Origin of the sequence: Lacrimispora amygdalina, from assembly GCF_900205965.1 — a bacterium.
Lineage (GTDB): Bacteria > Bacillota > Clostridia > Lachnospirales > Lachnospiraceae > Lacrimispora > Lacrimispora amygdalina_A.
On sequence record NZ_OAOF01000009.1, the window covers coordinates 57672 to 173014 of the forward strand.

96 protein-coding genes, 1 pseudogene, 1 riboswitch and 1 other annotated feature are annotated in these 115343 nt (G+C 42.1%); of the genes and pseudogenes, 34 read left to right on the top strand and 63 right to left on the bottom strand.

The features are described from left to right. Positions 1–57 precede the first annotated feature (57 nt). The 13 genes from CRO04_RS13485 to wecB all read right to left on the bottom strand — a co-directional run bounded on the left by CRO04_RS13485 (position 58) and on the right by wecB (position 16901). Positions 58–1596 carry a sensor histidine kinase gene (locus CRO04_RS13485; protein WP_097004779.1) on the bottom strand — a complete coding sequence of 513 codons (1539 nt, stop codon included), beginning with the start codon at positions 1594–1596 and terminating at the stop codon, positions 58–60. A 17-nt stretch (positions 1597–1613) separates the two neighbouring features. Then, complete coding sequence (locus CRO04_RS13490; protein ID WP_097004780.1) at positions 1614–2288, bottom strand: response regulator transcription factor; 675 nt, start codon at positions 2286–2288, stop codon at positions 1614–1616. Between the two features lie 190 nt (positions 2289–2478). After that, on the bottom strand, positions 2479–3321 hold the full coding sequence (gene kduI / locus CRO04_RS13495) for a 5-dehydro-4-deoxy-D-glucuronate isomerase (RefSeq protein WP_097004781.1): 843 nt from the start codon (positions 3319–3321) through the stop codon (positions 2479–2481). A 79-nt stretch (positions 3322–3400) separates the two neighbouring features. Then, a complete protein-coding gene (locus CRO04_RS13500; protein ID WP_097004897.1) occupies positions 3401–5143 on the bottom strand; it encodes a methyl-accepting chemotaxis protein in 1743 nt (580 codons plus the stop codon). Positions 5144–5342: 199 nt separating this feature from the next. Next, positions 5343–6455 (bottom strand): tetratricopeptide repeat-containing glycosyltransferase, encoded by a 1113-nt coding sequence (locus CRO04_RS13505; RefSeq protein WP_097004782.1) that lies wholly within the window; start codon positions 6453–6455, stop codon positions 5343–5345. Then, positions 6452–7564: a tetratricopeptide repeat-containing glycosyltransferase gene (locus CRO04_RS13510; protein ID WP_097004783.1), complete on the bottom strand. Its 1113-nt coding sequence runs from the start codon at positions 7562–7564 to the stop codon at positions 6452–6454. The genes CRO04_RS13505 and CRO04_RS13510 overlap by 4 nt, the downstream gene beginning before the upstream one ends. A gap of 92 nt (positions 7565–7656) precedes the next feature. Then, positions 7657–8184, bottom strand: a complete 528-nt coding sequence (locus CRO04_RS13515) for a GNAT family N-acetyltransferase (RefSeq protein WP_097004784.1) — start codon at positions 8182–8184, stop codon at positions 7657–7659. Positions 8185–8305: 121 nt separating this feature from the next. Next, the gene (locus CRO04_RS13520; protein WP_097004785.1) at positions 8306–10135 is read right to left on the bottom strand and encodes a bifunctional metallophosphatase/5'-nucleotidase; all 1830 of its coding nucleotides are present in this window, start codon (positions 10133–10135) and stop codon (positions 8306–8308) included. A 163-nt stretch (positions 10136–10298) separates the two neighbouring features. Continuing rightward, positions 10299–12089 (bottom strand): aspartate--tRNA ligase, encoded by a 1791-nt coding sequence (aspS, locus tag CRO04_RS13525; RefSeq protein ID WP_097004786.1) that lies wholly within the window; start codon positions 12087–12089, stop codon positions 10299–10301. Between the two features lie 9 nt (positions 12090–12098). Beyond that, the gene (gene hisS, locus CRO04_RS13530) at positions 12099–13367 is read right to left on the bottom strand and encodes a histidine--tRNA ligase (protein ID WP_097004787.1); all 1269 of its coding nucleotides are present in this window, start codon (positions 13365–13367) and stop codon (positions 12099–12101) included. 67 nt (positions 13368–13434) lie between these two features. Then, complete coding sequence (gene hemZ, locus CRO04_RS13535; protein WP_097004788.1) at positions 13435–14889, bottom strand: coproporphyrinogen dehydrogenase HemZ; 1455 nt, start codon at positions 14887–14889, stop codon at positions 13435–13437. Positions 14890–14898: 9 nt separating this feature from the next. Further along, positions 14899–15543 (bottom strand): MBL fold metallo-hydrolase, encoded by a 645-nt coding sequence (locus CRO04_RS13540; RefSeq protein WP_097004789.1) that lies wholly within the window; start codon positions 15541–15543, stop codon positions 14899–14901. A 257-nt stretch (positions 15544–15800) separates the two neighbouring features. Then, on the bottom strand, positions 15801–16901 hold the full coding sequence (gene wecB, locus CRO04_RS13545) for a non-hydrolyzing UDP-N-acetylglucosamine 2-epimerase (RefSeq protein ID WP_097004790.1): 1101 nt from the start codon (positions 16899–16901) through the stop codon (positions 15801–15803). An 82-nt stretch (positions 16902–16983) separates the two neighbouring features. Here wecB and CRO04_RS13550 point away from each other — a divergent pair, with 82 nt between their 5' ends. Continuing rightward, entirely contained in the window at positions 16984–17847 is an 864-nt protein-coding gene (locus tag CRO04_RS13550; protein ID WP_141400983.1) for a hypothetical protein, read from the top strand. A gap of 93 nt (positions 17848–17940) precedes the next feature. On the opposite strand, the gene CRO04_RS13555 is transcribed toward CRO04_RS13550, so the two are convergent. The 9 genes from CRO04_RS13555 to CRO04_RS13595 all read right to left on the bottom strand — a co-directional run bounded on the left by CRO04_RS13555 (position 17941) and on the right by CRO04_RS13595 (position 29973). Continuing rightward, complete coding sequence (locus CRO04_RS13555) at positions 17941–18669, bottom strand: class I SAM-dependent methyltransferase (RefSeq protein WP_166432559.1); 729 nt, start codon at positions 18667–18669, stop codon at positions 17941–17943. A gap of 17 nt (positions 18670–18686) precedes the next feature. Continuing rightward, positions 18687–20567 (bottom strand): glycosyltransferase family protein, encoded by a 1881-nt coding sequence (locus tag CRO04_RS13560; protein ID WP_097004793.1) that lies wholly within the window; start codon positions 20565–20567, stop codon positions 18687–18689. A 224-nt stretch (positions 20568–20791) separates the two neighbouring features. After that, complete coding sequence (locus CRO04_RS13565; RefSeq protein ID WP_097004898.1) at positions 20792–23098, bottom strand: RelA/SpoT family protein; 2307 nt, start codon at positions 23096–23098, stop codon at positions 20792–20794. A 74-nt stretch (positions 23099–23172) separates the two neighbouring features. Beyond that, positions 23173–24165 carry an adenosine deaminase gene (add, locus tag CRO04_RS13570; protein WP_097004794.1) on the bottom strand — a complete coding sequence of 331 codons (993 nt, stop codon included), beginning with the start codon at positions 24163–24165 and terminating at the stop codon, positions 23173–23175. A gap of 139 nt (positions 24166–24304) precedes the next feature. Further along, positions 24305–25186, bottom strand: a complete 882-nt coding sequence (lsrF, locus tag CRO04_RS13575) for a 3-hydroxy-5-phosphonooxypentane-2,4-dione thiolase (protein ID WP_097004795.1) — start codon at positions 25184–25186, stop codon at positions 24305–24307. Between the two features lie 52 nt (positions 25187–25238). After that, positions 25239–26378, bottom strand: a complete 1140-nt coding sequence (locus CRO04_RS13580) for a substrate-binding domain-containing protein (protein ID WP_097004796.1) — start codon at positions 26376–26378, stop codon at positions 25239–25241. A gap of 51 nt (positions 26379–26429) precedes the next feature. Then, a complete protein-coding gene (locus tag CRO04_RS13585) occupies positions 26430–27458 on the bottom strand; it encodes an ABC transporter permease (RefSeq protein ID WP_097004797.1) in 1029 nt (342 codons plus the stop codon). After that, positions 27455–28453 carry an ABC transporter permease gene (locus tag CRO04_RS13590; protein ID WP_097004798.1) on the bottom strand — a complete coding sequence of 333 codons (999 nt, stop codon included), beginning with the start codon at positions 28451–28453 and terminating at the stop codon, positions 27455–27457. The genes CRO04_RS13585 and CRO04_RS13590 overlap by 4 nt, the downstream gene beginning before the upstream one ends. Then, positions 28450–29973: a sugar ABC transporter ATP-binding protein gene (locus tag CRO04_RS13595; protein ID WP_097004799.1), complete on the bottom strand. Its 1524-nt coding sequence runs from the start codon at positions 29971–29973 to the stop codon at positions 28450–28452. The genes CRO04_RS13590 and CRO04_RS13595 overlap by 4 nt, the downstream gene beginning before the upstream one ends. Before the next feature lie 308 nt (positions 29974–30281). Here CRO04_RS13595 and CRO04_RS13600 point away from each other — a divergent pair, with 308 nt between their 5' ends. The 3 genes from CRO04_RS13600 to CRO04_RS13610 are packed head-to-tail and all read left to right on the top strand — an operon-like array spanning position 30282 to position 33174. Then, entirely contained in the window at positions 30282–31202 is a 921-nt protein-coding gene (locus tag CRO04_RS13600; protein ID WP_097004800.1) for a sugar-binding transcriptional regulator, read from the top strand. A 26-nt stretch (positions 31203–31228) separates the two neighbouring features. Beyond that, entirely contained in the window at positions 31229–32794 is a 1566-nt protein-coding gene (gene lsrK, locus CRO04_RS13605; RefSeq protein WP_097004801.1) for an autoinducer-2 kinase, read from the top strand. Positions 32795–32823: 29 nt separating this feature from the next. Then, on the top strand, positions 32824–33174 hold the full coding sequence (locus CRO04_RS13610) for a cupin domain-containing protein (RefSeq protein ID WP_097004802.1): 351 nt from the start codon (positions 32824–32826) through the stop codon (positions 33172–33174). Positions 33175–33252: 78 nt separating this feature from the next. Here CRO04_RS13610 and CRO04_RS13615 read toward each other — a convergent pair whose 3' ends face one another. The 7 genes from CRO04_RS13615 to proC all read right to left on the bottom strand — a co-directional run bounded on the left by CRO04_RS13615 (position 33253) and on the right by proC (position 39433). Next, the gene (locus CRO04_RS13615) at positions 33253–34161 is read right to left on the bottom strand and encodes an AEC family transporter (RefSeq protein ID WP_242974488.1); all 909 of its coding nucleotides are present in this window, start codon (positions 34159–34161) and stop codon (positions 33253–33255) included. 5 nt (positions 34162–34166) lie between these two features. Next, positions 34167–35390: an NAD(P)-dependent oxidoreductase gene (locus tag CRO04_RS13620; protein ID WP_097004803.1), complete on the bottom strand. Its 1224-nt coding sequence runs from the start codon at positions 35388–35390 to the stop codon at positions 34167–34169. A 269-nt stretch (positions 35391–35659) separates the two neighbouring features. Further along, positions 35660–36184, bottom strand: a complete 525-nt coding sequence (locus CRO04_RS13625) for an adenine phosphoribosyltransferase (protein ID WP_097004804.1) — start codon at positions 36182–36184, stop codon at positions 35660–35662. A 114-nt stretch (positions 36185–36298) separates the two neighbouring features. Then, a complete protein-coding gene (locus CRO04_RS13630) occupies positions 36299–37186 on the bottom strand; it encodes a site-specific tyrosine recombinase (protein ID WP_097004805.1) in 888 nt (295 codons plus the stop codon). Between the two features lie 219 nt (positions 37187–37405). Beyond that, positions 37406–38008, bottom strand: a complete 603-nt coding sequence (locus CRO04_RS13635) for a stage II sporulation protein M (RefSeq protein ID WP_097004806.1) — start codon at positions 38006–38008, stop codon at positions 37406–37408. Between the two features lie 59 nt (positions 38009–38067). Beyond that, positions 38068–38616 carry an NUDIX hydrolase gene (locus tag CRO04_RS13640; protein ID WP_097004807.1) on the bottom strand — a complete coding sequence of 183 codons (549 nt, stop codon included), beginning with the start codon at positions 38614–38616 and terminating at the stop codon, positions 38068–38070. 22 nt (positions 38617–38638) lie between these two features. Then, positions 38639–39433, bottom strand: a complete 795-nt coding sequence (gene proC / locus CRO04_RS13645; protein WP_097004808.1) for a pyrroline-5-carboxylate reductase — start codon at positions 39431–39433, stop codon at positions 38639–38641. A gap of 320 nt (positions 39434–39753) precedes the next feature. Here proC and CRO04_RS13650 point away from each other — a divergent pair, with 320 nt between their 5' ends. From CRO04_RS13650 to CRO04_RS13705, 12 genes are all read left to right on the top strand, one after another. Continuing rightward, positions 39754–41880 (top strand): PTS transporter subunit IIABC, encoded by a 2127-nt coding sequence (locus CRO04_RS13650; protein WP_097004809.1) that lies wholly within the window; start codon positions 39754–39756, stop codon positions 41878–41880. A 96-nt stretch (positions 41881–41976) separates the two neighbouring features. Further along, entirely contained in the window at positions 41977–42807 is an 831-nt protein-coding gene (locus tag CRO04_RS13655) for a PRD domain-containing protein (protein WP_097004810.1), read from the top strand. Between the two features lie 110 nt (positions 42808–42917). Beyond that, positions 42918–43182, top strand: a binding site (T-box leader). Positions 43183–43255: 73 nt separating this feature from the next. Next, positions 43256–44737 (top strand): anthranilate synthase component I family protein, encoded by a 1482-nt coding sequence (locus CRO04_RS13660; protein WP_097004811.1) that lies wholly within the window; start codon positions 43256–43258, stop codon positions 44735–44737. Continuing rightward, positions 44737–45306: an anthranilate synthase component II gene (locus CRO04_RS13665; protein ID WP_097004812.1), complete on the top strand. Its 570-nt coding sequence runs from the start codon at positions 44737–44739 to the stop codon at positions 45304–45306. The genes CRO04_RS13660 and CRO04_RS13665 overlap by 1 nt, the downstream gene beginning before the upstream one ends. A 14-nt stretch (positions 45307–45320) precedes the next feature. After that, positions 45321–46340 (top strand): anthranilate phosphoribosyltransferase, encoded by a 1020-nt coding sequence (trpD, locus tag CRO04_RS13670; protein WP_097004813.1) that lies wholly within the window; start codon positions 45321–45323, stop codon positions 46338–46340. Further along, positions 46337–47137, top strand: a complete 801-nt coding sequence (trpC, locus tag CRO04_RS13675) for an indole-3-glycerol phosphate synthase TrpC (protein WP_097004814.1) — start codon at positions 46337–46339, stop codon at positions 47135–47137. The genes trpD and trpC overlap by 4 nt, the downstream gene beginning before the upstream one ends. Beyond that, positions 47130–47813 carry a phosphoribosylanthranilate isomerase gene (locus CRO04_RS13680; RefSeq protein WP_097004815.1) on the top strand — a complete coding sequence of 228 codons (684 nt, stop codon included), beginning with the start codon at positions 47130–47132 and terminating at the stop codon, positions 47811–47813. The genes trpC and CRO04_RS13680 overlap by 8 nt, the downstream gene beginning before the upstream one ends. Beyond that, positions 47759–48943, top strand: a complete 1185-nt coding sequence (gene trpB, locus CRO04_RS13685; RefSeq protein WP_097004816.1) for a tryptophan synthase subunit beta — start codon at positions 47759–47761, stop codon at positions 48941–48943. Before CRO04_RS13680 ends, trpB begins: the two co-directional genes overlap by 55 nt. Beyond that, complete coding sequence (trpA, locus tag CRO04_RS13690; protein WP_097004817.1) at positions 48936–49709, top strand: tryptophan synthase subunit alpha; 774 nt, start codon at positions 48936–48938, stop codon at positions 49707–49709. Before trpB ends, trpA begins: the two co-directional genes overlap by 8 nt. A 37-nt stretch (positions 49710–49746) precedes the next feature. Then, positions 49747–49854, top strand: a riboswitch (TPP riboswitch). Positions 49855–49940: 86 nt separating this feature from the next. Beyond that, positions 49941–51248, top strand: a complete 1308-nt coding sequence (thiC, locus tag CRO04_RS13695; RefSeq protein ID WP_097004818.1) for a phosphomethylpyrimidine synthase ThiC — start codon at positions 49941–49943, stop codon at positions 51246–51248. Positions 51249–51273: 25 nt separating this feature from the next. Next, positions 51274–51825 carry an energy coupling factor transporter S component ThiW gene (gene thiW / locus CRO04_RS13700; RefSeq protein WP_097004819.1) on the top strand — a complete coding sequence of 184 codons (552 nt, stop codon included), beginning with the start codon at positions 51274–51276 and terminating at the stop codon, positions 51823–51825. Positions 51826–52116: 291 nt separating this feature from the next. Next, the gene (locus CRO04_RS13705; RefSeq protein ID WP_097004820.1) at positions 52117–52947 is read left to right on the top strand and encodes a class I SAM-dependent methyltransferase; all 831 of its coding nucleotides are present in this window, start codon (positions 52117–52119) and stop codon (positions 52945–52947) included. 56 nt (positions 52948–53003) lie between these two features. Here CRO04_RS13705 and CRO04_RS13710 read toward each other — a convergent pair whose 3' ends face one another. After that, positions 53004–56072 carry a glycoside hydrolase family 2 TIM barrel-domain containing protein gene (locus CRO04_RS13710; RefSeq protein ID WP_097004821.1) on the bottom strand — a complete coding sequence of 1023 codons (3069 nt, stop codon included), beginning with the start codon at positions 56070–56072 and terminating at the stop codon, positions 53004–53006. Positions 56073–56425: 353 nt separating this feature from the next. Then, entirely contained in the window at positions 56426–57076 is a 651-nt protein-coding gene (locus CRO04_RS13720; RefSeq protein WP_097004823.1) for a class I SAM-dependent methyltransferase, read from the bottom strand. A gap of 456 nt (positions 57077–57532) precedes the next feature. Here CRO04_RS13720 and CRO04_RS13725 point away from each other — a divergent pair, with 456 nt between their 5' ends. Beyond that, positions 57533–58225 carry a hypothetical protein gene (locus tag CRO04_RS13725; protein WP_097004824.1) on the top strand — a complete coding sequence of 231 codons (693 nt, stop codon included), beginning with the start codon at positions 57533–57535 and terminating at the stop codon, positions 58223–58225. 48 nt (positions 58226–58273) lie between these two features. Here the strand turns inward: CRO04_RS13725 and CRO04_RS13730 are convergent, their stop codons facing one another. Further along, positions 58274–58759 (bottom strand): hypothetical protein, encoded by a 486-nt coding sequence (locus CRO04_RS13730; RefSeq protein ID WP_097004825.1) that lies wholly within the window; start codon positions 58757–58759, stop codon positions 58274–58276. A 212-nt stretch (positions 58760–58971) separates the two neighbouring features. Between CRO04_RS13730 and CRO04_RS13735 the strand changes: the two genes are divergently transcribed. Further along, a complete protein-coding gene (locus CRO04_RS13735; RefSeq protein ID WP_097004826.1) occupies positions 58972–59616 on the top strand; it encodes a hypothetical protein in 645 nt (214 codons plus the stop codon). Between the two features lie 52 nt (positions 59617–59668). Next, positions 59669–60514 (top strand): AraC family transcriptional regulator, encoded by an 846-nt coding sequence (locus CRO04_RS13740; RefSeq protein ID WP_097004827.1) that lies wholly within the window; start codon positions 59669–59671, stop codon positions 60512–60514. Positions 60515–60537: 23 nt separating this feature from the next. On the opposite strand, the gene CRO04_RS13745 is transcribed toward CRO04_RS13740, so the two are convergent. After that, the gene (locus tag CRO04_RS13745; RefSeq protein ID WP_097004828.1) at positions 60538–61353 is read right to left on the bottom strand and encodes a helix-turn-helix transcriptional regulator; all 816 of its coding nucleotides are present in this window, start codon (positions 61351–61353) and stop codon (positions 60538–60540) included. Positions 61354–61489: 136 nt separating this feature from the next. Between CRO04_RS13745 and CRO04_RS13750 the strand changes: the two genes are divergently transcribed. Next, positions 61490–62830, top strand: a complete 1341-nt coding sequence (locus tag CRO04_RS13750) for an MFS transporter (protein ID WP_097004829.1) — start codon at positions 61490–61492, stop codon at positions 62828–62830. Positions 62831–62834: 4 nt separating this feature from the next. On the opposite strand, the gene CRO04_RS13755 is transcribed toward CRO04_RS13750, so the two are convergent. From CRO04_RS13755 to CRO04_RS13805, 11 genes are all read right to left on the bottom strand, one after another. Continuing rightward, positions 62835–63902 (bottom strand): substrate-binding domain-containing protein, encoded by a 1068-nt coding sequence (locus CRO04_RS13755; protein ID WP_097004900.1) that lies wholly within the window; start codon positions 63900–63902, stop codon positions 62835–62837. Between the two features lie 51 nt (positions 63903–63953). Next, positions 63954–64646 (bottom strand): L-ribulose-5-phosphate 4-epimerase, encoded by a 693-nt coding sequence (locus CRO04_RS13760; RefSeq protein ID WP_097004901.1) that lies wholly within the window; start codon positions 64644–64646, stop codon positions 63954–63956. 21 nt (positions 64647–64667) lie between these two features. Further along, a complete protein-coding gene (locus CRO04_RS13765; protein WP_097004830.1) occupies positions 64668–66269 on the bottom strand; it encodes a xylulokinase in 1602 nt (533 codons plus the stop codon). Positions 66270–66297: 28 nt separating this feature from the next. Continuing rightward, a complete protein-coding gene (araA, locus tag CRO04_RS13770) occupies positions 66298–67791 on the bottom strand; it encodes an L-arabinose isomerase (protein WP_330400852.1) in 1494 nt (497 codons plus the stop codon). 23 nt (positions 67792–67814) lie between these two features. After that, positions 67815–69332, bottom strand: coding sequence for an alpha-N-arabinofuranosidase (locus CRO04_RS13775; protein ID WP_242974490.1), 1518 nt, complete (start codon positions 69330–69332; stop codon positions 67815–67817). A 35-nt stretch (positions 69333–69367) separates the two neighbouring features. After that, a complete protein-coding gene (gene fsa, locus CRO04_RS13780; RefSeq protein WP_097004832.1) occupies positions 69368–70021 on the bottom strand; it encodes a fructose-6-phosphate aldolase in 654 nt (217 codons plus the stop codon). Between the two features lie 405 nt (positions 70022–70426). Continuing rightward, positions 70427–71857 carry a D-alanyl-D-alanine carboxypeptidase family protein gene (locus CRO04_RS13785; RefSeq protein ID WP_097004833.1) on the bottom strand — a complete coding sequence of 477 codons (1431 nt, stop codon included), beginning with the start codon at positions 71855–71857 and terminating at the stop codon, positions 70427–70429. 71 nt (positions 71858–71928) lie between these two features. Beyond that, positions 71929–73488: a ribonuclease Y gene (gene rny / locus CRO04_RS13790; RefSeq protein WP_097004834.1), complete on the bottom strand. Its 1560-nt coding sequence runs from the start codon at positions 73486–73488 to the stop codon at positions 71929–71931. Between the two features lie 125 nt (positions 73489–73613). Then, the gene (locus tag CRO04_RS13795; RefSeq protein WP_097004835.1) at positions 73614–74222 is read right to left on the bottom strand and encodes a regulatory protein RecX; all 609 of its coding nucleotides are present in this window, start codon (positions 74220–74222) and stop codon (positions 73614–73616) included. Between the two features lie 82 nt (positions 74223–74304). Beyond that, entirely contained in the window at positions 74305–75381 is a 1077-nt protein-coding gene (gene recA / locus CRO04_RS13800; RefSeq protein ID WP_097004836.1) for a recombinase RecA, read from the bottom strand. Positions 75382–75678: 297 nt separating this feature from the next. After that, positions 75679–76569, bottom strand: a complete 891-nt coding sequence (locus CRO04_RS13805; RefSeq protein WP_097004837.1) for a S8 family peptidase — start codon at positions 76567–76569, stop codon at positions 75679–75681. Between the two features lie 586 nt (positions 76570–77155). Between CRO04_RS13805 and CRO04_RS13810 the strand changes: the two genes are divergently transcribed. After that, entirely contained in the window at positions 77156–78352 is a 1197-nt protein-coding gene (locus tag CRO04_RS13810; protein WP_097004838.1) for an IS256 family transposase, read from the top strand. 250 nt (positions 78353–78602) lie between these two features. Here CRO04_RS13810 and darG read toward each other — a convergent pair whose 3' ends face one another. After that, entirely contained in the window at positions 78603–79622 is a 1020-nt protein-coding gene (darG, locus tag CRO04_RS13815) for a macro domain-containing protein (protein WP_097004839.1), read from the bottom strand. A gap of 14 nt (positions 79623–79636) precedes the next feature. Beyond that, on the bottom strand, positions 79637–80230 hold the full coding sequence (locus CRO04_RS13820) for a DarT ssDNA thymidine ADP-ribosyltransferase family protein (RefSeq protein ID WP_097004840.1): 594 nt from the start codon (positions 80228–80230) through the stop codon (positions 79637–79639). Positions 80231–80724: 494 nt separating this feature from the next. On the opposite strand from CRO04_RS13820, the gene CRO04_RS13825 reads away from it, so the two are divergent. Then, positions 80725–81021, top strand: a complete 297-nt coding sequence (locus tag CRO04_RS13825) for a tyrosine-type recombinase/integrase (protein ID WP_097004841.1) — start codon at positions 80725–80727, stop codon at positions 81019–81021. A 359-nt stretch (positions 81022–81380) separates the two neighbouring features. Here CRO04_RS13825 and CRO04_RS13830 read toward each other — a convergent pair whose 3' ends face one another. From CRO04_RS13830 to CRO04_RS13845, 4 genes are all read right to left on the bottom strand, one after another. After that, positions 81381–82661, bottom strand: coding sequence for a diaminopimelate decarboxylase (locus CRO04_RS13830; protein ID WP_097004842.1), 1281 nt, complete (start codon positions 82659–82661; stop codon positions 81381–81383). A 143-nt stretch (positions 82662–82804) separates the two neighbouring features. After that, complete coding sequence (gene pyk / locus CRO04_RS13835) at positions 82805–84241, bottom strand: pyruvate kinase (protein ID WP_097004843.1); 1437 nt, start codon at positions 84239–84241, stop codon at positions 82805–82807. A gap of 15 nt (positions 84242–84256) precedes the next feature. Then, positions 84257–85105 carry a rhomboid family intramembrane serine protease gene (locus CRO04_RS13840; protein ID WP_097004844.1) on the bottom strand — a complete coding sequence of 283 codons (849 nt, stop codon included), beginning with the start codon at positions 85103–85105 and terminating at the stop codon, positions 84257–84259. 18 nt (positions 85106–85123) lie between these two features. After that, a complete protein-coding gene (locus tag CRO04_RS13845; RefSeq protein WP_097004845.1) occupies positions 85124–86065 on the bottom strand; it encodes a magnesium transporter CorA family protein in 942 nt (313 codons plus the stop codon). 251 nt (positions 86066–86316) lie between these two features. Between CRO04_RS13845 and CRO04_RS13850 the strand changes: the two genes are divergently transcribed. Next, positions 86317–90576 carry a 2-hydroxyacyl-CoA dehydratase gene (locus CRO04_RS13850; RefSeq protein ID WP_097004846.1) on the top strand — a complete coding sequence of 1420 codons (4260 nt, stop codon included), beginning with the start codon at positions 86317–86319 and terminating at the stop codon, positions 90574–90576. 61 nt (positions 90577–90637) lie between these two features. Here the strand turns inward: CRO04_RS13850 and CRO04_RS13855 are convergent, their stop codons facing one another. From CRO04_RS13855 to CRO04_RS13885, 8 genes and pseudogenes are all read right to left on the bottom strand, one after another. Continuing rightward, entirely contained in the window at positions 90638–91501 is an 864-nt protein-coding gene (locus tag CRO04_RS13855) for a DUF6179 domain-containing protein (RefSeq protein WP_097004847.1), read from the bottom strand. Next, on the bottom strand, positions 91485–91946 hold the full coding sequence (locus CRO04_RS13860) for a DUF6323 family protein (protein WP_097004848.1): 462 nt from the start codon (positions 91944–91946) through the stop codon (positions 91485–91487). Before CRO04_RS13860 ends, CRO04_RS13855 begins: the two co-directional genes overlap by 17 nt. A gap of 114 nt (positions 91947–92060) precedes the next feature. Beyond that, entirely contained in the window at positions 92061–92699 is a 639-nt protein-coding gene (locus CRO04_RS13865) for a sensor histidine kinase (RefSeq protein ID WP_166432560.1), read from the bottom strand. A gap of 24 nt (positions 92700–92723) precedes the next feature. Then, a pseudogene (locus CRO04_RS27475) lies at positions 92724–92840 on the bottom strand (HAMP domain-containing protein); the annotation flags it as partial. A 13-nt stretch (positions 92841–92853) separates the two neighbouring features. Next, positions 92854–93501: an ABC transporter permease gene (locus tag CRO04_RS13870; RefSeq protein WP_097004850.1), complete on the bottom strand. Its 648-nt coding sequence runs from the start codon at positions 93499–93501 to the stop codon at positions 92854–92856. Next, positions 93485–94246: an ABC transporter ATP-binding protein gene (locus CRO04_RS13875; RefSeq protein ID WP_097004851.1), complete on the bottom strand. Its 762-nt coding sequence runs from the start codon at positions 94244–94246 to the stop codon at positions 93485–93487. The genes CRO04_RS13870 and CRO04_RS13875 overlap by 17 nt, the downstream gene beginning before the upstream one ends. After that, positions 94227–95861 (bottom strand): efflux RND transporter periplasmic adaptor subunit, encoded by a 1635-nt coding sequence (locus CRO04_RS13880; protein WP_242974492.1) that lies wholly within the window; start codon positions 95859–95861, stop codon positions 94227–94229. Before CRO04_RS13880 ends, CRO04_RS13875 begins: the two co-directional genes overlap by 20 nt. Before the next feature lie 17 nt (positions 95862–95878). Continuing rightward, positions 95879–97048 carry an S-layer homology domain-containing protein gene (locus CRO04_RS13885; protein ID WP_097004853.1) on the bottom strand — a complete coding sequence of 390 codons (1170 nt, stop codon included), beginning with the start codon at positions 97046–97048 and terminating at the stop codon, positions 95879–95881. Positions 97049–97241: 193 nt separating this feature from the next. On the opposite strand from CRO04_RS13885, the gene CRO04_RS13890 reads away from it, so the two are divergent. The 11 genes from CRO04_RS13890 (at position 97242) to CRO04_RS13940 (ending at position 108445) form a co-directional block, all read left to right on the top strand. Beyond that, positions 97242–98405 (top strand): glycosyltransferase, encoded by a 1164-nt coding sequence (locus tag CRO04_RS13890; protein WP_097004854.1) that lies wholly within the window; start codon positions 97242–97244, stop codon positions 98403–98405. Continuing rightward, positions 98402–99397: an NAD-dependent epimerase/dehydratase family protein gene (locus tag CRO04_RS13895; RefSeq protein ID WP_097004855.1), complete on the top strand. Its 996-nt coding sequence runs from the start codon at positions 98402–98404 to the stop codon at positions 99395–99397. Before CRO04_RS13890 ends, CRO04_RS13895 begins: the two co-directional genes overlap by 4 nt. Before the next feature lie 22 nt (positions 99398–99419). Then, positions 99420–100160 (top strand): MBL fold metallo-hydrolase, encoded by a 741-nt coding sequence (locus CRO04_RS13900; RefSeq protein WP_166432561.1) that lies wholly within the window; start codon positions 99420–99422, stop codon positions 100158–100160. Further along, on the top strand, positions 100144–101433 hold the full coding sequence (locus tag CRO04_RS13905; protein ID WP_166432562.1) for a F390 synthetase-related protein: 1290 nt from the start codon (positions 100144–100146) through the stop codon (positions 101431–101433). Before CRO04_RS13900 ends, CRO04_RS13905 begins: the two co-directional genes overlap by 17 nt. Then, on the top strand, positions 101430–102362 hold the full coding sequence (locus tag CRO04_RS13910) for a 3-oxoacyl-[acyl-carrier-protein] synthase III C-terminal domain-containing protein (RefSeq protein ID WP_097004858.1): 933 nt from the start codon (positions 101430–101432) through the stop codon (positions 102360–102362). Before CRO04_RS13905 ends, CRO04_RS13910 begins: the two co-directional genes overlap by 4 nt. Before the next feature lie 149 nt (positions 102363–102511). Continuing rightward, positions 102512–103321 (top strand): transporter substrate-binding domain-containing protein, encoded by an 810-nt coding sequence (locus tag CRO04_RS13915; RefSeq protein WP_097004859.1) that lies wholly within the window; start codon positions 102512–102514, stop codon positions 103319–103321. A 98-nt stretch (positions 103322–103419) separates the two neighbouring features. Continuing rightward, a complete protein-coding gene (locus CRO04_RS13920; protein ID WP_097004860.1) occupies positions 103420–104088 on the top strand; it encodes an amino acid ABC transporter permease in 669 nt (222 codons plus the stop codon). 64 nt (positions 104089–104152) lie between these two features. Then, positions 104153–104818, top strand: a complete 666-nt coding sequence (locus CRO04_RS13925; protein WP_097004903.1) for an amino acid ABC transporter ATP-binding protein — start codon at positions 104153–104155, stop codon at positions 104816–104818. 21 nt (positions 104819–104839) lie between these two features. Continuing rightward, positions 104840–105424: an AAA family ATPase gene (locus CRO04_RS13930; RefSeq protein WP_097004861.1), complete on the top strand. Its 585-nt coding sequence runs from the start codon at positions 104840–104842 to the stop codon at positions 105422–105424. 37 nt (positions 105425–105461) lie between these two features. Continuing rightward, on the top strand, positions 105462–106820 hold the full coding sequence (locus CRO04_RS13935; RefSeq protein WP_097004862.1) for a CapA family protein: 1359 nt from the start codon (positions 105462–105464) through the stop codon (positions 106818–106820). Between the two features lie 194 nt (positions 106821–107014). Continuing rightward, the gene (locus CRO04_RS13940; protein WP_097004863.1) at positions 107015–108445 is read left to right on the top strand and encodes a cell wall-binding protein; all 1431 of its coding nucleotides are present in this window, start codon (positions 107015–107017) and stop codon (positions 108443–108445) included. 124 nt (positions 108446–108569) lie between these two features. On the opposite strand, the gene CRO04_RS13945 is transcribed toward CRO04_RS13940, so the two are convergent. Genes CRO04_RS13945 through CRO04_RS13965 form a run of 5 tightly spaced genes read right to left on the bottom strand, consistent with a single transcriptional unit; the run spans position 108570 to position 115317 of the window. After that, on the bottom strand, positions 108570–110333 hold the full coding sequence (locus CRO04_RS13945) for a glycoside hydrolase family 13 protein (RefSeq protein ID WP_097004864.1): 1764 nt from the start codon (positions 110331–110333) through the stop codon (positions 108570–108572). Continuing rightward, a complete protein-coding gene (locus CRO04_RS13950; protein WP_097004865.1) occupies positions 110333–111175 on the bottom strand; it encodes a sugar ABC transporter permease in 843 nt (280 codons plus the stop codon). The genes CRO04_RS13945 and CRO04_RS13950 overlap by 1 nt, the downstream gene beginning before the upstream one ends. Beyond that, positions 111172–112062, bottom strand: a complete 891-nt coding sequence (locus tag CRO04_RS13955; protein WP_097004866.1) for a carbohydrate ABC transporter permease — start codon at positions 112060–112062, stop codon at positions 111172–111174. Before CRO04_RS13955 ends, CRO04_RS13950 begins: the two co-directional genes overlap by 4 nt. Positions 112063–112082: 20 nt before the next feature. After that, entirely contained in the window at positions 112083–113312 is a 1230-nt protein-coding gene (locus tag CRO04_RS13960; RefSeq protein WP_097004904.1) for an extracellular solute-binding protein, read from the bottom strand. 25 nt (positions 113313–113337) lie between these two features. Further along, positions 113338–115317 (bottom strand): alpha-amylase family glycosyl hydrolase, encoded by a 1980-nt coding sequence (locus CRO04_RS13965; protein WP_097004867.1) that lies wholly within the window; start codon positions 115315–115317, stop codon positions 113338–113340. Positions 115318–115343: the final 26 nt, after the last annotated feature.

Sequence of the window (115343 nt, forward strand, 5' to 3'; positions counted from 1 at the left end):
AAGAAATCATGGTTCAACACTATTTATATCGGCATTTTTCACCCAGCACATAAGTCATTATCCCTGTTCCTGATAACAGTCGAGGGTAAACCAGAATTCTACCCCTCCTTTTACATTTCTAACACCACAGGTTTTATTATGGGAATCAATAATGGCTTTTACAATGGAAAGCCCGATACCGCTGCCACCATATTCCCGGGTATGAGCCTTATCCACTTTGAAAAATTTCGTCCAGAGTTTCGAGATATCTTCTTCCGGAATGTTCTGTCCTGTGTTAAATACAGTTACCAGAGCCTCTTTTCCGTTCTCTTCTGCAGTAATAATAATCTCCCGCTCTCCGTCCAGATGATTAAGCGCATTATTTAAATAATTGGTGATCACTTCTTCTATTTTAAATTCATCAGCGTAAACACGGATCTTATCAAAGGTCTCCAGCTTCACCTTTGCCTCTTTCTGCTGAATCAATATTCCGGCAGAGCCAATGACTCCACGAATCAGTTCCGTTAAATCAAAGCATTCCAGCTGCAGATCATCATTACCGAATTCGAGAGCTGTGAGATTTAACAGCTGACGGACCATTTTATTCATCTTATTGGCCTCATCCATGATTACCTCACAGTAATAATCCCTGCTCTCCGGATCTTCTGCCATTCCCTCTGTTAAACCTTCCGCATATCCCTGAATAAGGGCAATTGGGGTTTTAAGCTCATGGGAGACATTGGCAATGAAATCCTTTCGCATCTCATCGATCTTTACCTTCTCTTCAATATCCTTCTGCAATTCCTCATTGGCGCTGCGAAGCTGTCCGATGGTATCTTTAAGCCGGTCGGACAACTGGTTCATACTGTTGCCCAGAATACCGATCTCATCTTTTTCATCACCGGTATATTTTGCCTCAAAGTCCAGACCAGACATCTTCTCGGATAAATTTGCCAGCTGCAGTATGGGGGTTGTGATACGCTTGGTCGTAAAATAGATAAACAAACTGCCTATAATCAAAGCCATAGAACCCACATATGCCAGGAACTGGTTTGACAAAGCCACACTGTCCCGGATGCTGGACAACGGTATGGAGATCAAAAAAATAGTTTTATTATCTGAAAAATACCCCCAGCTTTCCAGGTAATAGGAATCCGAACGTTTGTCGTAGGTTTTCTGAATAATATAATTTTCGTATTTTTTTAACACGCTGGCCTGGGGCATATCTTTGCCGAAAATGTAATCCTCTACCCTGTTCTTTAAGAACTGGGGGTCACCGCTTGTGAACATCAGATAGTCATCGGTGGTGCTGTCAATTAAGACCATCATTAAATTATATTTTTCACCCATTGTCCGGAACATCTTCTGGACGGGACCCTCATTTTTGTAATCAGGATTATAGGTATCATGGTAGTACCGGATAATCCCCTTCCCGCTTTCATTGGCCTGGGCGACCACCTGATCGATCTCTGTGTAGGCCATCTCCAGTATGCGGACCTTGGCTCTGGTATAAAAGCTCTCCAAAAACAGGTTATTCACGCACCAGGTGCACAGAAGGACAAACGCCATAAGACAGACAAACACGATGGCGAAACGCGCTTTTATGGAATGCTTCATTCACTCACCTCTACTGATTATGTTACCTCAAATTTATAGCCCATTCCCCAGATCGTCCTGATGTAATCTCCTTTATCTCCCATTTTACTTCTTAATTTCTTTACATGGGTATCAATGGTTCTTGCATCGCCAAAATAATCATAGTTCCATACATTATTTAAGATTTTCTCTCTGGATAGAGCAATTCCCTGATTTTCCAGGAAATATGCCAGAAGCTCAAATTCTTTATAGCTTAATTCAATGTCCTTTCCCTCGATTGTAACCTGATGTGCCACCTTATCAATGCAGATGCCGCCTATTTCCACAGAATCTGTATTAACGGCATTGCTGCGCCTTAATATGGCCTCTACACGGGCAACCAGGATCTTGGGGCTGAATGGCTTTGCAATGTATTCATCAACGCCTAATTCAAAGCCCTGAAGCTCATCCCGCTCCTCTGTTCTGGCTGTCAGCATGATGATCGGAACCTGGGAATATTTGCGGATGGTCTTGCAGGTCTCCCACCCATCCATTTTGGGCATCATCACATCCAGGATAATCAGCACAATATCCTTCTGTTCAAAAAATATGTCAACTGCTTCTTCTCCATTGGATGCTTCCACAACGGTAAATCCTTTTACACTGAGAAAATCCTTAACCAGTTTCCGCATTCTGGCTTCATCATCTACCACTAATATTTTTAACTGTTCCATAAAAAACCTCCCGAAATCAGATCTCAACTGTTTTCCAGTATTACTGAAACATATTGTACCAAATTGATAGCAGAATATCTACATTTTCACAGAGATTTCACACCATTTGCCAATTTACCTCCTGAAATGCAAAAAACAGGCAGATGCCCATATAAAAGCATCTGCCTGTCCAATCTTATCTTATCCTATCTTATCTTAATTCAGTTGTAGGAATGGTGTCCATATCATCAAATGCCTGGTTCTCACCGCCCATTGCCCATACGAAGGTATAATTGCTTGTACCTGCTCCGGAATGGATGCTCCAGGATGGGCTGATTACTGCCTGCTCATTCTGCATAACGATGTGTCTTGTCTCATTGCCTTCGCCCATCATGTGGAATACCACATTGTTCTCCGGAATCTCGAAGTACATATAAACTTCCATACGTCTTTCATGAGTATGAGACGGCATGGTGTTCCATACACTGCCCGGATCTAAAACGGTCATTCCCATGGATAACTGGCAGGTCTCAAGTACATCCGGATGGATGAACTGGTTGATCACACGCTTATTGGAAGTTTCCATTGCGCCCAGCGGCTTCTTGGCAGCCTTCTCAATCGGAATAAAGGTAGTCTTGCAGGACTTGTGGGCCGGAGCACTTACCATATAGAATTTAGCTGGGTTTGATGCGTCATCACTGGAGAATAATACTTCTTTGGTTCCCTTTGTGATGTATAAGCAGTCTTTATATCCCATGCTGAATTCTTCTCCATCTGCCTTGATCTTTCCGGATCCGCCGATGTTGAAGATACCGATCTCTCGTCTTTCAAGGAAAAAGCTTGTACCAAAGTTTTTCCAGATATCAATTCCCTTGTCAATGGAAACAGTTTCTGTTGTTGGCATACAGCCCAGTGTTACCATACGGTCCACATGGGAGTAAACAGCTACCACTTCATTGGCAACATATAAGTTCTCAATTAAAAATTCGTTTCTGGTTTCTTCTGTTGTATAACGTTTGAAATCTTTCTGATTTGCAGAGTAACGAATATCCATTTATTAAAAGCCTCCTTATTTGTATTTGAAATAACTGACCATCTCCATGGTATCATAAGGCAGTTTTTAATTCAACATCTTATTGGATTATTTTAAATTTATCCACTTCTTTCTGCAGCAGGCTGGCCTGAGCGGATAATTCCTCGCTGGAAGCGGAGCTTTCCTGGGCGGTTGCTGCATTGCTCTGGACGACTGCGGAGATTTCGTTGATTCCATCACTGACATTTACCATCGCAATAGCCTGTTCCCTGGAGGCCTGCTCTACAGATTCCATCAGTCCGCGGGCACGGTTTGCCTGTTCCATTACTTCTGCAAGAATTTTAGCATTTTCCTGGGCAGTTCCCATTCCTCCAGTCACTGCACGGGCTGCATTTTCAACCAGCGCAGCAGTCCGTTTTGCCGCTTCTGCAGATTTGGCTGCCAGACTTCGGACTTCGTCTGCTACCACTGCAAACCCCTGGCCTGCCTCTCCTGCACGGGCGGCTTCCACTGCTGCATTGAGAGCCAGAAGGTTTGTCTGGGCAGCAATTGCATCCACAGCTTTTGTGATTTTTCCAATTTCATCGGAAGCATTCTTAATCTCATCCATTGCCAGAAGCATCTGTTGCATCTTTTTGTTGCTGTCTTCCACCCGGGCTAATGTCTGTTCTGCATATCCAGCCGCCTCTCCGATATGGGCAGAGCTTTGTTCCGCCTTCTGTGTAATCTCATTTATGGCGAAAGAAAGCTGGTCAATGGTACCTGCCTGTTCGGTGGCTCCTGCTGCCAGCGCAGATGCCGCATCTGCTACCTGGGTTGAGCCTGCATTCACCTGCTGGGCCGACTCCCTGATGGCGCTTATGGTATGGTTTAACTGGCTGTAGATTAAAATGAGGGAATCGTGTATGGCAGCAAAGTCACCGGCATAGTCCCTGGTGACAGGAAGTGTCATATCACCCTCTGCCATATTCTTTAAGTGGACTGAAATATCCCCAACCACCTCTTTCATCTGACCGATCAGCTCATCTGTCGCCTGGGAGAGCACTTCCATCTCGTCGCCGGTTTTAACAACTTCAACAGGTGGGGTATGAACATCTCCCCGTGAGAGAAGTTTCAGCCTGTCGGCTATTGGGCTTAATGGCGCCGTAATCCGGTGTAAAAACCTGCCGAGGATCAATACCCCTGTTACACAGATAAATAAAGATACCACCGCCAGCAGTACAATATTCAGTATTTTTTCCCTTTGATAACCGGAAACTGCCTGGTCTATGTCGTCTATGTAATTTCCTGTACTGATATACCAGTCGTAAGGCTCAAACTTTATGGTGTAAGCACGTTTCGCATACGTTCCATCCTGACCTGGTTTTGTAAAGTAGAAATTAGTAAACCCGCCGCCTGGCTGGGATCCGTTCTTAATGAAACTGCGGATATAATAATCCCCTTTCAGATCCTGATCGTCATAACGCATTTTCCCTTCATATTCCGGATTCATATGAACGGCGCAGAGACCAGCAGAGGTATCTGCCCAGAAATATCCGCTGCCATCGTTATACCTCGTATTGCGGACAATCGCCTTAGCATTTTCAAGAGCCTCTTTCTCCGTAATCTCTCCGGACTGATAGCGCTCATAATTAACATTTAATACACTTACCAGACTTTCGGCCGCTGTCCTGATATTTGAATCATAGCTCTGATAGCTGGAATCAATCCAGTTTTGATAAGCCCGGTCCAGACTTGTATAAAAAATAGCTGTAAGAGTGAATATAATCAACATGACCAGAACACTCACAAACAGAATCAGCTTTCCTGTAACCTGCAATCTCTTACTCTTTTGTCTCTTCATGTAAATCCCCTTTCTGATTGCAAAATCATGCACTACGGATAGCATACATGGTATTCTTCCATCCTGCAACTAATGTTTACAGAAAGTTTATTAATTTTTTGTAAAGTATTTGTCAAAATTTAAACAATTAAAAAAATTCCAGAAAAAAGGCACAAATTCCTTGTTTTGAAACCTGTGTCTTCCTTCCGGAATGCTGTCTCTATTTCGTTTGTGCTGCCTGAATCAGTTTTAAATTGCTTTTCAGCCGTTCATTATCAGGGGCAGACAAAAGCGCTGCTTTTGCATGTTCCAGAGACTCAGCAAACAATCCCAGACGATAGGAAGCAATAGCGCAAAGATCTTCTGGAGTATAGTCCCAGGAATACCCCATATTTACAAAGGTTCTTGACTTTTCTTTTATTTTCAGAGCTTCCAGTGTCAAGAAGTACGCCATCGGCCAGTCTTTTAACTCATAGCATATCTTGGCAAATTCCACATAAGAATCCCGCATCTCCGGGACCTCTGCAATTGCTTTGAAATACCACCGGTATGCTTCCTTACTGCTTCCCAGTCTGTAATAGGATTTGGCAATCCATCGCATGGCTGCACACCGCTCATCACACCATCTGGCGGTTGGAAGCTGTAAATACTCCATCAGTGTTTTGATGCTTTCCTGCCATTTACTCTTATACATATATTCTCTGCCCAGATAGTACCGCATCCGCTCATCGTCCGGTGCCTCCTGTACTGCCAGTTCCAGAAGAGGCAGATAGGAACCTCTGGATTTGGTGGGATCCGGATGATGGTTTAATACCATTCCTTCGATATATACCGTTTCCAGGGGCTTTTTCCCGCAGTACTGGACAAACTCATGAACAGGACATTTCCAACGGAAATCCTTGCGCTCATGCACTTTAAAATAATAAAACTGTATGTCCGGTGTTCCGTCTTCCTTTAAGCTCCAGTTGTAAAGGTAACGGCCGGTTTTTGCCACTGCTCCTTTACTGCGCGGCTTATAATTCAGCCATGCTTCCTCCAGGCGTTTTCTCCAGCCTGGCTCAAACCTCTCATCAAGGTCTGTACAGACGCAGATATCTACATCCTCCGGCACATGATCCAGGGAAATGTTTCTTGCCACATCAAACCGCCACGGCTTCACCACATCGATATAAACCACAGCGCCCCGTTTTTTCAGCTTCTCTACCGTATCATCCTCTGAACCGGTATCAGTCACAACAATGAGATCAGCCTCGCTCATAGAGTCTATCCATTGGTCCACAAATGAGGCCTCATTTTTACAGATTGCATAAACACAGATTTTCAGTTTTTTCATGAGGTCTCCTCCTGAGCTTTCTGCTTTCTGCTTTTTTGCTGAATCAGCAAAAGATTGCTCTGAAGCCGTTTATTTTCCGGAGCAGTCTTTATTGCCCAGGCTGCATATTCCTCGGCTGTTTCATACATTCCCAGACGGTAAGCGCTGATTGCGGCATAATCATACAATGCATATCCCCAGCTTGCCGGATCCACCAGATAACTTCCCGTGCTTTCCTTAATGGTCAGACCCTTTGAAGCCATAGCAAAGCATAACGCCCAGTTGGATTCCAGATAACCGAATTTCGCCAGGGCCAGATAAGGCTCTCTCACCTCCGGGCATTCGGCAAGAGCCCGGTAAAGCCAGACGAGTTCTTCTCTTTTATTCCCTTTTTCACTGTAAGCATGAGCGATAAACCGCATGGAGGCACTTCGTTCCTCTGCCCATCTGGCTGTTGGAAGTGAAAGGTGTTTATTTAAGGTCTGTATGGCCTGATCTAATTTACCATGGAACACATACTCTCTTCCAAGCCAGAACATGGCTCTGTCATCTAAGGGGTTTTCCTGCACGGACAGCTCCAGAAGGGGCAGATACTGGCTTCTGGGCTTAGACTCATCCGGATAGTGATTTAACACAATTCCGTTCACCCATGCTATTTTTTCCGGCTCTGGTCCACTGTATTCCAATATTTCATGCACCGGATGGATCCAGCGGAAGCCATGGCGTTTGTGAATCTTCTCCATTGGATACTGCTTCTTTGGTGTACCGTCAGGATTAAATGAAAATGTGAAAAGATATCTGGCACGGGTCTGGTCCGGTTTCCAGGCAGACTCGAGTATATTTCTCCAACCCGGTACGAATACTTCATCTAAATCATTGGATACACAGATGTCCGCATCCTCCGGCACATGACTGAGAGCTACATTACGTGCAGTGTCAAATCTCCACGGGGAAATGGTCTCTTCATATACAATTGCTCCCCTGGCCCTGAGCTTTTCAACAGTACCGTCTGTAGAACCTGTGTCTGCTACAATTACTTCATCTGCCTCAGATACCGCATCCATCCACCGGTCCACAAACTGCTCTTCATTTTTGCTGATCGCATAAACGCATATCTTATATCGGTTCAATCAAACCAACTCCTTTAGAATATTCTGATTGCTAGATACAATATATGCAAAAAAAGCCTGTCCCGTGATAAAAATAAGACAAACCAGTGTGATTACGAAAGTTTCACTCCATATACCATTTGGTAAATCTCTTTTTTATAGGGGTAAAATTCCTCCTCAGAAACTGGTTTCCCATAGCTGGTAACCCACAGCTGCATTGGATTGTCTCCGGGCTTTAATGGCATCTGCTGGTAGAAAAAACGATTGATATAAAATCCCAGCCGCTCATAAAATACAGCACGCCTGCCTGTTATGGGATTGTCTTTTGTTACCGGTTCAATTTCCAGAAATATTGGTTTCTTTGTCTCCCTCACCGTTTCTTCCACCAGAAGTTTCCCATAGCCATTTCCCCTGGAGATCTCAGCCGTAGCCAGATGCTCAAAAAAGACGCAGCCAGGCAGATCCCAGTATCCAAGAAACGCCCTGATCTTACCGCATTCCTTTACAGCTCTGATATGATAGCGCGGATTGAAAAAGGTATCCCGCTGTCCTTCCTTCGTGCGCCGTTCCTGATCCGGGAATGATGCCTGGTAGATTGCATATATTTCTTCAAAATGGTTCTCTTGTTTCTCAATCAGCATTTCTTATCTCCTGTATTTTTTCTTTCTTAACCATTGTACCACGGTTTTATTTGTTTTGCAGACAAGAAAAAAGCCGCTGCTTCATAAGCGGTAGTTCACTTATAAAGCAGCGGCTCCTGTATTACTGAATGGTGATTCTTCCCTGTCCTGCTGGGTTTGCATAATCTGCGCCTACATTGCCGCCTAAGTTACTGCGGATAAAGGCAGACAGAATATCCACATCGGTCATAACATCATCACGGATCACCTTGCTGTTTTTAAACATTGTCATACCGTCACCAGCCATCTTTAACATGTAGTTGTGGGACGCTACGGTATATACTTTGGCAGGATCGAGAGGAGAATCTCCCACTATGATATCTGCTACCCGGTATGCACCGGCTACTTTTACAAAGTTACCTTTTTCATCTAACTGGACACTGGATGGAACTGAGGTTTTTATGGTGTATTTTAAACCGGAAACCTGTAAAAATCCGCCGTTTTCCTTCGGATAATTACGGGAAGCCATCTCCAATGCGTCCTTAATCTGCTGCCCGGTAGCTTCTACCACGCATCCCATGTTTCCAAATGGATGTACGGTAAGGGTATCGTTATATGTAATATTTCCAGGCTTGATCCCTGCGCGGACACCGCCTCCGTTTACAATACCGATATCTGCTCCAAGTACCTGACGATAAGCATCCGCACAAAGATCACCTAAATTGGTTTCACCGTTTCTGACAGCCCTCTCTCCGGTGGCAGGATTTATGATGGTCAGCTCCACATCCGTATGACCCAGCACTGCCTTTAAGGATTCCTGATACTGGGCCTTGATATTCTTAATAAACTGGTCTGTATCATAATCCAGGGCTTTTCCATCCTCTGATACTGCCGTTTTTCCAGGTATAATAAGCTGGCTTCCCAAATTAAGAACGTCCGGATCTTTCACCTTGTCCCGGTTTGCGTTGTAGATCTCTCTCCAGCGGTTATAGGAACCTAATTCTCTCTTTGCAATACGGCTGAGAGAATCGCCTTTTTTTACTGTGTAGGTGCTGGACACCGCAGTTACAGGAACCTGGGCAACCAGTTCATTGGCAAGAGAGCCATCTGTGTGTATGGTCAGTTTTCCGATTTTGTTTAATTTGGTTCCTGCCTGGGTAAGGAGTACATTCTTTCCGTCCTTATTCTTTAAGTCCTTCGTATATTCTTCATGTGAATGGCCGTCTATTACCACATCAATTCCATTTGTATTCTTAATCACGTTATCAGAGGTCCACCGGTCTGTTGTACCGTTTTCTCCTAAATGCCCAACTAAAATCACGAACTGGGCACCCTCTGCTCTTGCACTGTTAACAGACTGCTGAATCTGATCGTAAAGCTTTTTGCCGGTTTCATCTTCACAGAATCCGTAAATGTAATTGCCGCTTCCATCCTGGAAATAGGCAGGTGTTGATTTGGTGAAGCTTTCCGGTGTGGTGGCTCCTACCAGAGCGACCTTTGTGCTGCCGTATGTAAACATTTTGTAAGGAGCAAATACCGGGGTGTTGGTTTTTAAATCCATAAAGTTGCTGGAGTAGTAGCCACAGTTTAATTTGCCTGCCAGTTCTAAGAAACGGGGCATACCGTAATCATATTCATGATTCCCAGGCACAGCAAAGTCATAACCCACCTGATTCATGATGTCAATGATATACCCGCCGTCTGAAAGAGTTCCGATGGGGGCTCCCTGAATAGCATCTCCTGCATCAACAAGCGTCACGTAGGGTGTCTGCGCCTGCATCTCTTTTTTGTAAAGAGACAGACCTGCATACCCGATCTTGTCATCAATGCCGCAGTGAACGTCGTTGGTATAGAGAATCACGATGTCCTGATCTGCCGCACTGACCGGAAATGAGAAGCCGGTGACAAGGGATAAAACCATGAGCAAGGACAGAAAAAGAGACAGATACTTTCTTTTTGTACTTCCTTTCATTGCTTGAATCCTCCTTTAACATATGCTTTTTTCTATATTATAGCAGACCAATGTAAAATTTCCATATTATAATGTTAATATTTTCCTTTTATCTGAAACTTTTTCCCACAAAAAAACCTCTCTGCAGTCAATATTTCACTTTGCAGAGAGGTCTGTAAATTTATTATGATTCTTCTTCGCTTACCTGAATTCCCAGATCATCAAGCTGTTTGGGATCTACCGGAGCCGGTGCCTCAGACATTAAGCAGGAGGCATCCTTTACCTTAGGGAATGCGATAACGTCGCGGATGCTGTCAGCACCAACCATCAGCATAACCACACGGTCAAGACCATAAGCCAGTCCTGCGTGAGGAGGTACGCCATAACGGAATGCATCTAAAAGGAAGCCGAACTGTTCGCTTGCCTGCTCTTTGGTAAAGCCCAGAACCTCAAACATCTTGGACTGAATATCACCCTGGTGGATACGAACAGATCCGCCGCCCAGCTCCGTACCGTTTAACACGATATCATACGCTTTGGCACGTACTGCTCCCGGATCGGTATCGATCATAGCCCAGTCCTCTTCCATCGGCATGGTGAAGGGGTGATGCATGGCTGTAAAACGTCCCTGTTCCTCGTTATACTCAAGTAACGGGAATTCTGTTACCCATAAGAATTTAAATTCATCCTTTTTCAGAAGATCCAGCTGTCTTGCCAGCTCCAGACGAAGGTTTCCAAGTACATCGAAAACAACCGTATCCTTGTCTGCAGCAAATAAAAGAAGGTCTCCCGGCTGACCATCCATGGCTTTTGCCAGTGTTCCAAGCTCTTCTTCTGTCATGAATTTGGAGAAGGAACATTTGTAGCTTCCATCTTCATTCACTGCCAGATAAGCAAGTCCCTTTGCACCAAAGCCCTTTGCATATTCCACAAGTGCATCGATCTTTTTCCTCGGCATGGCAGCCTGTCCTTTTGCATTAATGCCTCGGACCGAACCGCCGTTTTCCAAAGCTCCCTTAAATACAACAAATTCTGTATCCTTTACTACGTCTGAAACATTCTTAAGCTCCATTCCAAAACGCATATCAGGTTTATCAGAGCCGAAGCGGTCCATAGCCTCTCTCCAGGTCATGCGTGTAATCGGAAGCTCCAGATCATAATTGCAGATTTCCTTAAACAGTTTCTTTAACAGCCTTTCATTGACTTCCAGTACATCTTCCACATCTACAAAGGACAGCTCCATATCGATCTGTGTAAATTCCGGCTGTCTGTCCGCACGTAAATCTTCGTCACGGTAGCATCTTGCCAGCTGGAAATAACGGTCATAACCGGAGCACATGAGAAGCTGCTTAAAAAGCTGGGGAGACTGGGGAAGCGCATAAAAGGATCCCGGATGAACCCGGCTTGGCACCAGATAATCCCTTGCGCCTTCCGGCGTGCTCTTAATGAGAGTCGGGGTTTCGATCTCCAAAAATCCCTCTTCAGCCAGAAATGCTCTTGTTAATGTGGCAACCTGGCTTCTGATCATGATATTCTTCTGAATGTCCGGTCTTCTTAAATCCAGATAACGGTATTTTAATCTCAGTTCTTCTTTTGTCTTGCTGTTTTCTTCAACAGGAAAAGGAGGTGTTTCAGATTCAGAAAGAATCCGCAGGCTCTTAGCCCGCACTTCAATAGCGCCGGTGGCCAGATTCTCATTCACACCGCCTGCTCTGTTCTCCACCACTCCGGTAACAGCGATAACAAACTCACTTCTCAGCTTCTCTGCTTTCGCAAAATTCTCTGATCCGCAGTCGCTTTCTTCAAAAATGATCTGTAAAATACCGGAACGGTCTCTTAAATCAACGAAAATAATTCCGCCCTTGTTTCTGCTTTTCTGAACCCAGCCCATAACTGTAACTTCTTTTCCTGCACAGGCTGCTGTAACTTCCGTACATCTATGGGATCTTTTTAAACCCAACATTGACTCTGACATAACTTCCTCCTAATTTGTTTCCTTCAGTGCTTCTTTATAAAATTCCTTAAACTGGGTATACCCTTCTTTTTGAAGGCTTTCCTTCTGGAACTTTTTATTTTTATTCATCTGGGATACTAAAACAGTCTTCCCTTTGGCGCGTTCACTCATGGCCTCTTTCACAGCCTCATTCATGACCGAATCGCTCACTCCCTTTTCAATCAGGAATGCAAGCTTTTCTTCACTTCCCGGTACGGTAAAGCCCTCTTCCATAAGGATCGTGATGATTCTCTCAAAACCAATGGAAAAACCACATGCGGGTGTATCCAGACCTGTGAATTTACCAATCATCTTATCGTAACGGCCGCCGCCGCCTACGGATCCCGGGAATCCGTCCACTAAAATCTCGAAGATGGTTCCTGTGTAATAAGACATTCCACGAACCAGAGTAGGATCGAATTCAATCTTAAACTGGCTGGTTGTAATCTGGCTTACACTGTCAATGATAGCTGCCAGATTCTCTGCCTTTTCCGGATCCATGGCATCTTCTAACGCTTCCTTTAAGCTTCTTACACCGGCTGCATCCCTTGTCACAGTTTCAAACAGGGACAGATATTTACTCACATTCTCCTCCGGATAACCTGCTTCCTTTAACTCCCGTGCCACGCCATCCATGCCGATCTTGTCCATCTTATCCAGAATAATAAATACCTGATCATAAGAATCTTCCGAAAAACCGCAATGGGCTGCCATTCCTTTTAAGATATTCCGGTCATTAACTCTTACGGTATACCCCTTAAATCCGATCTTGCCAAGGAGTGTGGTGGTCGCAAGGATCAGCTCGATCTCCGCCAGTCTGGTGGGATCTCCCAGAATGTCGATATCACACTGGACAAACTGTCTGAACCTTCCTCTCTGCGGGCGGTCAGCTCTCCAGACACTTCCCATCTGAAGGGACTTAAAGGGGGACGGTAAAACCGCCGCATTATTGGAATAATATCTGGATAAGGGAACTGTGAGATCATAGCGCAGTCCGCTGTCAACCAGATCATTCTCCGTCTGAGCCGTATCCAGATTCAGCTTCTCTCCCCGCTTCATAATCTTAAATATCAGCTTCTCATTGTCTCCGCCCTGCTTACTGGTCAGGTTCTCAATGTGTTCTACGCAGGGAGTCTCAATGGAATTAAATCCAAATCCGCCGTACGTCTCCCGAATCTGGTTCATCACATATTCCCGTACCTGCATCTCTGCGGGAAGTATGTCCTTCATTCCGGTAACCGGTTTCTTTTTTAATGACATTTTTTTCACTCCGTTTTTTTATTTTCTATCTATTATGGATATCGCAAATCATGCTTTCTATTTTAAATTACATTTCTGATTTTGCAAGCATTTTTTCTTTTCTTTCGATCATTTCATCGATTCTGGCGATGTACTGCTCCACATCCTTGACATTTTCCACCCGCTCCAGCCGGTTCTCAGCAGGAAATACCACCTTGGTGGAGGTTCCTGCCCCGCAGGCCGCTATGGTCTGTTTTTCCTCCATGATCAGGATGTTATAGATACAGGCTTTCCCAGGAGCCGAGTAACCAACATTTTCAAAGTTTCCAGCCATATTCTTCTGTCGGTAGAGATAATAAGGCTCCTGTCCCATGCTGCGGGCACAGGATGCTGTTAAATCAACCATCTCCTGGGTTCCTGTGATTTTTAAATCCCCGTATTGTTCCTTAAACATATTCAGACGGGCCGCACGTTTAATTGCCAGAGTGTGAACAGTAATTCCGTCAGGTCCCAGAGATTTGATTTCCTCCATGGTCCGTCTCACATCCTCTAAGTCCTCTCCGGGCAGTCCGATGATTAAATCCATGTTGATATTATCAAATCCCAAAGACCTGGCAAGGTGGAACCGGTCTTTTACCATCTCCACGGTATGGCGGCGTCCGATCACTTTAAGCGTCTCTTCCTTCATTGTCTGCGGATTAATGGAAATGCGGGTCACCCCGTATTTCTTTAATACCTGAAGCTTCTCTTCCGTAATACTGTCCGGTCTTCCGGCTTCTACAGTAAACTCCTTTACATTCGTAAAATCAAAGGTTTCCTTCAGCCTGCTCATCAGTATCTCCAGATGCCCGGCACTGAGTGAGGTTGGTGTTCCTCCGCCTACATAGACGGTATCCAGAATTCTCCCGGCCATTCGTCCGGCAGTAAATTTCATCTCTTTCCACAAGGCTTCCAGATAGTCATCCATACGTTTTTCCCACTGGCTGATGGAAAAGGAGGTAAAGGAGCAGTACAGACAGGTTGTGGGGCAGAATGGAATTCCGATATAAAGGCTGTAGCCCTTTTCATAATCAATGGAAGATAAAAGCTCCAACTCCCGTTTCGCAATTTCCAGACTTAGCTCCACCTTCTGATCACTGGTGAAATACGTATCCTTCATATAATCTGATACTTCCGCTTCTCCGCTTCCGGACAGCAGCTTTGTCATGGCAATTTTAACCGGGCGGATCCCCGTCAGTGTTCCCCATGGAAGCACTTTACCCGTAAGCTCTCCCGCCATGCCATAAAGCATCCGCTTGATCCGGTTTTTCGTTTCAAAGCGGTCGGAAAAGTCCACCTCTGTACTGGACGTTTTCGTAATTTTATGTTCCCTGTCTTCCAGACTCAGCTGGAAGAAGTCCTCTCCCGTCACGCTGCGTACCAGAAGGCGGAACTCTTCATCCGGATTCTCTTCATGGAGAAACCGTTCACCGGGATAGAATGCCATAAGCAGCTCCCTGATGTCCTGTTCAAAGGATTGATTATCCAATATTAAACCTATCATTTTTATTCCCTATCCTCTGTATGATGCCACCGGATTATACGATTTTTCATGACCGATGGTAGTTACGTCCCCGTGTCCCGGATAAACCATGGTATCACCAGGAAGGGGAAACAGCTTTTCTTTGATGGAACGGATGATCGTAAACTGGTCTCCTGTAGGCAGATCTGTCCGCCCAAGCGATTCCAAAAAGAGGGTATCTCCGCTGATTAAAACATCTTCTTTTTTAATATAATAACAGACACACCCCTGTGTATGACCCGGAGTGGCAATCACTTCGGCTTTAATACCTGCCGCTTCAACCGTCTCTTTGTCAGTCACGTACCGGTCTGCAGCTAATGAACAGAGTCTTCCCATATTGTCGGAAAGGTTCACAGACGGATCTGCAAGCAGCATTTTTTCCTCTTCTCCGGCATAGACAACCACTTCCGGAAACGCCTGCTTAATCTCCTTAACAGCCATAATATGGTCAAAATGACCGTGGGTTAAAAAAATAGCTTCCGGTGTGACAGACAGTTTCCTGCACTGTTCCAAAATATATGCACCCTCATCTCCGGGATCCACAATGACCGCTCTTTTTAACTGCTCCCGGAAAATGATATAACAATTAGTTCCGATCTGCCCTACCTGGTATGTTTTAATTCTGAAATCGCTCATATTAATTATCTCCTGTTTCTATCATTCATTCGTTTTAACTTGCTTAAATGGTGAATACCGGTATATCAGTCCCATACAAAAGCTTTGCCTGATAATAATCTGCATATTTAAATTATACCATAAAGATTTATTTACGCTACATTTTTTCCAATGGCAATTAACATAATTATAATATCATTACATTTTTAACATCTCTAATATCTATTCGCCAGGAGTCCGTTATACCCTGTTGAATAAATGAAATATAATTTAATTTATCATAAAAATAATTCCTCCAGAATATCTGCAATTCTCTTACAAGCAAATCCGTCCCCATAAGGATTGCTCGCATGGCTCATTTTATCATAAACTTCTTTGTTTTCCAAAAGCAGCTTGAAATTACTGTATATATTTTCTTCATTGGTTCCAACCAGTTTAAGTGTACCCGCAGCAATGCCTTCAGGCCTTTCCGTCGTATCACGCATCACTAATACCGGTTTTCCCAGTGAAGGTGCCTCTTCCTGAATTCCACCTGAATCCGTCAGGACTAAATAACTGCGATTAAGAAAATTGTGAAAATCCAGTACATCTAATGGCTCAATAATGTGAATTCTATCAGAATCACCCAGAATGCCTCTTGCAGTTTCTCTGACTATCGGGTTCATATGAATAGGGTATATTGCCTTCACATCCGGTCGCTCATCCAACACCCGGCGAATAGCCCGAAACATATGTTTCATCGTTTCTCCAAGATTTTCTCTCCGATGTGCGGTAATTAAGATTAATTTACTTCCTGCAGACCAGGTTAATTCGTTATGATTATAATCCTTCCTTACTGTGGTTTTAAGGGCATCAATCGCAGTATTACCCGTTACATAGACTGTGTCCGGATTTTTACCTTCTTTAATAAGATTATTTTTTGATAATATAGTGGGTGCAAAATTGTATTTACTTATAATCGAAACAGCCTGGCGATTAAATTCTTCAGGATATGGAGAGTATATATTATAAGTACGGAGTCCCGCTTCCACATGGCCTATCGGAATCTGCAGATAAAAACAAGCAAGTGCAGCAGCAAAGGTTGTCGAAGTATCTCCATGAACTAAAACAATTTCCGGCTTTACAGCCTCTAAAATATCTTTCATGCGATTGAGCACAATGGTAGTTATATCAAATAAGGTCTGTCTGTCTTTCATAACAGACAAATCATAATCGGGAACAACATTAAATGCTTCCAGCACTTGATCCAACATTTGCCTATGCTGGCCGGTAATACACACAATTGTATTACTGCCGATTCTGTTTTTAATTTCATTTACAAGGGGACACATTTTAATAGCTTCTGGTCTTGTGCCAAAGACCAACATAATCTTTTTCATCTTCCATCGACCTCACTAACTATTTGGAATAGATTAATAAACAATTCAATATAATGTGTTAAAAAGGAAATTAAAAGGAATTGTGAAATTGAAACTAATTCATACACTTTTATTTTTACTAAGACCAGAAAAAAAATCGGAAGATATTAAACTGGCGGAGAAAAATCTTAAATCACTGGAAAAAAGCAGTTTTAGGACATTGGTGGTGTATAATCAGGGGTCACTATCAAATGTGGAGCTTGAAGATTTCCTGCGACAGTTCGATTTAGAATGCATTGTTATTGGTAGTGCAGTCAATGTAGGAATAAATGTCAGCAGGCAGCAGTGTTTTCAATATATATGGGACAATTATCCGGATACTGAATTTATAAGTGAACTACACATGGATATGATATTTACTCATCACTGGGAAGATGCTATATTAGATTTTCTTAGCAATAATGATGAACCTATGATGAGCGTGGGTATAGTTAATAAAAGGGGGGAATTGCCTTATTTAGAAGATACAAAGTACGTAATCCCCAGTAGTTTGGAGGAATATGACAGCTTTTTATCAGGGCTGTGCTGCGATAAGATTGTCCACGGATTTACCCACCCCTGCATACATAAGGCTAAAATATTGAAAGAAATAGGTGGCTACGATGCCCGATTCCTTAATGGTAAACAATCCTTTGAAGATGACAGTCTGTTACTCGGGTATTTTTATTACTATGGAACAAAAAAGAATTGGTATCCTAAGATAAATTATAATTCGGTTGTCTATCATGCTATTGCATTGCAGCGACTTGATTTGCAGCGATACGATTTGCATGACAACTTCTCCATCAATCTTAACGGATTAATTAAACAATATGGGGCAATGGGGTTAAAAAATTTGATTCATCTGCGCAATAGCGCCTGGCATAAGGATTTTTTCCAAAGCAAAATTAATGAGATGCTAAAATAAAAGTTAATTATCAGAAAGCTGAAGAAAGGAGACTGTCGTAATATCTTTCATATTATGGCAGCACCTCTTTTCTAATTATTGTTATTTCTTATATCAAGAACAATTTTCGCCTATTGTTACCAACAAATATCCCTGACCGCAATTATCTCCGCAGATTTCCATTTCTGTAAACCACTTTTCTAATGCTAATCGCAGATAATGCGTCTTTGGCAAAAAGTTTACCGACTGCTTTTCACCAACCGTATATTCATCAATCACCTTATAACCTGCTTCTTCAAAATCCCTGACAAGCGAGTACTGCGGCAGTTCCTTTCCGTATCTCCATGTGCCATTCTTCTCCATAAGGCCTTTTCCCATACGATATCCCAGAGATGCCGCATTCGGTATTAAAGAAACCATTTTTTTACAGCATGGCTTCCATAATCTGAGCATTTCTATGCGTTCCATTCTTTCAAAATGCTCAAGCAACCCCGCCTGGAATGCTATATCGAATTCCCGTGCTTCAAACGGTAGTACAGTTCTTGCATCAGCTTTTGCCGTTCTTACGATACAGCCAAACCTTTCGCATAAAGTTCTGACCAGAATAAGGCTCTCTTCCTGAAAATCAAGCGCGGTACATATTCTTCCATTTTTAGAAAGATATGCCATCGTTTCTCCGCTTCCGCAGCCAATTTCCAGTATCTTATCGCCTGATTGACTGAGCTTAAGCATTTCCACACTCTGTGCGCTTAAGTTTCCGTTCATTATTTTTTTATAAATGTTATCAGCGTATGAATGATCATAAAGCCTGCTCCACTCAATATCGGAAAGTTTAGTATTCATTTTTTTCTCTTCCATTTTCAAAACTTCACTTTCTTTATGCATTTAATATCATCTTTTACTTTCTTCCATCTGCTTAGATAGGTATGCTCCATAAGGAACCTTTCATATGCCTTTTTTCGAATTGCTTCCCGTTCTTCTTCATGCTCAAGATAGTATTCTATTATACCGGGGAGCTCACTGTCATCCTTGTAACAGATTATTTCTTTGCCAATATCGAAATAATCGTTTAGTTCTTCTATATAACTGGTTATAACGACCTGATTACATGCTATCGCCTCAAAAAGTCCTACTTTGACGTTCATATAGCCTGCAATTGTTTTTGCAAATGACAGGTACATAAGCCCCCCATTTATTGCCTTTGTATGCTGGACGCCATGCACTTCTCCATGCACTTCCCCAAGTCCTGATTCCCATCCACAGCCATAGATTCCGACCTTAAATCTTTTGCTCAGCTCCCGCATTACGCCAAGTCTGTCTTCACGGGCATGACCAACTACTACCAGATCAAACTTTCTTTCGATTTCCGGCATATAGAAATGATGGTCTGTCGATGCCGCAAACGGTAATAGGTGTATATTCACCTTTTCTCTGTCATACTGATTTACCAATGAATACTTTGAGTTGGTATAGAACAGATCGAATTTATTCGCATAAAAAGCTCCGTTATATGGATACACATCCGGATCTGACAGTTCTATGCCAACACTGATGATTCCCATTTCCGAGAGCATTTTAAAGCCGCTGTCCTCCAGCACAAGTCCTCCTGAATTTAAAACAACAGCATCCGGCTTAAAATTTAAAACATCATTTCTGACTTTTTCGGTGTTAAGGATGCATATATGACCATTTGGCGTTGAAATCTTAGCTTTAACCCTGCTATCAGGCGTTCTTGTGTAAACCTTTAAATCTATCTCACGGGAATCGCATATCTTTGCCAGATCATCCGCCATTACCTTGACCACATCATTATCTTGCATCCAGTATGATCCGTACTGCAGAACCCGGACAGAGTTAAGCGCCTCGTCAACTGCGGCTTTTACATTGGTAAGATGCTTCTTAATTACAACAATCGCTTTATCCCTGTATAGGAACTGTTTCCTTCTGATTATCTCGCTTTCACTTTTTGCCTTGCAGATGAGTTCCTTCAATTTTTCTGTTTCATTGATCTTTATGCAGTATTCTTCAAGATCACATTCTTTCATAAGCGCGCGTATCTTCGGACAGATATCTATGGCAATGCACGGCAGTCCCTTCTGTATCGCCGCAACGATACCGTGATATCTTCCCGAGATCACAAATCCGCAGTTACCGATTCGCTTTTCAATATCGTCACAGGATGTTTGAAAATCATCGGCTGTTATTTCATCAAACTCCCCGGCTATGATCCGGTTATATTCATCTTTTTTATTTTCATAGCAGATATACTTACGAAATGATTCGTTCCATAAAAGCTCCAGACCTTCGCGCCATACAAAAAACAATTTATTCATATCAAAGTTTCCGCTGTCTGAAAAATTTAATGGTGATGCAAAAGTAATATCATATGATCTTTCAATATCACCTATTTTCATACAGTCTAGTGAATACTGATCACGAACATAAAAGAATTTCGCATTTCTGCTGAGTTTATATGCCTGATCTGTTATATGTGGAAATTCTGCTCCAAGACCAAGCATTCCATAAGGTGTTTTCTGCGAATAATTAAACCATGGCCTTATTGTATCATATATGAACAGTCCGCCTCCGCCACATATAACAAAATCATAAGCTGAAAAGTCTACGACCCTTGTATCAATAAATTCAGCTTCCGGAAATAAGCCTGCAACAGTACGTTTTATCCAATTATCTCCCAGGTTCCGCCCCTGCCACCAGCCCCATACTGCCAAACGTTTTTCCATATAATTATTACCCCTTAATATTATATGTAATTATAATATGAGGTTTAACCATTTGTGTGTCCGCCAACCTTTTTTGGAGTTCTTGCACCTGCGGCCCGAAGGAATATTTGTATTTCCCGGACAATAAAAACACCTCCAAAGTAGACTTGGCTATTTACCTTATCTACTTTGGAGGTATCATATCAGAATACCACCCCAACTATTGACAAAGAGCCAAAACTGCGTTATCCCGCAGTCCTCTCAATGTCAATTACACCTTCGATTTGTCTCAATTTATCAACCAGTTTTCCTAGCTCTTCCACTCCATGTGTCTCAAAAGTCATGGTAATGGTGGCTTTTCCCTGTTTGTTGGTTCTGGAATTCATGGAAGTGATATCAATCTGCCTCTCAGTAAACACCTTGGAAATGTCAACAAACATACCGATCCTGTTATTGGCAAAAATTTTGATTTCCGTAGAATAACGTTCTTTTGTGCTCTCTCCCTCCGGCTCCTGCCACTCTGCATCGATCAGCCGGTTTCTCTCATCTTCCGGAAGATTTAAAACATTGACACAGTCTGTTCTGTGTATGGAAATACCTCTTCCTCTGGTAACAAAGCCAACAATCTCATCACCAGGCACAGGAGAGCAGCATTTGGAGAAACGGACTGCAAGGTCGTGGATACCCTTTACGACGATTCCGCTGCCGGTACGTCTTTTAAGGGGAAGTCTGCTGCCAATATCCTCAATGTCATTCAATATGGTATTATCCGTTACATCCTTCTTTAACTTCTTATCCCTCTCATCCACCATCTTATTGATGACCTGGCCCTCTTTTAACCCGCCGTGCCCGATGGAGGCAAGCACAGAATCCCAGTCCCGGAAGGCGTAACGTTTCATAACCTTTCCCTGGTACTCCGGCTTGTTGATCTCAGAATAATTAATACCTTTGGTTTTACAGTAGCGGTCCACCATCTCCTTGCCCCGGAGAATATTGTCTTCCTTCAGCTCTGTCTTAAACCACTGGTTTATTTTATTCTTAGCCTGGGTGCTTTTGACCACATTCAGCCAGTCACGGCTGGGTCCTTTGCTGTTCTGGGAGGTGATAATCTCTACCTGGTCCCCATTCTCAATCACATACTCGATGTTTACCAGCTTCCCGTTGACTCTGGCACCCACCATTTTGTTGCCGACTGCACTGTGTATGGAGTATGCAAAGTCAATGGGAGTGGAACCGCTGGGAAGGTTCTTCACATCCCCTGACGGAGTAAAGCAGTAAACGCTGTCGGAAAACAGGTCTAAATCACCCTTGACCATATTTAAAAATTCCTTGTTATCGGACATGTCCTTCTGCCATTCCAGTATCTGGCGCAGCCAGCTTAACTTCTCCTGTTCCTTGCCTGCTGCAACCTGGCCGCTTCCGCTCTCCTTATACTTCCAGTGGGCTGCAATTCCGTATTCTGCAGTCCGGTGCATCTCATACGTACGGATCTGGATCTCAAAGGGCTGACCGTTGTTACCGATCAAAGTGGTATGAAGAGACTGGTACATGTTGGGTTTTGGCATGGCGATATAATCCTTAAAGCGGCCCGGGATTGGCTTATACATCTCATGAATTACGCCCAGGGCAGCGTAACAGTCCTTTACATTGTCAACGATAATGCGGACTGCAAACAAGTCATAAATCTGATCCAGTGTCTTATTCTGGTTAACCATTTTTTTATAAATACTGAAAAAATGTTTAACGCGGCCATCGATTCTGGCTTCGATCCCGGCTTCCTTCAAGTGTTCATCCACTTCATCTACAATGCTTTTTACAAAATATTCCCTGGCATCTTTTTTCAGTGATATTTTTTCAGCCAGCTCATAGTAGGTGTCCGGTTCTAAATATTTTAAAGACAGATCGTCAAGCTCAATCTTAATTTTGGAAATACCAAGACGATGGGCAATGGGAGCATAGATCTCCATGGTCTCCTTCGCCTTTTCCTTCTGTTTCTCAGGCTTCATATACTGAAGTGTCCGCATATTGTGAAGCCGGTCTGAAAGCTTGATGATAATGACACGGATGTCCTTAGCCATAGCCAGAAACATCTTTCTTAAATTTTCCGCCTGGATCTCCATCTTATCCATAGACCAGGAAATCTGGGTCAGCTTGGTAACCCCATCCACCAAAAGGGCTACCTCTTCCCCGAATTCTGCTTTCAGTTCATCTAAGGACATAATGGTATCTTCTACCACATCATGGAGAATTCCTGCAGCTATGGTTTCTTTGTCCATCTCTAAATCAGCCAGAATGATGGCAACACAAAGAGGATGAATGATATAGGGTTCTCCGGATTTGCGCACCTGGTCCTGATGCGCTTCTGCTGCAATATGATAGGCCTTCTCTATCATGGAGATATCATCGGATGGGTGATACCTCTTTATGCTTGCCACCAGCTCTTCATAAAGCGCCTGCGGGCTTGTAAAATCAGCGGGTGCCTCCAGATCAACATCTACTTTCTTCATCACTTTATGCTCTTTTTCTATTTCAGTCACCTTATTATTTTCCATCATTGGATTATCTGCCATATACCGTCACCTTTTTTTGTAACATTCCTGTTTTCACCGATTTTTAAACGTAGTTATCATACATTATACGTATGATTGTCGAAAAAAGCAATTATTTTTTCTTTCTCTTTAGCTCCGATAAAGGCAGCTTCCAGCGCATAACGGTTCATCTGCCTTAAGTCCGCTTCTGTAAATCCCATATGCTTCTTGATCAGTTCTGCCTCTTTTTCCAGAGTTGTATCTGATACAGTCATGTTATCCGTATTATAGGTGACCGGGATTCCCCAGTCATAAAAAGCTTTTAACGGGTGGGTCTCAATGGATGAAACCGCCTTCGTCTGAAGATTGCTGATTACGCACATCTCTAAGGTAATTTTTTCCTTTTTTAAGAGGTCCATACAGGATTTGGACTGAATTGCCGCACAGCCATGTCCGATTCTTTTTGCTCCATAGGAAACTGCTTTTATAATGTTTTCACAGTCTCCGCATTCTCCTGCATGTATGGTAAATGGGATATTCTTCTGTCCGGCTCTTTGAAAGAGAGGTTCAAAATGAGCCATGGGAACAAGACCTTCCGGTCCCGCAATATCTACACCAACCACACCTTTGCCAAGATAGGAAGAAGCCAGTTCAAAGGTCTCTTCATTCTCCTTATCCGATCCGTTCACCATGGAGCAGAGCAAAAGTCCTGCTTTTAGTGAGGTGCCTTCCATTCCCTTATTCATCCCTTTTATAACCGCTTCCAGAACCCGTTCCTTTGAAAGTCCTTTTCTCATATGAAGCTGAGGTGCAAAACGGATTTCACTGTAAATCAGTCCCTGGTCAGCCAGTCTTTTAACCAGGTCCTCACAGGCCAGTGTCAAAGCTTCTTCTGTCTGCAGAAGCTGCCCTGGTAAATCAAAACAATGAAGATAATCCACAAGGCTTTCACAATTTTCCCCCACTGATACACATTCCTTTATATCCTGTCCTTCAAAATCATATCCAATCTGCGCCGCTAAAAGCCTTACCACATCAATTGATAAGGACCCGTCAAGGTGCAGATGGAGGTCAGTTTCCAGTCGCTTCATAATTGATTCCTCCTTCATTCAATGGAAATATTTTAACATATAATAAGGAAAGCAACAATTATTTATTTTGGCGCTTATCTTCTTTTCTGATGCAGAAAAAAGAAGAACTGCCCCAAATACCGGACCAGTTCTTCTTTTATTAACGGTGCACCATCTCCTGATAAAATTCAAAGGCTTCTTTATCAGTAAAGCCTTCATGCACAATTTTTCTGACTGCCGCGCACATTTCAACGGGGTTTTGACTCTGGAATATATTTCTTCCCATGTCTACCCCCTTTGCACCGTGGCTGATAGACTGATAGGCAAGCAAAAGCGCCTCTTTCTCAGGAAGCTTCTTTCCTCCTGCTACTACAATGGGGACCGGACAGGCAGCAACCACCTCTTCAAAATTCTCACAGTAATAAGTTTTAATGATATTTGCTCCCAGCTCCGCAACAATTCGTGTCGCCAGTTTAAAGAACCGGTCTGTGCGTTCCATCTGTTTACCCACTGCCACAACTCCCATAACAGGAATGCTGTAGCGTAGGCCTGAATTAACTGCCTTTGAAAGGTTGTCAAGGCTGGACAGCTGCCCATCTGCTCCGATAAAAGTCTGGACCGCCAGACAGTCCGCATTCAGACGGACTGCATCTTCAATATCCACCGCCAGTATTTCGTGGGAAAGATCTTCATCAAGCATAGAGGAGCCTGAGGTTGTACGAAGAGCAATTCCTTTCTTTCCTGCAGCAGGTACACAGCTTCTTATCGCCCCTCTGGTTCCCATTAAAACGTCCACATATGGAAGAATCTTAGGAATAACCAGGTCAAGACGTTCCAGTCCTGCAGCAGCTCCCATAAAATATCCATGGTCAAATGCAAACATAACCGTATTATGGCTGGTTTCATCAAAGATATTAGACAGATGCTTTTTCATACCCCAGTCTAAATTATTGGCTCCTTTTACGTAAAACGGCTTATTATTTTCAAATGGAACTTCCGTATAATAATTGTGTGCAACTTTCACGCTATCAAGATCTGCCATTTTTATTTTCTCCTATTCATTTTATTTATTTCACCTCATACAGGGCAGGTAATTAAAAATCAAAATTGTTCATATTATCTTTGTTAAATATGGTCCGTTCCGGAAGAAGTACAACTCCGTTATTTACCTCACCGGTGGATGCTCCTTCTACCAGACAGTCATTGGGCAGTACTTCCACGGTACCTATTTTCGGAATATCTACTTTATCCCCTATCTTTAACTGATTTCCTGCAGATATGTATGCTGCCAGGTAGCAGCCGATCGCTCCCTGAACCTGGCAGTCCCAAAGTCCCCACTGCTCGATAATTCCTGCATTGCAGTAATCTTTAATGGACATGGGAGAAGCGAATCCTGTGATTGTAACGTCCTCTTTTGTAAGTCCTTTGTTCTGGGCTGCCTTGCACTGACCCGGCAGTGCTGTTGAATCATTGCAGATAATCAGATCAATGTCCGGATTGGCCTCCAGAATCGATGCGCCGATGGAAACAGCTTTTTCTGCATCCTGCTCCGAGTAATAATTATCAGGTGCTACATTCTCCCAGTTTGGATAATTTTCTTTAATGTACGCCTCTCCTGCTGCCTGCCAGGAATTCTGATCTGCAACGGTTGCCTGGGAATAATGCCAGCAATATTTAATCTTATCCGTTTTAATATCCTTTCCCCTCTTCGTCAGGGAATCCGCCCCCATATCAACCAGCATTTTTCCAAGTATATCCGGAGTGCCCTGGGAAACCATCAGGGTACGGGCTGTGCTTGATACGTCAGAATCCCAGGTAACTACAGTCACTCCTGCTGCTGACGCTTCTTTCAGTGCAGAATCAAGTCCGGTTGCATCTACAGAGGAAACACAGATCGCATCTACCCCGCTTGCAACTGCGTTATTAATTACCGAAACCTGATCTGCCACAGCTGCATTGGGACTCCCCTGGTAATCTACGTTTATTCCCCACTCTTTTCCGTATTTCAAAGCCCCTTTTCCTGCTGATTCAAAAAATGCATTACCTGTCAGTTTTGGTATGAATACCACCGTCTTTCCGGTGATATCAGATGCCTTACCATCGTCTTTGACTGCCTCTGCTTTGGGATCAGCAGCCTTTGCTGCTGCCTCAGTTGCCCCTCCGGATTTGCTGCACCCTGTCATTACAGTTACCGTCAGCATTCCTGCCATTACAAATGCGATTGCCTTTCTCATAAGAAAACCCTCCTTCTTTTATATAGCTCTTTATAAATGAGGCGTAACCCTCTAATTACCCCTTCCAATCCTTTTCATTTTCATAAGATACGTTTTAAATTGAGGACGGCCAAACAACGCCCGCCCAATTATAATAACCAGAAGTAAAATTCCAACCGGTATATCAAGATACTGCTGGCTCACCTTAAAGCAAAGAGGCAGACCAAATCTCAATGTCCCAATTGCAATTGCAGCCAGTGCTGTACCAAGGACGCTGCCTTTCCCGCCTGTACTTAATGTTCCCCCAAGAACTACTGCAGTAATAATTGGTAAAGTCAGTGTTGCCCCGATATCACTTTTGGCTGTTCCCAGATAAGAAGTCAGAATAATTCCTGCCACAGACGCACTGACTGCAGAAAGTACATAGGTACTCATAATAATCAATTTTGTGTGGATTCCCGAATATTCTGCTGCATTTTGATTGACACCAACTAAAAATACCTGTCTGCCATAGCGGGTTTTATGTAAAATGAAATATGCCAGAACCGCAAGAAACAAAAAAATAATGACCTGACTGGGTATAACCCCAAAGAGCCTGAATTTGGACAGCTTAAGAAAGCTTTCCGGAAATCCATTAATTCCTTTATAGCTTTCTGTTGCAGAAAGCTTTGAAACCAGAAGTGCGATTCCTGTATAAAGAAAGCTTCCGCCCAAAGTAACTACCATAGGCTGAACGTTGCAGTACGCTATAAAAAAGCCTGAAACTCCACCACATACTCCTGCTGCTGCCATTGCAAGTAATGAAGCTGCCCAGATATTAACTCCCCCATCCTGCCAGGCAACACCAAGGATAATGGAGGACAACCCGACAATGGAGCCCGCCTGAATATCAATTCCGCCCGTAATCATCACAAAGGTTACAAACAGAGAAATGATGCAAATGGAAATAATATCATTCATGCTGCCAAACAGGACTCTGGGCATTAAAAATTTGCTGTTTTTACCTGCAAAAATTACAATTTCAAGTACAATCACCAGAAACAGAACAAATTCCCACTTTTTTAAAATCTGTTTCATTTTCAGAAAAAAGGAAGTTTTCATGCTTTCTGCCCTCCTTTTCCGGCAGTTTTGGCAGCCAGTATTTCATGTCGGTTTTTTAGTGCCCCACGGTTTTGTACAGTCGTATTAATTACTACAATCGTTAACAGCAAAAAGCCTGTAATGGTATTGTCATAATCCGAAGAAAATCCCAAAAATACAAGAATTCTGCTAATGGATGACATGATAACAGCTCCAATGGCCGCCCCAGCCAGGCTTCCAATCCCACCAGTCAGGCTTAAGCCGCCTAATACACATGCTGCGATTGCCTTCATCTCATATCCACTCCCTGCGGTGGGCGTGATAAATCCAATTCTGGAGGCATAAATGATTCCTGCCATTGATGCAAACACTCCGCACAGCACATATGCCATAATCCTGGTTTTATCTGCCGGTATTCCTACCAGTGTGGCTCCTGCAGCATTATCTCCCACTGCCACAAAATATTTCCCTTTCCTGGTTTTCGTAAGAATTAAATGCCCAATTACTATAATTACAAGTGCTGCTCCATAAAAATATGTAACATTGCCTGCTAAAAAACGATTGGAGAATATGGTAAAATCAGCCGGCAGATTTTCTACCCAGGCACCTTTTGTGTATACATAAATAATGCCCCTCACAACTCCATTTACACCCAGTGTAAAGATCAGAGAAGGTATATTTAATACAGCAACTCCTATCCCATTCACCAGTCCCACAAGCGCTCCCACTAAAATCGCTGCAGACACTGCTGCTCCAATCCCATAACCATCTCGCAGCAGCGTGGCGCCCACAGCAGATGACAGCCCCAGCACTGCACCAATCGATACATCAATTTCACCGGTCAGAATAACAAATGCAATTCCTGCTGAAAGAAACGTGAATACTACACTGTCATTAAAACAATTGATGATCGTCTCTGGTTTCCAAAAGCTTTGATTGATCAGACCTACCAGGAAAATCAGCACTGTCAGGAACAGAAAGCTGTTAATTTCCCTGTTTTTTAAAAATTTTTTCATCCCTCCACCTGCTTTCCTTCCCCTACGCCAAAGGATGCTGCCATCAGTCCGGACTGGGTAATTTCCTGCTTTTTCAGTTCCCCTCTGATCCGCCCCTGGTAAACTACCACTGCCCGGTCTGACAACTCTACAATTTCTTCCATATCAGAAGAAATCAGCATAACAGCTACCCCCAGTTTTTTAAGTTTATGAATAATCCCGTATACATCCTTTCGGGCCGCTGCATCAATTCCTCTTGTAGGTTCATCCAAAATCACAAGTCTGGGACCAGTCGCCAGGGACCTTCCAATGACTATTTTCTGCTGGTTTCCGCCAGATAAGCTGCCTGCTGACTGATCCAGTCCTGTTATTTTAATTCTGAAATCGTTAACATATCTGCTGGTTATTTCATATTCCGCTTTTCTGTTAACAAATAGTTTCCCCATTGATTTTCCTGTAATAAGCGCGGATGTCATATTAGCAGCCACATCACTGATTGCAAACAATCCGTTCAGACGGCGGTCCTCCGGAACATAGTTAATACCCACTTTTAATATCTCCCTGGTTGAAAGACCTGTCACATCCTTTCCATCTAAAACTGCGGTTCCGGAAAGTACCTTGTCCTTGCCAAAAACAGTTACAGCCAGTTCTGTCCGGCCAGCACCAACCACTCCTGCCACTCCTAAAACTTCTCCAGGATAGATTTTTAAACTGATATCCCAAAATCCGTAACCTGAAAAATTTTTCAGTTCAAATACAGGCATCAGCCCGGTATAATCAAGTTCCTCTGCCTCCTGTCTTTCTGCTTCCTTGCAGTCATCAGGAAGCAGCCCCTTAACTAACATCTCCCTGGTGAATTCAGAAATCTTTCCATTCAGCGTAATCACACCGTCTCTCATGATTGCCACATGGGTTGCAATCTGAAATACCTCAGTCAGACGGTGGGTGATATAGATTATGCCAATTCCTTTTTTCTTTAAGTCTTCCACAATCTTAAAAAGGCTCTCTACCTCATCAAATGTGAGGGCACTTGTGGGTTCATCCAGGATCAGAACCCTTGCCTGTCTCATCAATCCTCTTAAAAGCTCTACCAGCTGCTGCTCTGCTATGGACAGGCTCATGGCTTTTCTTCCCAGATCCAGTTTCCAATTTATTTCAGCCATGGTCTCTTTCAGTCTCTTTTTTAAAATTCCCGGCTTTTCGCCTAAACCAATCAGGACATTTTCCTCCACTGTCATATTGGGAAACAGCAGAGGTTCCTGAGGCACCATATAGATTCCCCTGGCCAGAGATGAACTTGGCTTGAAAACAGTCATCTTCTCTCCAGCAATGGAAACACTCCCTTGATCCGGCTGATAGATACCCATGATTATTTTCATCAATGTACTCTTTCCAGCACCGTTTCCCCCGATCAGCGCCAGAACTTCCCCTTCCCCTAGGCTTAGATCAATTCCTTTTAAAACAGAATTGATACCAAACGTTTTTATAATTCCGCTTGCAGTAAACAGTTTTTGATCCACTGCTTCTGAATGTTTTATCATTATATCCACCCACTATCTTGATATATTTGTTCGCTCTCCAAACTTTTGTTACAGTCATCATCATACATGATAACATACAGCTTGTCAATAGGCTCCGAAGAAATCTATAGTGTATATTCACTAATATTTTAATTTTTATCTTCATTTTTTATGCATTTATTTTTATTTTCTCCATTTGTTTCGTTTTTTTTATTTTTAATTCAGCACTATTGACAGATGATATGCAAATTGTTATACTACATTTAGTTGCAAACATTTTATTGATATAACAACTTTTGTAACAATCTAAGAAACCGGAGAAGAACAGAATGAATTACGAAGAATCCCTTATTGTCAAGACCGCATGGTACTATTACATTGAGAATATGACACAGCAAAAGATTTCGGAACGGCTTGGTATCTCCCGTATGAAGGTAATAAAACTGCTGGACAAAGCACGGCAGAACGGAGTAATACAGTTTAAAATTTCACAGGAGCGCAGCCATCACCTGCAGGCCGAACAGGATCTGATTAAGAGATGGAATCTAAAAGATGCATTTGTAGTACCGGCTTCACCCGATGATTCCTGTGCAAATGATACAGTTGCCAAAGCTGCAGCCATGTACATCAATGATCGGATCACGGATAATACTTATATCAACATCGGTTATGGAGACACGTTAAGCCGGGTTTTAAACCATTTGGCTACAGTGACGGAAGCACCAGTTTCTGCCGTATCTCTGACCGGCGGAGTCAGCTATTATCTTCCTAATACATTCTCAAGTGTTTTTAATGCAAAGCTTTATTTGTATCCTGCGCCATTAATTGTATCAACGAAGGAACTTCGTGATGCGATGCAAAGCGAGCCCTCTATTCAGGAAATCTCCCGAATGGTAAATCTGGCTTCGATGACAGTAATCAGCATCGGAGGACTGAAAGAAGATGCAACAATTATAAAAAATGGAATTTTCACCAAAAATGATTTTCTTTATCTTTCCATGCAGGGAGCTGTGGGGGACCTCTTAAGTCATTTTATTGACAAAGATGGGAATCCAGTTGAGACAGATATTGAAGAACGGCTTTTAAGCACCCCTTTAACCACACTCCGCGCTCTTCCTAATGTAATTGGAGTAGCAGCAGGAAGCAGTAAGGTAAATGCAATCCGGGCTTCTTTAAATGGAGGATATTTAAATACGCTGATTACAGATGAAGCCACCGCTTTAAGCCTGCTGGCAAAAGATCCCGGCTGATAACAAATCAAAATGGAGGTATCTGCATGTCATCAAATTATCTTTTAGCTATTGACGCTGGAACCGGAAGTGTACGTGCCGTACTGTTTGACCAAAAAGGAAACCAGATTGCCTGTGTTCAGAAAGAATGGGAGCACAGAGTGAACCCTCTCTATCCTGGAAGCATGGATTTTGACTGGATACATAACTGGGAGCTTGCCTGTGGCTGTATTTCACAGGTCATAGCAGGCAGCGCTGCAAATCCCCGGGACATTGCCGCAATATCCACAACCTGCATGAGAGAAGGCATCGTCCTCTATGATAAAGAGGGCAGCGAACTCTGGGCCTGTGCCAACGTCGACGCAAGAAGCAATGATGAAGTAGAACAGCTGATCCTCCATGATCCGGAACTGGAACGTATCTTGTACCGGGAATCCGGGCAGTCCTTCGCTTTAGATGCCATTCCACGACTACTCTGGGTAAAGAATAAACTGCCTGAAGTCTACGAAAAAACCGCTTACATAGGGATGTTTAATGACTGGCTTATCTATAAATTAACTGGAATTCTTGCTGTTGAGCCAAGTAATGGTTCCACCTCAGGACTATTTCACTTAAAATCCCGGACATGGAATCCCGAAATTAACCAAAGATGCGGCCTGCGGACCGATTTGTTTCCTCCTGTAAAAGAATGCGGTACTGTAATTGGAAAAACCATTTCCGGACTGGAACAGTCTGCGGGACTTTCAGAGGGAATTCCCGTCGTTGCAGGAGGCGGAGATGCCCAGTTAGGCTGCATCGGGGTAGGGGTTGTTAATTCAGGAGATGCAGCAGTATTTGGCGGAAGCTTCTGGCAATATGAATATAATACGGACACTCCTGTTATGGACCCTGACTGCAGGGTGCGGGTCAACTGTCATGCAATTCCATCTCTCTGGCAGTACGAAGCTCTGGCATTTAAGCCAGGATTGGTATTGCGCTGGTTCAGGGACAGCTTCTGCCTTGCAGAAAAAGAGACCGCACTGAGATCCGGAAGATCTGTTTATGATCTGATGAATGAAGAAGCCGAAAAGATACCTCCAGGCTGTTACGGCATGATGTGTGCATTTTCAGATATCATGAATTTTATTAACTGGAAGCATGCAGCCCCTACCTTTTCTAATTTCCAACTTGATTCTGATAAATTTAATCATTATACCTTTTACCGGGCAATCCTGGAAAACACAGCCTTTATTACAAAAGGACATTTAGATCTTGTAAAAAACACCACCGGACATTTTCCCGAAGAGATTACCTTTGCAGGAGGTGCTGCAAACAGCCGTCTCTGGGCACAGATTTTATCCGATGTTCTGGGGATTCCGGTTAACATTCCAAAAGTCAGGGAAGCCACCGCCTTAGGTGCCGCAATTCTTGCAGGCTACGGGATTGGTTTGTATGAGGACATATCACAAACAGCAAAAGAGCTTGTTATTATAGAACAGCGCCTGACACCGGATATGAATAACAATAGAATCTACGAAAAAATGTTCAGAACATGGAAAGATTTTTACCATACACAGCTGACACTTTGTGACCGGAAGATTACCAAAAATATGTGGATTGCACCAGGCTTATAAAGAGAAGTGAATAAAAGGAGAAATCAAATATGTATATAATAAATGAATCAGAAAAAGAATACCGCTTTGGAGACAGCGGACCCAAATATCTGATGAAAGGTCCACGAATGAATTTTGCAGTGGTACAGTTTCAGCCCGGTGAGGATTTCATCGCACATTACCACAATGTAATGGAAGAGAATTTTTTCATCCTGGAAGGAGAAATAAAGATTGTTGTAGACGGAGTAACTTATCACTTAAAACAAGGAGATTTCATACATATTGAACCAACAGAGACCCATTACTGCTTTAATCCGTTTCAGACCAGTGTGAAAATGATCTCCACTCTGGCACCCTATCAGGAGTCTGATAAAGTGGAGCTGAAAGATGATACGTTTTAATTAAAATAAGCTAACATAACGGCATCTTCTCTCAATATGGGAAGGTGCCGTTTTTTCATTCTTATTATATTTATTAAATCACAGTACCAGGCACCACAACGGAATGGTCACAAGGGACAAGAGGGTTGTCACAACCACGCATTTGGTAGCAAAAATGTAGTCTCCGTCGTATTTTGCTGCCAGTATGGCTGTGGTGCTTCCTGCCGGCATTCCAGTCAGCAATACCGATACCCCTGATATCAGCTGGGTTACAGGAAACAGGCGGCAGAAGATAAAAACAAGAAAGGGGATAAAAAACAGACGGATCAACGTATATTTCATAATCCCTTTATCAAAGATACTTCCTGCTTTCACCTCTGCAAGAATGGTTCCGATCAGCACCATGGAAACAGTTGTGGTACAGCTGCCCACATTTCGAATGGTATTTTCTATAAATTCCGGCATTGACAGCTGGGTAATCATAAAAAACAAACCGATATATACCGCAACGATACAAGGGTGGGTAAGAACCTTTTTCACCACCGTCTTCCGGTCCGGACTTTCTGTAAAATAAGAGACACCTGCAGACCACATGACAATTCTCTGTGGAACGAGAAAAATGGAGGCATACATCAGACCTTCTGCTCCGTAGATCCCTTCTGCAATCGGATTTCCCATAAACCCGGCATTGGAGCAGACGGTTCCGTACTGCAACACCTTCTTTCGCCGTTCCGGTTCTTTTTTATAAAAGGTATTCGCGATAATCAGACAGCCAAACTGAATCAGCGTGGCAATGAACAGTATGACTGCAAACCCCTTTAAAATATCCAGATTAAATTCAATGAGAAAGGAACTGATTATGTTACATGGCAGGATCAGATCAATAACCAGATCTGTCAGCACCTGTTTTGCACTGTCCGGAAGAATTCCCAGTTTCCGTAAAACCACTCCGCACGCAACCAGTAAAAACAGCATACCCTGCAGGTTTAATAAACTGCTATTTATCATATTTATCACTCTTCTTTAGATTTCATATATTCATCCATGGCTTCTGCCACTGTCTTTGAGTAAGCCACAGCCTCCACAACCGTTCTGGCACCTAGTACCACATCTCCAGATGCGAAGATACCGGGAATGGTTGTCTGCCCCTTGTCATCCGTCATAAGAAGACCGTTCTGACTGGCTTTTAAGCCCTCGGTTGTATTAACCAGCTTGCTCTTTGGCCCCTGGCTGACTGAAATGATGGTGGAATCTGCAAAAATCTGCACCCGATCCTCCCCCAGTCCTGCCGGTTTCCCTTCTTCATCATGGAGAACCTTCCCAAAGACAGGGCCATCATCTGTAATTTCCATGATCTGCATACCAAACTGAAAGTCCGCACCATCCAGTCTGGCATAGGCCATTTCATGCTCACTGGCAGTGCCTGACGTTCCTCTTGCATAAAGAGTCACCTTTCTGGCACCATGGCGGATTGCTGTTCTGGCTACATCCATGGCTGAATTGCCCATTCCGATGATAGCTATTGTTTCTCCCAGATGATAGGCGTCGGGATTTGCCAGATAATCGATGGCATAATGGACATTGCCCAGGGATTCCCCTTTGACTCCCAGGGTTTTAGGTCTCCACACACCGGTTCCGATGAAGATGCTCTGATATCCATCACGGATTAAATCCTTAATTTCCAGTGCCGTTCCGATAGCTGTATTGGGACGTATCTTCACTCCGATCTCCAGAAGCTTTTTCTTATATCGTTCCAATATGGACTTTGGAAGACGGAATTCAGGAATTCCATACTGCAAAACGCCGCCCACCTTATCTCTGGCATCAAAAATCGTTACGCTGTATCCCTTCTTTGTCAGCAGGATTGCTATGGTGATCCCCGCCGGTCCTGCACCAATTACTGCTACCTTCTTTCCATTTTTCGGCATACAATCAATTTTTAACTGGTCGAAAACGGTATCGGAAATATAGTTCTCAATGCTGCTGATATGAACCGGCTGTCCTTTCTTTCCCAATATACAGTGGCCTTCACACTGCTTTTCGTGATTGCATACCAGGGAGCAGACTAAAGACAAGGGATTATTTTCAAAAACCATCTCCCCTGCTTTGTTTAAATCTCCCTCTTTGAACGCCTGAATCATCTGGGGAATTGCTGTTTGTATGGGACAGCCTTGCCTGCATAAAGGTTTTTTGCAGTTTAGACATCTGTTTGCTTCATCAATAACATGTACAGCCATAATTTATTTTCCTTTCTTTCGTGGTCTCTATCATTCGTTTCAGTATCCATTGTTTTTACATTGCACATTGTATACAATTCAATATGCTGAACTCATTCTATCACACTCAAAATCAGAAAAGCAATAGTCCGTGAACATGTATAAAAAAAATAAATTATGTCAAAAAAATATCGATTTTTATGGGCTTTCTATTGAAAAAAAGAGAATTCAAAGCCTTTGTTCACCCAGAAAACAGGCAGCAAAAAACCTTAAATTCTCTTATAAAGTGATTATTTACCCTCGTAGGTAATCATCGCTTCCACATCATAACCGGTCAGTCTGTCTCTGCCATTTAATCCCGCAAGTTCCATGATAAAACAGATTTTAACCACTTCACCGCCAAGCTCTTCCACCAGCTTAATGATGGCTTCAATGGTTCCTCCGGTAGCAATCAGGTCGTCAATGATAACCACCTTCTGTCCCGGTTTAATGGAGTCTTTATGGATCTCCACAGTTGCTTTGCCGTATTCCAGTTCATAATCAGCAGAAAGAACTTCTCTGGGAAGCTTTCCCTTCTTACGGACAGGTATAAAGCCCTTGTGTTCTGCATAGGCAACCGGAACTCCAAAAATAAAGCCTCTGGACTCAGGCCCTATTACAGAATCATATTCCACTCCTTTTAACATCTGACGAATACCGTCCACAGCCATAGTCAGTCCGTCCGGGTCTTCCAGAATGGTAGTCACATCACGGAATACAATTCCTGCCTCCGGAAAATCCGGAATGCTTGTGACATAATCTTCTAATTTCTTCATCTTCTATCCCTCATAATCATAAAATTTTCCCGCAGCTTATCACGCCGACCCACCTATTATAGCGCAAAGAGACTTCACAGGCAAATATTGTTTTATATTCTTATTATATTCCGTCTAGCTTCTTGGGTGCGCCCCGGCATAGGTACGGTGCACCGTATCCTTCTGGGCATAATTCATATACATCTGTGTGGTAGCCATATCAGAATGTCCAAGCATGGCCTGTACTGCGTGAATATCTGCGCCGTTGCGCAGCAGATGGGCAGCAAATGAATGTCTCAGTGTATGAGGAGTAATATCCGACTGAATACCTGCCTTATCTCCATAAAACTTAATGATCTTCCAAAAACCCTGACGGCTCATGGGTTTCCCGCTGCAATTGGTAAACAGCCAGTCCGATTCCTGTCCTTTTAAAAGAGCATGTCTGCCCCGTTCCATGTATGCAGACAGAGCCAGCTTTGCCACCTTTCCAAAAGGTATCATCCGTTCCTTATGCTCGTCCCTGCATGTGATATAGCCCACGGTCAGATTCACGTCTTTGCTGGTCAGATGAATCAGTTCTGACACCCGGATTCCCGTAGCATACAAAAGCTCCAGCATGGCGCGGTCTCTCAGCTCTTTGGGGGAATCCCCGCTTGGCTGGCTTAAGAGGCAGTTCACCTCATCTACGGTCAATATGGTAGGCGCTTTCTTTTCAACCTTAGGTGCCTTTAAAAGCTCAGCCGGATCTTTCGAAATCAGTCCTTCCCTGCATTCATAATGGAAAAATGCTTTCATGGAAGCCAGACAGCGTGAAATGGTAGTGGTAGCCCTGCCCTCTTTTTCCAGAAACAGGATATAGGAATTCAGACTGGTCTTCGTCACCTTATCCACTTCCTTAATTCCCTGCTCCCCCAAAAAAGAAGCCATCTGAATTAAATCTCTCTGGTATGACACCTCAGTGTTTTTTGATGTTTTTTTGATCTCTCTCAAATAAATTATAAAATGATTAATTTCGGCTACCATTTCAATATCCCCTGACCTTCCGGTTTCAAAAAATGCCCTAAAATGCGGCTTCTTCCTAACATTATATAGACTATTTTCGATAAAATCAAACACATTTTTTCAGCGAAAAAAGCACTTAACATAATATATACTAGATATTGGTAGCATGCTCCCTGATTTCGCAAGATATGGTAACTTTTGGTGAATCATTTTTCTTTATTTTTTTTGAGATTTCCCTGATTACAGGACGTATTTTAAGAAAATGGGATTAATCCAGGTTTCCAGAGCACTTCCCGCTACAGAAAAAAGCAGGATGAAAATCAGGGCAGCTGCACGAAATCGTTTTCCCTTCTGTGCCCCCCAATACAGGATAAGCACCCACAGCGGCAGATAGCAGAGCCATTGCGGCATCACTGTCATAAAGAAAAAAGGAAGTCCCATCAGGCCCTTTTGTACAGTAATGACAGACATGATAAATCCCATGGAAAATCCAAGTCCTGCCGTAAGAAGGCAATATAAAATAACGGCATATGCCGTCATGCCTATGAGCCATGCTATAAATATCTCAATCAGTCTCTGCCTTAAGACTGCTCCGAAAAGCCCGATACTCTCCTGTCCGCCGACACTTCTGCTTCCGTCTAAAAGTCCTAAATAGTAAACGGCTTCATTCTCAAAATAAGAGTACCAGAAATTGGCAATAACTGTTCCTGCCATTAATCCGATAAAAAAGCAGATCAGATAACGGTCATCTGCCCTGATTCCGGTTGATACAGGAATATAACGGCTGCTTCCTGCAGCTCTCCTCTTTAGTATGTATCTTAATTGCCGGATATAACCAGACATAAAAATCCCCCCTACAGGTCTTGTCATAATTTATGCCTGCAGAGGGTCTGTTTATTCCCTTAATTTACACAGTACTTTCTGGCATATGCCATAATCGCTGCAATGGTCTTTCCATCGGTAATCTCTCCCTGGTAGATCATATCCTCCAGATCCTTTACCGCCCATTCCTCAACTTCGATATACTCATCCTCATCTAAGTTCTGCCTGGAAGGCTCTAAATCCCGTGCCACAAAGATATCAATCACTTCATCACAGAATGCAACCGTGGTATTAACTCTTATAAGAAATTCCATCTTCTGTTTTTCTGTCTTATATCCTGTTTCCTCTTCCAGCTCCCTGTGGGCACAGTCAATCTTTGGTTCCTCAGGAGAATCAAGGGCTCCCGCCGGAATCTCCAGAGTATACATGTCCAGTGCATTGCGGTACTGTCTGACCATAAGAAGATTTCCATCTTTTGTAACCGGAACCACAGCTGCTGCCCCATTATGGTGAATGAAATCCCAGTGTGCCAGATGTCCGTTCGCATCTACTGTATCTTCATAAATTTTCAAAATGTTTCCCTTATATTTCAGGGTTCTCTCCAATCGTTTTACCGGAATCTGATCCATATCGGTTCTCCTTTCCTTTGTCCTACAGTTTCTCACATTTTTTATAACAGGCATCAGAGGCCTTGATCACCGCATTGCGGAATCCGTATTCCTCTAAGGCGGAGACCGCGGCAATGGTGGTTCCTCCCGGAGAGCAGACTTTATCCTTCAGTGCTCCGGGATGCTCCCCTGTTTCCAGCACCATTCTGGCACTTCCTGCCACTGCCTGTGCTGCCATCTCATAGGCTGCATCCCGTGGCAGACCATACTTTACTGCGCTGTCAGCCAGAGCTTCAATAAACATGTAGACATAAGCAGGAGAACTGCCGCTGACACAGACCACTGCATTCATCAGACGCTCTTCCACGATCCTCATCTTGCCCAGGGAACTGAAAATTCCGGCAATGGCAGTTTTCTCTTCCTCTGTGAAAGCCTTTTCTTCATAGCAGACTCCGGTCATGCCTTCGCCCAGCAGCGCAGGGGTATTGGGCATGGCACGAACCACTCGTTTTCCCTCTCCCAGCTTTTCCTTTAACTGGTCCGTGGTGATTCCGGGTGCAATGGATATCATAACATTCTTTTCTGTTACCACATCACGAAGTTCTGCCAAAACCGGATCCATATACTGAGGTTTCACCGCCAGAACAATATATTTTGCAAGACCTGCACATTCATGGTTAGATTCCACCCAGTCAATCCCCAGTTCTTCTGTTACTTCCCTGCAGCGGTCCTGATTTACATCAGTAAAGACAATATCCTCTTTCTCATATTGTTTCACCAAACCTTTTGCAATTGCATATCCCATATTTCCGATTCCTATGATTCCAATTTCCGCCATCTGATATCCTCCTGCTTTTTACTGCTATCAATTAGCACCATTCTAACACCATTTTTTTAAATGTCAATGACGTGGAAATTAAATTTTAAATACATCTGTGGAAACTCAATAAGATAATAATTGACAAAATTAAAACAATAATGTTATACTCAAACAGTTATAGTGTGTTACTGATTAATCAGGCATTAACTATGCATGAATATTTTTGGAATGTTTATGCTAGTTAATGCTTTTTTTGCGTCCGGAAACAAAAAGGCTTTATGATAAGCATTTCAAAATCAAAAATTATAAGAATAAAGAAGTTGAAAGGAGTATTATTAATGAAGGACAAGATTTTTGGAGTATTACAAAGAATTGGCAGATCATTTATGTTGCCTATAGCAATTTTACCGGTTGCTGGTCTGCTGCTTGGAATAGGTGGTTCTTTTACGAACAAAACCATGTTAGACGCCTATGGACTTACAGCGTTCATGGGCGAAGGTACCATTCTCAATGCATTGTTACAGATCATGAACAGTGCAGGTAATATTGTATTTTCGAATTTGCCAATTATTTTTGCTATTGGCGTTGCGATTGGTATGGCAAATAAAGAGAAGGAAGTTGCAGCTCTGGCTGCGACAATTGCATTTTTTATTATGCATGCTTCTATCAGCTCATTAATCAGTATTCATGATAATGGAGAAGGTCTTTTAGCAGGTGCTACAACTTCCGTTTGCGGTATTCCATCCTTGCAGATGGGTGTTTTCGGAGGCATTATTGTAGGTTTAGGAGTAGCAGCACTTCATAATAAATTTTATAAGATACAGCTTCCGCAGGTGCTGTCATTTTTTGGCGGTACGCGATTTGTACCGATTATTTCCGGAGTGGTATATGTATTTGTAGGTATTCTCATGTATTATGTCTGGCCGGTTGTTCAGATGGGAATATATGGAGTAGGAAACGTTGTTTTAAATAGTGGTTATGCCGGAACATGGGTTTATGGGTTTATGGAAAGGCTTCTGATACCATTTGGCCTTCATCATGTATTTTACCTGCCATTCTGGCAGACAAGCATTGGTGGAAGGTTAGAGGTTTCAGGTAAAATGATCGAAGGTGCGCAGAATATCTTCTTCGCCCAGCTTACAGATCCCACTGTAAAACATTTCGCAGTTTCGGCTACACGTTTTATGTCAGGAAAATTCCCTCTTATGATTTTTGGACTTCCAGGCGCAGCACTTGCCATGTACCATACTGCAAGACCCGAAAACAAAAAGGTTGTTGGTGGATTATTATTGTCAGCAGCACTTACCTCAATGCTTACAGGTATCACGGAGCCTCTTGAATTTACGTTCTTATTTGTTGCTCCGTTACTTTACGGGATTCATTGTGTTCTGGCAGGAGCCGCTTATATGATCATGCATATGTGTGGTGTTGGTGTAGGCATGACCTTTTCCGGCGGATTTATAGATATGTTCTTATTTGGTATCCTTCAGGGAAATGCAAAGACCAGCTGGATATGGATTGTAATAGTCGGTATCGGATATTTCATTTTTTATTATATTCTATTCTCATATTTAATCAGGAAATTTGATTTAAAAACACCAGGCCGTGATAAGCAGGAAGAAATAAAACTGTATACAAGAGCCGATGTAAATGCTCAAAAAAATGGAAACAATGGAACCCCGGAAGACGTTGTTTCAGCAGGCATCTTAAAAGGGCTTGGAGGAAAGAAGAATATTACTTCAGTGGATTGTTGTGCGACAAGACTCCGCTGTACAGTAACAGACGGAAGCCTTGTTAAAGATGATGTGTTAAAGGCAACTGGTGCCAGTGGAGTCGTGCATAAAGGAAACGGCGTACAGATTATATATGGCCCGAGAGTCACCATTATCAAGTCAAATTTTGAAGACTATTTAGAGACTGCACCAGAGGAGGCAGACTTTGATTATACAGTAAACCACGATTCGTCAGAAAGCGTAAAATCTGATAAAGATAAAAAGGTGATCAATTCCATCATCATTTCCAGCCCGTTTACAGGAGAGGCTGCAGATTTAACCACAGCACCCGATGAAGGATTTGCAAAAAAAATGATGGGAGATGGTGCAGTCGTTACACCAACAGAGGAAATAGTTACTGCACCCGAAGATGGAGAAATCTGCTTCGTTTTTGAGACTAAACATGCGATAGGTTATCAAACGGACCTTGGTGTCACAATGATTATTCATGTAGGAATCGATACGGTCAAACTTGCAGGAAAAGGATTTCAAGTATTTGTGGAAAATGGACAGAAGGTAAAGAAAGGGGATAAGCTCCTAAAAATTGATTTAGAGTACTTAAAAACAGCAGCACCTTCAATATGCTCTCCTGTCATCTGTACAGAACTTAAGGATAATCAGGAGATTAGACTAATTGCAAATGGTAAGGTTAAAGCAGGCGAACCATTATTTGCTGTGGATACTTTTGAATAAGTATTTATGAAATGCATATTGTAATTGTCTATTCTTTCGGTTTTATTCATGATAAAATGGAAAGACAATTGATACAGAGAGGATGGCGTTTACGATATGTACCGCATAAGTAAGATATTAAATCACAACAGTGTAATCGCAATTGATATGACTGATAATAAAGAATATATTTTATTGGGAAAAGGAATTGGATTTGGGAAAAAGGTATCGGAACGTATTGAGGCACCAGAGGATTGCGCTGTTTACTCATTACAGGAAAAGTCAGAACGAGGTACGAACAGAGAACTGGTTAAGAGCGTTTCACCTGAATACTTTGAATATGCCAATGCAATTTTAGATGAGGCAGAGAAAAGGGTTGGAAAGCTTGACCGGAGCATCCTGTTTCCAATAGCGGATCATATTTCATTTGCGGTACAGCGAATTCAGAATGGGGAGCAGATATATAATCCGCTCACAGAAGATATAAAGGCTTTATTCCATAGCGAATTTAAGGCAGCATTGGTTTTACGGGATATCTTAAAAAAAGAAAAGAACATTGATATAGATGATGATGAGATCGGATATGTTTCCCTGCATATTCATGCAGCTAAAGAGGATATCAGCACCTCAATCTCAATGAAGATGGCTGAGGCGGTAAGAAGATGTATCAACATCATTGAAAATGAAAAAAAATGTAAGATCGATGTGATGTCCCTGTCTTATAACAGACTTATGAACCATGTAAAATATATGGTAGCCAGAATCGTAAAGAACGAAGAATTAAAGTTGAATATCAATGACTATCTGGAATTTAAGATTCCGGAATCCTTTATGATAGCAACTACAATCTGTGACGAGTTAAGCATCGCATTAAAACTGGAAATAAAAGAAGTAGAAATCGGTTATTTAGCCATGCACATTGAACGGGTAATCATGAGTGATGAATAAACACTTGGGGATGGCCTTCCGGCGATTGATGTGTTGATTGGAACAAATTAAATTTTAAATTACGTATTGACATTTTCATTTTAATCTCATATACTGTAGCAAAGCAAAGTAATAAACTGTTGAGCAGGAGTAAGTAAGATCTCTTCATCATGCACAGAGAGCTTCCGGTTGGTGAAAGGAAGCGTTGATGTCTGGTCTGAATGGACCTGCGAGGGCGGCTTGAAACCGGTGTTTATCTCCGGTAGTAGATGCCGACGGGTTTCCTATCCGTTATCAAGGGGAGACACATGTTGGTGTGTTATAAGCGGGAGAAGTCTATCTTCTCCAATCAGGGTGGTACCGCGGAACGAGTCACTACAAGCTTCCGTCCCTCTTATCCATAGAATTATGGAAGAGGGACGGGAGCTTTTTTTATTAAAAATTTTTAATCAGGAAAGGAGCCAGTATTATGACTATCACACCGGATTGCAGGGAGATTGAAGCGCTTGGCGCTTCCTACCCTGTCATACCAGTCTGCAGGGAAATTTTCGCAGACATTGTAACCCCCATCACTCTGCTGAGAAAAATCGGGGCATTAAGCAGAAAACACTTTCTGTTAGAAAGCATTGAGGGCGGCGAAACCTGGGGACGCTACTCCTTTCTTGGTTATGACCCCGTCATGAAGGTCAGCTGCCAGGACCATGTGGTCACCATACGCCGTTACGACAGCATCACGGGAGCTGCTCAGGATGAGGTTTTTATATCGGACACTCCCTTTTTAGTTCTCCGGGAAATATTAAAGGATTACCGCTCTCCAAAAATCTCCGGACTTCCGCCATTTACCGGAGGGTTTGTCGGTTATTTCGCTTACAGCATGATTGGTTATGCAGAGCCTGTCCTGTCTATCAAAAAAGGGGACTGCAGCGACTTTGATCTGATGCTGTTTGACACAGTGATTGCCTATGATCATCTGAAGCAGAAAATAAGCATCGTGGTAAATATGAAAACCGACCGGATTATGGAAAACTATGGAGCGGCCTGCACAAAACTGGAAAGTATCGCACGGATGATCGGAGAAAATACTCCCCTGAAAAAATCAGCCGTACAGGAAAGACCTGATTTCCACTGTAACGTTTCCAAAGAGGAATACTGCCATATGGTGGAAAAAGCAAAGGAATACATTGTGGACGGAGATATTTTTCAGGCTGTTTTATCCAGACAGTTTAAAAGCGAATATCACGACAGCCTTTTAAATGCCTACCGGGTGCTCAGGACCACCAACCCTTCCCCTTACATGGTCTATCTTCACATGGATGAGACAGAGATTATCAGTACTTCTCCTGAGACCTTAGTCCGTTTAAAGGACGGAAGACTGACTACCTTCCCGGTTGCCGGCTCCAGACCCCGGGGAAGCGATGAGGAGGAAGACAGACAGCTGGAAGAAGAGCTGCTTGCCGATGAAAAGGAGCTGTCCGAACACAATATGCTTGTGGATTTAGGACGGAATGACTTAGGAAAAATCGCAAAATTTTCCACCGTGGAGGTCACCGGATATAAGATGATCCACCGGTTTTCCAGGATTATGCACATCTGTTCCCAGGTGGAGGCAGACATAAAACCAGACTGTGACGGACTCTCCGCAATTGAAGCGGTACTTCCCGCAGGCACTCTCTCCGGTGCGCCAAAGATCCGAGCCTGTGAGATTATAGAGGAACTGGAGCGGGAGCCACGGGGTATCTACGGAGGTGCACTGGGGTACATTGATTTCACCGGAAACATGGATACCTGCATTGCCATACGAATGGCTGTGAAGAAAAATGGAACGGTAACCGTTCAGGCCGGCGGAGGGATTGTGGCCGACAGTGTTCCGGAGCTGGAATATGAAGAATCAGGTAACAAGGCAAAGGCTGTAATCCACGCAATTGAAACGGCTGGGGAGGTGAATGACTGATGATACTGCTGATTGATAATTATGACAGCTTCTCCTATAATCTGGTCCAGCTGTTCGGTTCTATTGAACCGGATATTAAGGTCATAAGAAATGATGAACTGACTGTGGAGGAGATCCGGAACTTACATCCTTCCCACATCGTCCTCTCTCCAGGACCTGGATATCCAAAGGATGCCGGTGTATGCGAAGAAGTGGTAAAGGAGCTTGCCGGAACTGTTCCCATTCTTGGTGTCTGCCTGGGGCACCAGGGGATCTGTGAGGTTTACGGGGCAAATATCACCCACGCCAAAAAACTGATGCACGGAAAACAGAGCCTGATTGACATTGATACTTCTGATCCCATTTTTAAGGGGCTTGCAGAGACAATACCTGCTGCCAGATACCATTCTCTGATAGCCGAAAAGGATTCCCTTCCTGACTGCCTGTCAGTGATCGGGACTGATTCCATCGGTGAGATCATGGCTGTGAAGCATAAAGAGTATGCGGTCTACGGACTGCAGTTTCACCCGGAATCCATACTCACACCAGATGGAATGACCATATTAAGAAATTTTCTGACCATTATATAAAGGAGGCAAACCATATGATTCAAGAAGCAATCCACAATGTAATTGAAGGGCAGGACTTAAGTTTTCAGGCTGCAAGAGAGGTTATGAATGAAATTATGAGCGGGGAAACTACTCCGGCCCAGATGGCAGCATTTTTAACTGCCCTCCGTATGAAGGGCGAGACGATTGATGAGATAACGGCGTGTGCTACCGTTATGAGAGAAAAGGCAATGAAGCTGGAGCCGGATTTTCCAGTCATTGATATCGTAGGCACAGGCGGGGATGAGGTGGGAACCTTTAATATCTCCACCACCAGTGCTTTTGTAGTGGCTGCAGGAGGCGTCCCGGTTGCAAAGCACGGGAACAGAAGCGTTTCCAGCAAAAGCGGCGCTGCAGACGTTCTGGAGCAGCTGGGAGTCAACTTAAATCTTACGGCAGAACAGTCTGCCAGGGTTTTAAAAGAGACGGGAATGTGCTTTCTCTTTGCACAGGTCCATCATTCTTCCATGAAATATGCAGGTCCTGTCAGAAAAGAGCTGGGAGTACGTACCATCTTTAACATTCTCGGACCTTTATCAAACCCGGCAGGCGCCACCATGCAGCTGTTAGGTGTCTACGATAAAAAACTGGTGGAACCCCTTGCCCAGGTTTTAAGCAACTTAGGAGTAAAGCGGGGGCTTGTTGTCTGCGGATCAGACGGACTGGACGAAGCAACCGTAACGGGTCCCACCCATGTCTGTGAAATCCGTTTCGGGGAGCTGACTCCATATGAAATTACTCCGGAACAGTTTTCCTTAAGCCGCAGCAGCCTTTCTGACTTACTGGGCGGAACCCCTGCGGATAATGCCAGAATTACAAAGGAAATTTTAGCCGGAACACTACGCGGTCCAAAACGGGATATTGTAGTTTTAAATTCTGCCCTCAGTCTTTATCTTGGCATTGACAACTGCACCATATCCGACTGCATCAAAACTGCTTCCGACTTAATTGATTCCGGAAAAGCGGCTGCAAAACTGGAGGAATTTGTGAAAGCAGTGAATGAGGTGGCTCTATGATCCTTGATACGCTGGCCGCAGCCTCAAAAAAGCGGGCGGAGGAGGCCAAAATAACGATTCCACCCGGTAAGATGGAGGAAATGGCATTCACTGCTTTTGACGCGGGGCAGAGGGAATCTGATTTCTCTTTTGAACGGGCAGTCTCCTCTCCCGGAATTTCCTTTATCTGCGAAGTAAAGCGTGCTTCTCCCTCAAAAGGGATGATTGCACCGGATTTTCCTTACAGGGAGATTGCCATGGAGTATGAAGCAGCCGGTGCAGACGCCGTTTCCGTACTGACAGAACCGGAATATTTCCTGGGAAAAGGGGAATATTTAACGGAAATCAGCCGGTCTGTTTCCCTCCCTCTGTTAAGAAAGGATTTTACCGTAGATCCTTATCAGATACTGGAAGCAAAGGTGCTTGGCGCCTCGGCAGTTCTTCTTATCTGTGCACTTCTGGATACCGAAAAACTGAAAGAATACATCAGACTCTGTGACAGCCTTGGACTCAGTGCTCTTGTGGAAGCCCACGATGAGGAAGAAATCCACAGCGCACTTTCTGCAGGAGCCCGCCTGATCGGAGTCAATAACCGGAACTTAAAGACGTTCGAGGTAGACTTTGAAAATTCCATCCGTTTAAGAAACCTGGTACCAGCCGGGACAGCGTTCATTGCAGAAAGCGGAATACAGACCCCGGACGATGTAAAGCGGCTGTATCAGGCCGGTGTAAACGGAGTCTTAATCGGAGAAAGCCTGATGCGCTCTCCTGATAAAAAAAAGATTCTTTTGGAAATGAGGAAGGCTGCCAATGAGTAATTTTGAAAAGAAAATCAAAATCTGCGGTCTCACCAGAAAAGAAGATGTGCTGGCTGTCAACTGCTATAAGCCGGATTACGCAGGATTTGTTTTTGCTCCTGGAAAGCGGCAGCTTAATCACAGGCAGGCAGAACTTTTAAGAAATGATCTGCTTCCTGAAATTCCGGCTGTGGGAGTCTTCGTAAACAGCCCTGCAGACGAGATCATTTCCCTCGTAAAAAATAATGTGATCCAGCTGATTCAGCTTCACGGGGAGGAAAGTGAGGCGGATATTCTGGAGCTGAAAAACAGATTGGACCGACCGGTCCCCATTATCAAAGCAATCCGTGTCCAGTCCGCGGCGGAAATTAAAGAGGCAGAAAAGCTTTCTGCAGACTACCTTCTTCTGGACTCCTATGTCAAAGGAATTCAGGGAGGCAGCGGAACAAGTTTTGACTGGTCCATGATTCCAACGATTAATAAGCCCTGGTTTCTTGCAGGGGGAATCGGCATGGATAACATAGAAGAAGCGCTTAAAACGAAAGCGTTCTGCCTGGATGTCAGCAGTCTGGCTGAAACAGACGGCAGAAAAGACCCGGAAAAAATAAAAAAAATCATACAAAAAGTAAGGAGTGGAAAATCATGTCAAAAGGAAGATTTGGACAGCACGGCGGACAATTTATCCCAGAAACGCTGATGAATGCAGTGACGGAACTGGAGAAGGCTTACAATGCCTGTATGCAGGATGAAGAATTTCTGGCAGAGCTAAAGACACTGCATGAAACCTACACAGGAAGACCTTCTCTGCTTTACTACGCTAAGAAAATGACAGAGGATCTGGGCGGTGCAAAGATTTATTTAAAACGGGAGGATTTAAACCACACCGGATCTCACAAAATCAACAATGCCCTTGGCCAGGTTCTCCTGGCAAAGAAAATGGGAAAAACCCGTGTCATCGCAGAAACCGGTGCAGGACAGCACGGAGTTGCTACTGCAACTGCTGCAGCCTTAATGGGGATGGAATGTGAAATCTACATGGGAAAAGAAGATACGGACCGCCAGGCTTTAAATGTATTCCGCATGGAGCTTCTGGGCGCTAAGGTTCACCCGGTTACCAGCGGAACACAGACCTTAAAAGATGCGGTAAATGAGACACTTCGGGAATGGACCAACCGGGTGGAGGACACCCACTACGTTCTGGGTTCTGTCATGGGGCCTCACCCTTTTCCCACCATTGTGCGGGATTTTCAGAGCATTATTGGTAAAGAAGTAAGAGAACAGATCTTAAAAGCAGAAGGAAAACTTCCCGATATGCTGATCGCCTGTGTGGGCGGAGGCAGCAATGCCATGGGCCTGTTTTATGATTTTATTGGAGACAGCTCTGTAAAGCTGGTGGGCTGTGAAGCTGCCGGACACGGCATTGATACAGATAAAAATGCTGCCACCATCTCTACCGGAACCGTAGGAATCTTCCATGGCATGAAATCCTACTTCTGCCAGGATGAATACGGACAGATCGCTCCGGTTTACTCCATCTCAGCAGGACTTGACTATCCGGGAATCGGACCGGAGCACGCTGCACTGTTTGATACAAAAAGGGCAGATTATGTTCCTGTTACAGACGATGAGGCAGTGGATGCATTTGAATATTTGTCCCGCAAGGAAGGAATCATCCCTGCTATTGAAAGTGCCCATGCGGTAGCTTATGCCAGAAAGGCCGCACCTTCCATGGGGAAAGACCAGGTTATTGTCATCAACTTATCCGGCCGCGGAGACAAGGATGTGGCCGCAATTGCACGTTACAAGGGGGTAGAAATATATGAGTAGAATCAGCGAAGCATTTGCAAAAGGAAAAGCATTTATCCCGTTTATTACAGCCGGTGACCCGGACCTTGCAATTACAGAGCAGCTGGTTCCTGCCATGGCTAAGGCAGGTGCTGATATCATAGAGCTTGGAATTCCTTTTTCTGATCCGGTTGCAGAGGGAATCGTAATCCAGGAGGCAGACCAGCGTGCCCTTGCCGCCGGCACTACCGCAGATAAAATCTTTGAAACAGTCACCCGGATTCGGCAAAAAACAAATGTACCTTTGGCATTTATGACTTACATTAATCCTATATTTGTATATGGAAGCGAGCGTTTTATTAAAAATGCGGCTGAATGCGGGATTGATGCTCTTATCGTTCCAGATATGCCGTTTGAGGAAAAGGATGAACTTCATCCCATCTGCCAAAAGTACGGAATTGATTTAATCTCCCTGATCGCTCCCACTTCTAAGGAACGTATTACAGCCATCGCTTCAGAAGCAGAGGGATTTGTTTACTGCGTTTCTTCCATGGGCGTAACAGGTGTGAGAAAGGAAATCACCTCAGACATAAAAGATATGGTTTCTCTTGTAAAGGATTCCAAAGATATTCCCTGCGCCATCGGCTTTGGTATATCCACGCCGGAACAGGCGAAGGAGTTAAGTAAATATGCAGATGGTATTATCGTGGGAAGCGCCATAGTTAAGCTGGCTGCCATGCATGGAAAAGACTGTGTGGAACCAATCTGCAGCTACATAAGAGAGATGAAGGCTGCAATCACTGGGTGAATTTTCACTTGACATCCATTTGCACCGGTGCTACACTAGTGCCACAAGAGGGAGCTCGTATGCGGGCTGAGAGGAAGTTATCAACTTCGACCTTTATAACCTGATTTGGGTAATGCCAACGTAGGGATTTATACAAGACGGATGTATTTATCTGGGCCTGTACCTGTTGGTATGGGCTCTTTTTTTGTCCTGAGCCGTAAATCCCTTCAAATAATGAAGGAGGACTACAAAATGAACTACACCACACAGATGGATGCTGCAAGAAAAGGTATTCTGACGCGGGAAATGGAAATTACAGCTGAAAAAGAAGGAATCAAACCGGAGGAGCTTATAAAGCTGGTTGCCAAAGGCAAGGCAGTCATTCCTGCCAACAAACATCATACCTGTTTAGAGCCAAATGCCATTGGTTCCATGCTGAAAACAAAAATCAATGTAAATCTTGGAACTTCCAGAGATTTAAATGACATGGATCTGGAACTGAAAAAAGTAGAGGATGCCGTTTCACTGGGTGCTGAATCCATTATGGATTTAAGTTCCTTTGGAGACACAAGAAAATTCAGGAAAAGGCTGACAGGTGAATGTCCTGCCATGATAGGCACGGTTCCCATTTACGATGCCGTTGTTTATTATCATAAACCGCTTAAGGAAATAACTTCCGAGGAATGGATTCAGATTGTGGAAATGCATGCCCTTGACGGAGTGGATTTCATGACCATTCACGTAGGCATCAACAAACAGACGGCACACCGTTTTAAGGAGGCAAAACGCCTGACTAATATTGTATCCAGAGGCGGTTCCATCATCTTTGCATGGATGGAGATGACGGGAAATGAAAATCCCTTCTATGAGCATTTTGACCGTATTCTGGACATCTGCCGGGAGCACGATGTGACCTTAAGCCTTGGAGATGCCTGCCGTCCGGGCTGTATTGCTGATGCCTCTGATATCTCCCAGATTGAAGAACTGGTTACTCTTGGGGAACTGACCCGCAGGGCCTGGGAAAAGGATGTACAGGTAATTATTGAAGGACCAGGTCATATGCCTCTTGACCAGATCGCTGCCAATATGAAAATCCAGCAGACAATCTGCAAAGGTGCTCCGTTTTACGTACTGGGGCCTCTCGTAACCGACATTGCTCCTGGATATGATCACATTACAGCAGCCATCGGAGGGGCTATAGCCGCTGCCGCCGGAGCTTCCTTCCTCTGCTACGTAACGCCAGCAGAACATTTAAGACTTCCCGATGCCGATGATGTGAAGGAAGGCATTATTTCCGCCCGGATTGCCGCTCACGCTGCTGATCTGGCAAAAGGCATTAAGGGTGCAAAGGAATGGGATTACCAGATGAGTGATGCAAGAAAACGGCTGGACTGGGAAGCAATGTTTGCTCTTTCCATTGATCCGGAAAAAGCCAGAAGATACCGAGAATCTTCCAAACCGGAAAAGGAAGATACCTGTTCCATGTGCGGTAATTTCTGTGCCATGAAAAATATGAACCGGATTTTAGACGGGGAAATTGTCAACATCTATGATGAATGATATTGAATCTAGAGGAGAAAAAATCATGAATTCAAAGACAAATTTAGAAAAGGCATCGACCGCTCATACTCCTACAGTAGTCTACATTAAAAAGCTGACTATTGGTGGAATGCTGGTGGCACTCACCGTTTCACTTTCCGGCTTCTCCATTCCCATCGGAGCTTCCAAATGCTTTCCGATTCAGCACCTGGTAAATGTCCTGGCAGGAGTATTCTTAGGTCCTCTTTACGGCGTTGCCATGGCTTTTGTCTCCTCTCTCATCAGAAACTTGTCCGGTACCGGAACGCTTCTTGCGTTCCCCGGAAGTATGGTGGGAGCATACTTAAGTGGGCTTCTGTTTCAAAAGACTGGTAAGCTTCTCTGGGCTTATGCGGGGGAAATTACCGGAACCGGGATAATCGGCGCTCTTCTCAGCTATCCGGTTGCAGTGCTGATACTTGGAAAGGATGCTGCTGTTTTCTTCTTTGTAGTTCCTTTTCTGATGAGCACCTTATGCGGAACACTGTTTGCCGTCTTTTTACTAGAAACTTTCCGCAGGCTGGGTCTGCTTTCCTATATCCGTCAGCTGATTAACTGATTGTTTATCGTTGACAAAACGTGTCTCCTGCAATAAGATTAAAAGGTGATAATAATAAGAGGTGAAGAAAATCCGGTGTATCAGATGTTATAAATTCACTGACATGGGTATAGCTGGAAAAGAGTAAAAAATCAATGGAACAGACGAAAATTGTAAGCTGAATTGTCAGCCTTATTTTTGTGCCTGCTTTTTGATTTTATTTACTCTCAGTCTTTTCTTTATCGATTTAAGAACAGCCGCGGAGTAATGTCTGCGGCTATTATTTTACCAATTTATAAGGAGGCGCTCACTATGCTGTATGAAATCAATGATTTGTTAAAACTTCCTGAATTATATCAGGAAACCAGTATTCCTTTCTGGAATGATAATTACATTTCCAAACAAATGCTGAAAGCCCATCTTGATCCGGAATTTAACGGTGCTACCCGAAAGATGGATTTTATTCAAAAATCAGCGGAATGGATTGCCAGAACTGTTCCGCCCCAAAACTATCCCCTGCTGCTGGATTTAGGTTGCGGTCCCGGAATCTATGGGGAATTCTTTGCAAAATCCGGATTTTTGGTAACCGGGGTGGACTTTTCCTCACGTTCGATTGATTATTCCAAAAAATCAGCTGTTGAAAAAAAGTTAAACATCGATTATTTCTGCCAGAACTATCTTTCCCTTGAATTGAACTCTACGTTTGATTTTGCAGTAATGATTTACTGTGATTATGGTGCTCTTTCTCCTGAGAAAAGAAAAATTGTTTTAAAAAAGGTTTATGATCACTTAAAACCGGGAGGCAAATTTTTGTTTGATGTTTTTTCCTTAAATGAATATGACAGCTTCCAGGAAAAACAAATATGGGATATTCATGAAAGCAACGGTTTCTGGAGGGAGGATGAATATTCTGAATTAAAGAGATGCTGCAAGTATCCTGAACATGTAACACTGGAGCAATACGTTATTATTTCAAAAACAGAAGCTTCTGTTTACTATCTCTGGAATACCTGTTATACAGAAGAGGCTCTGATAAAAGAGGTGGAAGCATCCGGCTTTAAAGTCTGCGGAACATATGCAGATGTATCCGGCTCTCCATGGAAAAAGGAAAGCCCCACAATAGCAGTGATTTTAGAGAAATAGTTTGAGGGGAGGTGCTAATGCATCTCCCCTGTCCTCTATAGTTGGGTATATCGTATTTATTTCACGGAACCGTTTCGTTTACTTCCGGGCACCATTATAAACTCAAATGTAAACTCCTCTTCCTCAAACATATATTCTTTCCGAAGTTCTGGTCCGCAGCTTTCCGATCCGATTCCGTTCTGCCGGTAGTCCACACAGAATTCAGTAAAGCCTGAGGGAGTCAGTTCATAATTATGGGCTATCTCAGTCAGTTCCTCCTGTGTATATTCTGATGCATGGAAAGAAAAAGCCTTATCTGCTGCAACCGTGAGTGATAAATTGCTTCCCCCTATGGTTACAAAATCACAATCACTTCGGCTTCCGTTTTCCTGTGGTTTTAAATAGTCCTCATGCATCTCTTTGACACTGGAGGAAAACAGGCCATGATAGCTGGCATTTTTCTTATCAATGTAGTTTTCAACAGGGCCAAGTCCAAAATAAGTCACCTGGTCCATCTGTTTTGGAAGAAACATTCTAATGCCAAACCGGGGAAGTTCCGGAAACTCCATATCTCTCTTAACATCCAGCTTTCCGCTTAAAGAACCATTTGCGCCAATGGTCCATATCGCATCAATCATCAAAATCCGCTGAATAGGTGCTGCAACCATAGACATCACAGTGGATATTTCAAGACAGCCTTCTTTTTCTTCCCATCTGGTTTCATAACCTCTGGAAGAAGCGCGATGATAGTGAGCTTCCATCCATTTACCTTTAATATCACTGTCATTATCTGTAGGTGCTCTCCAGATATTAATTTCCATAGGACGTTCCAGAATGCAATTATTTTCAAAATTCATTTTCTGAAATGTTCCTGTCAATTTATTATAGGTGTAAAAAAAGCTTTTTCCATTAATATAAATATAACGGTCATCTTCGCATACTTCAAAAGCTCCGTCTTTTTCTTTTTTCTCTAAGATAGCTGCTGCAGTCTGGTTTCTCATATCTTCGTTCTTCAGCAGAATCTCATCAAAGCCAAGAAGGCTTCCTGCTTCCACAAGAGAGTTGCTTTCCTTCAGATAATAGCTTATTTTTAAATAGCATTTACCTGCTGCCGGAACCTCAAAATTCAGCGGCAGTCTGCACTCCTGCCGGGGCATCAGCTCAGGCATATCTGCATCTTTCACAACTCCATTCGCCTTTAACTCTCCATCACAGGTCACCTCATAGGCTATAAATCCATATTCTTTAAAATTAGTGAAATGAAGGTAATTATGAAGCGTCAGCTCTTTTTTCTCCTGATCAAAGGAAACAACCCGTAACGGGCGATTTACATTCTTAAACTCCATCAGACCTGTATGCGGTCTTCTGTCCGGATATACAAGACCATCCATACAGAAATTGCCGTCATGAGGATATTCCCCGTGATCTCCTCCATAAAGATACATGGGCTTTCCGTCAATCGTCCTTCCCTGATAAATTGCATGGTCACACCATTCCCATACAAAACCGCCGCAAACTCTGTCGTGCTGTTCAAACACCTGGAAGTAGCCCTCTAAATCCCCAGGTCCATTTCCCATGGCATGACTGTATTCGCAAAGAATGAAAGGCTTTGCTGTCTCCCGTTTGGTGTATTCGATAATTTCATCCAGGCTCGGATACATACGGCTGAATAAATCGATATTTGAGAAATCATAGGTTTTATCTACAGCGACGTATCTGGCACCTTCATAGTGGGTAAGCCTGGTGGGATCGTAAGACTTTGTCCAGGAAAGTGCAGCTTCAAAGGTGCAGCCATAAGCACATTCATTTCCCATAGACCAGATCACAACGCAGGGACGGTTCTTATCCCGCTCAACCAATAGCTTTGTTCTGTCAACGGTCGCTTCCGTAAATTCCGGATTATCTGCAATGGGGCGGTTCCACCGGTCACGCCATATCTCTGTGGTGCGGGTTTTCATATAGATGTACCCCGTTCCATGGCTTTCATTATCCGCCTCATCAATGACATAAAATCCATACTCATCACAAAGCTGGTAGAACTGTGGTGCATTGGGATAATGGCTGGTACGGATAGCATTGACATTATGCTGCTTCATCAGGCGCAAGTCACGCTTCATCTGATCCAGGCTGATGGTAAATCCAGTGACCGGATCGCTGTCGTGGCGGTTAACACCATGGAACTTAATTTTCTCACCATTGAAATATACCACGCCATCCCGAACGGTAATTTCCCTGATACCCAGACGGTCAACAATTACTTCCTGACCTGTCTCAAATATAACCGTATAAAGATATGGATTTTCTGCATTCCAGAGTACAGGATTATCTATATCAAATTCTATTTTTCCTTCTTCAGGAATTCCCTCTTTACTTGCAACCGTCTTCCCGTTTTTGTCTGTTACGGTTACTGTCACCGGAATCTCTTTTCCGCTAAAGGTAATCGCAGCCGCAACATGAGCCTGGCCATCCCTCAAAGATGTGGTGATGAAGTAATCAAAAATTCCTTCTTCCGGTCTTTTTAACAGATATACGTCCCGAAAGATACCGGTCATACGGAATTTGTCCTGATCTTCCAGATAGCTTCCGTCACACCATTTTAAAACGAGAACGGAAAGAGTATTGTCCCCGTCACGGATCACACCTGTTACATCAAATTCACTGGTTCCGTGTGAAACCTGGCTGTACCCCACATAACTGCCGTTTAACCATACATAAAAGCAGGAATCCACTCCTTCAAAGTTTAAGTAAGCTCTGGGAGCCTCATCCTCTCTCTTATAGACAAAATGATGGACATACGCGCCGCATGGGTTCTCAGCAGGAACATAGGGCGGGTCCATAGGGAACGGATAACGGGTATTGGTATACTGCTGCTTATCATAGCCGAAATTCTGAATGCAGCCAGGTACCGGAATCTCATCAAACTTAGAAGTATCAAAACCTTCCAGATAAAATTCTTCTTTTACATCATAAATGCTGTCATAATATTGAAACTTCCAGTTTCCGTTTAACAGGCAGAACCGGTCGGATTTCTCTCTTTTATCCGTCAGATCAAACTGTGCTGTGGAAGCTGGGATATAATAAGCTCTGTGCGGCATGGTGTTTTCATGTAGCAGATGCAGATTTTCATAATGTCTGGGTACGATCATGGTCGACTCCTCCTTTTTTCTTATCTTTCATTATAAAAGAACCGGGCGAAAAATCCATATCCTTGATTGGACAAAACATGCACAAAATGATACTGCTGATTTTATTTTTCCCTGTAAAATGGTAGCTTTGGGCTTTGGTGCCTTTATAGCCGTGGCAGCTTCCGCCCGAAGGACCTTTTCTCGTCTTGCCAGCTGCTCTCTATATTCTTATGATGATTTCAATTTATCACCCCTATTCATTCAAGTTTCAGTTTTGTTGAATAAATTACTGCATAAAAAAACCACTAACTTAATTACTGATAGTTAGTAGTCTTTAAAATTACAAATTGGTATATGTCAGTTTTGTATTTTGTTTATTTTCTACACAAGCAATGTAGTACGACTCCATCTTCTGTCTTATGTATTTTTCCACGTTCGCAAAGCACCACAGAAAATCCAGCATTTTCAACGTAACTTAAAAGCTCTTGGGGTAAAAATGCTTCCCAATAAATTTCAGTATAGGCATATGGATAAAACTTTCTGCCGCTTAGATATTGCTTATGGTGTTCCATTAAATAATCATAATCATGACTGGAAAAACTTAGTAAGCCATCTTTTTTAAGAACGCGCTTACACTCATTTAGGAAGTTACTCTTATACGTATCCCCATACAATAAGCCAAATGTTTGCGCCCATATAATGATTACTTCAAATGAAGCATCATCAAATGGTAATGTATACCCATCATATACCAAGAAATCAATATCATAACAGGTTTTTAAGGATAATTTTGCAACTTGTTTTATAACTTCTTCTGAAATGTCAATGCCTATAATAGAAAATCCCAAATCGAAAAGCGCAAATGCCTCTCTCCCCATTCCACATCCAATATCAAGAATTTTTGCTTCTTTCGGAAAAAAGTCAGCGACTGCCCGTTCCCATTTTTTAAGTTCTCCTTTGTTCCAATAGACCATTTCATCTACATTTTTCTTATCCTCATACCACTTGTGCACGATATCACTCATGACATATTTACCTCACTTATTACCAATAATTTTCTTACTTTATATTATATTACTGGAAAAGCTACTAACTATCAATATTAAGTTTTCAAAGTACTGTAATCCATCAAATTCTAATTTTGTAAAAAAACTTAATACTCGACCTTCTATTATTTTCAAACAATGTGCTGTATAAAATATTTAAAAAAATGACTTACTGACCAATACTATCTTACTGCAAAACACATATACTATAACGGAGGTTTAAAATGTTTAGCTTGCTCGATATAGTCGTAGATATAATTGGCTTTTTTGTTGATCTCTGGATAATGCTTGTCCCTACAAAGAAAAAATAAATATTATTATGTCAGTCTCATCTGTTCACCTGGTTATATGTATTCAGGATTTTCTGAATAATTGCAATATAAACACTTCTATTATATAATAAAATCGTAAATATTTAATTAAGGGGGATAATGTATGAAAAAACCGAAAATCTTAATAATGGTAACCTGCTTTTCTTTAATCTTCTCCATTCAATCTTTTGCCGGGTGGGTTCAGCAAGAAAGCGGACAATGGAAGTATGACCAAAACGGAACATTAGTAACTAACCAATGGGTTGAAGATCAAGGAAGCTGGTATTATTTAAATGAGAATGGAGAAATGCTCGCAAATACCACTCAAAGAATTGATGGTGAGATTTACACTTTTGACGTTTCTGGTAAGTGGATAGATCCTAACGCTTCAGCAGAAATAACTTATAGAACTTATACAAATAAAGAAATGGGTTATTCTCTCCAAATTCCGTCTAATGTGGCTACAACTGCTTTTGATGGAAATTCAGAGACTTTTGAAGTAAACTATAATAATATGGCAATCCAATTCATTAATGATATGTGCCCTGCATATCTGGACCCTAAAATATATGCAGATACCTTTGCAGCTGGTTTTATTAGTGGCTTTAAGGGAAAAATGTCCTACATTGACAAAATCAATACACAGCTTGGTGATTTTTCCGTATCTAAATCTAGTTATCTTTACAGTGATAGTATTAACATAGATCTTTACACTTGTATACGAGGTTATAAAATATTTTATATTAGTATCATGAGCATTCCAGACACTAATTCGAAAGCTTTTGATATTATAAATACATTAAAAGAATTACCATAAATATAGCCGCCCACCTATTATGGTGGGCTTTATTAATTTCTCTTTTCTTTAATTTTTCATAATTCCATATGCATTAAAATTATAAGTCACCCCATCTATCCGGCGTTCTGCTGTTACCATAACGCCTGAATCATCAGTATAGTACCATTTGTCTCCTATTTGAATCCAACCAATTTTCATATATCCTTTTTCATCAAAAAAATAACGTTTTCCGTTAATTCTAACCCAGCCATTCGTATAATAACTTCCATCTTCCAACTGATACCATTTTCCAGTATCATTACTCATCCAGCTTCCCGGCTTTGCTTTTGTATAAGTATCTTCATAATAACTTTCCGTATTCTCATCATATTCTATAGATGGCAAATTATCTAAATATTTCTGTTCTGCCTGATCTGCATTAATATCTTGTACATCTTCTTCTGTCAATGGTCCAATATGGGTTTCTGGATTATAACGATTTGCAAATGATGTAATGGTAAAACCAGTTGATAATATCGTTGTAATATAAAATATTTTTCTTATTTGATTCATACTATCCCCTCCATTTTTAACATAAAATATTTATTAAATCATAAACATCATACCATTATTTCTGATAAAATAATAGCCCCCTCTTATGACAAGTACTTTTGCCAAGTCTTTATTTTTTATTTCTTGTAAAATATTACTTATCAGTTATAATAATAAATGACAGCCCATGGCTGTTAATAAAATATTACCATTATAGAGGGGAATTATTGATTATGAAAAAATCAAAACTACTGACTACCGCAATCCTAATCTTATCATTGATTTTATCCACTGGTTGCAGCAAACATACTGATAAAGTATCTGCCACATCTGAAACAACCAGTATTGCAGATTCAAATAATACTGTAAGTGCAGAAACTAATAATGATTTAGAGGCTGTGGGAAAGGTAGATGTAGAAAAAGGCCTATTTAATGTTGAGCTGACCATTCCGGCTAATTTTGTCGGTGAGCAAACGCAAGAAGAACTAAATAAAATGTGTGAAGAAAAAGGGTATAATTCCATAACGTTAAACGATGATGGGAGTGCTACATATGTATTGACCAAACAGCAGCACAAAGAGATGATGGAGGAATTAAAAAATACCATCAACTCATCCATGTCAGAAATGGTGGATTCTGAGGATTACCCTAATTATACGAACGTTACAGCCAACGAAGACTTTACTGAATTCGAAATAACCACAAAATCTTCCGAATTAGCGATGGCAGAAACTTTCTCTGTATTAGCTTTTTATATGTATGGCGGTATGTATAATGTTTTTAACGGAACAGATATTGACAATATTACTGTGAAATTTATAAATGCTGATACTGGTGAAGTAATTTCAACTACTAATTCTAAAGATATGGAAAAATAATTTATTTCATGATGTGACAGATAGTATCAGCAGCTGAAAGGAGGATCCCTCCATGTACACAAACACAGGTTATATGGATTTAAAAGAAGATGAACTGGAAAATAATAAAATCCCCTTAAGAGTCAACAGCTGCGGCGTCTACCGTCTGGTTTCTCTCCCAGTTATGTCAACATTTCGCCCTCAGGGCCGTTCAGACTATCAGCTTCTTTATATTGCGGCAGGAAAAGCTTTTTTCACCATAGACGGTGCCCCCACTGAAGTTTCAGAGGGCAGCATGATTTTATATCCCCCCCATACCCCCCAGCAGTATTCCTATTATATCAATGATAAACCGGAAGTTTACTGGGTCCACTTCACCGGCAGTGAAGCAGACTCCCTTTCCAAAGAAGCCGGCTTTATTGCGAGCCGGATCTTGTATACCGGAATATCTTCAAGATACCAGGAATTGTTTCTCTCAATAATCCGTGAGATACAGCTTACCCGCCCTTCCTTCGGGGAATTGTCAGCCCTCTATCTAAAGCAGCTGTTTCTACTTCTGAAGCGGATCAGAGAAGAAGGCGGGGTTAAAAGAACAGAGCTCCAGAAACAAATGGAAAAAACAGTCCGGTATTTTCATGAGAATCTGGCAAAAAATATTGAAATCGAGGCGTATGCAAAAGAGCACCACATGAGCACCTGCTGGTTTATCCGAAGCTTCAAGGAATATGCCGGAATGCCTCCCGGAAAATATTTAACTGAAATACGTATCAAAAAAGCCAAGGAACTTTTAGAAAGTACAGATTACAGCATCGGTGAAATAGGCGGAATTATTGGATATGAAAATCCCCTCTATTTCAGCCGTATATTTAAAAAAACAGCCGGAGTCTCTCCGGCTGAATACAGAAAAGCGGCAAGGTAAGAACATTACCCTGCCGCCTTTCTTTACCGTTCGATTACACTATACGTCTGCCGGTATTCCTTAGCCGTCATTCCCATATACTTCTTAAATATTCTCCTGAAATAATCCACATCCTCATAACCGCACCGGTAAGCAATTTCACTTCCGGTTAAATTGGTTTCAATCAGCATTGCGCACGCCTTATTCAGCCGGGCTTCATGAATCCCCTCCGTCAGCGTCTTACCGTAAACGGCATGGTATGTACGCCCTAAATAATCCGGACTGCATTCCAGCTGCTCCGCCAAAATAGAAGCTGATAATGGTTCCTTTAAATGGTATTTGATGTACTGAGCAGCCTGATTGGCCAGAAGTACCTTCTGCCCGTTTATCTCCATGGGAGATAACGAATCGCTCAATTCACAGAGCAATTCCAACAGAACCAGATTTAATATGGTCCTGTCTTCCCTGCACACATTCTGTCTCTTAATAAACCGGCGGAACAGTTCTTCAAACTGCTGAGGTTTTCCGATCCGTATCAGCTGGGGAAGAGACATGATGTCTGTTCCCGTTTTTTCCGCCTTCTCCTCTAAATGAAAGTGAAGCCAGTAAAAATTCAAGTCTTTTGAAAACTCCCTGGTCCCCCAGTGATGTCTGCCTGGAAACAGAATCAGGGCTTCCCCCTCTTCCACTTCATATTCCACATCCTCCTCAGCAATTCCAAGTACTCCGGAATTCACATAGATGATTTCAAAAGAATCCATGACACGGTCTGCATGCCGCCCCTTTCCCCCCGTAACCAGATATCCTGCATTCAATGCCCTCACTGGAAGAACTGCCTTTAGATGTAAGTAATGTTCCATGTGCGCCCCCTTGTCGTCTTCAAGTCGGAATCATCCAGTTTTTCTCTTCTTTTTCCTCTTGTAACCTTTCAATGAAACTGGCAATATAGAGAAAGTATTTTTATTACTATTAAAAGCATAGCAGATCTATGAGTAAATGAAAAGGGGAATACGGCAGATTTGCCGTTTAGAAAATATGGTTATAGAATTGATGACAAAAAAGCACGCACTATTAAGCCACGAAACTGCACCTATGACAGCTGCAGACTTTTCAAAAGGAAGAAATCTCTTTATTGCGGAAGGCTGCTGCGCCAATGGAATCGTTACACTCACCACAGGTGCCTTTCTCTCCGGTTACGCCAGCTCATTGGGGGCTGATGACTCATTAAATGGCATTATTGGATCCATTCCAATCCTTCTTTGCAGCCTGCAGATGTTTTCTTCTATTCTTTTAGAAAACTTAAGGAGAAAGAAAGGGCTGATTATCAGCTTTTCCTTTATTCACAGACTGCTGCTCTCTTTGATGTTCTTTCTGCCGCTGTTTATCATACAGCCGGTAATCCGCCTGACAGCTGTGGTCATTCTCTATGGAATCGCCCACTTTTTCGGTGCATCCATTGGTACCGGAACCGGCAACTGGATCCTCCAGCTGGTCCCCCAGCATATCAGAGGAGATTATCTTGGAAAAAAGGATTCCTTTGCCTTTGCAGCCTCAACCGTCTTAAGTCTTATTATGGGAAGAATCATGGACTGGTTTCGAAACAGCAGCATGGAGCAAACCGGGTTTTACGTAGTGGGGGCTACGGTTCTTGTTATTGCATGCACGGACTACTGGTGCCTGTCATCCATACGGGAGCCGGAAAGCACTCCCCGCAAACAAAAACTGACAGATGCCCTCCTGGCCCCTATGGCTGACAGAAAATACAGGAAAGTCATGATCACCTACATATTCTGGAATCTGGCCCTGCAGATTGCCGGCCCGTTCTTCAGTGTATATATGGTCACCGGGCTGAAACTGGATTACACCTATATCACGTTCCTGGGATTGATTTCATCCACCGTCCGGATTCTTGCCGCCTGGCTTTGGGGAAAGCTGGCAGATGCCACCTCCTGGCTTCTTGCAGGCAGGCTCTCAATGGGACTTTTGGGATTCATCCATATCAGCTGGCTATTTATGACTCCTGATACCTGTTACGCCCTTCAGCCGGTTTTGCAGGCCTTATCAGGGGCCGCATGGGGCGGAATTGCAATATCCGTCTTTAACCTGCAGTATCATTATGCTCCTGAGGAAAAACGGGTTCTATACGTCAGCACCAACTCATCCTATGCAGGGCTGTGCGGCTTTTTCTCCACCCTCTTAGGCGCCAGTCTGCTGACCATACTCCCTTCCTTCCAACTGGGTAATCTGCCAGTCACCGGAATGCAGATTCTCTTTTTGCTTTCCGGATCCCTGATCTTAGGGTGTGTGCTTTACATGGGAAAACTGAAAAAGTACTGACCGGTTATCTGTTCTTTCTCCGGTCTTTACAGGATTCCCGAATTACAAGCTTGGGTTTTAATACCCTTTCCACCTGGCTTTCCTCGTCCGGAATTTCATTTATTTTTTCCAGTAGCAGTTCTGCCGCCATTGCTCCCAGCCGCTCCTGCGGGTGGGCAATGGTGGTCAGCTTCACCATGCCATTCTCTGCTATGAAGGAATTGTCATAACCGGTAACCGAAATCTCTTCCGGCACAGAAATCCCTTCTTTTTCTATGGTCTTAATAACCTCAAAGGCGATCTGGTCATTGTAGCAGACAATCCCATCCACGAAAGCCCCTTCCTCAAGCATGATTTTCAGCACTTGAGAAGGCTTGACAGACCGGTCTTCTGTGTGATACCAGATCACCATATCCGGATCATAGGAAAATCCGCCTTCCTGAAGCGCTTTTACAAAACCCTTGTGCCGGTCTCTTCCCTGGCTGTCATCTGCTTTAAAAATCCCCAGAATATGCTCATGCCCCAGATCAATCAGATACTTTGTCACCAGATATCCGCCCATACAGTCATCAAGCCTGATATGAGGCTTGCTCTTCATCTGGGTATAATACCCCTGTATAAAGACATAAGGTATTTTATAAAAATCCAGCTTGTCATAAAGCCCCCTGTGCCCGCAGAGAATCTCACTCTTGCTCGGTTCGATGATGAGCCCGTCCACATCTTTTTCCAGTATCTCTTCCAGACACCGGCTCTCTTTTAATCTGCTGTTCCCCGTGTTTTTCAGTATAATACTGTAACCGTTTTCTGTCAGCACACGGTCGATTCCCTGTATCAGCCGCGGGAAAATATAGTCGGACAAATAGGTGGTAATCACCGCTATATTGCCCGACCCTTTTTTTCTTCCCGCTTTTCTGGACACAAAGGTACCTCTGCCATGTTCCGCTTCAATATAGCCTTCCTGTTCCAGTATAGACAGGGCTTTTCTCACCGTATGACGGCTGATATGAAAGGCCTGGGAAAGCTGATTCTCCGAAGGAAGCCGGTCTCCCGGCTTTTTCTCTCCGGATATTATATCTTTTTTCAGTTCTTCCATTAATACGAAATACTTTGTTTTTCCGCTGTCCGACACTGGTAAGACTCCTTGCTATTTTTTTTGGCCATAATAGGCATCCGGTCCGTGCTTCCTCATAAAATGTTTATCCTGCATGGATTGGGGCGCCGGCTTCACTGCCGGATTCAACAGCTCTGTCATTAAATTCATTTTAGCAATCTCTTCTAACACAACTGCATTATGAACTGCATTGGCCGCATCTGTTCCCCAGGTGAACGGACCATGGTTTTTGCACAATACCGCCGGAACGTGCATGGGATCAAGTCCTTTAAAGGTCTCTATAATCACAGTTCCCGTATTTTTTTCATAGCCTTCGTCAATCTCTTCCTGAGTTAAATTTCTTGCGCATGGAATCTCACCATAGAAATAATCCGCATGGGTGGTGCCATAGCAGGGCAGAGCTCTGCCTGCCTGGGCCCAGGAAGTTGCCATTGGGGAATGGGTATGTACAATTCCGCCTATCTTATCAAATGCCCGGTACAGTTCCAGATGCGTGGCAGTATCAGAGGAGGGATTTAATTCCCCCTCCACCTGGTTGCCATCTAAATCCACAACTACCATATCCTCCGGTTTCAGCTTATCGTAATCCACCCCGCTGGGTTTAATGACAAACAGCCCCTTTTCCCTGTCAATGCCGCTGACATTACCCCAGGTATAAGTAATCAACCCTCTCCGCGGCAGTTCCATATTTGCTTCATATACACTTAATTTCAGTTCTTCCAGCATGATATCGACCAAATCCTTTCTCTATGCGTGTAAACAATCCACAGCTGCGCGTTCAATCTCCAGACCACCTTTATAACGTTCCATAAATGCAGCAAATCCTGTGATATCTTCCGGGTCCGGTTCCATGGTATCTCCCGCCATATCCTGAAATACATGGTCAGAAAGGTACTGGTCCAGGGACTCACCTTCCTTCTTGCGGAGAAGATAAGATGCAAGCAGTGCTGCTCCCCAGGCTCCGCCTTCTCCGGCCGTTTCCATTACGGAGACAGGAACGCCCACAGCTGCCGCCATGATCCTCTGACCAGTTTCTCTGGTCTTAAACAGACCACCGTGCCCCAGGAGTACATCAAGCTTCACTCCCTCTTTAAACAGTATCTCCATTCCCATATGTAAGGCTCCCAATGCAGTGTAAAGATGAACTCTCATGAAGTTTGCCAGATTAAATCTGCTGTTTGGAGTACGGACGAACAATGGCCTTCCCTCTTCAAAATGAGTGATGTGTTCTCCTGACAAATACCCGTAGGACAAAAGACCACCGCCATCCTTATCGCCCTCTAAAGCCTTTTTATAGAGTGCGGTAAAAAGCTCATTCTTATCCGGCTTCATGCCCATTGTTTCAGCAAATTCCTCAAACATAGAAACCCAGGAATTTAAATCAGAGGTACAGTTATTGCAGTGAACCATGGCAACCGGATCTCCTGCAGGAGTCGTGACAAGATCAAGCTCCTCATAAACTCTGGAAAGCTCCTTTTCCAGAACTACCATAGCAAATACACTGGTCCCTGCAGATACATTACCGGTTCTCTTCGCCACAGAATTGGTGGCTGTCATACCAGTTCCAGCATCCCCTTCCGGAGGGCAGAGAGGGATACCTGGCTTTAAATTCCCGCTTACATCCAAAAGTGCTGCTCCCTCTCTGGTCAGCGTACCTGCTTCCTCTCCTGCAGTCAGCACCTGGGGCATAATATCCCTCAGCTTCCACGGCAGTTTCTTTTCAGCAACAAGCTCATCAAACTGATGAATCATGCGCTCATTAAAATCTTTTGTATCACTGTCCACTGGAAACATTCCGGCGCAGTCACCGATACCTAAGACTCTCTTTCCGGTCAGTTTCCAGTGAACATACCCTTCCAAAGTGATCAGATAGTCAATCTTAGAAACATGGCTTTCTCCATTTAAAATCGCCTGGTATAAATGGGCGATACTCCATCTTTGAGGAATATGGAACGAAAACAGCTCTGTCAGACGGCCGGCGGCCTCTTCCGTCATGGTATTTCTCCATGTCCTGAAAGGCACCAGTAACTCCCCGCTCTTGTCAAATGCCATATATCCATGCATCATGGCAGAAAAGCAAATGGCCCCGATGGAGGTAAGAGTCACCCCATATTTCTCCTTCACCTCTTTGGCCATCTTCTGATAGCTGTCCTGAACACCTTCCCATATATCGGTTATGCCATAGGTCCAGATTCCGTTTTCGTAACGGTTTTCCCAGTCATGACCGCCGGAAGCGATAGGATTATGATTTTCATCCACCAGAACTGCTTTGATTCTTGTGGAACCAAGCTCGATCCCCAGTGCGGTATTTCCTTCCCGGATTGCTGCTATAATTTTTTCGTTATCCATAGAAACCCCCTCAAACTTTCTATCAGTATCAGCGGTATGCCGCCGAATTCCATCTCAGTTCATTCTTAAAATCCCGGATATTTGTATTCTCATCAATATAAACCGCTTCAATTCCCATGGCTTCCGCCCAGTCACCCAGCTGTTCTGCAGTCAGATCATAGGAAAATGCCGTATGATGGGCTCCACCGGCTAAGATCCAGCATTCTGCGCCGGTAATGAGATTTGGCTCCGGTGTCCAGAACGCGGTTGCAACCGGAAGCTTTGGCATGGGTCTGTCTATCTTTTTACAATGAACGGTATTGATAATCAGGCGGAACCGGGTTCCTAAATCGATAAGGGACGAAGCAACTCCTCTGCCCTCTTTTGCAGTGAATACAAGTCTTGCAGGATCTTCTCTGTCACCCATGGACAATGGATTTACTTTAATAGCTGCTCTTCCCTCTGCGATGGATGGGCAGACCTCCAGCATATGAGCCTGAAGAATTCCTTCCTTTCCAGGAACCAGATTATACGTATAATCCTCCATAAAAGAAGTTCCCCTGGCATCCTTTTTGCCCTCTGTCATCAGCTTCATTAAACGCACCATTGCAGCAGTCTTCCAGTCGCCTTCTCCTCCGAAGCCATACCCCTTTTCCATCAGGCGCTGGATTGCAAGACCAGGAAGCTGTTTTAAGGATCCCAAATCACCAAAATGGGTAACAATTGCCTGATAGTTTTTCTCTTTTAAAAATGTCTCAAATCCAAGCTCAATCTGAGCCTGAACTGCCACATGTTTTTTAAATTCCTCAGGGTCCCTTCCCTCCAGTAAGATGTCATAACGGTCATAGTACTCCTCTACAAGCGCAGATACATCTCCTGGTTTTACATCTCTGACGTAATCAGCAGCTTCATTAACAGGATATGCATCGATTTCCCAGCCGAATTTCATCTGGGCCTCTACCTTATCCCCTTCTGTTACCGCTACATTCCGCATATTGTCTGCAAAACGTACCACACGGATATGGCTGCTTTCCACGATTCCCACAGCCGTCCTCATCCAGGAGGCAATCCTTCTCTTTACCGAATCATCGTCCCAGAATCCCGCAATTACTTTTCTCACTATCCCCATTCGGGTCACCATATGTCCGAATTCCCGGTCACCATGAGCAGACTGGTTTTCATTCATAAAATCCATATCTATGGAGTCGTAAGGAATTTCCTGATTAAACTGGGTATGTAAATGAAGCAGAGGCTTTCTGTATTCCTGCAGTCCTAAGATCCAGGATTTTGCAGGAGAAAAGGTGTGCATCCAGGTAATTACACCTCCGCAGGTTTCATCGTCGTTCGCCTGACGGAACAGGGACCGTATGGATGCATTGTCAATCAGCACAGGTTTTAAAACCACTTCATAGGGCAGAATCCCTGATGCATTCAGCCTTTCCGTTATAATTCCCGCATGTTCCGCTACATCCCTTAAGCAGGCCTCTCCATACAGATCCTGAGAACCTGTTGCAAACCAGAACTGATACGCTTTTTGAATCATAATATAACCCCCTCCTGTTTGATTTATTTACCGAGACGGATCACGTTCCAGGATGCTTTGTGCAGCAAGCTGGTTACCATTCCTCCGTCAAGAGAAGACTGGCTGGTCTGTTTGGGTGCCACCTTTTCATTGAAAGGTCCGTTTTCTGCCAGCAGATCATCACTTTCTAACACGATATGCTCCAGAATGCGGTATCCTTCAAAGCTTCTGACATCAATGGTCATTTCTGCATCGTCCTTAATGGAACGGTTGACAGCAAAGACTGTCACTTCATCCTTTACCTCGTTATAAACAGAAACTGCATCTACTGCTGTCACGTCTACATGGGTGGCAGTGTCAAATTTCGGAGAGCTGATGACAGGAAGAAGTGCAGTTCCTCTTCCGAATGCAGAAGCATGCATAAATGGATAGAAAATTGTCTGCTTCCAGACTGCTCCGCCGCCTGCTTCCGTCATAATTGGCGCAATTACATTAACCAGCTGTGCAAGACATGCCATCTTTACCCGGTCTGCATGCTTTAACAAGGTGATCAGCATCAGTCCCACTAAAAGCGCATCCTCAAAATTATAGATATCCTCTAACATGGGAGGTGCTACCTGCCATGGATGGTTTTCTGTAATATCGTTATCAGCGGCATTGGAGTGATACCAGACATTCCACTCATCGAAGCTGATCTTAATGTCCTTTTTGCCTCTCTTTTTTGCCTTTACATAATCACAGGTGGCAATTACTGTGCGGATAAACTGATCCATGTCATCGGATCTGGCCAGAAAATCCTGACTGTCTCCCTTTCCATTGCCATAATACTGGTGCATGGAAACATAATCCACGTAATCATAGGTGTGCTGAAGAGTAACCGCTTCCCAATCAGGGAATGTAGGCATAGTCAGAGAAGAGCTACCGCAGGAAACCAATTCAATGGAAGGATCAATAATCTTCATGGCTCTTGCTGTCTCTTCAGCCAGCCGGCCGTATTCCTCCATGGTCTTATGTCCCAGCTGCCAGGGGCCATCCATCTCATTGCCCAGGCACCAGGTCTTGATATTATGAGGTTCTTTATATCCATGGCTGATTCTTAAATCACTGTATTTGGTATTGCCCGGATGGTTGCAGTATTCCAGTATGTTGCAGGCATCCGCAATTCCTCTTGTCCCTAAGTTTACCGCCATCATTACATCGGACCCTGCGCTTCTGGCCCATTTTGTAAACTCGTTCAATCCAACTTTATTCTCTTCTATGCTCTTCCATGCAAGCTCCAGCCTTCTTGGCCGCTCACTGACCGGTCCAACACTGTCTTCCCAGTTAAAGCTTGAAACAAAGTTCCCGCCCGGATACCGGATGATAGGAACGTTCAACTCTTTAATCATTTCCTTTACATCATTGCGAAAGCCCTGCTCATCTGCTGTAGGATGTTCCGGACAATAAATACCGTCATACACGGCTCTTCCAAGATGTTCAATAAATGAACCGTAGATCCTCTCATCAATCTCCGCGATACGAAATTCCTTGTCAATCACCATCTTTACTTTGTTACATGCCATTTGCCGTTCCCAACCTTTCTAAACGATAATTATTTTTATTCTCCGAATGCGTTTCGGTAGTCATCCTGAAATTTTTTAATACCCTGATCCGTTAAGGGATGTTTTGTCATCTGTTCCAACACCGGATAAGGTACAGTGGCAATATCTGCACCGGCTCTTGCACAGTCAATCACGTGGATCGGATTTCGTATGCTGGCGGCTATGATTTCAGTCTCAATCTCATGAATTGAAAATATTTCGGTTATCTCTCCTATGAGATCAATTCCAGGCATGGAGATGTCATCAAGTCTTCCCAGAAAGGGCGATACATAGGTGGCACCAGCCCTGGCAGCCAAAAGAGCCTGAGCTGCAGAAAATACCAGAGTCACATTGGTCTTAATTCCTTCCCCTGTCAGGACTTTCACCGCCTTTAAGCCCTCTGAAGTCATGGGAATCTTAACCACCATATTGGGATGAATGGCTGCAATCTGCCGTCCTTCTTTTATCATCCCCGCTGCATCCACTGTTGTCGCTTTTACTTCACCACTGATGGGACCATTAACGATTGACGCAATCTCTTCTATCACCTGATTAAAATCCCTTCCTTCTTTGGCAATCAAAGACGGATTGGTGGTCACACCGCAGATAATTCCCATCTCATTGGCTTTTCTGATTTCTTCAATGTTAGCTGTGTCTACAAAAAACCTCATTGATTTCTACCTCCTGATTTTTCCATGAGAGTGAACCAGTCATCCTCTTACTTACAATTTATAACTTGTACGCACCATTGCACAAGTTGTTTTTATATATTTTACCATATTTGTCCTGCAGCTTTCAAATAATTCATATTTTTATAGGATGGTATATAGCACAAGAGATCAGGGCATTCATATATAAATCTGTGTTTTTTCCACAATTCCATGAATAATTCAAGATAAAATGCACAATTTTAATTTTTAATTTTGTTAATGTTTGTTAACACTTTTAAAGAAAAATGGGGTATATTATTACATGTAACCCCCCCAATACATTATATAGTTTTTGCTACACCCCATAAGAAACGAAATACCTTCTCCGAAAAAAGACCAGCTTCCCCAGCTGGTCTTTTTCATTTTCTATTTATTCTTTTTCTTTTTGTTTCTTCGTTCATTTAAAATGCGTTCAAAATCAGCCGCATCGCCCTCTTTTTGCAAACGGCGTCTCCGTTCCTCTCTGCGGGCCGCAATTTCCCTGTTTTCTTTTCTTTTTTTCATAGCAAGCAATGCGGTACCTGCTGCCAAAAGCAACACCCCTGCAGTGATCCCAACGGTGCCAATTACTCCAATTCCCTTTTGTGAACTGGCATCTGCCTCCGCTTTCGTCTCTTCCTCATGTTCTTTTGAAGTTTCAGAAACAGACGTTTCACTCTGAGACTCCTCCTGGGCCTTTAAAAGCAGGTATGTCTGTCCCACTACCCTGTCATTATAAGTATATCGGATCAGGGCTACCGCACCTTTTGGACTGTCCGCCGGCAGATCCGTTACCAGCTCCTTGTCAACCTGGGAGAACTGTGCCCCCTTTGGAACAGTAATAACCGTATCCGGCTCCAGTTCAAGGTCTGAAGGCTGATAGCTTTTCGTTCCTATAGAAACAGGCTTATCTCCTGTAGTATACTCCGTATCATTGCCTGCCACCGGCAGATTTTCAAACTGGCTGAATCCAAATTCAAGAAGATCCTTCCCATCAACAAAATACTGCCTTGGACTTCCCTTTAAGATAACGGAAATCATTCTTCTTCCATCTTTTTGGGCATAAGTCACAAGGGTATTGCCTGCCTTAATCAGATATCCGGTTTTTCCTGCAACAGCTGCCGGATAATAGAACTGACTGGATTCATCTGTCGTCTTTACCAGCCTGTGCTCATTATAAATGGTCAAGCCCTCAGGATTGTTGGCAGTGGGTGGAATCTTATGGCTGATGGCGGAGCTGATCTCCACCAGTTTTTTATTATTATAAGCAGCACGGGCAATGAGTGCCATATCATATGCCGTTACATACTGGGTATCCCCATTTAAACCGGAAGGATTGTCAAAATGACTTTCTGTGCAGCCAAGTTCAGTTAATTTGTCATTCATCATACGGACAAATTCTTCTCTGCTTCCTGCTACATGTTCTGCTAAAGCATTGGCAGCCTGATTGCAGGAATGCAGAATGAGAGAATACAGACAATCCTCAACAGACAGTGTATCCCCATTGGTAACATTCAGTTTATTACCGCTTCCTTCTTCCACATTGTAAACAGAGTCCTTTGAAAACGTCACCATATCGCTCAGGTTACTGTTTTCCAGGACAATTAAAGCAGTCAGTATCTTCGTAATACTTGCCGGCGGATAAGCGGCGTGTATATTTTGCCCAAAGATAACGGTTCCTGAATCTGCATCAATCACAATTCCCGCCTCTGCCTGTATCCCTGTATCAGACGGCCAGTCCGGTTTTGCATAAACGGTCATAAGAAACAGCTGGCAAATCAGTATGCAGCTTAACAGTACTTTTATCCGACGTTTCACGTATCATCCTCCTGACATGAAATATGCCCTAAAGCCGCACAAGATTAAGTATACGGTTTTAGGGCATTATTTTACTTCGCGTAATCTGTAACTCTGGACTCCCGGATCACGTTAACCTTAATCTGTCCCGGATACTCTAAAGAATCTTCAATCTTCTTAGAGATATCACGTGCCAGAAGCACCATATCATCATCGTTGATCTGATCGGGAACTACCATAATCCGAACTTCGCGTCCTGCCTGAATGGCAAAGGACTTGTCCACTCCCTTAAAGGAGTTGGTGATATCTTCTAACTGTTTTAATCTGTTTGTATATGTTTCCAGAGTCTCTCTTCTTGCACCAGGTCTTGCAGCAGATATGGTATCTGCAGCCTGAACCACGCAGGCAATCAGACTCTGTGGTTCTACATCACCATGATGTGATTCCACGGTGTTCAATACGATTGCGGATTCCTTGTATTTCTTACACAACTCCAGACCCAGCTGAATATGAGAACCTTCCATCTCATGATCCACAGCTTTCCCAATATCATGTAATAAACCGGCACGTTTTGCCATACGGATATCAAGACCGATCTCACCGGCTAACAGCCCGGATAACTGAGCGACCTCGATAGAATGCTTTAACGCATTCTGTCCATAACTTGTTCTGTATTTCAGTTTACCAAGCAAACGGATGAGTTCCGGATGCAGTCCGTGAATCCCTACTTCAAGAGCGGCTGCTTCTCCCTCTTCACGCATGTTGGTCTCAACTTCTTTTTGCGCCTTCTCCACCATCTCCTCGATTCTGGCTGGGTGAATACGTCCATCCACAATGAGGCGTTCCAATGCGATTCTAGCTACTTCTCTACGAACCGGATCAAATCCGGATAAAACAACTGCCTCCGGGGTATCATCAATAATCAATTCAACCCCCGTCAGGGTCTCTAGCGTACGGATGTTGCGGCCTTCTCTACCAATTATACGACCCTTCATCTCGTCATTGGGAAGCTGAACAACCGAAACGGTTGTCTCTGCCACATGATCTGCTGCACATCGTTGAATGGCAGTAACCACGTATTCTTTTGCTTTCTTATCAGCTTCTTCTTTTGCTCTGTTTTCCAGTTCCTTAATTAATTTCGCAGTGTCATGTTTAACATCATCTTCAACAGATTTTAAAAGATATTCTTTTGCTTGTTCGGAGGTAAGTCCGGAAATTTTTTCCAGTTCCTGAATGCCTTTTTCATAAAGAGATTCTACTTCTGAATTTCTTTTATTCAGGGCTTCCTCTCGAGCAGCAAGACCTGCTTCTCGTTTTTCCATCGCCTCAGACTTCTTGTCCAAGTTTTCTTCCTTGTTTAGTACTCGTCTTTCATAACGTTGAAGCTCAGCTCTTCTTTCCCTGGTTTCCTTTTCCAGTTCGTTTTTAGTCTTTAAAGACTCTTCTTTCGCCTCAAGGAGAGCTTCACGCTTCTTTGTCTCAGCGGTCTTTAATGCTTCATCTATTATTTCCCGGGATTTTTCTTCTGCAGAGCCAATCTTGCTTTCGTAAGTGTTCTTACGGTATGCGGTCGCAGCAGACCAGGCAATAAAAGCAACTACTACTGATGCAATGATCGTAATCAATGCAGCCGTGAATACTGATACTGACACAGGAGCACCTCCTTATTTTATTTTCATTGTACAACAATACAACACTACAATTTTAAACTGTTTTATACATTATGTCAAGTATTTCGCTCCCGTTTCCGGTATACTTATACACATTTTCACTATTGTCAGTCATCGACAAAAATTTCACCTAAAACACGGCTTACCGCTTCATAAGAAAAACCTTTTCTGCCCAGGGATGCCATCACTTTGCTCTTCTCTCTGGCGTCCATTTGTTCCGGAAATAACCGCTTTTTCCTGATATAATCCCGTACTATGGCAGCCTCATCAACCGGCTGCTCCTTTAAAATATCACTGACCGTTTCCTTATCCAGACCTTTTCTCTGCAGTTCAAACTTAATCTGTCTTTCACTCTTTCTTCTGGAATTAAATTCCACATACCTTCTGGCATAATCCTCATCATTAATAAACCGGTGCTTCTTTAAAAAATCTATGGCATACTCAATGGCTTCCTGTGGATAATATCCCTCTTTCAGCTTCCTCCTTAACTCCTGCTCCGTCTTATCGGAGGATTTTAAAAGATATAAAACCCGTTCCCTGGCTCTCTTACACAGGATCTCCCTGATAATCTCTTCATATACTTCCCTGGTGATCTCGCTGCCTTCTTCCATGGAGTACCGTCTTAATTCCCCTCTATAAAGAACAAGAGTAAAGTCATCATCAAGAATGACTTTACTCCTGCGTTTATCGACGGGCACAATCTCTGTTACTGTCATATATGCCCCTTTTCCTATGAATCATTCTGTCCCTGCCTGGCCCCTTGTTATTCTGCTTCAGACAAATGGGAATCCAATGGTCTTATTCCTTCGAACCGGCCTTATTCTCTTCCGGCTTAATGCGCTTGCTTTCCTTTTCAGGAGTCCCTGCAACTGCTTTTTCCTCTGCAAGGTTATATTTTACCCGGACCTTGTTTTCAATCTCCAGACAAACTGCGGGGTTGTCCTGAAGATAGATCTTGGAATTTTCTCTTCCCTGACCAATCTTTACATTATTGTAAGCAAACCATGCTCCGCTTTTCTCAACGATGTTCTCTTTTACGGCCAGATCCAGAATATCGCCTTCTTTGGAAATCCCCTTACCGAACATGATGTCAAATTCAGCCTCTTTAAAGGGAGGGGCAATCTTGTTCTTCACTACCTTTACACGGGCTCTGTTGCCTACCACGTCGCCGCCCTGCTTCAAGGTCTCAATCTTACGGATATCCATGCGGACAGATGCATAAAACTTCAATGCGCGTCCGCCTGTAGTTGTCTCCGGGCTGCCAAACATAACTCCTACCTTTTCACGGAGCTGGTTAATGAATAAAACAATACAATTGGACTTGCTGATCACAGCGGTCAGTTTCCTAAGTGCCTGAGACATCAGCCTTGCCTGAAGACCTACATGAGAATCTCCCATATCGCCCTCGATCTCGGCTTTTGGTACCAGAGCAGCAACCGAGTCTACAATGATGATATCAACGGCACCGGACCGAACCATGGTCTCTGTTATCTCAAGAGCCTGTTCCCCGTTATCCGGCTGGGATATATATAAATTGTCTATATCGACTCCTATATTCTTCGCATAAACAGGATCAAGCGCGTGCTCCGCATCAATAAAGCCTGCGATTCCGCCACGCTTCTGAACTTCTGCCACCATATGAAGCGCAACTGTGGTTTTACCACTGGATTCCGGTCCATAGATCTCCACAACTCTTCCCTTAGGAATGCCGCCAAGGCCTAGTGCAATATCCAGACTTAACGCTCCGGTCGGTATGGTCTCCACATTCATATTGGTTCCTGAATCTCCCAGCTTCATGACAGATCCTTTTCCATATGCTTTCTCTATCTGGGTAAGTGCGGCATCCAGTGCTTTCAGCTTATCATCTTTATTCATCTTTTCCTCCAACACGAACAAACGTTCTTTTTCTATTTATTATCATAGTATACTTCGCTGCAAATGTCAACCTGAATTTTAAGCTTCTTCAATCAAACGCATCACACTCCTGCTTCTGTCTGTTCAAAATACACGGTTACTTTGGAAATTAGGGCGAAACGCCTGAATGGGAAACAAAAAGGCAGACTGCCTTAGACTTCTGTTTAACTATAGCACACAGAATCAGGCTCTGCAAGTTTTTTCTGTCTGAAGCATAGAACGGACCGCCTTAAGTAACAGGCGGTCCATGTTCCGTTCCTAAAGTAAAAGCCGTTCCACATCAAGCATTCCCCATCCCTGCTGGTTCATGGGAAGCCCGGCATCCACAGCCCGTTCTCTCAGCATCAGTTTTACATCCCGGTTACTCATATACGGATATTTCTGCAGTAAAAGCGCAATAGCTCCTGAAACCAGAGGCGTGGACATAGATGTTCCGCTTTTTGTCTGATACTGTCCCGCTTCATTGGAACAGCTTATGATCCCGGCTCCGGGCGCAATAATTTCCGGCTTACAGATGCAGGCTCCGGTAGGACCCCTGCCAGAGTAGTCAATCATCCGGTTTCCCATTACATTTACTTCTTTATAATCATCAGAGCACCCTACCGTGATTACCTTCCGGCTGATTCCCGGAGTTGTAATGGTATTGGTTCCCGGCCCCATATTTCCTGCTGCCACACACACCACAAGACCATCATCCCAGGCTGCATTCACCCCTCTTACCAGAACGGAATTTTCTGTCATCCCTTTTCTCGAAAAGGAACCAACGGAAATATTTACAATCCTGATTCCATACCGTTCCCTGTTATCACGGATCCATTTTAGTCCGGAAAGCACATCCGATGCATATCCGTTTCCTTTTTTATCCAATACTTTCAGCATAATAATATGGCACTCCGGGGCGATCCCCATATAAAGGCCGTCGGATGCTTTGCCGCTTCCCGCTATAATCCCGGATATATGGGTGCCATGACCGTTGTCATCGTAGGGTTCCCGCCTGCGGTGAACAATATCCACAAAAGCTGCCAATCTATGTTCAAGATCCTCATGAAGGTAAATTCCCGTATCAAGAACTGCAACACCGATGCCGCGCCCGGTTAAACCCATGCGTATGGCACTGTCGCAGTGTATCACTTCTCTCACCTGATTCACAGTCCGCTACCTGATTCCTTTTTTTATTAGGATATTCCGGTACGCTCCTCATGGTTTCATTTCCAGGCTAAAATGGTGGATGGAATTTGCCGTAAACATGTTTAACTTTCAAATTTGCTTCAAATATATTATGAAAATCTTCTTATAAGAACAACGGGTTTATAGGAGACAAGTGGGTTTTGTCGCTAATGTTGTCACTAGTTCTTCATATTATGTATGTAATTGAAAGGCAGGTCCATAATGTAGGATACCTGTCTTTTGCATTATCTGGGATTCTTATCTTGGTAATATATGTAAGCGCTTGGCGAGCCAAATATACGTTCTTGTAATTATCTTCAGTAGGTGGTTAGAAATGGAAGCAAAATGTGAACTTGAGTCAGATATCAATAAAATGTCCCCTCTATGATCCAGTGGAACCGGAATGCAATTCAGATAATAGCTGTTGCGGATTTTACAGAATGCCCAGCACAGAAAGATGACGTATAATTAATTTCGCAAATTCAATTTCATAAAGATAGACATGGTCTATAGCCGTTTGGTAGAATTAAGTTACCACACAAAATACTCTCAAAGGAGGCTATAGAACATGTCTGATAACATTATACAGTTAAATCAGGAACTTATCCATAACGAATTGAAAGATTTAGTACGCAACAGCGTTGAGGAAACCCTCAACGCGTTGCTGGATCATGAAGCAGATGAACTCGTTAATGCCGATAAATATGAGCGTTCCGGTGAACGTAAAGGATATCGTTCCGGACATTACAGCAGAAACTTTCAAACCACAGCTGGTGAGGTCAAATTGAAAATGCCAAAGTTAAAGGGCGTTCCATTTGAAACTGCCATTATTGAGCGATATCGCCGCAGAGAATGCTCTGTAGAAGAAGCTCTCATTGAAATGTATCTCGCAGGTGTTTCTGTTCGCCGTGTTGAGTATATTACTGAGGCATTATGGGGAACCAAAGTTTCACCTGGAACAATAAGCAATCTAAATAAAAAGGCCTATGAACACATTGAAACGTGGAGAAGCCGCAAACTTACCGGTTCTTATCCATATGTCTTTATAGATGGTGTTTACTTAAAGCGCAGCTGGGGCGGCGAAATTCAAAATGTATCTATCCTTGTTGCCATTGGAGTCAACGAGGATGGGTGTCGTGAAATTATTGGCGCGGCCGAAGGCATGAAGGAAGACCGTGAAAGCTGGAGAACATTCTTTGTGTGGCTAAAAGAACGTGGCCTGGCCGGAGTGCGCTTGATTATTGGTGATAAATGTCTTGGAATGCTCGAATCCATTCCAGAAGTATTTCCGGATGCAAAGTATCAAAGATGTACCGTTCATTTCTATCGGAATATATTCTCAGCAACTCCTCGTAATAAGATGAAAGAAGTCTCTATGCTGCTGAAGGCTATCCATGCTCAAGAATGCAAAACATCTGCAAAGGAAAAGGCGAAACAAGTAGCGGATAAACTTTGCGAGATGAAATTAACTTCGGCAGCTAAAAAGGTGGAAGATGGAATCGAGGAAACCCTAACATATATGGATTTTCCCAGCCAACACTGGACCAGAATCCGCACTAACAATACCATTGAACGTCTGAACCGGGAAATCAAACGTAGGACCCGTGCTATTGGCGCTTTTCCTGATGGGCAAAGTGCTTTAATGCTAGTATGTGCCAGACTGCGACACGTAGCTGGAACCCAATGGGGTACAAAGCGCTACATGAATATGGAGCATCTGAAAGAATTGGATCTCCAGAACCAGTCTGATATCATAGCCGGCTGACTACCGGCTACCTAACGGCTGAAATACAATTTGCGAAAAAATCTTGACACTATCCACAGAAAGTTATCCCGCAATATTTCAGGCAGTCAAGATGAGATGAGCAGTACTATAAAAAGCGATAATTTAAGGCGGGTCCGAAATTCCGGATACCCGCCTTTCAAAAATTAAGAATGATTCTATTTCGTACCCACTCTAATTCATGACAACTCCTAGACAACAATCACATATAAGTTAGTTTTTTTAAGACATTTTATATAGTATTAAATTCACCTAATAAATTTCTTTCTATAATATTTGTGTTTTCCAAATAATTTATATAATTCTTTATATCTTTTTCTGTAAACCTATTTGCCTTATCATCTGACCATTCCTTAAAATGTTTAATAAGCTTATATTCATCACTTTCTTTTCCATTTTGTATTAAGTACAATACCGTAGCAATCCCTTCTAAATCCTTATTTGAAGATATATTATTTACATAATCAGCAGATTTTTTTATAGCAGAATTCATCTTATCCAACTTTTTATCCAATTTTTCGCTACATATAATTTTATAAACCATATTATAGGTTTCATCTGTAGAACTTAAATTATAATATTTTTGATATGCTCCAATATCTTTAGCAATTATACTTATTGCATAATCATAAGGTCCATATTTATACTTATCAAATTTAAAATAATTTTCTCCTAAAAAGTAATTTAAAAAATATGCTGATTTTTGAAGTCTTAATTCAGATACCTTCTTCAAGTTCATTTTTAAATCCATAATAACAAGACTAGATAAATGCAACTCAGGTGCTACTTTAGGTTTCTGCTTAAAATTATATGATGGCTCATATATTAAAAAATCATAAGAATCTTTTAAATTGTCTAAACTTTCTAATATAATCCTTTTTACTACAATCCAATCCAACCCTCCATTACCGCATCCTAAAGGTGGGACAGCTATAGTCTTTACTCTTAATTTGGGCAATAGTTGTACAAAATCCTTTAAACCATCTTCTATATAATTAATTTTTGAAGAAGCTCTCCATTTATCTTTTGTTGGAAAATTAATTATGGTTATGCCATCTTCAATAAAGTAATGAACTTTACCTACTTTTAATTGCCCGGATTTACAAGCTTGTATATAGCTTTTGTTATTCTCAGGGAAACGCATTTTAAATTGATAAGCTACACCTTTTCCCATAAATCCTTCACAATTCACTGTATTTAATAGGCAATCAGCTCCAGAAGCGAACATATCACCAGTAACTAACTTTATCACTAAACCCCTTCTTTCTATTTTTTTGAAATAAAATAATTAGAACTTAAATTTATATACGGTGGTTTTCTTATTTTATACTTATTAAACAGGTTTTCCATTACTGCTTTATCTTTTTCTGTCCTAACATTAATGCTAAATAAATCATCAATAGCTAAATCACCATCATATATACATTCAGCCAAGCAAACTTCCTTGCACTCATGATCAGAATAGCAACGCTGTTCCATTATGTCCCAGTCTATTACCTCCATGCCCTCATCATATGTATAAATCCTAAATGGCATCATATTTAATGGATGTCTGGGAATAATTTCAAAGCCCATTTCTCTCGCCACCGTTCTTTTAACACACAGATAAACAAAATCATCTTCAGGATGGGTCTTTTGCACATCTCCATCAAACGGATTGCTTGAAAAGAAATGAAATGGAACATAATTATCTAAGTCATGTAGAGACCTGAATGATAAAATATCCGGATTAGCAACATCTTCAAATACAAGATTTTCTTCTAGCAACCTATTCCTAGATAACAAACCATATTTAAGTATGTTTTCCATGTTCTTTAACTCTGTTAAATGATATAATAGTTGACCATCTCGTATTCCCATATTTTTCCCCCTATTTTAGCTTTTGTATGCACTCATATCCTTATTATTACATTTACAATGGAAATTGGCAATATTATAATTTGAATTTTCACATACAAAAGTACTTTTCTTTTTTATTTAGATATTTTTGATCACTTTAGCGCCCATCTTGACCCGGCGCGAGCGTTATAGGTTTTGTGACCATCTTTCCGTCAGTCATAGATCTTTCCGGAATACTCCACAAGCTGTGACTGACACATAGCGCTCTCAAATAACGCACGCTGCCATACTGCTGTAATTGCCAGTAACTATGGATTAAGGGCAAGCTAAAAGGAATGAGTCCTGTTCAGTAAAGAACTCATTCCTTAAATGTCGCCTAGTAATTATTTGTCTAACTTTTTTGGTCAGATCATTCCCAGGGCTATTTCATTATTCATTATATTCATTAACCTAGTGGGTTCAAGACTGATTCTGAAAAAGGGGCCCTGTCCCTATACATCCGCGAATTCAACCTCTTGTTAGAGAGTTATATAAGAAATGTACTGCTTGCTTACTTATATTCCATGGAAGCTAGCAAAAGAATGGGATACAAGGAATATTCGGCCATGTTCGCTGATGCGCTTATACAGATCGGAATCCACGATCATACTCCCCATGATTGCCGGCATACCTTTACCAGCCTGCTCGACCGATATGGGGCAAGTGAGATATGCTCGAGAAAGCTTCTGGGGCATACAGCAAGAGATGCGCATGAACGCTATATTCATAAATCAATCGAAGACCTGCGAGAAGCTAACTGCATGATTCCATAGTGTTACTAATACGTCATCCTTATGTCACTAATTGTAATAAATCCGTTATTATTCAAAAATTTTATTTTTTTAGAAATACTGATATATGCAAAGTTTCAATCATATCCGATCTTTCTGTAAATCTTCAAAGTTAAGAAAATCTTCATAATCTATTCAAACAATATACAAACTTTTCCAGAAGTGGTGTGTTATACTAAGTACATAAGAAATGCACAACGTAACAAATATCCTTTCACCCTTTTTGAAAATCCGAAAATCCTAAGAAAATCCCCCTGTGTCGCAGACACAGGGATTTTTCTGTGTTATGGAACAAAATCCCGCTCTCAGATGACTGAAAACGGGATTTTATACTTTTTATTTTAAACAGATTCATATTTTACATTTTTTAGCACATCAAAACAGTCAAACGTTGCAAAATAATCCTTTGCTGTCTCTGCCCTGCGTATCAGCTGCACAGATCCATCCTCTTTCAACAGCAGCTCTGCAGATTTTAATTTCCCATTATAATTGTAACCCATAGCATAACCGTGAGCTCCGGTGTCGTGAATAAAAAGCAGATCTCCGGCAGATATCTCAGGCAGCATCCGGTCAATGGCAAATTTATCGTTATTCTCACAGAGTGATCCTACCACATCGTACTTATGGCTGCAGGGAGCCTCTTCTTTTCCCATAACCGTAATATGATGGTAAGCGCCGTACATGGCTGGTCTCATAAGATTCACGGCACAGGCATCTACTCCAACATACTCCTTATGGGTATGTTTTTCATGTATTGCTCTGGTAACCAGTGCGCCGTAAGGTCCTAACATAAAGCGGCCAAGCTCCGTATAGATCGCCACATCTCCCATTCCTTCCGGAACCATCACTTCCTCATATACCTTTCTTACCCCTTCTCCAATGGCCATGATGTCATTAGGCTCCTGACCAGGGTGATAGGGAATTCCGATTCCACCGGAAAGATTAATAAAGGTTATCTCAGCTCCTGTTTCCTTTTTTAACTTAACTGCAAGCTCAAAAAGAACTTTGGAAAGAAGGGGATAGTACTCTGTAGTCACCGTATTGCTTGCAAGGAATGCATGTATGCCAAATTTCTTTGCTCCCTTGCTTTTTAAAATACGAAACGCCTCAAAGATCTGTTCTGTGGTCATACCATACTTGGAATCTCCCGGATTATCCATAATATCATTGCTGATCTTAAAAATTCCGCCAGGATTATAACGGCAGCTGATGGTTTCGGGAATATGGCCGATGGCTTTTTCCAGAAAATCAATATGCGTGATGTCATCCAGATTAATGATGCCTCCGATACGGTCTGCAAACTGGAATTCCTCAGCAGGGGTATCATTGGAGGAAAACATAATATCAGAACCGGAAAATCCAATGGCATCGGACATCATAAGCTCCGTCATAGAAGAACAGTCTGCTCCGCATCCATACTCTTTTAATATATTTAAAATAAAGGGGTTGGGGGTAGCCTTTACTGCAAAATATTCCCGGAATCCCTGATTCCAGGCAAATGCTTCTTTTAATTTCTGTGCATTCTCCCTGATGCCCTTTTCATCGTATAAATGGAAGGGAGTTGGATAATCTTTCACAATTTCTTCTAATTGTTCTCTGGTTACAAATGGTCGTTTCTCCATTGCTTTCCTCTCCTCTCATATCGTTACCATATGCAGAAAAGAGCCCTCTCCGGCACATCTGCTGGTAAGCTACATTGTACCGGGGATAGACTCTTTTGTCTACACTTTTTTGTATAAATATTCAGAAATACTGTAATAAGCGATTAATCCACAGTTACAACACGCATGATATTGGTGTGGGCTGCAGGTTCATGCTTTCTTGCAGGGCTTACTACACCGGCGGTTACAACTACCACATCGTCCTCTTTCACAACCTCTTTCGCTTTTAAAAGTTCCAGAGAAGAATAAATTAAAACGTCTGTGGATTCCGCACGTCTTGCCTGGAATGGCACAACTCCCCAATACAGCTGCATCTGGCGAAGTGCAGACGCACTTGGAGATAAACCGATAATTAAGCTTTCCGGTCTCCATTTGGATAACAGTCTTGTGGTAAAGCCGGTAATACTTGGAGCCACAATTACCTTTGCTCCCAGGTCGTGAGCTGTGGCTACAGAAGAGTAACATACTGCGTTTGATACATTTTGTGTATTCACTGCAGATACCTTACGCTGTCTGTATCCGGTATAATCTAAGTGTTTCTCTGTTTCCTCCACGATGGAAGCCATCATGGAAAGTGCTTCTACCGGATATTTTCCCATAGCGGTCTCACCGGAAAGCATCACTGCATCGGTTCCGTCATATACCGCATTGGCAACGTCAGTTACTTCCGCTCTGGTCGGGCGTGGGTTACGGATCATGGAATCTAACATCTGTGTTGCAGTAATAACCGGTTTGCAGGCTTCATTACATTTATCAATAATACTCTTCTGGATAAATGGTACTTCCTGTGCCGGAATTTCAACTCCCATATCACCACGGGCAACCATGATTCCATCACTGACTTCAATGATCTCATCCAGATTTTCAATACCTTCCGCATTCTCAATCTTTGCAATAACTGCAATATCAGAACCATGCTCTGCCAGAATATCCTTAATTTCACGTACCGCATCAGCCGTACGTACAAAGGAAGCAGCAATAAAATCAAAGCCCTGTTCGATACCAAAACGGATATCTGCTTTGTCCTTATCGGTAAGAGCAGGAAGTTTAATCTTCACATTGGGAACATTGACTCCCTTTCTCTCTCCCAGTTCACCGCCGTTTACAATTCTGCATTTGATTTCGCTGCCGTTTACTTCTAAAACTTCCAGTTCAATCAGACCATCATCAATCAAAATACGGTTGCCGGCAGCTACATCATCGTTTAAGCCGCCGTAGTTGATATGACCCCTGGTCTCATCTCCTACAATCTCTTCTGTTGTGAGAACATAGGTATCACCTTCTTTTAAGGTGACTTTTTTGCCATCTTTTAAAAGTCCGGTACGGATCTCCGGTCCTTTTGTGTCAAGAAGTGCTGCGATCGGAAGACCTAACTCCTCACGAATGCTTTTAAGCATTTCAAGACGTGCTTTCTGTTCCTCATAGTCTCCATGTGAGAAGTTAAATCTGGCGATATCCATTCCGTGCTCAGCAAGTGATTTCATCAGTGCGCGGTCATTCGTGTTTGGTCCCATCGTGCATATAATTTTGGTTCTCTTCATTATTATCCTCCGTAGCTAGTTAGTCGTATCACCGGTTGTGGGGTTGTCCGATGTTACATGTTTATGTGTATATAAATGCTCGGAACAGTATTCTAAGCTGCCTTCACATTTTGAACAATAACGGAATTCCAGGTTTGGGGAATCTTTTTCGGTCCTGCCGCAGACGGCGCACTTATGATGGGTTCCTCCCTGGGGCATAATCTTCATCTGTCGGTGAAAATTCTGCTTTCTTTTTATTTCCCTCGGATTAAACCGGTTCAAATCCCGGGTCAGAAGGAAAAATACAAAGAAGTTAATTAACGACATTACTATTGTAATTCTGATTGCCATATCTCCCATAATAAATTCATAGAGGAAATAGATTCCATTAAATAAAGCCATCCATTTGGCCTTAATAGGAATTACAAAAAACAGAAGAAATTCAAGATCAGGAAATGTCGCAGCAAATGCAAAAAACAGGGAATAATTTAAAAATTCCGTGGTCAGATAGATATTCTGTTTAAAAACGATATATACAACCAATGCAGCTGCCACATGACCAATTACTCCCATAAAGAAGTAAACATTAAACCGGAAAGCCCCCCAGATTCTCTCTAAGTTAACTCCCAGCATGTAATAGAGATACATGCCGATCAGACTTCCGAAAAGACTTCCTCCGCCTGGTGGATAAATCATAAAGGTAACAACTCTCCACACCTGACCGCTTAAAATCTTCTGTGCATCGAGCGCTAAATACTGTAGATAAAACCCCGGTGTAAAAAGCTGTAAAAAGAGCCCGGTCCCATACATGCCAATAATATAGTACATAAGATTCGGAATGGCATATTTTCTGAATCTGCGTTCCAGATTATAAAAAAATTTCATGCGTTCAACCTTCCTAAGCTAAAACAAATCCTTTTTGGAAAAAATCCAGGCAACACTCAGTGTCAGAATCAATGTAAGACCAAGTACAATCCAAAAACCATATGGACTGTCCGCAAAAGGAACTCCGGCAGGGTTAACATTCATTCCATAAAAGCTAGCTACCATAGTCGGTATAGACATTACAATGGTGATAGTTGCCAGAAATTTCATAACAATATTTAAGTTGTTGGAAATAACGGAAGCAAACGCGTCCATAGTGCCGCTTAAAATTCCGCTGTAAATATTGGCCATCTCAATCGCCTGCTTGTTCTCGACGATAACATCCTCAAGAAGCTCGGTATCCTCCGGATATTTCTTGATTTTTTCATTCCTCATGAGCTTTTCTAACACTACTTCATTGGAACGAAGGGAGGTGGTAAAATACACCAGACTCTTTTCCAGTTCCAGCAGCTCAATCAGTTCCCGGTTCTTTGTGGACTTATGAAGTTTCTCTTCTACAACTGCACTTTTTTTATCAATTACTCTTAAATACTGTAAGTATAACGATGCGTTCTTATAAAGAATCTGGAGAATAAAACGGGTCTTCATATAAGTATGAAAATCCCTGACTCTTCCATCCATAAAGGCATTTAACACTGTGGTTTCTTCCAGGCATACCGTTATGATAGCCTCGTCGGTTGTTATGATTCCCATGGGGATTGTCACATACCAGTCTTTGCCGCCCCTTTCCTCAATGGTAGGAACGTCAACAAGAATCAAAGTGTAATTATTCTCAGTCTCAATACGGGAACGCTCTTCCTCATCAAGAGGAGCCCTTAAATCATCGGGATCGATACGATAGGTATCAGCGATCTCCAATATCTCCGTAGCTGTGGGATTGGTAAGTGCTACCCAGCACCCCGGAGAAAGCTCATCCTTTTGATGAATCAGGCCGTCTTCTGTTTTATAAATCTGAATCATGGCTTTTCCCCCTTCTACGGAATTAATCCTGCATACTTTGGCGGACTTTGACTTATACATTATAGATTCCCAGACCATTTTTGTCAAACGAAATGCTACCGCAATTTGTGAACTTACACAAATTTTACTAAGATTAACATTATTTTAGCATGAACAGGCAATTGTTTTATTTCTTATTTTATGTTAAACTGATGTCCGGTGAGTCAGTAACTTACTTTTACGTAAAAGGAGGCAGGGGTTACCCCGCACATATGAATACATACAATACTTTAGGAATTGATATCGGTTCCACTACCGTAAAGATTGCTATTTTAGACAAAAATCAACAGCTTTTATTTGCTGATTACGAGCGGCATTATGCTAACATACAGGAAACACTTGCAGGCCTTTTAAAGAAGGCCTATGAACAGTTAGGTCCAATGGATCTTGTCCCTTCTATAACCGGATCCGGCGGGCTTACTCTGTCCAGGCATTTAAAGACTCCCTTTGTACAGGAAGTAGTTGCAGTCGCCGCTTCCCTTAAGGATTATGCCCCGCAGACCGACGTGGCAATCGAACTGGGCGGTGAAGATGCAAAAATTATTTATTTTACCGGCGGCATTGACCAGAGAATGAACGGAATCTGTGCCGGAGGTACCGGTTCCTTTATCGACCAGATGGCTGCACTGCTGCAGACGGATGCCAAAGGACTTGATGAATATGCTGCCAGTTATAAAGCCATATATCCAATCGCTGCACGGTGCGGTGTATTTGCCAAAACTGATATTCAGCCGCTTATTAATGAAGGAGCTACCAGAGAGGATCTGGCCGCCTCTATATTTCAGGCAGTGGTAAACCAGACGATCAGCGGACTGGCATGCGGAAAACCCGTTCGTGGCAATGTTGCGTTCTTAGGAGGACCGCTTCATTTTCTTCCTGAACTGAGAAAGGCCTTTATCCGCACATTAAACCTGACAGGAGATGCCATTATTGCTCCGGACCATTCCCATCTTTTCGCTGCCATTGGTGCTGCCATGTGCACAGAAGGAAAGACGGATGTAATCACCTCTCTTGAGAATATGATTTCCAGATTATCAAATGGTATTCGGATGGAATTTGAAGTAAAGCGTATGGAACCGCTGTTTAACGGTCAGGAGGATTACGATGCATTCATCCGCCGTCACAACGGCCACTGCGTGAAAAAAGGAGAATTGTCCTCCTATCACGGCAAATGCTTTTTAGGAATCGATGCAGGGTCCACCACCACAAAGGTTGCCGTGGTTGGAGAAGACGGTACCCTTCTTTACAGTTTTTACAGCAGCAACAATGGCTCTCCCCTGTCAACCGCCATCCGTGCCATAAAAGAAATTAAGGAACAGATGCCAGCAGACAGCCAGATTGTATGGTCCTGCTCAACTGGTTACGGCGAGGCCTTATTAAAGGCAGCTTTTCTCCTGGATGAGGGAGAAGTTGAGACGATTTCCCACTATTATGCGGCAGCATTTTTTGAGCCGGAAGTGGATTGTATCTTAGATATTGGCGGACAGGACATGAAGTGCATCCGCATTAAGAACAATACGGTAGACAGTGTCCAGTTAAATGAGGCCTGTTCCTCCGGCTGCGGTTCCTTTATTGAAACCTTTGCCCATTCCCTGAATTATAAAGTGGAGGATTTTGCTTCTGAAGCACTGTTTGCCAAAAACCCCACAGATCTTGGAACCAGATGTACTGTTTTTATGAATTCCAATGTAAAGCAGGCTCAGAAAGAAGGCGCAGAGGTTTCCGACATTTCCGCAGGGCTTGCGTACTCCGTTATTAAAAACGCCTTATTCAAGGTAATTAAAATAACAAATGCCTCTGATTTAGGAGAGCATGTGGTTGTCCAGGGCGGTACCTTCTACAATAATGCGGTACTGCGCAGTTTTGAAAAAATAGCAGGGTGTGAAGCTGTCAGACCGGATATTGCCGGAATTATGGGCGCATTTGGAGCCGCACTGATTGCAAGAGAGCGTTATGATGGATCTGCAAAGACATCTATGCTGGATCTTGATAAGATCCTCACTCTTCACTATGAGACTTCCATGAGCCGGTGCAAGGGTTGTACCAACAACTGTGTACTTACTGTTAACCGGTTCGACGGCGGACGCCAGTTTATCTCCGGGAACCGCTGTGAGCGTGGACTCGGGAAGGAAAAAACAAGGCGGGAAATTCCCAACCTGTTTGATTACAAAAACCACCGCATGTTTGATTATGAGCCGTTAAGCGCTGATCTGGCAACCCGGGGAGTCATCGGAATTCCGCGAGTTTTAAATCTGTATGAGAATTACCCCTTCTGGGCTGTCTTTTTCCATACATTAAAATTCCGCACCATGCTGTCCCCCCAGTCCACCAGGAAGATCTATGAACTGGGAATTGAATCCATTCCCAGTGAATCAGAATGCTATCCTGCAAAAATTGCACACGGGCATGTAGAATGGCTGATAAAGCAGGGAATTAAAACTATTTTTTATCCCTGTATTCCATACGAACGGAACGAAAGTCCCGATGCAGGCAATCACTTTAACTGCCCGATTGTAACTTCATACGCAGAGAATATTAAAAATAACGTAGAAGGCATTAAAACAGAATCAATCCGTTTTTTAAATCCTTTTATCGCTTTCACCAATGAAGAAATAGTAACACGACGTTTAACAGAAGTATTTACGAAGGAATTTGGAATCCCTGCATCAGAGATCGCAGACGCTTCCCATAAAGCATGGGTGGAACTTTTAGCTTCCCGCACAGATATGGAGAAAAAGGGAGAAGAAACCTTACAGTGGTTAAAGGAAAACAACAGACACGGCATCGTACTTGCAGGAAGGCCTTACCACGTTGATCCGGAAATCAATCACGGTATTCCGGAACTGATCACCTCCTATGGCTTTGCGGTATTAACTGAAGATTCTGTTTCACATCTTGCTGAGATCGAACGCCCGCTGGTAGTTACAGATCAGTGGATGTATCACACCAGGCTTTACCGGGCCGCCAGTCTGGTAAAAAAAGAAAATAACTTAGATTTAATCCAGCTCAATTCCTTTGGATGCGGTCTGGATGCGGTTACAACCGACCAGGTTAATGATATCCTGACCGGTTCCGGTAAAATTTATACAGTATTAAAAATAGACGAAGTGAATAACTTAGGAGCTGCCAGAATCCGTGTTCGTTCGCTCATAGCAGCCTTAAAAGTCCGGGACAAACGGCATTTTGAGCACAAAGTGGTTTCCAGCGCTTACAACCGGGTCCTGTTTACCAAGGAGATGAAAAAGGAATACACCATTTTATGTCCTCAGATGTCTCCTTTGCATTTTGATCTTATACAACCAGCCCTTAGGGCATTCGGCTACCGCGTGGAGGTTCTGCAGAATGATAACCGTTCTGCCATTGATACCGGTTTAAAATATGTGAATAACGATGCCTGCTATCCCTCACTGATTGTCGTAGGACAGATCATGGACGCTCTTCTCTCCGGAAAATATGATCTAAACCGGACGGCTGTATTTATGAGTCAGACAGGGGGCGGCTGCCGTGCTTCCAACTATATCGGCTTTATCCGCAGAGCCCTGGAAAAATCAGGAATGAGCCAGGTACCGGTAATTTCAGTCAATGCAGGCAATATGGAGAGCAATCCAGGCTTTACCATCTCCCTTCCCATGCTGACGAAAGCCATGCAGGCCGTGGTTTACGGAGATGTATTTATGAGAGTGTTGTATGCCACACGGCCCTACGAGAAAATACCCGGTTCCGCCAACTCTCTGCATGACAAATGGAAGGAACGCTGCATTGTGTCTCTTTCTAAGAAGTCCGCTGATATGCTGGAATTCTCCCGCAATATTAAGGGTATCATCAGAGATTTTGACAGCCTGCCAAGAAACTCCCTCAAAAAGCCAAAGGTAGGTATCGTAGGCGAAATTCTGGTGAAGTTCTCTCCTCTTGCCAATAACCGGATTGTAGAACTTCTGGAAGCGGAAGGTGCTGAAGCTGTAATGCCTGATTTAATGGACTTTTTACTGTACTGCTTCTATAATACCAACTTTAAGGCAGATTTCCTGGGTGGAAAAAAATCCACTGCATTCTTTGCAAATATGGGGATCTCACTTCTGGAATTTTTCCGGAAAACAGCCAAACGGGAGCTGGAGAAGAGCGAACACTTTACTGCTCCGGCTCATATCGGTAACCTTGCTGATATGGCAGACCAGTTTGTCTCCATCGGCAATCAGACCGGAGAGGGCTGGTTTTTAACGGGTGAGATGCTGGAGCTGATCCATTCAGGCACCAATAACATCGTCTGTACACAGCCATTTGGATGCCTCCCCAATCATATTGTGGGAAAAGGTGTAATCAAAGAGTTAAGAAAGGCATATCCTGATTCCAACATTATCGCTGTGGACTATGATCCTGGTGCCAGTGAGGTCAATCAGTTAAACCGTATTAAACTTATGCTTTCAACTGCGCAGAAGAATCTTCTGAAAGAACAAGATATTGCTCACGAATAAGAATAATGCTCCGATTGTACAAAAATACCGGAAGCCTGTTATAGGGCTTTCCGGTATATTTTTAACTGATTTCCACTGCCAGCACTGTATTAAGACAGTGATAGTTCAGTGCATGCTTTAATTCAAAGCTGAAATTTCTCATATCCTCTTTTAAATAATTTCCCAGCTCTTTATTTCCCTCATATGCAAAGTCCATCAGTTCATCCACATATTTCTTTAAATGCTCCTCTAAATCCTCTCTTGTGTTACCATTGATAAAATGCTCAAGACGTGTCATCTCTTCATGGGTATATCCATTTAAATCAATGGTTTTTCCCGCGATCCGGCAGCCTAATACATTTCTTAATGCAATAGATGCCAGATTAATAATGAGTTCTCCATAATCATCGGAATAGGCATTCAGCACATAATGGATATACTCTTCAGGCAGTCTCTGCAAAAACTTCTGCTCCAGATATGCGCAGTTTACATAGCTTTCCATTAGATCGGCTCCGCACTGTGCTTCAAATGTAACGAGCACAGGATAATCCAGCGTAAGTATATGGTTCATAGGATCAAAAAGCGGATCGTAATACAGGAAAAAAACCGGTAACCCCTTTTGAAAAGTATCATAACAGCACCGGTTATCATAATGGGAAAACCCTTTCATCATGAGGTTGTAATTCCGGCGGATTTCAGCGACTTTTCCTATGAGAATTTCATATCCACGTCTGTAGACCGTATCCGTGTGCAGGGCAGCATCCACTGCAACAAGTCCCTCAGAGCCAGCACCTGCTTTTTCATATTCTTCAATACAATAAATTACAGCTCCCATCAGCTGTTTAGCCTTTTCATAGGAAATCGACGTACTTTCATTCCCCGTAAATCGTGCTGCCAGCTTTGCCACAACAGGCATAAGTTCCTCTTTGCTATATCTCATCATCATCTTCTTCCCTGCTGCCATGCAGACCAAATCTGGAGTTCCGTGCAAATAGTTCCAAAGAGGTATCCTCAAGATAATCGACAGATCCCTGACAAGGACCATCGAACTGCTCTTTCATATACTCAATCAGTTCATCGTCAGGTATTTCGTCCAGAGTTTCATTTTTATACAAATAAAAAACTTCCTGAAGACGTCCCAGGGTATCCGTATAGTTATCCTGATAAATATACGGCGAATCACAGAATGCAAAAATAAGTTTTGGAAGAATTCCTTCCCCAAATTCCAGCCTCTCCTGTTTTTTTAAAATATTTTTTCTCTCTGTTAAAAGCAGCGCTGCATCTTCCTCTGACAGCTTAAGACCAAACTGTCCGGTATAATCATTTGCAGCATGTAATTTCGTAAGGTATGTCCTGTCATCATTTAGCACCAGCCATTTTTCAACGTCCATAGTCATACTCCTTTCTGATAAATCCACAGTTTACGCCTGTTTCAGAAGAATTACAAGACTTGAAAAAAAGTTGTTTTTGTGGTATTATATTACCATCAGATAAAGCAATTATTCTTATTTTACCGGAAATTTTATTTTCATCATATAGCTGCTGTCGTAGCTGTTCACTTCACATTCCCCACCCATTTTCTCCATCATTGATTTGATATTATTAACTCCAATTTTTGTGCTTTCCCCATTATTTCTGCAAGAAGATATTCCATTTATAAACCATAATTCCACCTGATTTTTCTGGTATTTCATTTCAATTATAACCGGCTTATCTATGTCAGCATATTTTAGGATATTTGAGCTGATATTGTTGACAATTCTTATGATATAATCTATGGATACCGCTATTTTGACCGGCTCCCATATAACCCGGCAATCCGTATAAAATCCCTGGCTTTCCAGAAACATAATCATGTCAGAAATTACATCTTCCATGATATACTGCACCATCTGAGGATCTTCCAGTTCAGCTTCCTTTTCTTCTGTAACCAATACACTTTCAAACAGCTGATCCGACAACACCTTCATCTGCTTTGCTTTTTCCATGCATTTTTTCACATACTGTCTCTGCTTCTCCTCATCAGGAACCTTTCCGTTAGACAGAAGTTCCAGATAGATCATCAAAGTTGTGAGAGGTGTCCGCAAATCATGGGATAAGCCGGTTACCAGGCTTTTGTTGGCAGAACGCAGTTTCTCCTTCATTTCCATATTCTCTTTTAAAGACAGCCTCATCTCATTTAATCCCTGGGCAAGTGAAGTGAGCTCATCCGCCCCACTGATAGAAATTGCCTTATCCAGGGAACCGCCCTTTAAAACCTTTACTTCCCTCTCCAGGAGAGTGATTTATGTGATCTTTTTAATCCCCTATATTAGCATTCTTTTCTATTTTAACTGCAACCGTATAAGGAATCCAGACAAAATCATCTTCTCCTCCGCTTTCTGAATACTGTTTGTTTTTTATTTCATATACACCCACTATGTCAAATGTGTTTTCTCCTATTTTTATTTTTTTACCTACCCCATTTTCCTCAGCTCCATATAACTTTTTTGCCACATATCCCCCAATCACACAAATCCTCTGTCTGGATTCAATGTCGGAATAAAGTATGGAACGTCCTGCTTTAATCTTCAGCCCTTTCATATCTCCATACTGCTCACTGCACCCTGAAACCGCTGTATAATTAAGCGATTCTTCTCCGTTTCGTACTTTTCCGGAAACATTCACAACCGGACTCATACGTTCAAATATATTGGTATTCTCTTCATAAAACCCATACATCTGCCCACTGTTTACTGCCCTTGATGAAAGGTTAGTCACATTGACCTGTATCTGATTAGCACCCATATCGGAGAAACTTTTCATTACACTATTCATGTAACCGTTAATCAGGCTCACCAGGACAATCACAGCGGCTACTCCGATTATGATTCCCAGCATTGTAAGAAAAGAGCGCATTTTATTGCCCCATATACTTCTTAGTGCAAGCTTAAAGGATTGTCGCATAATCTCCTGCCTTTCCGTCAAAATTGATTTTTCCATCCGCAATACGGATAATCCGTTTTGCTTCCAATGCAATCGTATTGTCATGAGTAATCATCACAATGGTATTGCCTTCCTCATTGATCTGCTTTAAAAAATCCAGAACCTCCCTGCTGGTTTTGGAATCAAGGGCTCCCGTAGGTTCATCTGCCAGAATCAGTGACGGATTTCCGGAAAGTGCCCGGGCAATGGAAACTCTCTGCTGCTGCCCTCCTGAGAGCTGACCAGGAAGATTTCTCCATTTTTCTTCCAGCCCCACTTTCTTTAATGCCTGGTACGTACGCTCTTTTCGTTCTCCAGCCTCTACTCCTGCATAGAGAAGGGGAAGTTCCACATTTTCGGCTATATTTAACTTTGGGAGTAAATTGTATTGCTGAAATATAAACCCGATCATCTCATTCCTGATACGGGCCAGCTGTTTGTCTCCCATCTCCCGTACCGGCTCTCCCCCTAAGTAATATTCCCCTTTGGATGGGACATCTAAGGCTCCTATGATATTCATAAGAGTTGATTTTCCGCTTCCCGACTTACCTACAATTGCAGCAAATTCTCCTTTTGTGATTGCAAGACTTACATCGTCGTTGGCATAGATTACCTCTCCCCCAAGGTTATAGATCTTATAGATATGATCCAGCTTAATTAATTCGCAGTCCCCACAGGTTCCCAAAGATTTTCTGCTGACTTTTCTTTTATTCCCCAGCTTCACCATCAGGCCCACCTCCCATGTCATCCATAAGGTTACCCATTGGCAATTCGGTTTCTTTCTGGGCAGCATAAACCAGATCCCCTTCTGCCAGTCCGCTCTTTATCTCCACAGCTTCTGCACTGATCAGTCCGGTCTCTACCTTTACCGCCCGAAAACCGGCAGGCACATCTCCCTGACTCTCCAGTGCTTTATCATCCTTTATATAAACAAAATTTCCCCGCATTAGAGCAGCTGCCGGTATCAGAAGTACATCCTCTGCACTGCCGGTGGAAATCACTCCCTGCACATTAATACCTGGAATCAAATCCTCTTTATTATCCAGAGTGACAATGACCGGATAGGTGCTGACTCCATTGGTTACCGTACTTTCCAGGCTTACATTTGTGACAGTCGCAGAATACGTTTTTCCAGGGTAAGCATCTGCAGTCACAGCCACTTTCTGACCTGTTTTTACCTTATGTATATCAAGTTCATCTACCGGAAGCTTAAAAGTCAGTTGGGAAAGATCATAGATGACAGCAAGATCCGGATCAGTATTTGTATTTTTGCTTATGGTATCTCCGGTTTTATATTTTTTCGCAACTACTGTTCCGGATATTGGAGCCTTAATCGTATAATTTTCGTAATTTTTCCTTGTAATGTCTAATTTATTTTTTGCTGATTCTGCATTTTCCTCTGCCTGATTCATGGGATCTGTGTAATTTTTCTTCAGATCATCTGCACTTATCTCTGTGATACGAAACAATGGAGTCCCTTTTTGCACATAATCTCCTTCATTTACAAGAAGTGCTTCTACTTCAACAGAAACCGGGAGATCTGCCTCCAGAGCACTGTTAATCTCCGGCTCGAAAGTTCCGTCTTCTGCACCGGATACCCCTCCTACAGATACAGTCGCTTTTATCCCGCTGGTTAAACCTCCGGGATTTTGCACAGAGACAGTCACCCTGCGAACCAATCTGCCTCCGGTCAGAGCAGTTTCCTGACTGGAAACTGTTTCTACCGTTCCCGGAATCTGCTCTCCCGTGTCAGAAAGAGTGATGACTGCTGCAGCGCCTGCTGCAAAAGCGGCGGCATCTCCGGAAAGAAAGGGTACCTTCAGTTTTACCACATGATCATCATAAAGATCTGCAATTTTCGTTCCGCTATCCACTTTAGAACCGGCTTTAATATATAATTCCTTAATATATCCGGATTTTTTTGCTTTATAGGTATTACCACTGTATTTTAAAACAGCATCTTCATAAAGTTTTTTTGCCTGTTCCAGAGAGCTGTTTGCCCTGGATAATGCATTTTCAGAGCCTGACAGTTCAGAATCCATGGCGGATTTATTAATCTCATACAGGACCTGTCCCTTCTCTACCTGGTCTCCCTCCGAAAAATCGGCTGTTAAGATCTCTCCTTCCACCATAGATGTGATTTTGTATGTATTTTTTGCAGCCAGAGTTCCGGAAGCCTTTAATTCAGTAACAATATTTCCCTTTGAAACGACAGCAGTATTTAACGTAATACTGTCGTCAGGCATGCTCGTTTTTCCAATTTGCTTTATCACAATAAATACTGCTGATATGGCAGCTGCAGCTGTAGCAATAAGCAGAATGTTTCTTTTATTTTTATTCATAAACTCTCGCCTCATTTTCAATAGTCAATGGCATCCACTGCCGTATAGCTGGTGCCATTTTTGCTGCATACCATCACTACCTTATCCCCGACCGTCACTTTTCCATAGATCGAAAACAGATACTGCAGCTTGGAAGACTCTAAATTAATGGACAGATATCCATTGCTGTCTACATTCTCACTATTGTTTATTTCGCTGTCTGAATTGCTGCTGTCAATCTCAAGGCGAATAGAGGTGGGAGTAATCACATCGGTGGATTTATAATAAATATTTTTAACTTCACCCAGTATCAGAACATAAGCGTTCTCACCAGTCAGAGTATCTTTATCCCAACCATCCGTGGTATATGCCCATATGGTTTTTGATTTCACATTATAATAGATTACTGCAAAACCGTTGGCTTTTTGAGATTGCTTCACAGCCGCTAACGTACTGGCAGCTCCGTTTAAAAAAACGTTTGCCTTTTCTGACCCAAAAGGTACAGACTGAATCACACTAAATCCCCTCCGTACCAGAAGCGGACCTTTTCTTTCATCTTTAAGAATAGAGATCGGATTGATTTCCCCATCCGAATTAAGCTCACAATTTAAGAGCTTGCCATAGATTTCACCAGTATCCTTTTTCTTTGTTTTGAGGAGATTATAAAAAAGATTTACACAGTCTGTCTGAGTCATGCACTCATCGGCTGTCCGGCTTAAGTTTTCGTTCAGCTCCAGAAATTGAAATTTTGATATGCGGGAAGAAGTTATATCTCCTGTAAAATCCTCATCTTTATATCCCAGCAGTGAAAGCACTGCTTTTACGCCTTCTCTGTATGTAACCTTTTCTTCTGGTTTAAAGACTCCGCCAAGATAACCTGCCATCCACTCCTGAGAAGCTGCTATTTTAATATATTCAGCCATGGGATGATTTGCAGGAACGTCTTTAAAAACAGAAGAACCGGATTTTGGAAGATTCTCCCTGTAGCTGGAAGCGTTTACCAGCATCTGGGCAAATTCTCCCCTTGTTACGATCCCCATATTATTTGTAAGTTGCATAATTCCTGTTAAATTGATAACTTTATCCCGCATATTAAAATCAGAAGAACTTATATTAGCATAAGAAGTTTCCGGACACAGGCCGGAAATAACGACAGCTGCTGTCAAAAAGCTTCCTAAGTTTCGATACAGACCATTTTTAATACTCATATGATATCTCTCTCCTTTTTTACTTGATGATTCTATTATGAGCAAAAAATCTTAATGGTTTCTAAATGGCTTCTGAACAATTCTAAAACCACAAATTACATTTTGGTATATAACCATCAAATCTGCGTTTTTTTATATCTTTCTCACAGACAATCTGATAAGATAGTAAAAAGTAAAGAGACAGGTGGATATTATGAAATTATTAATTATTATAATCAGCTTACATTTAATATTATATATCCTGCGGTTTATAATGGCTAAAAACTATTATTACAGTCAGCAGATGACAGGAACAGTAATAGAGAACGGTGATAAGTTTTCTGTTATTCAGCCCATTGTATCTGGTGATTGCAATCTGGAACATTGCCTGAAATCAAATGTAAAAAATGGAGGAAAAGCAAATTTTATCTGGATAATTAATGAGACCGATCATGAAGCGTGCAGAATTGTTAACAAAGTAAAAGAAGAAACAGGAAAAGATATCAAAATCATTACAGCAGCAGTTATTCCCAAAGAAAAAAATGAGAAAGTATATAAACAAAAATTAGCACTGCCTTATGCCAGGGAATTTTTTATTGCAGCAGATGATGATGTAATTCTTTCATTCGACCAGCTTTATGTATTAAAACATAAACTAAACAGGCAGGATTGTGTAATTACCGGACTGCCGTATTACCGTATGGGATCTGATTTTCTGACGAATTTAGTTGTGGGATTTGTTAATGGAAATACGTTATTAACGTATCTGGTAATAGCAAGGCTGGGTACAGTAGGCAGTTTAAATGGCATGTGTTATATGGCTAAAAAAGATACATTTACTCGTTTAAATATTTTTGAAAAAACAGAGGAAAAACTATCAGATGAATATGAAATTGCAAAGATATTGCAAAACGAGAATATTGAAATTATTCAGAGCACATGTCCCTGCTCCGTTGGAACTACCATTAATAATTTCAGTCATTACACGAATCTGATGAGACGATGGATGGTATTTGCAAATGTATATATGGCGGATAAACTCCAGTTATCCACCTTATTGACTATTGTGGTACCTGTTGCTCTACCCTTTCTTATTTTCATAAATGTCTTAATAATCAATAATATTAAGATACTTCCAATTATTCTTCTCATCCAGACAGCAATCGCTTTTATGAATTATAATCAAAGGCGTCAATACTTTAAAATAAAGGAACCATTAATAATATTATTATTCGAAGTAATAAGTGCATATTTGCAGCCCATCCATTACATAAGAAGTTTGATTAATCCAGGATTGGTTATTTGGAGAAATAATAAGGTCATCATTAATAAAGATGGCACAGTCAGGTATGAAAAAGTTGGAGGTACACCATCATGAGAGTTTGTGTTACAGGCGCTACTGGATTTTTAGGAAAATATGTTGTGGAGTTATTAACAGAAAAAGGCTGCAAAGTAACAGCCTTTGGAAGAAATGCAGATAAAGGAGCACAACTTAAAAATGATAACGTAACATTTATAAAAGGCAACTTAGAAAGCCTGCGTGATGTTTCATTAGCAGTAAGGGACTGTGAATATGTTATTCATGCAGGTGCCTTATCTTCTTCATGGGGACCAGAAAAAGACTTTTATAATACAAATGTGAAAGGGACGGAAAATGTATTAAAATCGTGTGAAAAGTATAAAATAAAGCGATTAGTTTTTATTTCTTCACCAAGTATTTATACAAGAAATAAAGACCAGCATTTTATTAAAGAATCACAGGTTGCATGGAATAGTAAGTTAAATTATTATATTCAGTCGAAAATTCTTGCAGAAAAAGCTATCAATAATTTTAAGACCAATACGTTTGAAAAAGTCATTATACGCCCACGTGGGTTATTTGGCATAGGCGATACCAGTATAATTCCCAGACTAATGCGTGCAAATAAAGTAACAGGCATTCCTGTCTTTAATAATGGGGATAATTCCGTAGATATTACCTGCGTTGAAAACGTTGCTCATAGTATCTGGCTGGCAATGACTGTCACTGGCCTTGACGGGTCAGTTTATAATATAACCAATGGTCAGCCTATGGCATTCAAAAAAATTTTATCGCTGTTCTTAAAAGAAACCGGACAAAAACCCAGATTTGTAAAATTAAATTATCCCGTTATGTCTAAAGTGGTAGGAGGCATTGAATGGCTCTGCAAAATAATGGCCATAAAGCGAGAACCGGTTTTTACAAGGTATACATTAATGACATTGGGCTTTAGTCAGACCTTAAGTATAGAAAAAGCAAAAAATGAACTGGGGTATGAACCGGTTTATTCCATTGAGGAAGGTATTAAAAATTATGCAAAATGGTATCGAGAACAAAATTACAAACATTAAGTTCTATAACTGCGGATATTGTATGAATGACTTGAAGCGTATGTATAAAGAGATAAAAAAGCATGAAAAAATGATCTTTCAGGCCAGGGTTATGTTAATAGAACATAAGACATATGGAAAGATTCTTGTAGATACAGGATACAGTCATAGAATATATGAAAATGGACTGACTTCTAAACTATATCATTTGATAAATCCAACTACTTATAGGAAGAAAGACCATATTTTATATCAGTTAAGGAAAGATGGTATTAAACATAATGATATATCCATGATTATTTTAACTCATCTCCATCCCGATCATATTGGCGGGCTGGGTGATATGAAAAACACAAAAATAATTATGAGCCATAAATGCCGGGAAAGAATCACTGGTGCCAGATATAAAGAACTGGTATTTCCTAATCAGATTGGAAAGAGCATGGAGAATCAAATTATACCAGTGCATGTGAATCATAAATCTCCGTTAAAGGATTTCAATGGGATGGATCTATTGGGAGACGGTTCAGTCTGGCTTATGGACTTAGAAGGACATGCATATGGTCAGATCGGTGTGTATATTCCGGAAAAAAAGATTTTTTATGTGGCAGATGCTGTGTGGGGAATTAATTATTTAAAATACAGGCTGCGTTTGATTCCCAGACTCATACAGAATGATTACAATGCTTATGTAAAAACGGTAAAAAAATTGTCAGCTTTAAAGGGGGTTGCAATTATCTCCACACATGGAGAAGAGGTATATAAAGATGCACAAAAAATTTAGAATTATTTTAAGTTACATAAAATACAGGAATTCAAAAAAATTAAAAAGCAGAGATGCAATTCAGAAATATCAAAAAAAAGGGATAAAAAAATTATTAAAGCATATTAAAAAATATTCAATCTACTACAGAAAAAAACTGCAGAATCATGATGATTTGTTTTCTTTACCCATTATGAATAAGGCTGTTATGATGGAAAATTTTGATGAACTGGTATGTGCAGATATAAAAAAAGAAGAAGCCTTAAATTTTGCGGTTTCTGCTGAAAAAGGCAGAAATTTTAATAATAAGTTAAATGGTCTTACCGTGGGGTTATCTTCAGGGACTTCAGGACATCAGGGAATATTTATTGCAAGTCAAAAGGAAGCGGATATCTGGACAGGAGCCATTTTAGCCCGATTATTACCGGATACCATAGGTAAACAGGAAATTGCTTTTTTCCTAAGGGCAAACAGTACGCTGTACGAAAATGTGAAAACAGGAAAAATAAGTTTTACCTATTATGATATTTATAAACCGTTTGATGAACATATCAATAAACTTAATCAGACAAACACCAGTATTTTAATCGCCCCTCCATCGGTTTTATTCCTATTAGCCGAAGCTGTACAGGAAGACAAGCTTCATATGAATTTAACAAAAGTCATATCTGTTGCTGAAGTTCTGGAGAAATCCGATGAGGAATACTTCAGAAGCGTATTTAAGCAAAAAGTCATTCATCAGGTATATCAATGTACCGAAGGTTTTTTGGGATACACTTGTGAATATGGCACACTGCATATGAATGAAGATATTGTATTCATAGAAGAAGAACAAATTGATGAAGACCGGTTTATTCCAGTTATTACTGATTTTACCAGAAGATCCCAGCCGGTTGTAAGATATCGCTTAAATGATGTTTTATTGCATAAAAAAGATAAGTGTCCCTGTGGAAGTCATTTTATGGCTCTTGAAAAGATTGAAGGCCGTGAAGATGATGTTTTTATTTTGGAAAATAAAAATGGCAATGATACGAAAGTATTTTCTGATATTATCAGCCGCTGTATCTTATATGTCAGGGGTATAAAGCAATATCAGGTAATACAGGAAAATAAAAAGTCTATACGGATTTTATTAGAATATGAAAAGAATGCTGATCCGCAAACAGTACAAAAACAACTTAAGGCAGAGTTTTCAAATACATTATCACGATTAGACTGCACGGATATAGGCATTATATTTGATAAATATCAGCACACAACAGATAAAAAGCTAAAGAGGGTTATCAGATTATGAAAAACTTAAAAATCATCGGGTATGGAAAAGACAAAGGAAATAAAATAATACAATTTGACAATAATATTCGTCATAGAATGGATGAAACACAAAGCCATTACACTATGTCGGTCAATGCTGTTGAACAGGCGCTTCTGGTTGCAGAATGTACCATAGATGATATGGATTTAATTGTTTATGCAAGTGCCGTCGGCTATCAGCCTATCCCCTGCTCAGCATCACTTATTTTAGAAAAGTTTGAACCAAAAAAGCCAATCCCATGCATGGACATTAATACAACCTGTACCAGCTTCATAACCGCGCTTGATACAATTTCTTACATGGTACATGATGGACGATATAACAGAGTATTGATCCTGTCGGCAGAAACAGCTTCCCTTGGTATTAATCCGGACCAAAAGGAGAGCTATGAATTATTTAGTGATGGGGCCGCCGCAATTATTGTTGAAAAAGATGAGACTGCTGAATCAGGAGTGATGTTTGGCATGTGGCAGACATGGACCCAGGGTGCCCATAATACGGAAATACGGGGTGGACTCAGCAGCCTTCACCCACGGCACTATACAAAAGAAAACAAAGCTGAATATTTATTTGATATGAATGGTCCAAAGATATTGAGACTGGTAGCGAAAAAGATTCCTGAGTTTGTGCAACAATTGGAAAAAGAGATTGGTATGACCTTAGGAGATATCGATTTAATCATACCACATCAGGCAAGCCGCGCGCTTCCTGTAATTATGAAAAAATTAGGGGTAAAGGAAGGGAAATATATGAATCATGTTGAAGAATACGGCAATATGATTGCTGCTTCTGTTCCCTATCTATTGTGTTTAGCCTTAGAAGAGAATCGAATCAAAAAAGGAAATACAGTACTTCTGTTTGGAACAGCAGCCGGACTGACAATCAGCGGATTATTGATAAAAATATAGTCATTGGTAAAATATGGATAACGGCAGGAAACATAAAACGAGATTTAAAAATTGACAATATAAATTGTATTATATATAATATTGCTTATATTGCGATACCATAACTTGTTATTGTTTATTAAAAAATGAAATAATAGAGGAGATTAACTATGAAAAAAATGTTGGCTTTGGTTTTATGTACACTTTTATCCAGTGCTGTATTATTGACTGGGTGCGGTTCTCAGGAGAAGGCGGATACTGCTAAGGAAACCACTTTACAAGCAGATGGCGGCTCAGCAGATGATAAAACCTGGATCATTGCTACGGATACTGTATTTAAACCATTTGAATATACCAACGAAAAGAACGAATTTGTTGGTATTGATGTTGATTTGCTTGCTGCCATTGCAGAAGATCAGGGATTTAAGTATGAATTGCAGAGCCTTGGCTGGGATGCAGCCGTTGCTGCTGTTCAGTCAGGTCAGGCAGACGGTCTTATTGCAGGTGCCACAATTAAACAGGAGCGTATTGATTCCGGCTGGATTTTTTCCGACGGATATTATAATGCCTCCCAGACATTTGTAGTGAGCAAGGGAAGCGACATTAAGACCTTTGAAGATCTTAAGGGTAAAAATGTTGCAGTTAAAAACGCTACAGCTGGTGCCGATTTTGCAAACAGCCTGAAAGACAAGTATGGTTTTACAGTAACTGTTTTTGATGATTCACCAACCATGTATCAGGATGTAATACTGGGAAACAGCGCAGCATGTGTGGAAGATTTACCGATTATGAAAGCTTCTATTAAAGAAGGCGGACTTGATCTTATGATTCCGGAAGGTATGGAAAGTGAAGGAGCTCCTTACGGATTTGCCATTCTGAATAAAGATAAGCAGGAATTACTGGATATGTTCAATGCAGGACTTGCAAATATCAAAGCAAATGGAAAATACGATGAAATTATCGATAAATATTTAAAATAGCTATAAGTATAAAAGTTGATTACGAACGTGAGAGACTGTAACAGGAATCTCACGTTCTTGTTATCATCCTATATAAATAAAAATACGGAGGTTAAGTTATGATTACGATCATTCAAACCTATGGCCCTATGCTGCTTCAGGCATTGGGCAAAACGTTACTGCTTACGTTGTTATCATTGGTTTTCGCCATGATAATCGGATTGGTTTTTTCATTGATGAACGTCGGGAAAAATCGCTTTTTTAATTTTATCGGGATTGCATATGTTGATGGCGTTCGTGGTGTTCCGCTGATTGTTTTGGCCTATTTTATATATTTTGGTATCCCCACCGGAATTAAAATGATGGGAATACAGGATTTCAGACTGACCGCTCTTCAGGCAGGTACAATCGCCCTTGCCATGAATTGCGGTGCTTATATGGCTGAGATAATCCGGGCAGGTATTGAAAGTGTTGATAAGGGACAGATGGAAGCCAGCAGGAGTCTTGGTTTAAACTATGCGAAAAGTATGCGGCTGGTTGTGCTGCCTCAGGCGGTCCGCACAATGATCCCGTCTATTATCAATCAGTTCATCATTACACTAAAAGACACGTCCATTCTTTCTGTTATTGGATTCCCGGAGCTTACTAATATGGGAAAAACAATTAGTGGAAATACTTTAAAAAGTCTGCAAACCTGGGCAATTGTAGGTATCATGTACATGGTTGTTATTATTACTCTCAGTAAAGTTGCAAAGAGGGTTGAAAGGAGGGTTAACCGTGGAAGATAAAACGATTAAGATTCATGTTGAAAAATTAAAGAAAAATTTTGGAACATTAGAAGTTTTAAAAGACATGAGTATTGATATTTTCGAAGGAGAAGTCGTGGTCTTATTAGGACCTTCCGGAAGCGGTAAGTCTACTTTTCTTAGGTGTCTCAATCAGCTTGAGGAAGCCACCGCCGGCATCATCGTCGTAGATGGTATGAATATCACAGATAAACACACCGATATAAATAAAGTACGTGAAAATATTGGTATGGTGTTCCAGCACTTTAATCTTTTTCCTCATAAAACTGTTTTAGAAAATATCATGCTTGCTCCGGTGGAGCTAAAGCTTATGACTAAGGCAGAGGCGAAAGAAAAGGGCATGCAGTTATTGAACCGTGTAGGACTGGATACAAAAGCAGATGCGTACCCATCCCAGCTTTCCGGAGGTCAGAAGCAGCGTATTGCAATTGCAAGATCATTGGCCATGAATCCTGACATTATGCTTTTTGATGAACCCACCTCTGCACTGGATCCTGAAATGGTAGGGGAAGTACTGGCCGTTATGAAAGAGCTTGCATCCGAAGGTATGACCATGGTTGTAGTAACACATGAAATAGGTTTTGCAAAAGAAGTAGCGGACCGGATTGTATTCATGGACGATGGTTATATAGTAGAGCAGGGTTCAGCCCAGGAAGTTATTATGAACCCGAAAGAAAGCAGAACCATCGATTTTTTAAATAAAGTGTTATAGTCTGTTTTGGAGGAGTGACCTATGAAAAAGATTATTACAATCAGTCGTGAGTTTGGTGCTGGCGGAGGAGAAATCGGAAGAAAAGTAGCCAGTATTATGAACTATGAATTTTATGATAAAGAGTTGATTTTAAAAGCTGCAAGGGAATCCAATGTAGATGTTGAAAGTTTGTTGAAATGGGATGATAAAATTCCGGTCAATTTCGGATTTGCCCAGAGCCTCTTTGATTTTTACAATAAGCCTCTGAGTGAAAAACTTTTTAATGCCCAGAGTCATATTATTAGAGAAGTGGCGGAAAAAGGAAATTGCGTGATTGTTGGCCGAAATGCAAATACCATACTGAAGGAATATGATTATACGTTACACGTATTTGTACATGCAGATCCTCACTGGCGTTTCGAGCGTATGAAGAGTCAGATGCCTGATGCATCTGCAGCTAAAACAAAAGAGCAGATTTCTACTATTGATAGAATGAGAAGAAAAAATTGTGCTTATTATACTAATACAGAATTTGGCGGAGCTGATTATTATGATATCAGTTTCAATACATCCAAGTTAGGGATCGATACCTGTGTGGAGACCATCTGTAATTTAGCAAAGAAGTAAATGGGAACTTTTAATAGGAAAGGTGTGATAAAATACCATGAACAGGAACAAAATTTTTATTCTGGCCGCCATCCTTATGCTGCTTACCGGATGTGAAAGATCTGCCGTTCTCCCAGTATCCTCAAACTATGTGACCGGGCAGGATAAGGCTTCCTCTCCTTCCCAGCTCCCAGCGGTTCCACAGGAAACAAGGTTTGATGCGGACAGGCTCCCGGAAGGAATCAGTGATAATTTTATGTATTATATTAAATCAACATACGGAACCGAAGTCTATGAAAAACTCATAGCTTCTTTTGAATCCGGCTCCACTGAGAGCGAGCTGTGGCATAAACTGACCGGTTGTTCACTACTTGTGTTAAAGGATCTCTATTCGGGTGTTCTTAGCACCTCTGACATCGCACGCTCCCACCGGATCTGGCGGAAGGAATCTTTAAATCCCAATCAGGTGGTATTATCCTTTGCCGGAGATATCAGTTTTGCAGATGGATACGCCAACATGTCCGCATACCACGCAAGAGGCGGCATTGATTCCTGTATTCTCTCCAGTGTAAAAGCACGGATGTCTGCCGCAGATATCATGATGATAAACAATGAATTCTGTTACAGCAGGAGGGGGAATCCGCTGCCGGGGAAGACTTTTACGTTCCGGGCGGATCCCGCCATGGTACAAAACTTACATACCCTGTCGGTAGATCTGGTATCTCTGGCTAATAACCACGTTTACGATTACGGGCCGGATGCTCTTCTTGATACACTTGACACCTTATCTGCTGCTGGTATCCCCTATGCCGGTGCCGGAAGAAACATTGATGAAGCAAAAGAGCCCGTTTATTTCATATCAGGCGGTATGAAACTATCCTTTATATGTGCTACACAGATCGAACGTTCCACGTTATTTACAAAAGAAGCAGGCACTGACAGCCCAGGAGTTCTAAGAACCGATGATCCCGCTCTCTACTTAGATGTTGTTAAAAAAGCAAAAGCAGCCAGCGACTTTGTAGTGGTTTTTATCCACTGGGGAACGGAAGGAACCAATTATTTTGAAGAAGACCAGCGAGCTCTCGCCCATCAGCTGATTGACCATGGAGCAGGACTAATCATCGGATGCCACCCTCATGTTCTTCAGGGAATTGAATATTACAAGAGTGTTCCTATTGTATACAGCCTCGGAAATTTCTGGTTCAACAGCAGAACGATTCCTACCGGACTTGTGGAAGCAACGGTTACTCCCTATGGACTTGATAAACTGCAGTTTATCCCATGTATTCAGAAAAATTGCACCACCGATCTGATTGTCTCCCCTGATAAAAAACAAAGTGCTATACAGTTTATGCAGCAACTCTCTCCGTCTGTTAACATCGATGAGGAAGGAATTATACAGCCTCTATTGAACTAAAACAAGAAAATATTACGATTTTTTTAACAATTCGTTATCTTCTTACGGAATCTTACGCCTTTTTAACATTCCTTGACCCTGTACCTACTCCATGGTTTAAAGTCACCTTATCAGCAGATGCAAGCTGAAATTGCCCAACAATCATAAGCGAGAGCCCAATGATAGCGGGCGGGAGATATGAAAGGAGACTTTTTATGAAAAAACAGAAACTGAAATGGCTGATTCCCTGCGCTGCAGCGATCTTTACCATAGGTGCCTCCATGACATCATTTGCAGCTCAAGGCTGGGCCGAGGAAAACGGAAGCTGGGTTTACTACGATAACAACGGGGACGTTACTACAGATTCCTGGAGAAAATCCGGGGATAGCTGGTTCTACTTAGACTATGACGGTCAGCTTGCAACCAGCCAGCTTGTCGAAACAGATGGCAATTACTACTATGTAAATTCCGTAGGCGCCATGGTTACCAGCGAATGGAGAGAGGTTCCTTCCGACTATGAAGAAGAGGACTCACCGGATACCTACTGGTATTATTTTGGAAGCAACGGAAGGGCTTATAAAGCACCCTCTTCCGGTAGAACATCTTTTAAATCAATAAAAATTTCAAATGGTCAGACGAATGAATACGCATTTAATTACGAAGGAAAAATGCTGTTTGGCTGGATCGATGATTCCTCTACCCGTGTTACAGGAGATGACGCATGGAAAGAAGGCACCTATTACTGCGGATCACCTTCTGATGGGGCCCGTGCAGATGGCTGGAGATCACTAGAAGTTATGGATGAACCTGAGAATGATGATTTCTTTGATGGTTCCTACTGGTTCTACTTCCGTTCAAACGGGAAAAAGTTGACCGATACCACAAAGACCATCAACGGTAAAAAGTACCGTTTTGATGAATATGGAGCGGCTCAGTATGATTGGTATGAGGATGCACCAAATGCATCTACCTCCACTGCAAGCTCATCTAACCAGTACTACAATCTTCCTGAGCAATGCTGGCAGGCAAAGGGATGGTTTAAAACCGTACCTAGCGAGGAACTTGATGAAGAGGGTTACGATGATGGTACTGAATACTGGTTCTATGCAAGCAACAACGGCGACCTTGTAAAGAGCCGCATTAAATCCATTAACGGAATCAGATATGGTTTCAATGAAAAAGGTGAGATGCTTCACGGACTTTACAAACTCACATTCGACTCTGAAAGAAACATTGAAACTTATGAAGAGGTCGAAACCGAAAGCGAGCTTCCTGAAGTAGATGACGCCAGCCGGGTTTACTACTTCGGCAATTCCCCGAAGGAAGGCGCTATGGAAACCGGAAAAACCAGAATTGATTTAGACGGAGAAAACTACACCTTTAACTTCCGTAAATCTGGCAGCAAAAAGGGTGAAGGATATAACGGCATCTATGACGACAGTATTTATATTCAGGGACGTCTTTTAGAAGCAGACAGATATGAAAGATACAAAGTAGTGGAATTCGAAGGAAAAGAATACTTAGTCAGCACCTCCGGACGTCTGGTTAAGAACAGATTCAACGTAAAAGACGGCGATGATAAATACTACGTCACCAACAGCGATGGTACAATCAAAGATTCCAGCTATGACAAATTAAGCAAATAAACTAAAAACATGCTGAATAAAGCTTATCTGCTACACTACCGTAAAGAGGACAATCACAAATACTTTCTGATGGGACTGCCGCACTAATTACTTAGTGCGGCAGCCTCATTATTATACTGCAGGGTTACTTCCCTTTAAAATATATTTTATAACCCATTGATTCGAGAAGCTCTTTATCACCTGAGGAAGCAAGAATCATTTTCCCAGCCTCCTTATTCCATTTCTGACTGATTTCTGATATATTCAGACTAACGAATAATCTTCCTTTACTCCCTTCTCTCGCGAAAGAGAGTACTTGTTCATTCGTATTATCCCATTGCACTTCATAAGAAGTATTATTCTCTATATACTCCTTCCTGATCTCTATCATATTTTGCACAAATTTACATAATGACGGATTTTTACCCCATACCATGGAATTCCTGTACTCATGTTCTTTTATTCCGCCTATTGCCTGTTCATCCCCGTAAAATAAGCTGGGAACTCCCGGGAACAGCATTAGTAAAATACAGGCCAGCCTCCATTTTCTTTCATCTCCCTTGCAAAGCGATAGGAATCTGGGTACATCGTGGCTATCTAAAAGATTGAGCTGTCCTTCTACAAGATTGGTAGGATATCGCAGTCTCATACGTTCCAGCTGTTTTGCAGCAGTTAACGCATTTTTATGATCACCGATTATATAATCACGGCAAATTCTCCGGAATTCATAATTCATTGTTGAATCAAAGGCATCTCCCCGAAGCCAGCTTTCAGAATTCTCCCACACTTCACCAATAAGTATTGCTTCCTTATTCTCTTTTTTCACTGCCTCCCGGAACTTCCTCCAAAAATTACGGTCAATTTCATTCGCTACATCCAATCGCCACCCGTCCACTTTATAATTACGTATCCAATACGTACCAACGTCTGCGAAATATTTTTGCACCTCTTCATTGGAAGTATTTAGTTTTGGCATCCTGGCTTCATAAGCAAAGCAGGCATAATCTGGCTTCTCCTTTTCTGACTGAGGTCTGCGGACAGGGATATTTAATTTATAAAACCAGTTAACATACTTTGATTCCTCCCCCTTTTTCATTACATCTTCAAAAGCAAAAAACTCCCAGCTGGAATGGTTAAATACTCCATCCAGAATGATCCTCATCTCCCGCTTGTGAATTTCTTCCACTAAGTGCTTCAATTCTTCATTGGTTCCGAAACACGGATCAATATGATAGTAATCAATCGTATCATACTTGTGGTACTCTCCTGCTGCAAATATGGGGTTAAGGTAAATACAGTTAAAACCTAGTGTCTGGATATAATCCAGATTTTCTAAAATTCCTCTCAGTGTACCTCCTAATCTGGATTTACATACCTTCCCATCTTCTAAAACCACATTCTTAGGATTGAAAGGGGAGGTAAATTTTCCACATGCAAAACTATCCGGAAATATATTATACACAACTGCCTTTTTAAACCAATCCGGGACATCTGGTATCTCATCTTTTAATATGTAAGGGTATTGATAATACTCACTTCTCTCTTCCATAATATTTTGATCTAAAAAAGTAATCGCAAGTTCATTTGTAAAGCGGTCAGAGTAATAATAGGTCCATTCCACCTCATTTTGCAGCTTAAAATAATAGCAGACCCGCAAAAATGGCGTTTCAAATGTTGCTTCATAATAGTCAAATAATTCATCCCTTGCTTTTATTTCCATTTTAATTTCTTTAAAAACCACTGGTGTGTCCGCACAAGCACGATCACCATAATATAAGGTACAGGCAGAAACATTGCCCCTTTGTGTACGTATTCTTATTGTCAATCTATTTTCAGAATTGGCAAATGCATAATTTGATAACGGAATATGCAAAACTGCCTCACGATTTAATCTCATATTACTCTTCATTATCCTTTCACTCCTCCAGTTACCAGCCCTGATACCATATATTTTTGTATGGAAAAAAACAGGATCAGAATAGGTACTGAAACTAAGATTGCAGCTGCTGAAAATAAGGACCAGTTTCTGCTGTAGTCATTGGCCTGAAGCTGATAAAGTCCGCCTGCAAGATTGTAGTTTTCCTCATTCATTAAAAAGGTAGTAGCAAATAAGTACTCATTCCATACAAAAATCAAAACCATGACTGCTGTTACAATAATGGCAGGTCTGGCAAGGGGCAATATAATTCTCCAGATGATCTGCCCCGAGCCTGCGCCATCAATTCTTGCAGATTCCTCAATTTCAATTGGAATGGTATCAAAATAACCTTTCATGTTCCAAATACTGAATATACACATGCTTCCTGCATAAATCAGGATTAATCCGATGTAATTATTCAGAAGGTTCATATTTTTAAATAATCTGAAAATGGCAAACATCGATAATATTTGCGGAAATGCATTTAGCAATAATAAAAGCTTTAACATCCCATTTCTTCCACGAAAACGAAAACGTGAAAATGCATACGATGCTGTCACCGAAGTACTCATTGCAAGTATCATTGTTCCCAGACTAAGAACCACAGAATTTTTAAACCATATAAGAAAAGGTTCCTCTACAAGAATGGCTTTATAATTTTTCAGGGTGGGATTCTCAGGAAACAGGAATCCGCTTCCAAATGCAGAGCTTCCACTGCTTATTGAAAGCAGAAATGCATATATAATAGGAATTAATGTAATAAAACACAGGATTATAAACAATATATTCAGGATGCTTAAACGTACGATACGATCTGTTGTTTTTTTGTTCATTCACTTTCCTCCCGAATACCACGATTGACAAATATAGAAAAAAATATAATAAATCCAAATATCACAATGGAAACGGCAGATGAAAGCCCATAATTATTTGATACAAACGCGTTTTGGTGTGCATATGTAATAACAGTCTGAATAGTAGAGCCTGTAAGGGAACCTTTTTGCATTGTCAATAAATAGATAATATCAAACTGCTTAAAGGTAGTAAATGTTGTCATAATGATTGAGGGTGCTAAAACAGGTCTGATCAATGGTATTGTAATATATAAATTTTGAGTCCACCAGCCTCCTCCATCCAATCTTGCACTTTCATAATAACTGATATCAACACTCTGCAATGCCCCATCCATCATCATAATAAGAAATGGAAGCGCCATCCACAAATTTAATACCATACAGGAAAGAAAAGCCGGAATATTCTCAGATAAAAAATTCATGCTGGATAACCCTAACGCTGTACGTATTTTATTTAATAAACCGTACTGTGGATTGTAGATGCCTACTCTCCACAGTAAAATTGATATATAAGCCGGCATTGCCCAGGGAAACATAAGCAATGTCTTATATAGTCTTGCCAGTTTTAAGCCCTTGGCATTTAACCCCAGTGCGATGATATAAGCAGCCAGAATCTGTATTACCATATTGATTACAGTCCAAACGATTGTAGTCAATAATGCGGACATAAAACCTGAATCCAGTTTCGTTAATGCACGTATATAATTGCCAAATCCTATAAAATCGTAATTCGTCCAATGATACAGATTCATATTTGTAAATGAAATATATATGGTATATATAATCGGAAAAACTACAATTAAACCAATTAATAAAATTGAGGAAATACTATATTGCCAGGGAAGAATTTTGTTTTTCTTGTTCATAAATTGCCTGCTCCTGTCAGCTATTGCATATCCGCGATAGCAGTTTCTGCTTCTTTCTGATAATCATCAGCAGCAGCATCTAATTCTTTGCCTGATTTATTAACCGCTGCAAGTAGTGATTCTGCTGGTCCCCACATTACGCTCATCTGGGGAATATTTGGCATTGGCTGAGCAATATCAGCAGTCCTTCTCATGGCTGCTATCATCTCATCATTTGCAACAGATTCCGTATTATAAGATTTTTGATTTGAAGGAGCGCATCCGGAATTCTGGGCCAGATCGATTCCAAGCTGTGGATTTGCAATTTCATTCAGTACCTTTTCCACTGCATCCTTTTTGGATCTGGCTGCATGTTTCATAACACCAATTCCCTGTACGCCCGAATATGGTATCAGTGTATTTCCATTTGGAAGCTTGAAATCACATAAGGATTTTATACCATAATTAATTTTGGCTTCTTTTACTCCTGATATCAGCCATGGTCCTCCAATGATTGCGGCAGCTTTTCCATCCTTAAAAAGAGCATTTACCGTATTATAATCCCCGTCCGCTTCTAATTGCGCAAACTTTTTATTATATTCAATTGCCTCCTTAGTCTTTCTGTTATTTAATCCTGGCTCAGCCTGCTCATTTAAAATAAATCCTCCAAATCCATTAATAATGGGAGCTACATTATAAGCAGTCGAATGTTGGTTGACCAAAGCGTAAGTTCCTGCGGCGGCATCCGTATGACTTTTCATGTACGAATAGAGATCTTCTGTGGCAGAAGGCACTTCTCCCTCCCACAAATCCTTATTATAAATAAAAAGCAGTGTTTCAAAATAGACAGGCATCAGGTATTGATCATTCTTATAATTCCCCGCCTTTAGTGTCATGGGAAGCATATCCGCATAAACGTTTTTGTCGATTACATCAGTTAATGGTGCCAGAGCTCCCATCTCAACAAACATCCCAAGAGAGTCATGAGCATACATATACATATCCGGACCATTTACCTCATCATTTCCATATAATTTAATCTGGTCTGTCAATCCACTTTTTTGCTCAAACTTTACTGTGATTCCATCATCAATCAGAGCCTCATTCAGATAATTTTCCATCAACTGTATGAGCGCCTTATCTCCATCATGCCAGATACGGATTGTATTCAAAGCTTCCTTATTTTTCTGCTTTGCTGCAACGCTTTGTGAGCTTCTGCTGCAACCTGTAAAAATTGATACAGCCATCACAATACACAAAACCAATACCATTTTCCTCACTTTGCATATCCTCCTTCTACCAGTCAATGCTAACTTCTCCTAAACCTGATAATGGTACCGTATAGCTGCGGTTTTCCCCGCTTTGCCATATGAGATTCCCTGCAGCATCTTTCTTGACCGCTTTAAACTCAATTTCCTGGCCTGCCGGAAGATATACAGTTAAATCCCAATCAGGATAATTGGGGCATACGGCTGGCCCTGCTGCTTTGTCCGGATCCCAGTTTCCCAGTTCCACACAGTTTCCTGATATATAAACGTTCTGTCCCCAGTCGGTAGACGCATTACGGATATGAATGGTCACTGGAATTGTCTCACCTGCGTCTTCATCTGCCACATATATTTTAGAAGTATCTCCTGTAAGTGTTATAGTGACTTTTCTATCTGAGGATACAGTAATCTTATCATTTGGATTCATGACATTAACTAACGTAGATCCTGGCTTAATGGTGCTTTCGGCACGTATGGACATGGTCTGCGTATCTGTTCCTTTGGTATTATGGAACGCACAAATTAATTCCTGCCCTGCATTGTTACCGCTGTCCATTCTTCTTGAAAAAGCATAGGTATGCATAGACGTCCACATTTCACGCTGTGTGCCATAGCTCAAAGCTTCATATTCCCCACGAAGATCATTTAAAGTCCGGATAAGCTTATATGTATTTGTTGATGTATTAAAATAATCTTTTAAAATATTTCCGTTACTATCTCTGGTCACCATGGACCAGCGATTCCAGGTATCTGCAATCCCGTTGATACCCTGACCATTCGCATTTCCTCTGTTTTGCTCCGTTCCCTGAAAGACTACAGGAATTCCTCTTGCCGTAAATATAAAGGTTAATGCATTATGAAGTTTATCAACATCACCTCCTGCTTCAGTTAAGAAACGATTTCTATCGTGATTGTCAATAAATGTTACCATATCGTTAAGATGAGTACCATAAAAGTGATCTTGTGCTAAAATGGATTGAAGTGATATTTCCGACGTGTTATTAAAGTTCTTTCCATATGCAAAATCATTTACAATAGCCTGAAACAACGGAAAATCCAGCATGCCGGTTTCAGCATTATCTCCTACCCAGTCTTTTATAAAGTCCACATCCATATCAAAGTTTTCGCCAAAGGTTGCAACGCCTAAATAATCCTGTAATTCATGAATATCAGCAGGTTTCATGCATTTAGCCGCATCTACTCTGGCAGCGTCTGCCCCTGTATAAGTGAACCAGTTCTTTATTGAATCAAACATTGCACGCCTGGCAGCCATATTATCTAAATCAATATCGTCCAGACCACCCAGGTCATGATCCTCCAGCATCTGTGTACTTGTTGGGGTATGGGGATGCTCTATGTCAAAATTAATATCACCTTTATTATGATACCATAACACATGATTAAACGGCTCCGCCGGCTGTAATTGTGTACCCTCTTTTAACCCTGTGCCATTGGTATAATGAGCATTACTTCCTATTCCCTGCAGGTAATCTCCAACGTGATTGGGTACAACATCGAAAATAACCTTAATTCCATTATTATGGCAAACCTCTACCAGTTCCTTTAGCTTATCCTTGCTGGCCTGTGGATCTTTTGACCCAAAATAACGGTTGGCACGATTTGGATCGAATACATTATACCCATGATAGGCAGTCGGCCACTGTTTGCCATTGGCATCAGGTATTCCCCAAAGCTGTGGGTCGGAAACCGGCGAAATCCAGATAGCGGTATATCCCATATCCTTTATGTAAGAAATTTTATCTATGATTCCCTGCCAGTCACCACCATGCATATAACGAAAATCATCTTGTGAGTTCTCTGCATAGCGAAAAGCTTCACCTGTTGCGTTATTCGTCTTATCCCCATCATAAAAACGGTCAACCATAATCTGATAAACAGACTCTCCCCGAAGACTTTCTGCCGCATAAACCTTTATTTGCGGTAAGAGCGCAATTATCATACTGAAACATAGTACAAAGCCAGAAATACGTTTTAACATCTTTTTCATTACTTTTCCCCTTCCTTCTTCACCAA

Coding starts and splice junctions, on each gene's coding strand:
- CRO04_RS13665 (WP_097004812.1), top strand. CDS start 44,737: ATGATACTGCTGATTGATAATTATGACAGCTTCTCCTATAATCTGGTC.
- wecB (WP_097004790.1), bottom strand. CDS start 16,901: ATGAAAAAGATTATGTTGGTCTTTGGCACAAGACCAGAAGCTATTAAA.
- CRO04_RS13650 (WP_097004809.1), top strand. CDS start 39,754: ATGAAGGACAAGATTTTTGGAGTATTACAAAGAATTGGCAGATCATTT.
- CRO04_RS13745 (WP_097004828.1), bottom strand. CDS start 61,353: ATGGAACATTACTTACATCTAAAGGCAGTTCTTCCAGTGAGGGCATTG.
- CRO04_RS13765 (WP_097004830.1), bottom strand. CDS start 66,269: ATGGATAACGAAAAAATTATAGCAGCAATCCGGGAAGGAAATACCGCA.
- trpC (WP_097004814.1), top strand. CDS start 46,337: ATGATCCTTGATACGCTGGCCGCAGCCTCAAAAAAGCGGGCGGAGGAG.
- CRO04_RS13810 (WP_097004838.1), top strand. CDS start 77,156: ATGTCTGATAACATTATACAGTTAAATCAGGAACTTATCCATAACGAA.
- CRO04_RS13895 (WP_097004855.1), top strand. CDS start 98,402: ATGAGAGTTTGTGTTACAGGCGCTACTGGATTTTTAGGAAAATATGTT.
- CRO04_RS13660 (WP_097004811.1), top strand. CDS start 43,256: ATGACTATCACACCGGATTGCAGGGAGATTGAAGCGCTTGGCGCTTCC.
- kduI (WP_097004781.1), bottom strand. CDS start 3,321: ATGGATATTCGTTACTCTGCAAATCAGAAAGATTTCAAACGTTATACA.
- CRO04_RS13600 (WP_097004800.1), top strand. CDS start 30,282: ATGAATTACGAAGAATCCCTTATTGTCAAGACCGCATGGTACTATTAC.
- CRO04_RS13935 (WP_097004862.1), top strand. CDS start 105,462: ATGAACAGGAACAAAATTTTTATTCTGGCCGCCATCCTTATGCTGCTT.
- trpD (WP_097004813.1), top strand. CDS start 45,321: ATGATTCAAGAAGCAATCCACAATGTAATTGAAGGGCAGGACTTAAGT.
- aspS (WP_097004786.1), bottom strand. CDS start 12,089: ATGTCAGAGTCAATGTTGGGTTTAAAAAGATCCCATAGATGTACGGAA.
- CRO04_RS13915 (WP_097004859.1), top strand. CDS start 102,512: ATGAAAAAAATGTTGGCTTTGGTTTTATGTACACTTTTATCCAGTGCT.
- lsrF (WP_097004795.1), bottom strand. CDS start 25,186: ATGGCAGATCTTGATAGCGTGAAAGTTGCACACAATTATTATACGGAA.
- trpB (WP_097004816.1), top strand. CDS start 47,759: ATGTCAAAAGGAAGATTTGGACAGCACGGCGGACAATTTATCCCAGAA.
- CRO04_RS13960 (WP_097004904.1), bottom strand. CDS start 113,312: ATGGTATTGGTTTTGTGTATTGTGATGGCTGTATCAATTTTTACAGGT.
- CRO04_RS13710 (WP_097004821.1), bottom strand. CDS start 56,072: ATGATCGTACCCAGACATTATGAAAATCTGCATCTGCTACATGAAAAC.
- CRO04_RS13720 (WP_097004823.1), bottom strand. CDS start 57,076: ATGAGTGATATCGTGCACAAGTGGTATGAGGATAAGAAAAATGTAGAT.
- trpA (WP_097004817.1), top strand. CDS start 48,936: ATGAGTAGAATCAGCGAAGCATTTGCAAAAGGAAAAGCATTTATCCCG.
- CRO04_RS13920 (WP_097004860.1), top strand. CDS start 103,420: ATGATTACGATCATTCAAACCTATGGCCCTATGCTGCTTCAGGCATTG.
- CRO04_RS13755 (WP_097004900.1), bottom strand. CDS start 63,902: ATGGAAGAACTGAAAAAAGATATAATATCCGGAGAGAAAAAGCCGGGA.
- proC (WP_097004808.1), bottom strand. CDS start 39,433: ATGGCGGAAATTGGAATCATAGGAATCGGAAATATGGGATATGCAATT.
- CRO04_RS13845 (WP_097004845.1), bottom strand. CDS start 86,065: ATGATTCAGATTTATAAAACAGAAGACGGCCTGATTCATCAAAAGGAT.
- CRO04_RS13580 (WP_097004796.1), bottom strand. CDS start 26,378: ATGAGAAAGGCAATCGCATTTGTAATGGCAGGAATGCTGACGGTAACT.
- CRO04_RS13640 (WP_097004807.1), bottom strand. CDS start 38,616: ATGGATCAGATTCCGGTAAAACGATTGGAGAGAACCCTGAAATATAAG.
- CRO04_RS13490 (WP_097004780.1), bottom strand. CDS start 2,288: ATGGAACAGTTAAAAATATTAGTGGTAGATGATGAAGCCAGAATGCGG.
- add (WP_097004794.1), bottom strand. CDS start 24,165: ATGAAGCGACTGGAAACTGACCTCCATCTGCACCTTGACGGGTCCTTA.
- CRO04_RS13730 (WP_097004825.1), bottom strand. CDS start 58,759: ATGAATCAAATAAGAAAAATATTTTATATTACAACGATATTATCAACT.
- CRO04_RS13760 (WP_097004901.1), bottom strand. CDS start 64,646: ATGCTGGAAGAACTGAAATTAAGTGTATATGAAGCAAATATGGAACTG.
- CRO04_RS13555 (WP_166432559.1), bottom strand. CDS start 18,669: ATGAATACTAAACTTTCCGATATTGAGTGGAGCAGGCTTTATGATCAT.
- CRO04_RS13910 (WP_097004858.1), top strand. CDS start 101,430: ATGAAAAACTTAAAAATCATCGGGTATGGAAAAGACAAAGGAAATAAA.
- CRO04_RS13945 (WP_097004864.1), bottom strand. CDS start 110,333: ATGAAGAGTAATATGAGATTAAATCGTGAGGCAGTTTTGCATATTCCG.
- CRO04_RS13630 (WP_097004805.1), bottom strand. CDS start 37,186: ATGGTAGCCGAAATTAATCATTTTATAATTTATTTGAGAGAGATCAAA.
- CRO04_RS13705 (WP_097004820.1), top strand. CDS start 52,117: ATGCTGTATGAAATCAATGATTTGTTAAAACTTCCTGAATTATATCAG.
- CRO04_RS13615 (WP_242974488.1), bottom strand. CDS start 34,161: ATGATAAATAGCAGTTTATTAAACCTGCAGGGTATGCTGTTTTTACTG.
- hemZ (WP_097004788.1), bottom strand. CDS start 14,889: ATGATAGGTTTAATATTGGATAATCAATCCTTTGAACAGGACATCAGG.
- lsrK (WP_097004801.1), top strand. CDS start 31,229: ATGTCATCAAATTATCTTTTAGCTATTGACGCTGGAACCGGAAGTGTA.
- CRO04_RS13585 (WP_097004797.1), bottom strand. CDS start 27,458: ATGAAAACTTCCTTTTTTCTGAAAATGAAACAGATTTTAAAAAAGTGG.
- CRO04_RS13520 (WP_097004785.1), bottom strand. CDS start 10,135: ATGAAAGGAAGTACAAAAAGAAAGTATCTGTCTCTTTTTCTGTCCTTG.
- CRO04_RS13725 (WP_097004824.1), top strand. CDS start 57,533: ATGAAAAAACCGAAAATCTTAATAATGGTAACCTGCTTTTCTTTAATC.
- CRO04_RS13860 (WP_097004848.1), bottom strand. CDS start 91,946: ATGGACGTTGAAAAATGGCTGGTGCTAAATGATGACAGGACATACCTT.
- CRO04_RS13965 (WP_097004867.1), bottom strand. CDS start 115,317: ATGAAAAAGATGTTAAAACGTATTTCTGGCTTTGTACTATGTTTCAGT.
- CRO04_RS13885 (WP_097004853.1), bottom strand. CDS start 97,048: ATGAGTATTAAAAATGGTCTGTATCGAAACTTAGGAAGCTTTTTGACA.
- CRO04_RS13940 (WP_097004863.1), top strand. CDS start 107,015: ATGAAAAAACAGAAACTGAAATGGCTGATTCCCTGCGCTGCAGCGATC.
- CRO04_RS13830 (WP_097004842.1), bottom strand. CDS start 82,661: ATGGAGAAACGACCATTTGTAACCAGAGAACAATTAGAAGAAATTGTG.
- CRO04_RS13930 (WP_097004861.1), top strand. CDS start 104,840: ATGAAAAAGATTATTACAATCAGTCGTGAGTTTGGTGCTGGCGGAGGA.
- CRO04_RS13635 (WP_097004806.1), bottom strand. CDS start 38,008: ATGTCTGGTTATATCCGGCAATTAAGATACATACTAAAGAGGAGAGCT.
- hisS (WP_097004787.1), bottom strand. CDS start 13,367: ATGTCATTAAAAAAGAAACCGGTTACCGGAATGAAGGACATACTTCCC.
- CRO04_RS13870 (WP_097004850.1), bottom strand. CDS start 93,501: ATGCGACAATCCTTTAAGCTTGCACTAAGAAGTATATGGGGCAATAAA.
- CRO04_RS13565 (WP_097004898.1), bottom strand. CDS start 23,098: ATGGAAAATAATAAGGTGACTGAAATAGAAAAAGAGCATAAAGTGATG.
- CRO04_RS13955 (WP_097004866.1), bottom strand. CDS start 112,062: ATGAACAAGAAAAACAAAATTCTTCCCTGGCAATATAGTATTTCCTCA.
- CRO04_RS13590 (WP_097004798.1), bottom strand. CDS start 28,453: ATGAAAAAATTTTTAAAAAACAGGGAAATTAACAGCTTTCTGTTCCTG.
- CRO04_RS13620 (WP_097004803.1), bottom strand. CDS start 35,390: ATGGCTGTACATGTTATTGATGAAGCAAACAGATGTCTAAACTGCAAA.
- CRO04_RS13610 (WP_097004802.1), top strand. CDS start 32,824: ATGTATATAATAAATGAATCAGAAAAAGAATACCGCTTTGGAGACAGC.
- CRO04_RS13655 (WP_097004810.1), top strand. CDS start 41,977: ATGTACCGCATAAGTAAGATATTAAATCACAACAGTGTAATCGCAATT.
- CRO04_RS13680 (WP_097004815.1), top strand. CDS start 47,130: ATGAGTAATTTTGAAAAGAAAATCAAAATCTGCGGTCTCACCAGAAAA.
- CRO04_RS13560 (WP_097004793.1), bottom strand. CDS start 20,567: ATGGAAAAACGTTTGGCAGTATGGGGCTGGTGGCAGGGGCGGAACCTG.
- thiW (WP_097004819.1), top strand. CDS start 51,274: ATGAATTCAAAGACAAATTTAGAAAAGGCATCGACCGCTCATACTCCT.
- CRO04_RS13900 (WP_166432561.1), top strand. CDS start 99,420: ATGAATGACTTGAAGCGTATGTATAAAGAGATAAAAAAGCATGAAAAA.
- CRO04_RS13850 (WP_097004846.1), top strand. CDS start 86,317: ATGAATACATACAATACTTTAGGAATTGATATCGGTTCCACTACCGTA.
- araA (WP_330400852.1), bottom strand. CDS start 67,791: ATGATTCAAAAAGCGTATCAGTTCTGGTTTGCAACAGGTTCTCAGGAT.
- CRO04_RS13820 (WP_097004840.1), bottom strand. CDS start 80,230: ATGGGAATACGAGATGGTCAACTATTATATCATTTAACAGAGTTAAAG.
- CRO04_RS13740 (WP_097004827.1), top strand. CDS start 59,669: ATGTACACAAACACAGGTTATATGGATTTAAAAGAAGATGAACTGGAA.
- CRO04_RS13875 (WP_097004851.1), bottom strand. CDS start 94,246: ATGGTGAAGCTGGGGAATAAAAGAAAAGTCAGCAGAAAATCTTTGGGA.
- CRO04_RS13840 (WP_097004844.1), bottom strand. CDS start 85,105: ATGAAATTTTTTTATAATCTGGAACGCAGATTCAGAAAATATGCCATT.
- pyk (WP_097004843.1), bottom strand. CDS start 84,241: ATGAAGAGAACCAAAATTATATGCACGATGGGACCAAACACGAATGAC.
- CRO04_RS13950 (WP_097004865.1), bottom strand. CDS start 111,175: ATGAACAAAAAAACAACAGATCGTATCGTACGTTTAAGCATCCTGAAT.
- CRO04_RS13750 (WP_097004829.1), top strand. CDS start 61,490: ATGAAAAGGGGAATACGGCAGATTTGCCGTTTAGAAAATATGGTTATA.
- CRO04_RS13625 (WP_097004804.1), bottom strand. CDS start 36,184: ATGAAGAAATTAGAAGATTATGTCACAAGCATTCCGGATTTTCCGGAG.
- CRO04_RS13595 (WP_097004799.1), bottom strand. CDS start 29,973: ATGATAAAACATTCAGAAGCAGTGGATCAAAAACTGTTTACTGCAAGC.
- CRO04_RS13905 (WP_166432562.1), top strand. CDS start 100,144: ATGCACAAAAAATTTAGAATTATTTTAAGTTACATAAAATACAGGAAT.
- CRO04_RS13735 (WP_097004826.1), top strand. CDS start 58,972: ATGAAAAAATCAAAACTACTGACTACCGCAATCCTAATCTTATCATTG.
- CRO04_RS13775 (WP_242974490.1), bottom strand. CDS start 69,332: ATGGCATGTAACAAAGTAAAGATGGTGATTGACAAGGAATTTCGTATC.
- CRO04_RS13540 (WP_097004789.1), bottom strand. CDS start 15,543: ATGAGCGATTTCAGAATTAAAACATACCAGGTAGGGCAGATCGGAACT.
- CRO04_RS13795 (WP_097004835.1), bottom strand. CDS start 74,222: ATGACAGTAACAGAGATTGTGCCCGTCGATAAACGCAGGAGTAAAGTC.
- CRO04_RS13500 (WP_097004897.1), bottom strand. CDS start 5,143: ATGAAGAGACAAAAGAGTAAGAGATTGCAGGTTACAGGAAAGCTGATT.
- CRO04_RS13890 (WP_097004854.1), top strand. CDS start 97,242: ATGAAATTATTAATTATTATAATCAGCTTACATTTAATATTATATATC.
- fsa (WP_097004832.1), bottom strand. CDS start 70,021: ATGAGGTTTTTTGTAGACACAGCTAACATTGAAGAAATCAGAAAAGCC.
- CRO04_RS13865 (WP_166432560.1), bottom strand. CDS start 92,699: ATGAAGGAGAAACTGCGTTCTGCCAACAAAAGCCTGGTAACCGGCTTA.
- recA (WP_097004836.1), bottom strand. CDS start 75,381: ATGAATAAAGATGATAAGCTGAAAGCACTGGATGCCGCACTTACCCAG.
- CRO04_RS13880 (WP_242974492.1), bottom strand. CDS start 95,861: ATGAATAAAAATAAAAGAAACATTCTGCTTATTGCTACAGCTGCAGCT.
- CRO04_RS13485 (WP_097004779.1), bottom strand. CDS start 1,596: ATGAAGCATTCCATAAAAGCGCGTTTCGCCATCGTGTTTGTCTGTCTT.
- thiC (WP_097004818.1), top strand. CDS start 49,941: ATGAACTACACCACACAGATGGATGCTGCAAGAAAAGGTATTCTGACG.
- CRO04_RS13515 (WP_097004784.1), bottom strand. CDS start 8,184: ATGCTGATTGAGAAACAAGAGAACCATTTTGAAGAAATATATGCAATC.
- CRO04_RS13925 (WP_097004903.1), top strand. CDS start 104,153: ATGAGTATTGATATTTTCGAAGGAGAAGTCGTGGTCTTATTAGGACCT.
- CRO04_RS13855 (WP_097004847.1), bottom strand. CDS start 91,501: ATGATGATGAGATATAGCAAAGAGGAACTTATGCCTGTTGTGGCAAAG.
- CRO04_RS13505 (WP_097004782.1), bottom strand. CDS start 6,455: ATGAAAAAACTGAAAATCTGTGTTTATGCAATCTGTAAAAATGAGGCC.